This is a genomic window from Sphaerotilus uruguayifluvii, from assembly GCF_013294065.1.
GTDB lineage: Bacteria > Pseudomonadota > Gammaproteobacteria > Burkholderiales > Burkholderiaceae_C > Sphaerotilus > Sphaerotilus uruguayifluvii.
Genome location: NZ_JABSNM010000012.1, coordinates 1 through 108,365, shown reverse-complemented (window position 1 = coordinate 108,365; position 108,365 = coordinate 1). Strand labels below are relative to the sequence as shown.

At 71.8% G+C, this 108,365-nt stretch carries 108 protein-coding genes, 1 tRNA gene and 2 pseudogenes (1 of these 111 running past the window's edge); 48 read left to right on the top strand and 63 right to left on the bottom strand.

From position 1 onward, the window contains the following. The 6 genes in view from HNQ01_RS14245 to fba are tightly spaced (at most 39 nt apart) and all read left to right on the top strand, a layout consistent with a single transcriptional unit that may run on beyond the window. Positions 1 to 1,096 carry the 3' portion of a class 1 fructose-bisphosphatase gene (locus tag HNQ01_RS14245; protein WP_173806109.1) on the top strand. The gene continues 32 nt to the left of window position 1, outside the view, so only the last 1,096 of its 1,128 coding nucleotides appear in the window; its start codon lies off the left edge, out of view; the stop codon is at positions 1,094 to 1,096. Between the two features lie 39 nt (positions 1,097 to 1,135). Beyond that, on the top strand, positions 1,136 to 2,020 hold the full coding sequence (locus HNQ01_RS14240; protein ID WP_173806108.1) for a phosphoribulokinase: 885 nt from the start codon (positions 1,136 to 1,138) through the stop codon (positions 2,018 to 2,020). 16 nt (positions 2,021 to 2,036) lie between these two features. Next, entirely contained in the window at positions 2,037 to 4,046 is a 2,010-nt protein-coding gene (gene tkt / locus HNQ01_RS14235; protein WP_173806107.1) for a transketolase, read from the top strand. Continuing rightward, complete coding sequence (locus HNQ01_RS14230) at positions 4,043 to 4,774, top strand: HAD-IA family hydrolase (RefSeq protein WP_173806106.1); 732 nt, start codon at positions 4,043 to 4,045, stop codon at positions 4,772 to 4,774. The genes tkt and HNQ01_RS14230 overlap by 4 nt, the downstream gene beginning before the upstream one ends. Beyond that, positions 4,761 to 5,594 (top strand): HAD-IA family hydrolase, encoded by an 834-nt coding sequence (locus tag HNQ01_RS14225; RefSeq protein ID WP_173806105.1) that lies wholly within the window; start codon positions 4,761 to 4,763, stop codon positions 5,592 to 5,594. The genes HNQ01_RS14230 and HNQ01_RS14225 overlap by 14 nt, the downstream gene beginning before the upstream one ends. Continuing rightward, on the top strand, positions 5,585 to 6,625 hold the full coding sequence (gene fba / locus HNQ01_RS14220) for a class II fructose-bisphosphate aldolase (protein ID WP_173806104.1): 1,041 nt from the start codon (positions 5,585 to 5,587) through the stop codon (positions 6,623 to 6,625). The genes HNQ01_RS14225 and fba overlap by 10 nt, the downstream gene beginning before the upstream one ends. Here fba and HNQ01_RS14215 read toward each other — a convergent pair. Genes HNQ01_RS14215 through HNQ01_RS14195 form a run of 5 tightly spaced genes read right to left on the bottom strand, consistent with a single transcriptional unit; the run spans position 6,613 to position 10,953 of the window. Continuing rightward, complete coding sequence (locus HNQ01_RS14215; protein ID WP_353621707.1) at positions 6,613 to 7,287, bottom strand: SCO family protein; 675 nt, start codon at positions 7,285 to 7,287, stop codon at positions 6,613 to 6,615. The two genes, fba and HNQ01_RS14215, sit on opposite strands and share 13 nt — an antisense overlap. Then, positions 7,284 to 8,198: a heme o synthase gene (gene cyoE, locus HNQ01_RS14210; RefSeq protein ID WP_173806103.1), complete on the bottom strand. Its 915-nt coding sequence runs from the start codon at positions 8,196 to 8,198 to the stop codon at positions 7,284 to 7,286. Before cyoE ends, HNQ01_RS14215 begins: the two co-directional genes overlap by 4 nt. A gap of 35 nt (positions 8,199 to 8,233) precedes the next feature. Further along, positions 8,234 to 9,406 carry a COX15/CtaA family protein gene (locus HNQ01_RS14205; RefSeq protein WP_173806102.1) on the bottom strand — a complete coding sequence of 391 codons (1,173 nt, stop codon included), beginning with the start codon at positions 9,404 to 9,406 and terminating at the stop codon, positions 8,234 to 8,236. Further along, positions 9,403 to 10,119 (bottom strand): SCO family protein, encoded by a 717-nt coding sequence (locus tag HNQ01_RS14200; RefSeq protein WP_286180815.1) that lies wholly within the window; start codon positions 10,117 to 10,119, stop codon positions 9,403 to 9,405. The genes HNQ01_RS14205 and HNQ01_RS14200 overlap by 4 nt, the downstream gene beginning before the upstream one ends. 24 nt (positions 10,120 to 10,143) lie before the next feature. Continuing rightward, on the bottom strand, positions 10,144 to 10,953 hold the full coding sequence (locus HNQ01_RS14195) for an SURF1 family protein (RefSeq protein WP_286180814.1): 810 nt from the start codon (positions 10,951 to 10,953) through the stop codon (positions 10,144 to 10,146). On the opposite strand from HNQ01_RS14195, the gene HNQ01_RS14190 reads away from it, so the two are divergent. Continuing rightward, positions 10,940 to 11,176: a DUF2909 domain-containing protein gene (locus tag HNQ01_RS14190; RefSeq protein WP_173806101.1), complete on the top strand. Its 237-nt coding sequence runs from the start codon at positions 10,940 to 10,942 to the stop codon at positions 11,174 to 11,176. The two genes, HNQ01_RS14195 and HNQ01_RS14190, sit on opposite strands and share 14 nt — an antisense overlap. A gap of 38 nt (positions 11,177 to 11,214) precedes the next feature. Here the strand turns inward: HNQ01_RS14190 and HNQ01_RS14185 are convergent, their stop codons facing one another. From HNQ01_RS14185 to HNQ01_RS14155, 7 genes are all read right to left on the bottom strand, one after another. Beyond that, positions 11,215 to 12,096: a cytochrome c oxidase subunit 3 gene (locus HNQ01_RS14185; protein WP_173806100.1), complete on the bottom strand. Its 882-nt coding sequence runs from the start codon at positions 12,094 to 12,096 to the stop codon at positions 11,215 to 11,217. Positions 12,097 to 12,173: 77 nt separating this feature from the next. After that, positions 12,174 to 12,425, bottom strand: coding sequence for a DUF2970 domain-containing protein (locus HNQ01_RS14180; protein WP_353621706.1), 252 nt, complete (start codon positions 12,423 to 12,425; stop codon positions 12,174 to 12,176). Then, a complete protein-coding gene (locus HNQ01_RS14175) occupies positions 12,422 to 13,054 on the bottom strand; it encodes a cytochrome c oxidase assembly protein (RefSeq protein ID WP_173806099.1) in 633 nt (210 codons plus the stop codon). The genes HNQ01_RS14180 and HNQ01_RS14175 overlap by 4 nt, the downstream gene beginning before the upstream one ends. Before the next feature lie 17 nt (positions 13,055 to 13,071). Beyond that, entirely contained in the window at positions 13,072 to 13,215 is a 144-nt protein-coding gene (locus HNQ01_RS14170) for a cytochrome oxidase small assembly protein (RefSeq protein WP_173806098.1), read from the bottom strand. Between the two features lie 38 nt (positions 13,216 to 13,253). Further along, positions 13,254 to 14,876: a cytochrome c oxidase subunit I gene (gene ctaD / locus HNQ01_RS14165; RefSeq protein WP_173806097.1), complete on the bottom strand. Its 1,623-nt coding sequence runs from the start codon at positions 14,874 to 14,876 to the stop codon at positions 13,254 to 13,256. A gap of 17 nt (positions 14,877 to 14,893) precedes the next feature. Then, positions 14,894 to 16,063 carry a cytochrome c oxidase subunit II gene (gene coxB / locus HNQ01_RS14160; RefSeq protein ID WP_173806096.1) on the bottom strand — a complete coding sequence of 390 codons (1,170 nt, stop codon included), beginning with the start codon at positions 16,061 to 16,063 and terminating at the stop codon, positions 14,894 to 14,896. A gap of 282 nt (positions 16,064 to 16,345) precedes the next feature. Next, the gene (locus HNQ01_RS14155) at positions 16,346 to 17,266 is read right to left on the bottom strand and encodes a biotin synthase (RefSeq protein ID WP_286180812.1); all 921 of its coding nucleotides are present in this window, start codon (positions 17,264 to 17,266) and stop codon (positions 16,346 to 16,348) included. A gap of 28 nt (positions 17,267 to 17,294) precedes the next feature. Between HNQ01_RS14155 and HNQ01_RS14150 the strand changes: the two genes are divergently transcribed. After that, entirely contained in the window at positions 17,295 to 18,065 is a 771-nt protein-coding gene (locus tag HNQ01_RS14150; RefSeq protein ID WP_173806095.1) for a ComF family protein, read from the top strand. Positions 18,066 to 18,073: 8 nt separating this feature from the next. Further along, positions 18,074 to 18,547: a tRNA (uridine(34)/cytosine(34)/5-carboxymethylaminomethyluridine(34)-2'-O)-methyltransferase TrmL gene (gene trmL, locus HNQ01_RS14145; protein ID WP_173806094.1), complete on the top strand. Its 474-nt coding sequence runs from the start codon at positions 18,074 to 18,076 to the stop codon at positions 18,545 to 18,547. Positions 18,548 to 18,575: 28 nt separating this feature from the next. Here the strand turns inward: trmL and HNQ01_RS14140 are convergent, their stop codons facing one another. Both HNQ01_RS14140 and secB read right to left on the bottom strand, forming a co-directional pair. Then, positions 18,576 to 19,559 (bottom strand): NAD(P)H-dependent glycerol-3-phosphate dehydrogenase, encoded by a 984-nt coding sequence (locus tag HNQ01_RS14140; protein ID WP_173806093.1) that lies wholly within the window; start codon positions 19,557 to 19,559, stop codon positions 18,576 to 18,578. A 2-nt stretch (positions 19,560 to 19,561) separates the two neighbouring features. Beyond that, the gene (gene secB, locus HNQ01_RS14135) at positions 19,562 to 20,011 is read right to left on the bottom strand and encodes a protein-export chaperone SecB (protein ID WP_173806092.1); all 450 of its coding nucleotides are present in this window, start codon (positions 20,009 to 20,011) and stop codon (positions 19,562 to 19,564) included. 162 nt (positions 20,012 to 20,173) lie between these two features. Here secB and HNQ01_RS14130 point away from each other — a divergent pair, with 162 nt between their 5' ends. Further along, entirely contained in the window at positions 20,174 to 20,905 is a 732-nt protein-coding gene (locus HNQ01_RS14130; protein WP_286180811.1) for a histidine phosphatase family protein, read from the top strand. On the opposite strand, the gene HNQ01_RS14125 is transcribed toward HNQ01_RS14130, so the two are convergent. After that, the gene (locus tag HNQ01_RS14125) at positions 20,872 to 21,255 is read right to left on the bottom strand and encodes a thioredoxin family protein (RefSeq protein ID WP_173806091.1); all 384 of its coding nucleotides are present in this window, start codon (positions 21,253 to 21,255) and stop codon (positions 20,872 to 20,874) included. The two genes, HNQ01_RS14130 and HNQ01_RS14125, sit on opposite strands and share 34 nt — an antisense overlap. Before the next feature lie 108 nt (positions 21,256 to 21,363). On the opposite strand from HNQ01_RS14125, the gene HNQ01_RS14120 reads away from it, so the two are divergent. Continuing rightward, positions 21,364 to 22,335 carry a CysB family HTH-type transcriptional regulator gene (locus tag HNQ01_RS14120; RefSeq protein ID WP_173806090.1) on the top strand — a complete coding sequence of 324 codons (972 nt, stop codon included), beginning with the start codon at positions 21,364 to 21,366 and terminating at the stop codon, positions 22,333 to 22,335. Between the two features lie 8 nt (positions 22,336 to 22,343). Here the strand turns inward: HNQ01_RS14120 and HNQ01_RS14115 are convergent, their stop codons facing one another. From HNQ01_RS14115 to HNQ01_RS14075, 9 genes are all read right to left on the bottom strand, one after another. Continuing rightward, on the bottom strand, positions 22,344 to 23,426 hold the full coding sequence (locus HNQ01_RS14115) for a sulfate/molybdate ABC transporter ATP-binding protein (protein ID WP_173806089.1): 1,083 nt from the start codon (positions 23,424 to 23,426) through the stop codon (positions 22,344 to 22,346). A 19-nt stretch (positions 23,427 to 23,445) separates the two neighbouring features. Further along, positions 23,446 to 24,324, bottom strand: coding sequence for a sulfate ABC transporter permease subunit CysW (cysW, locus tag HNQ01_RS14110; protein ID WP_173806088.1), 879 nt, complete (start codon positions 24,322 to 24,324; stop codon positions 23,446 to 23,448). 15 nt (positions 24,325 to 24,339) lie between these two features. Beyond that, complete coding sequence (gene cysT / locus HNQ01_RS14105; protein WP_173806087.1) at positions 24,340 to 25,173, bottom strand: sulfate ABC transporter permease subunit CysT; 834 nt, start codon at positions 25,171 to 25,173, stop codon at positions 24,340 to 24,342. A 31-nt stretch (positions 25,174 to 25,204) separates the two neighbouring features. Then, on the bottom strand, positions 25,205 to 26,221 hold the full coding sequence (locus HNQ01_RS14100) for a sulfate ABC transporter substrate-binding protein (RefSeq protein WP_173806086.1): 1,017 nt from the start codon (positions 26,219 to 26,221) through the stop codon (positions 25,205 to 25,207). Positions 26,222 to 26,353: 132 nt separating this feature from the next. Further along, complete coding sequence (locus tag HNQ01_RS14095) at positions 26,354 to 27,229, bottom strand: ATP-binding cassette domain-containing protein (RefSeq protein ID WP_173806085.1); 876 nt, start codon at positions 27,227 to 27,229, stop codon at positions 26,354 to 26,356. A 19-nt stretch (positions 27,230 to 27,248) separates the two neighbouring features. After that, positions 27,249 to 28,049, bottom strand: a complete 801-nt coding sequence (ssuC, locus tag HNQ01_RS14090) for an aliphatic sulfonate ABC transporter permease SsuC (protein WP_173806084.1) — start codon at positions 28,047 to 28,049, stop codon at positions 27,249 to 27,251. A gap of 27 nt (positions 28,050 to 28,076) precedes the next feature. Next, positions 28,077 to 29,246 (bottom strand): FMNH2-dependent alkanesulfonate monooxygenase, encoded by a 1,170-nt coding sequence (gene ssuD, locus HNQ01_RS14085; protein WP_173806083.1) that lies wholly within the window; start codon positions 29,244 to 29,246, stop codon positions 28,077 to 28,079. Positions 29,247 to 29,288: 42 nt separating this feature from the next. Next, entirely contained in the window at positions 29,289 to 30,293 is a 1,005-nt protein-coding gene (locus HNQ01_RS14080) for a sulfonate ABC transporter substrate-binding protein (RefSeq protein ID WP_173806082.1), read from the bottom strand. 16 nt (positions 30,294 to 30,309) lie between these two features. Continuing rightward, on the bottom strand, positions 30,310 to 31,314 hold the full coding sequence (locus tag HNQ01_RS14075; RefSeq protein ID WP_173806081.1) for a sulfonate ABC transporter substrate-binding protein: 1,005 nt from the start codon (positions 31,312 to 31,314) through the stop codon (positions 30,310 to 30,312). A gap of 180 nt (positions 31,315 to 31,494) precedes the next feature. On the opposite strand from HNQ01_RS14075, the gene ssuE reads away from it, so the two are divergent. Further along, a complete protein-coding gene (gene ssuE / locus HNQ01_RS14070; RefSeq protein ID WP_173806080.1) occupies positions 31,495 to 32,067 on the top strand; it encodes an NADPH-dependent FMN reductase in 573 nt (190 codons plus the stop codon). 42 nt (positions 32,068 to 32,109) lie between these two features. Then, complete coding sequence (locus HNQ01_RS14065; protein WP_173806079.1) at positions 32,110 to 32,328, top strand: TOBE domain-containing protein; 219 nt, start codon at positions 32,110 to 32,112, stop codon at positions 32,326 to 32,328. A 79-nt stretch (positions 32,329 to 32,407) separates the two neighbouring features. Here the strand turns inward: HNQ01_RS14065 and HNQ01_RS14060 are convergent, their stop codons facing one another. Next, the gene (locus HNQ01_RS14060; protein ID WP_173806078.1) at positions 32,408 to 33,016 is read right to left on the bottom strand and encodes an RBBP9/YdeN family alpha/beta hydrolase; all 609 of its coding nucleotides are present in this window, start codon (positions 33,014 to 33,016) and stop codon (positions 32,408 to 32,410) included. Further along, positions 33,013 to 34,041: a sulfate ABC transporter substrate-binding protein gene (locus HNQ01_RS14055; RefSeq protein ID WP_286180810.1), complete on the bottom strand. Its 1,029-nt coding sequence runs from the start codon at positions 34,039 to 34,041 to the stop codon at positions 33,013 to 33,015. The genes HNQ01_RS14060 and HNQ01_RS14055 overlap by 4 nt, the downstream gene beginning before the upstream one ends. Before the next feature lie 201 nt (positions 34,042 to 34,242). Between HNQ01_RS14055 and HNQ01_RS14050 the strand changes: the two genes are divergently transcribed. From HNQ01_RS14050 to HNQ01_RS14035, 4 genes are read left to right on the top strand one after another with little or no spacing between them, the layout of a single operon-like run. Beyond that, the gene (locus HNQ01_RS14050; RefSeq protein WP_173806077.1) at positions 34,243 to 34,758 is read left to right on the top strand and encodes a MarR family winged helix-turn-helix transcriptional regulator; all 516 of its coding nucleotides are present in this window, start codon (positions 34,243 to 34,245) and stop codon (positions 34,756 to 34,758) included. Next, positions 34,755 to 36,236, top strand: coding sequence for an efflux transporter outer membrane subunit (locus HNQ01_RS14045; protein ID WP_173806076.1), 1,482 nt, complete (start codon positions 34,755 to 34,757; stop codon positions 36,234 to 36,236). Before HNQ01_RS14050 ends, HNQ01_RS14045 begins: the two co-directional genes overlap by 4 nt. Beyond that, complete coding sequence (locus tag HNQ01_RS14040) at positions 36,233 to 37,549, top strand: HlyD/EmrA/EmrK family protein (protein ID WP_173806075.1); 1,317 nt, start codon at positions 36,233 to 36,235, stop codon at positions 37,547 to 37,549. The genes HNQ01_RS14045 and HNQ01_RS14040 overlap by 4 nt, the downstream gene beginning before the upstream one ends. Then, positions 37,546 to 39,120, top strand: coding sequence for a DHA2 family efflux MFS transporter permease subunit (locus tag HNQ01_RS14035; protein ID WP_173806074.1), 1,575 nt, complete (start codon positions 37,546 to 37,548; stop codon positions 39,118 to 39,120). The genes HNQ01_RS14040 and HNQ01_RS14035 overlap by 4 nt, the downstream gene beginning before the upstream one ends. A gap of 82 nt (positions 39,121 to 39,202) precedes the next feature. On the opposite strand, the pseudogene HNQ01_RS14030 reads toward HNQ01_RS14035, so the two are convergent. Both HNQ01_RS14030 and HNQ01_RS14025 read right to left on the bottom strand, forming a co-directional pair. Then, positions 39,203 to 40,375 (bottom strand): annotated as a pseudogene (locus HNQ01_RS14030) (cation:proton antiporter domain-containing protein); the annotation flags it as partial. Between the two features lie 63 nt (positions 40,376 to 40,438). Next, a complete protein-coding gene (locus HNQ01_RS14025) occupies positions 40,439 to 41,161 on the bottom strand; it encodes a FadR/GntR family transcriptional regulator (RefSeq protein WP_173806072.1) in 723 nt (240 codons plus the stop codon). Between the two features lie 108 nt (positions 41,162 to 41,269). On the opposite strand from HNQ01_RS14025, the gene HNQ01_RS14020 reads away from it, so the two are divergent. Genes HNQ01_RS14020 through HNQ01_RS14010 form a run of 3 tightly spaced genes read left to right on the top strand, consistent with a single transcriptional unit; the run spans position 41,270 to position 44,235 of the window. After that, entirely contained in the window at positions 41,270 to 42,061 is a 792-nt protein-coding gene (locus tag HNQ01_RS14020; RefSeq protein WP_173806071.1) for a (Fe-S)-binding protein, read from the top strand. 15 nt (positions 42,062 to 42,076) lie between these two features. Beyond that, entirely contained in the window at positions 42,077 to 42,799 is a 723-nt protein-coding gene (locus HNQ01_RS14015; RefSeq protein WP_173806070.1) for a LutC/YkgG family protein, read from the top strand. Continuing rightward, positions 42,796 to 44,235 (top strand): LutB/LldF family L-lactate oxidation iron-sulfur protein, encoded by a 1,440-nt coding sequence (locus HNQ01_RS14010; RefSeq protein ID WP_173806069.1) that lies wholly within the window; start codon positions 42,796 to 42,798, stop codon positions 44,233 to 44,235. Before HNQ01_RS14015 ends, HNQ01_RS14010 begins: the two co-directional genes overlap by 4 nt. A 148-nt stretch (positions 44,236 to 44,383) precedes the next feature. Here HNQ01_RS14010 and HNQ01_RS14005 read toward each other — a convergent pair whose 3' ends face one another. Both HNQ01_RS14005 and HNQ01_RS14000 read right to left on the bottom strand, forming a co-directional pair. Beyond that, complete coding sequence (locus HNQ01_RS14005; protein ID WP_173806068.1) at positions 44,384 to 44,962, bottom strand: PaaI family thioesterase; 579 nt, start codon at positions 44,960 to 44,962, stop codon at positions 44,384 to 44,386. Between the two features lie 93 nt (positions 44,963 to 45,055). Continuing rightward, on the bottom strand, positions 45,056 to 45,538 hold the full coding sequence (locus tag HNQ01_RS14000; protein WP_173806067.1) for a Cd(II)/Pb(II)-responsive transcriptional regulator: 483 nt from the start codon (positions 45,536 to 45,538) through the stop codon (positions 45,056 to 45,058). 103 nt (positions 45,539 to 45,641) lie between these two features. Here HNQ01_RS14000 and HNQ01_RS13995 point away from each other — a divergent pair, with 103 nt between their 5' ends. Together HNQ01_RS13995 and katG are read left to right on the top strand one after the other, a co-directional pair. Beyond that, positions 45,642 to 46,292 carry a cation efflux transmembrane domain-containing protein gene (locus tag HNQ01_RS13995; protein ID WP_173806066.1) on the top strand — a complete coding sequence of 217 codons (651 nt, stop codon included), beginning with the start codon at positions 45,642 to 45,644 and terminating at the stop codon, positions 46,290 to 46,292. Between the two features lie 107 nt (positions 46,293 to 46,399). Then, a complete protein-coding gene (gene katG, locus HNQ01_RS13990) occupies positions 46,400 to 48,631 on the top strand; it encodes a catalase/peroxidase HPI (protein WP_173806065.1) in 2,232 nt (743 codons plus the stop codon). Here katG and HNQ01_RS13985 read toward each other — a convergent pair. Further along, the gene (locus HNQ01_RS13985; protein WP_173806064.1) at positions 48,623 to 49,624 is read right to left on the bottom strand and encodes an SLAC1 anion channel family protein; all 1,002 of its coding nucleotides are present in this window, start codon (positions 49,622 to 49,624) and stop codon (positions 48,623 to 48,625) included. The genes katG and HNQ01_RS13985 overlap by 9 nt on opposite strands. Before the next feature lie 105 nt (positions 49,625 to 49,729). On the opposite strand from HNQ01_RS13985, the gene HNQ01_RS13980 reads away from it, so the two are divergent. Together HNQ01_RS13980 and HNQ01_RS13975 are read left to right on the top strand one after the other, a co-directional pair. After that, complete coding sequence (locus HNQ01_RS13980; RefSeq protein WP_173806063.1) at positions 49,730 to 50,200, top strand: rhodanese-like domain-containing protein; 471 nt, start codon at positions 49,730 to 49,732, stop codon at positions 50,198 to 50,200. Then, the gene (locus tag HNQ01_RS13975) at positions 50,197 to 50,808 is read left to right on the top strand and encodes an SAM-dependent methyltransferase (RefSeq protein WP_217427542.1); all 612 of its coding nucleotides are present in this window, start codon (positions 50,197 to 50,199) and stop codon (positions 50,806 to 50,808) included. Before HNQ01_RS13980 ends, HNQ01_RS13975 begins: the two co-directional genes overlap by 4 nt. 8 nt (positions 50,809 to 50,816) lie before the next feature. Here HNQ01_RS13975 and HNQ01_RS13970 read toward each other — a convergent pair whose 3' ends face one another. Both HNQ01_RS13970 and HNQ01_RS13965 read right to left on the bottom strand, forming a co-directional pair. Beyond that, the gene (locus tag HNQ01_RS13970; protein ID WP_286180809.1) at positions 50,817 to 52,355 is read right to left on the bottom strand and encodes a methyl-accepting chemotaxis protein; all 1,539 of its coding nucleotides are present in this window, start codon (positions 52,353 to 52,355) and stop codon (positions 50,817 to 50,819) included. Positions 52,356 to 52,452: 97 nt separating this feature from the next. After that, a complete protein-coding gene (locus HNQ01_RS13965) occupies positions 52,453 to 53,556 on the bottom strand; it encodes a mechanosensitive ion channel family protein (protein ID WP_286180808.1) in 1,104 nt (367 codons plus the stop codon). Positions 53,557 to 53,703: 147 nt separating this feature from the next. On the opposite strand from HNQ01_RS13965, the gene HNQ01_RS13960 reads away from it, so the two are divergent. Together HNQ01_RS13960 and HNQ01_RS13955 are read left to right on the top strand one after the other, a co-directional pair. After that, complete coding sequence (locus tag HNQ01_RS13960; protein WP_286180807.1) at positions 53,704 to 55,200, top strand: phospholipase D-like domain-containing protein; 1,497 nt, start codon at positions 53,704 to 53,706, stop codon at positions 55,198 to 55,200. Between the two features lie 79 nt (positions 55,201 to 55,279). After that, positions 55,280 to 55,792 (top strand): pyridoxamine 5'-phosphate oxidase family protein, encoded by a 513-nt coding sequence (locus HNQ01_RS13955; protein WP_173806062.1) that lies wholly within the window; start codon positions 55,280 to 55,282, stop codon positions 55,790 to 55,792. A gap of 8 nt (positions 55,793 to 55,800) precedes the next feature. Here the strand turns inward: HNQ01_RS13955 and HNQ01_RS13950 are convergent, their stop codons facing one another. From HNQ01_RS13950 to galE, 14 genes are all read right to left on the bottom strand, one after another. Next, positions 55,801 to 56,544, bottom strand: a complete 744-nt coding sequence (locus tag HNQ01_RS13950) for a M48 family metalloprotease (RefSeq protein ID WP_173806061.1) — start codon at positions 56,542 to 56,544, stop codon at positions 55,801 to 55,803. A 91-nt stretch (positions 56,545 to 56,635) separates the two neighbouring features. Next, positions 56,636 to 57,082: a YkgJ family cysteine cluster protein gene (locus HNQ01_RS13945; RefSeq protein WP_173806060.1), complete on the bottom strand. Its 447-nt coding sequence runs from the start codon at positions 57,080 to 57,082 to the stop codon at positions 56,636 to 56,638. 87 nt (positions 57,083 to 57,169) lie between these two features. Then, a tRNA-Phe gene (locus HNQ01_RS13940) sits at positions 57,170 to 57,245 on the bottom strand. A gap of 72 nt (positions 57,246 to 57,317) precedes the next feature. Continuing rightward, complete coding sequence (locus HNQ01_RS13935) at positions 57,318 to 58,067, bottom strand: response regulator (RefSeq protein ID WP_173806059.1); 750 nt, start codon at positions 58,065 to 58,067, stop codon at positions 57,318 to 57,320. Positions 58,068 to 58,073: 6 nt separating this feature from the next. Then, positions 58,074 to 60,407, bottom strand: a complete 2,334-nt coding sequence (locus HNQ01_RS13930; RefSeq protein ID WP_173806058.1) for a sensor histidine kinase — start codon at positions 60,405 to 60,407, stop codon at positions 58,074 to 58,076. Beyond that, positions 60,404 to 60,973 (bottom strand): DUF4390 domain-containing protein, encoded by a 570-nt coding sequence (locus HNQ01_RS13925; RefSeq protein WP_173806057.1) that lies wholly within the window; start codon positions 60,971 to 60,973, stop codon positions 60,404 to 60,406. The genes HNQ01_RS13930 and HNQ01_RS13925 overlap by 4 nt, the downstream gene beginning before the upstream one ends. A 52-nt stretch (positions 60,974 to 61,025) precedes the next feature. After that, positions 61,026 to 62,423, bottom strand: coding sequence for a 16S rRNA (cytosine(967)-C(5))-methyltransferase RsmB (rsmB, locus tag HNQ01_RS13920; protein WP_353621705.1), 1,398 nt, complete (start codon positions 62,421 to 62,423; stop codon positions 61,026 to 61,028). A gap of 10 nt (positions 62,424 to 62,433) precedes the next feature. Next, positions 62,434 to 63,303 carry a hypothetical protein gene (locus tag HNQ01_RS22445; RefSeq protein WP_286180806.1) on the bottom strand — a complete coding sequence of 290 codons (870 nt, stop codon included), beginning with the start codon at positions 63,301 to 63,303 and terminating at the stop codon, positions 62,434 to 62,436. Between the two features lie 119 nt (positions 63,304 to 63,422). Beyond that, the gene (locus HNQ01_RS13915; RefSeq protein ID WP_173806055.1) at positions 63,423 to 64,016 is read right to left on the bottom strand and encodes a LemA family protein; all 594 of its coding nucleotides are present in this window, start codon (positions 64,014 to 64,016) and stop codon (positions 63,423 to 63,425) included. A gap of 21 nt (positions 64,017 to 64,037) precedes the next feature. Next, on the bottom strand, positions 64,038 to 64,763 hold the full coding sequence (gene queC / locus HNQ01_RS13910) for a 7-cyano-7-deazaguanine synthase QueC (RefSeq protein ID WP_173806054.1): 726 nt from the start codon (positions 64,761 to 64,763) through the stop codon (positions 64,038 to 64,040). Further along, positions 64,760 to 66,013, bottom strand: a complete 1,254-nt coding sequence (locus tag HNQ01_RS13905) for a glutamate-5-semialdehyde dehydrogenase (protein WP_434801509.1) — start codon at positions 66,011 to 66,013, stop codon at positions 64,760 to 64,762. Before HNQ01_RS13905 ends, queC begins: the two co-directional genes overlap by 4 nt. Positions 66,014 to 66,104: 91 nt before the next feature. Further along, positions 66,105 to 66,764, bottom strand: a complete 660-nt coding sequence (locus HNQ01_RS13900) for a DsbA family oxidoreductase (RefSeq protein WP_173806052.1) — start codon at positions 66,762 to 66,764, stop codon at positions 66,105 to 66,107. 3 nt (positions 66,765 to 66,767) lie between these two features. Continuing rightward, entirely contained in the window at positions 66,768 to 68,675 is a 1,908-nt protein-coding gene (locus HNQ01_RS13895) for a pyruvate kinase (protein WP_173806051.1), read from the bottom strand. Positions 68,676 to 68,768: 93 nt separating this feature from the next. Next, the gene (gene galE, locus HNQ01_RS13890; protein ID WP_149504608.1) at positions 68,769 to 69,785 is read right to left on the bottom strand and encodes a UDP-glucose 4-epimerase GalE; all 1,017 of its coding nucleotides are present in this window, start codon (positions 69,783 to 69,785) and stop codon (positions 68,769 to 68,771) included. A gap of 239 nt (positions 69,786 to 70,024) precedes the next feature. Between galE and HNQ01_RS13885 the strand changes: the two genes are divergently transcribed. The 11 genes from HNQ01_RS13885 (at position 70,025) to clsB (ending at position 80,437) form a co-directional block, all read left to right on the top strand. Then, on the top strand, positions 70,025 to 70,666 hold the full coding sequence (locus HNQ01_RS13885) for a class I SAM-dependent methyltransferase (RefSeq protein ID WP_173806050.1): 642 nt from the start codon (positions 70,025 to 70,027) through the stop codon (positions 70,664 to 70,666). Between the two features lie 37 nt (positions 70,667 to 70,703). Beyond that, complete coding sequence (locus tag HNQ01_RS13880) at positions 70,704 to 71,225, top strand: hypothetical protein (RefSeq protein ID WP_173806049.1); 522 nt, start codon at positions 70,704 to 70,706, stop codon at positions 71,223 to 71,225. Positions 71,226 to 71,246: 21 nt separating this feature from the next. Continuing rightward, a complete protein-coding gene (gene ubiB / locus HNQ01_RS13875; RefSeq protein ID WP_173806048.1) occupies positions 71,247 to 72,830 on the top strand; it encodes a ubiquinone biosynthesis regulatory protein kinase UbiB in 1,584 nt (527 codons plus the stop codon). Between the two features lie 89 nt (positions 72,831 to 72,919). Continuing rightward, positions 72,920 to 73,249, top strand: coding sequence for an FmdB family zinc ribbon protein (locus HNQ01_RS13870; RefSeq protein WP_173806047.1), 330 nt, complete (start codon positions 72,920 to 72,922; stop codon positions 73,247 to 73,249). Between the two features lie 52 nt (positions 73,250 to 73,301). Next, on the top strand, positions 73,302 to 73,943 hold the full coding sequence (locus HNQ01_RS13865; RefSeq protein WP_173806046.1) for a DUF502 domain-containing protein: 642 nt from the start codon (positions 73,302 to 73,304) through the stop codon (positions 73,941 to 73,943). 19 nt (positions 73,944 to 73,962) lie between these two features. After that, positions 73,963 to 75,765, top strand: coding sequence for an aspartate--tRNA ligase (gene aspS, locus HNQ01_RS13860; protein ID WP_173806045.1), 1,803 nt, complete (start codon positions 73,963 to 73,965; stop codon positions 75,763 to 75,765). A gap of 211 nt (positions 75,766 to 75,976) precedes the next feature. Continuing rightward, positions 75,977 to 76,708 (top strand): hypothetical protein, encoded by a 732-nt coding sequence (locus HNQ01_RS13855; protein ID WP_173806044.1) that lies wholly within the window; start codon positions 75,977 to 75,979, stop codon positions 76,706 to 76,708. An 82-nt stretch (positions 76,709 to 76,790) separates the two neighbouring features. Then, positions 76,791 to 77,714: a prenyltransferase gene (locus HNQ01_RS13850; RefSeq protein WP_173806043.1), complete on the top strand. Its 924-nt coding sequence runs from the start codon at positions 76,791 to 76,793 to the stop codon at positions 77,712 to 77,714. 61 nt (positions 77,715 to 77,775) lie between these two features. Further along, entirely contained in the window at positions 77,776 to 78,276 is a 501-nt protein-coding gene (gene nudB, locus HNQ01_RS13845; protein ID WP_286180804.1) for a dihydroneopterin triphosphate diphosphatase, read from the top strand. Beyond that, positions 78,273 to 79,085, top strand: coding sequence for an endonuclease/exonuclease/phosphatase family protein (locus HNQ01_RS13840; RefSeq protein WP_173806042.1), 813 nt, complete (start codon positions 78,273 to 78,275; stop codon positions 79,083 to 79,085). Before nudB ends, HNQ01_RS13840 begins: the two co-directional genes overlap by 4 nt. A 2-nt stretch (positions 79,086 to 79,087) precedes the next feature. Continuing rightward, positions 79,088 to 80,437, top strand: coding sequence for a cardiolipin synthase ClsB (gene clsB / locus HNQ01_RS13835; protein WP_173806041.1), 1,350 nt, complete (start codon positions 79,088 to 79,090; stop codon positions 80,435 to 80,437). 8 nt (positions 80,438 to 80,445) lie between these two features. Here the strand turns inward: clsB and htpX are convergent, their stop codons facing one another. The 3 genes from htpX to HNQ01_RS13820 form a co-directional block, all read right to left on the bottom strand. Further along, complete coding sequence (htpX, locus tag HNQ01_RS13830) at positions 80,446 to 81,333, bottom strand: protease HtpX (RefSeq protein WP_173806040.1); 888 nt, start codon at positions 81,331 to 81,333, stop codon at positions 80,446 to 80,448. An 87-nt stretch (positions 81,334 to 81,420) separates the two neighbouring features. After that, positions 81,421 to 82,482, bottom strand: a complete 1,062-nt coding sequence (gene pyrC / locus HNQ01_RS13825; RefSeq protein WP_173806039.1) for a dihydroorotase — start codon at positions 82,480 to 82,482, stop codon at positions 81,421 to 81,423. 64 nt (positions 82,483 to 82,546) lie between these two features. Beyond that, on the bottom strand, positions 82,547 to 83,500 hold the full coding sequence (locus tag HNQ01_RS13820) for a LysR substrate-binding domain-containing protein (RefSeq protein WP_173806038.1): 954 nt from the start codon (positions 83,498 to 83,500) through the stop codon (positions 82,547 to 82,549). A 289-nt stretch (positions 83,501 to 83,789) separates the two neighbouring features. Here HNQ01_RS13820 and HNQ01_RS13815 point away from each other — a divergent pair, with 289 nt between their 5' ends. Further along, entirely contained in the window at positions 83,790 to 84,191 is a 402-nt protein-coding gene (locus HNQ01_RS13815) for a hypothetical protein (RefSeq protein WP_173806037.1), read from the top strand. Here HNQ01_RS13815 and HNQ01_RS13810 read toward each other — a convergent pair. Continuing rightward, positions 84,188 to 86,023 (bottom strand): ABCB family ABC transporter ATP-binding protein/permease, encoded by a 1,836-nt coding sequence (locus HNQ01_RS13810; protein ID WP_173806036.1) that lies wholly within the window; start codon positions 86,021 to 86,023, stop codon positions 84,188 to 84,190. The genes HNQ01_RS13815 and HNQ01_RS13810 overlap by 4 nt on opposite strands. Positions 86,024 to 86,190: 167 nt before the next feature. Here HNQ01_RS13810 and HNQ01_RS13805 point away from each other — a divergent pair, with 167 nt between their 5' ends. After that, positions 86,191 to 86,577 carry an acyl-CoA thioesterase gene (locus HNQ01_RS13805; RefSeq protein WP_286180821.1) on the top strand — a complete coding sequence of 129 codons (387 nt, stop codon included), beginning with the start codon at positions 86,191 to 86,193 and terminating at the stop codon, positions 86,575 to 86,577. Here HNQ01_RS13805 and HNQ01_RS13800 read toward each other — a convergent pair. The 7 genes from HNQ01_RS13800 to HNQ01_RS13770 form a co-directional block, all read right to left on the bottom strand. Continuing rightward, the gene (locus HNQ01_RS13800; protein WP_173806034.1) at positions 86,484 to 87,356 is read right to left on the bottom strand and encodes an SGNH/GDSL hydrolase family protein; all 873 of its coding nucleotides are present in this window, start codon (positions 87,354 to 87,356) and stop codon (positions 86,484 to 86,486) included. The genes HNQ01_RS13805 and HNQ01_RS13800 overlap by 94 nt on opposite strands. Positions 87,357 to 87,379: 23 nt before the next feature. Then, entirely contained in the window at positions 87,380 to 88,153 is a 774-nt protein-coding gene (locus HNQ01_RS13795; protein WP_173806033.1) for an enoyl-CoA hydratase, read from the bottom strand. Positions 88,154 to 88,258: 105 nt separating this feature from the next. Further along, positions 88,259 to 89,458: an acetyl-CoA C-acyltransferase gene (locus HNQ01_RS13790; protein WP_173806032.1), complete on the bottom strand. Its 1,200-nt coding sequence runs from the start codon at positions 89,456 to 89,458 to the stop codon at positions 88,259 to 88,261. A 22-nt stretch (positions 89,459 to 89,480) separates the two neighbouring features. Beyond that, the gene (locus HNQ01_RS13785) at positions 89,481 to 91,883 is read right to left on the bottom strand and encodes a 3-hydroxyacyl-CoA dehydrogenase/enoyl-CoA hydratase family protein (protein ID WP_173806031.1); all 2,403 of its coding nucleotides are present in this window, start codon (positions 91,881 to 91,883) and stop codon (positions 89,481 to 89,483) included. A 45-nt stretch (positions 91,884 to 91,928) separates the two neighbouring features. Beyond that, on the bottom strand, positions 91,929 to 92,381 hold the full coding sequence (locus tag HNQ01_RS13780) for a DUF2147 domain-containing protein (protein WP_173806030.1): 453 nt from the start codon (positions 92,379 to 92,381) through the stop codon (positions 91,929 to 91,931). A gap of 14 nt (positions 92,382 to 92,395) precedes the next feature. Then, positions 92,396 to 94,198, bottom strand: a complete 1,803-nt coding sequence (locus HNQ01_RS13775) for an acyl-CoA dehydrogenase C-terminal domain-containing protein (RefSeq protein WP_173806029.1) — start codon at positions 94,196 to 94,198, stop codon at positions 92,396 to 92,398. Positions 94,199 to 94,293: 95 nt separating this feature from the next. After that, positions 94,294 to 94,944 (bottom strand): TetR/AcrR family transcriptional regulator, encoded by a 651-nt coding sequence (locus HNQ01_RS13770; RefSeq protein ID WP_173806028.1) that lies wholly within the window; start codon positions 94,942 to 94,944, stop codon positions 94,294 to 94,296. Positions 94,945 to 95,158: 214 nt separating this feature from the next. Between HNQ01_RS13770 and HNQ01_RS13765 the strand changes: the two genes are divergently transcribed. Next, entirely contained in the window at positions 95,159 to 95,716 is a 558-nt protein-coding gene (locus HNQ01_RS13765) for an HNH endonuclease (protein WP_173806027.1), read from the top strand. A gap of 26 nt (positions 95,717 to 95,742) precedes the next feature. Beyond that, complete coding sequence (locus HNQ01_RS13760) at positions 95,743 to 96,231, top strand: outer membrane lipoprotein (RefSeq protein WP_173806026.1); 489 nt, start codon at positions 95,743 to 95,745, stop codon at positions 96,229 to 96,231. A 9-nt stretch (positions 96,232 to 96,240) separates the two neighbouring features. Here the strand turns inward: HNQ01_RS13760 and HNQ01_RS13755 are convergent, their stop codons facing one another. Both HNQ01_RS13755 and HNQ01_RS13750 read right to left on the bottom strand, forming a co-directional pair. Then, positions 96,241 to 97,515 carry an O-acetylhomoserine aminocarboxypropyltransferase/cysteine synthase family protein gene (locus HNQ01_RS13755; protein WP_173806025.1) on the bottom strand — a complete coding sequence of 425 codons (1,275 nt, stop codon included), beginning with the start codon at positions 97,513 to 97,515 and terminating at the stop codon, positions 96,241 to 96,243. Between the two features lie 70 nt (positions 97,516 to 97,585). Next, a complete protein-coding gene (locus HNQ01_RS13750; protein ID WP_173806024.1) occupies positions 97,586 to 98,926 on the bottom strand; it encodes a DUF3422 family protein in 1,341 nt (446 codons plus the stop codon). Positions 98,927 to 99,157: 231 nt separating this feature from the next. Here HNQ01_RS13750 and HNQ01_RS13745 point away from each other — a divergent pair, with 231 nt between their 5' ends. The 5 genes from HNQ01_RS13745 to HNQ01_RS13725 all read left to right on the top strand — a co-directional run bounded on the left by HNQ01_RS13745 (position 99,158) and on the right by HNQ01_RS13725 (position 104,292). Continuing rightward, entirely contained in the window at positions 99,158 to 99,448 is a 291-nt protein-coding gene (locus HNQ01_RS13745; RefSeq protein ID WP_173806023.1) for a co-chaperone GroES, read from the top strand. Positions 99,449 to 99,517: 69 nt separating this feature from the next. After that, positions 99,518 to 101,161: a chaperonin GroEL gene (groL, locus tag HNQ01_RS13740; protein WP_173806022.1), complete on the top strand. Its 1,644-nt coding sequence runs from the start codon at positions 99,518 to 99,520 to the stop codon at positions 101,159 to 101,161. Between the two features lie 306 nt (positions 101,162 to 101,467). After that, positions 101,468 to 101,896, top strand: coding sequence for a pilin (locus HNQ01_RS13735; protein ID WP_173806021.1), 429 nt, complete (start codon positions 101,468 to 101,470; stop codon positions 101,894 to 101,896). 87 nt (positions 101,897 to 101,983) lie between these two features. Then, complete coding sequence (locus HNQ01_RS13730) at positions 101,984 to 102,415, top strand: pilin (protein ID WP_173806020.1); 432 nt, start codon at positions 101,984 to 101,986, stop codon at positions 102,413 to 102,415. Positions 102,416 to 102,531: 116 nt separating this feature from the next. Then, on the top strand, positions 102,532 to 104,292 hold the full coding sequence (locus HNQ01_RS13725; protein ID WP_173806019.1) for an O-antigen ligase family protein: 1,761 nt from the start codon (positions 102,532 to 102,534) through the stop codon (positions 104,290 to 104,292). On the opposite strand, the gene moaC is transcribed toward HNQ01_RS13725, so the two are convergent. Next, positions 104,283 to 104,765 carry a cyclic pyranopterin monophosphate synthase MoaC gene (moaC, locus tag HNQ01_RS13720; protein WP_173806018.1) on the bottom strand — a complete coding sequence of 161 codons (483 nt, stop codon included), beginning with the start codon at positions 104,763 to 104,765 and terminating at the stop codon, positions 104,283 to 104,285. The genes HNQ01_RS13725 and moaC overlap by 10 nt on opposite strands. Positions 104,766 to 104,857: 92 nt before the next feature. On the opposite strand from moaC, the gene HNQ01_RS13715 reads away from it, so the two are divergent. Beyond that, on the top strand, positions 104,858 to 106,447 hold the full coding sequence (locus HNQ01_RS13715; protein ID WP_173806017.1) for a M48 family metalloprotease: 1,590 nt from the start codon (positions 104,858 to 104,860) through the stop codon (positions 106,445 to 106,447). A gap of 25 nt (positions 106,448 to 106,472) precedes the next feature. Here the strand turns inward: HNQ01_RS13715 and HNQ01_RS13710 are convergent, their stop codons facing one another. Next, complete coding sequence (locus HNQ01_RS13710) at positions 106,473 to 106,829, bottom strand: phage holin family protein (RefSeq protein WP_173806016.1); 357 nt, start codon at positions 106,827 to 106,829, stop codon at positions 106,473 to 106,475. A 341-nt stretch (positions 106,830 to 107,170) separates the two neighbouring features. Between HNQ01_RS13710 and HNQ01_RS13705 the strand changes: the two genes are divergently transcribed. After that, entirely contained in the window at positions 107,171 to 108,133 is a 963-nt protein-coding gene (locus HNQ01_RS13705; RefSeq protein ID WP_173806125.1) for a TerC family protein, read from the top strand. Positions 108,134 to 108,245: 112 nt separating this feature from the next. On the opposite strand, the pseudogene HNQ01_RS13700 reads toward HNQ01_RS13705, so the two are convergent. Next, positions 108,246 to 108,365, bottom strand: a pseudogene (locus HNQ01_RS13700) (succinate--CoA ligase subunit alpha); the annotation flags it as partial.

The window sequence follows — 108,365 nt, the reverse complement described above, 5'->3', positions numbered from 1 at the left end:
CCCGCCGACGACGCTGACCCAGTACCTGATCGAGGAGCGCCGCCGCTTTCCGCAGGCCAGCGGCGCGCTCAACGCGCTGATCCTCGATGTCGCGCTGGCGTGCAAGGCGATCGCGCGCGAGGTCGCGCTGGGCCGGCTCGGCGTGTCCGGTGCCGGCGCTGCGACCGGCGGGCCGGCGGCGGCCGCTGCGATCAACGTGCAGGGCGAGGAGCAGAAGCCGCTGGACGTCTTCGCCAACGAGGTCTTCCTGCGCCGCAACGAGGCCTCGGGCGGCGTGTCGGGCATGGCCTCGGAGGAGCTGGAGGCGCCGTGGCCGGTGCCGCGCCCGGCCGCCGGGCCGCGCGGCAAGTACCTGCTGGTGTTCGACCCGCTCGACGGCTCGAGCAATCTCGACGTCGACATGACGGTGGGCTCGATCTTCTCGATCCTGCGCGCGCCGCAGGACCTGCTCGACAGCGATCACGAGGTGACCGAGGCCGACTTCCTGCAGCCCGGCGCGGCGCAGATCGCCGCCGGCTACGCGCTGTACGGGCCGGCGACGATGCTGGTGCTGAGCGTGGGCAATGGCGTGGCCGGCTTCACGCTCGACCCGAACCTGGGCGAGTTCATGCTGACGCACCCCGACATCCGGGTGCCGGCGCAGACCCGCGAGTTCGCGATCAACGCCAGCAACAGCCGCTTCTGGGAGCCGCCGGTCAAGCGCTATGTCGACGAGTGCCTGGCCGGCACCAGCGGCCCGCGCGGCAAGGACTTCAACATGCGCTGGATCGCCAGCATGGTGGCCGAGGCGCACCGCATCCTGATGCGCGGCGGCGTCTTCCTCTACCCGCGCGACACCCGCGACCCGAACCGCGCCGGGCGGCTGCGCCTGCTCTACGAGGCCGCGCCGGTCGGCTTCCTGATCGAGCAGGCGGGCGGGCGCGCCTCGACCGGACGCCAGCCGGTGCTGGGCGTGCGCCCCAGCGGCCTGCACCAGCGCATCGGCCTGGTCTTCGGCTCGCGCGAGGAGGTCGAGCGCATCGAGCGCTACCACCGCGAGCCCGACCGCGACATCGCGCTGAATCCGCTGTTCGCCGAGCGCGGCCTGTTCCGCTGACACGACGACACGAACAACGCCTTCCAGGAGACCGCCGCCATGTCCGAGCGACATCCCATCATCGCCATCACCGGCTCGTCCGGCGCGGGCACCAGTTCGGTGACGCGCACCTTCGAGAACATCTTCCGCCGCGAGCAGATCCGCGCCGCGATCATCGAGGGCGACAGCTTCCACCGCCACGACCGCGCCGCGATGCGCGTGCGCCAGACCGAGGCCGAGCGCGACGGCAACCGCCACTTCAGCCACTTCGGCCCGGAGAACAATCTCTTCCCGGAGCTGGAGCAGCTCTTCCGCAGCTACGGCGAGACCGGCACCGGCATGCGCCGGCGCTATCTGCACGATCCGGTCGAGGCCGCGCCCCACGGCCAGGAGCCCGGCACCTTCACGCCGTGGGAGTCGCTGCCCGAGGGCACCGACCTGCTGTTCTACGAGGGCCTGCACGGCGCGGTGGTGACGCCGGAGGTGAACATCGCGCGGCACCCCGATCTGCTGATCGGCGTGGTGCCGGTGATCAACCTCGAGTGGATCCAGAAGCTCTGGCGCGACAAGAACGTGCGCGGCTACTCGGCCGAGGCGGTGACCGACACCATCCTGCGCCGCATGCCCGACTACGTGCACTACATCTGCCCGCAGTTCGCGCACACGCATGTCAACTTCCAGCGCGTGCCGGTGGTCGACACCTCCAACCCCTTCATCGCGCGCGACATTCCGACGCCGGCCGAGAGCCTGTGCGTGATCCGCTTCGCCAACCCGAAGGGCATCGACTTTCCCTACCTGCTGAACATGATCGACGACTCGTTCATGTCGCGGGCCAACACCGTCGTCGTGCCCGGCGGCAAGATGGAGCTGGCGATGCAGCTGATCTTCACGCCCTTCATCTGGCGGATGATGGAACGGCGCCGTCGTGCGCTCAACGCGCTGTGAGCGGGGGGACGCCGACATGACGACGACGCCTGAAATGAGCGCCGCGCTGCGTGCGCTGGCGATGGACGCGGTGCAGCGCGCCCGCTCCGGCCACCCCGGCGCGCCGATGGGCATGGCCGAGATGGCCACCGCGCTGTGGGGCCGCCATCTGAAGATCGATCCGGCCGATCCGCGCTGGCCCGACCGCGACCGCTTCGTGCTGTCGAACGGGCATGCGTCGATGCTGCTGTACGCGCTGCTGCACCTGAGCGGCCACGACCTGTCGATCGAGGACCTGAAGGCCTTCCGCCAGCTTGGCAGCCGCACGCCCGGCCACCCGGAGGTCGGCGTGACGCCGGGCGTCGAGACGACCACCGGGCCGCTCGGCCAGGGCCTGGCCAACGCGGTCGGCCTGGCGCTGGCGGAAAAGCGCCTGGCGGCCGAGTTCAACCGCGACGGCCATGCGGTGGTCGATCACCGCACCTGGGTCTTCGCCGGCGACGGCTGCCTGATGGAGGGCCTGAGCCAGGAGGCGATCTCGCTGGCCGGCGTCTGGCGGCTCGGCCATCTGGCGCTGCTCTACGACGACAACGGCATCTCGATCGACGGTCCGGTCGCCGGCTGGTTCGGCGACGACACCGCGGCGCGCTTCCGCGCCTGCGGCTGGTCGGTGATCGGGCCGCTCGACGGCCATGACGTCGAGGCGCTCGACGCGGCGCTGCGCCAGGTGCGCGCCACCGGTCGCGACGAGGCGCCGACGCTGGTCATCTGCCGCACCCGCATCGGCCAGGGCTCGCCGAACCGCGCCGGCACCGCCAAGGCCCACGGCGAGCCGCTCGGCGACGAGGAGATCGCGCTGACCCGCGCGGCGATCGGCTGGCCGCATCCGCCCTTCGAGGTGCCGCCGGCGGTGCGCGCCGCCTGGGACCGCCGCGAGGCCGGCGCGGCGGCGCACCGCGACTGGCGGCTGCGCTTCGAGGCCTACCGCAGCGCATACCCCGAGGCGGCCGCCGAGTTCGAGCGCCGGGTGATGCGCGACGAGCGGCCGGCCGGCTTCGACGCGAGCACGACGGCCGCGCCGCCCGGGGCCGCAGCGGTGCCCGCGCCCGCGGTCGCCACCCGCAAGGCCTCGCAGCAGGTGCTGGCCCGGCTGGGGCCGGCGCTGCCGGAGCTGATCGGCGGCTCGGCCGACCTGACCGGCTCGAACCTGACCGACTTTCCCGGCTGCGGCGCGCTGCTGGCCGGGCGCATCGACGGCCGCCATGTGCACTACGGCGTGCGCGAGTTCGGCATGGCCGCGGTCATGAACGGGCTGGCGCTGCACGGCGGCTTCATTCCCTACGGCGGCACCTTCCTGACCTTCAGCGACTACAGCCGCAACGCCATCCGCATGGCCGCGCTGATGCGGCTGCGCGTGGTGCATGTGCTGACGCACGACTCGATCGGCCTGGGCGAGGACGGCCCGACGCACCAGCCGGTCGAGCATGCCGCCAGCCTGCGCCTGATCCCGGGGCTGGAGGTCTGGCGGCCCTGCGACGAGGCCGAGACCGCCGCGGCCTGGAGCGCGGCGCTGCAGGGGCCGCCCCGGCCGAGCGCGCTGCTGCTGTCGCGCCAGAACCTGCCGGCGCAGCCGCGCGACGCGCAGCAGCAGGCGGCGATCGCGCGCGGCGGCTATGTGCTGTCGGACCGGCCGGCGGCGCGTGCGGTGCTGCTGGCGACCGGCTCGGAGGTCGATCTGGCGATGCGCGCGCAGCAGCGGCTCGATGCGCTGGGCTGCCCGGTGCGGGTGGTCTCGCTGCCGTCGATGACGGTGTTCGACCGGCAGGAGCGGGCTTGGCGCGACGCGGTGCTGGGCCGCGACCTGCCGCGCATCGGCATCGAGGCGGGCGTGCGCGCCGCCTGGGGCGGCTACGGCTGCGCGGCGGTGCTCGGCGTCGACACGTTCGGCGAGTCCGGGCCGGCAGCGGCGCTGTTCGAGCACTTCGGCCTGACGGTCGAGGCGCTGGTGGCGCGGGTGCAGGAGGTGCTGGCCGGAGATGCGTCATGACGATCGATGCGCTGACGCTGGACCTCGACGGCACGCTGGTCGACACCGCCGGCGAGATCGCCGCGGCGGTCAACCTGACGCTGGCGGAGTTCGGCCTGGCACCGCGGCCGCCGGCGGAGATCGGCGCGCGCATCGGCCACGGCCTGCACGCGCTGATGATCGGGCTGCTGCAGCAGATGCAGGCCGACGATCCGCGCCTGGTCGGGCAGCTGCTGGCCGACCGCATGCTGCCGGTGCTGGACCGCCACTATGCGGCGATCGTCGGCAGCGTGGCCCGGCCCTATCCCGGCGCGCGGGAGGCGCTCGACGCGCTGGCGGGCGAGGGCGTGCGCCTGGGCTGCGTCACCAACAAGGCCGGTGCGGCGGCGCGGCGGCTGCTGGAGCGCTGCGGCCTGGCCTCGCGGCTGTCGCTGCTGGTGGCCGGCGACACGCTGGCGCAGCGCAAGCCCGACGGCGCGGTGCTGCGCCATGCGGCCGAGGCGCTGGGCGTGCCGGTGGGGCGGCTGGCCCATGTCGGCGACTCGCGCACCGACGTGCAGGCCGCGCGCAATGCCGGTGCCGTCGCCTGGGCGGTGCCGTATGGCTACGACGGCGGCGAGCCGGTCGCGCTGGCGCGGCCGGATGCGCTGTTTCCCGGGCTGCCGGCGCTGGCGGCCCACCTGATCGCGCTGCGCCAGGCGGAACGGGCCGGGTGCCGGGGGGACGGCCATGCCGATGCCGGCTGCTGAACCGGGGGCGCTGCGTGCGCTGCTGTGGGACGTCGACGGCACGCTGGCCGAGACCGAGCGCGACGGCCACCGCGTCGCCTTCAACCTCGCCTTCGAGCGGCTCGGGCTCGGCTGGCGCTGGGACGAGGCGCGCTATGTCGAGCTGCTGGCGGTCACCGGCGGGCGCGAGCGGCTGCTGCACGACATGGCCGGCCGCAGCGACGCACCGGCGCTGGCCGGCGAGCGGCTGGCGCTGGCCGCCGAGCTGCACCAGCTGAAGAACGGCTTCTATGCCGAACGGGTGCGCGCCGGCGCCGTCGCGCTGCGCCCGGGCGTGGTCGGGCTGATGGCGCAGTGCGCCGACCAGGGCGTGCGCATGGCGATCGCGACCACGACCAGCCGCACCAACGTCGAGGCGCTGCTGCGCGCGCAGCTGGGCTCGCGCTGGGCGAGCTGGTTCGATGCGGTGGTCTGCGGCGAGGACACCGCCCGCAAGAAGCCCGATCCGGAGGTCTACCTGGCGGTGCTCGACCGGCTCGGCCTGCCGGCGCTGCAGACGCTGGCGATCGAGGACTCGCCCGGCGGGGCGGCCGCCGCGCGCGCCGCCGGCGTGCCGGTCGTCGTCACCCGCAGCCACTGCTTCGCCGACGCGATCTTCGACGAGGTGCTGGCGATCGGGCCGGGCCTGCACCGGCGCGGCGGCTGGCGGCCGGTGCTGCCGGGCCCCGCCGGCGACCCGGACGCGCCGGTGGACCTGGCGCTGCTGATGGCCTGGCATGCGCTGCACGACGCCCGCGGATTCTTTCCTTCCAACGACACGGAGACCTTGCCATGGCCCTGATCTCGCTGCGCCAGCTGCTCGACCACGCCGCCGAGCACGACTACGGCGTGCCCGCCTTCAACGTCAACAACATGGAGCAGGTCCACGCGATCATGCAGGCGGCGCAGGCCACCGGCAGTCCGGTGATCCTGCAGGCCTCGGCGGGCGCGCGCCAGTATGCCGGCGAGGCCTATCTGCGCCATCTGGTGCTGGCGGCGATCGAGACCCATCCGGACCTGCCGGTGGTGCTGCACCAGGACCACGGCGCCTCGCCCGCGGTGTGCGTGCAGGCGATCCGCTCGGGCTTCTCCAGCGTGATGATGGACGGCTCGCTGCGCGAGGACGCGAAGACGCCGGCCGACCACGACTACAACGTGCGCGTGACCGCCGAGGTCTGCCGCATCGCGCACGCGGTGGGCGTGTCGGTCGAGGGCGAGCTGGGCTGCCTGGGCTCGCTGGAGACCGGCGAGGCCGGCGAGGAGGACGGCGTCGGCGCGGCCGGCCGGCTGCGCCGCGACCAGCTGCTGACCGACCCGGCCGAGGCGCGCGGCTTCGTCGCCGCCACCGGCGTCGACGCGCTGGCGATCGCGATCGGCACCAGCCACGGCGCCTACAAGTTCAGTCGCCGCCCCGACGGCGAGATCCTCGCGATCGACCGCATCGCCGAGATCCACGCCGCGGTGCCGGACACGCACCTGGTGATGCACGGCGCCTCCAGCGTTCCGCAGGAATGGCTGGCGATCATCCGCGAGCATGGCGGCGAGCTGCGCGAGACCTACGGCGTGCCGGTCGAGGAGATCGTGCGCAGCATCCGCCACGGGGTGCGCAAGGTCAACATCGACACCGACATCCGCCTGGCGATGAGCGGCGCGATGCGCCGGGCCCTGGCGACGAGCCGCGCCGAGTTCGATCCGCGCAAGGCGCTGGCCGCGGCGACGCGCGCGGCCTCGGCGCTGTGCCGCGAGCGCTTCGAGGCCTTCGGCTGCGCCGGCATGGCCGCGCGCATCCGGCCGCTGCCGCTGGAGGCGATGATCCGCCGTCAGCCCGCCTGAGCCAGCAGCGTGCGGATGTCGGCGGCCAGGTCCGCCGGCGGCGTGTTGTGGCGCACGTAGAGCCGCACCTTGCCCTGCGGGTCGAAGACGAAGGAGGCCGCGGTGTGGTCGATGGTGTAGCTGCTCTCGGTCTTGCCCGGCACCTCGCGGTAGAAGATCTTGAACTCCCTGGCCGCGGCGGCGACCTCGTCGGCCGAGCCGCGCAGCGGCACCCAGTCCGGGCTGAAGCTGCCGACATAGGCCTTCATCAGCGGCGCGGTGTCGCGCTTCGGATCGACGGTGACGAAGACGCCGACCAGGCGCTGGCCGTCGGGCCCGAGCAGGCGCTGGGTCTCGGCCAGCGCGGTCAGCGTGGTCGGGCAGACGTCGGGGCACTGGGTGTAGCCGAAGAACACGACCGCCACCTTGCCCTTCAGGTTCGACAGCAGGAAGGGCTGCTCGGTGCGCGCGTCGGTCAGCGCGAGCTGGCGCGCGTAGTCGGCGCCGGTGATGTCGAGCGACTTGAAGGCCGCCGCCGAGGGGCTGCGCTCGCAGCCGGCGAGCAGCGCGCTGCCGGCGGCGCCCAGCAGCGCCAGCGCGGCGGGGGCGCGACGCAGCAGCCGGCGTCGCGAGGAACGGAAGGAAGCGGGAAGGGCGTGTCGTCGTTCAGGGATCTCGGTCACAGCCAGGGTCTCAGGTAATGGTCGATCAGCAACGCGCCGAACAGCAGCGAAAGATGCCAGATCGAGAAGCGGAAGGTCTTGCGGGCCAGCAATTCGCTGTAGCCGCGCCAGAGTTTCCACGCCCGGGCGATGAACATCAGGCCCAGCACCAGCGCCGCGGCCAGGTAGAGCAGGCCGCTGAGGCCCTGCATGAAGGGCAGCAGCGTCGCCGGCACCAGCACGATGGTGTAGAGCAGGATCTGCAGCCGGGTGAACTCGCTGCCGTGCGTGACCGGCAGCATCGGCAGGCCGGCGCGCGCGTAGTCCTCGGCGCGGTACAGCGCCAGCGCCCAGAAGTGCGGCGGCGTCCACAGGAAGATGATAAGGAAGAGGCCGACCGCCTCGGGGCTGACCTCGCCGGTCAGCGCGGTCCAGCCCAGCAGCGGCGGCATCGCGCCGGAGGCGCCGCCGATGACGATGTTCTGCGGCGTCAGCGGCTTCAGGATCACGGTGTAGACCACCGCGTAGCCGACGAAGGTGCCGAAGGTCAGCCAGGCGGTCAGCGGGTTGACCGCCTGGTGCAGCAGCACCATGCCGGCGCCGCCGAGCACGGCCGAGAACAGCAGCGCCTGGCCGCGGCTCAGGTCGCCGCGGGCGGTCGGTCGCCAGGCGGTGCGCTTCATGCGCGCGTCGATGTGCTGCTCGATCAGGCAGTTGAAGGCGGCCGCTGCGCTGGCCACCAGCCCGATGCCGACCGAGGCGGCCAGCGCCAGGCCGAGCTCGTGCGGGCCCGGCACGCCCGGCACCGCCAGCAGCATGCCGATCAGCGCGCAGAACACGATCAGCTGGATCACCCGCGGCTTGGTCAGCGCGATGTACTGGCGCCAGCGCGACAGCGGCGAGGCGCTCGGGGTCAGCGTGGTCGAGCTCATGGCGGATCTCCCGGAAAGGACGCGTTGTCGGTGATTCAGGGGCGCGCGGCGGCGTGCAGGACGGGCGCGGCGCGCGGCACGGTGCGATGACCCGCAGCATGGCTGCGCGCGATCAGCGCCGCCATCAGGGTTGTCAGCAGCGCGGCGCCGCCGGTGTGCATCAGCGCGGCCAGCAGCGGCCAGCCGAGCACCACGTTGGACAGCCCGGTCAGCAGCTGCAGCCCGGCCAGGCCGAGCAGCAGCCGCGCCGGCCGCGCCGCGCCGGGCTGGCGCCGCAGCGCCCACCCGAAGGCCAGCAGCGCCGACAGCACGACGACCGCGCCGAGCCGGTGCGCCATGTGGATCGCGGTCAGCGCCTCGAAGGGCAGCGCGCTGCCGTCCGCACGCAGGCCGAGCGGGCGCAGCAGCGTGAAGCCGGCCTCGAAGTCCATCGCGGGCCACCAGCGGCCCTGGCAGGTCGGCACGTCCCGGCAGACCAGCACCGCGTAGTTCGTGCTGACCCAGCCGCCCAGCGCGACCTGCAGCACCAGCAGCGCCAGCACGCCCCAGGCGGCGGCGCGCAGCCCGGCCGGCAGCGCCAGCGGCCGCGGATCGTGGCGCTGCATCTGCACCGCCAGCAGCGCCAGCAGGCCGATGCCGCCGAGCAGGTGCGTGGTGACGATGGCCGGATAGAGCTTCATCGTGACGGTGAGCGCGCCGAAGGCGCCCTGCAGGCAGACCCAGACGAAGCCCAGCGCCGCCCAGCCCGGCGCGATGCGCGCCGCCGCGGCCGGATCGCTGCGGCGCAGCCGCCGCACCGCCAGCGCGCTCCACACCATCAGCAGCGTCAGCAGCGCGCCCACGCCGGTGGCCAGGTAGCGGTGGATCATCTCGATCCAGGCCTTGCGGTGCGTGACCGGGCCGGTGGGCATCGCGGCCTGGGCCTCGGCGATCTCGGCGTGTGCGCCCAGCGGGCTGGCGCTGCCGTAGCAGCCGGGCCAGTCCGGGCAGCCCAGGCCGGAGTCGCTCAGCCGCGTGAAGGCGCCGAACAGCACCAGGTCGAAGGTCAGCACCAGCGCCAGCAGCGTCAGCGCGCGCAGCCGCGCCGGGGTGCCCGCGCCGCGCTGGCGCCACAGCAGCCAGCCCAGCGCCAGCGCGGCCAGCGTGGCGCCGAAGCCGAGCATCGGCAGCAGCGGGTCGAGGTCGACGAGATCCAGCGCGCCCTTCATCGCGCCGCCCCGTCGCCCACGATGGCCGGGTCGCGTCCTTCCCGGTCCCAGGAGCTGGAGGCGCGCAGCAGCCGGTCGAGGTCGCGCTTGGCCTTGGCCGGCTCGAATTCGGCCGGGAAGCGCATCATCCACTGGCCCATCGGATCGACGACATAGAGATGGGCCGACAGCGGCTGGCCCTCGGCCGGCCGTAGCCAGCGCCCGAGCGCCTCGCGCGGCACGCGCAGCACCTGTGCGCCCTCCAGCGCCGGCAGCAGCGCGGCGCGGGGCGGCGCCTCGCCGGTGACGAACCAGACGCGGTCGAGCCGCTCCTTCTCGCGGCCGAGCGACTCGCGCAGCTGGCGCTGGGCATAGAGCAGCCGCTCGCAGGCCGCGTCGCAGTCGCCGTCGGCGACGACGACCAGCAGCCACTGGTCCTTCAGCGAGCGCGGGTCGACGGCGCGGCCCTGCAGGTCCTGCAGCGGCAGCGCGGCCGCCGGCGGGAGCTCGCGCATCGGGTCGATCAGCACGCCGTGGTTGGTGCGCGCTTGCGGGCGGATGAGGTGGTAGGTGAGGTAGGAGGCGAGGACCGGCGCGGCGCAGGCCAGCATCACCATCAGCATCAGCCAGCGGCCGCGGCGCGTGCGGCGCCCGGTCTCGTCCAGCGCGGTCTCGGGGCGGGGCATCTCGTGGACCGTCAGGCTCAGCGGCCGGGCTCGGACGTCATCGGACATGGAAGAGGGCAGGTCAGGACGGGATCAGCAGGCCTTGCGGCGCCGCAGCCAGGGTCGCAGCAGCGCGAACCACAGCAGCAGCCCCGCGGCCAGGGTCGACAGCGCGAACCACTGCAGCGCGTAGCCGCGGTGGCGCTCGATGCCGAAGTCCGGGGCGGGCCAGTCGCGCCGCAGGCCGTCGCCGCCGTTGCCCGCATCGTCGACCTGAAGCAGCGTCAGCGGCAGCAGGGATAGCCCGGAGTCGCGTGCCAGCGCCGCGCTGTCGAGGTTCTGCCGGATCGGGCCGCGCTCGGGCGCACCGTCGCCGAGCGCGTAGAGCCGCGACGGGCCGTCGACCAGGCGGGCGCTCAGCGTGACCGGGCCGTCCGGCGTGCGCACCGGCGGCAGGCGTTCGCGCTGCAGCGCATCGCGCGGGGCCCAGCCGCGCTGCACCAGCACCGCGCGGCCGTCGTCGAGCCGCAGCGGCGTGACCACATGGAAGCCGACGCGTCCGCCCATCGGCCGGTTGTCGAGAAAGACGGTCGCGTCGGCGACCCAGCGGCCGCGCAGCACGACGCGGCGCTGCAGCTGCGCGCCGATCCGCTCGGGCTGCGCGGCCAGCTGCAGCAGCTCGGGGCCCGACAGCGCGGGCAGGCGCTCGCGCAGGGCCTGCCGTGTCTGCAGCGCCTGCTTGGTCGCGGCCCGGTCGAGCTGCCACAGCCCGAGGCGGGCCGTCAGCGCCACCAGCAGCAGCGCGGCGACGATCGCGGCGATGCGACGCCGGCGGGGGGCGGGTTCGCGCGCTGTCGGGGCGGAGGAGGCGGTGGAACAATCCTTCGCCATGAAGATCGTCATCGCGCTGGCCTTTGTCGTCATCCTTGCCGCGCTGGCTTCGGCCGGGCTGTTCATGCTGCGCCGCGATTCCGGCGCGCAGGCCGGATCGGACGCGGCGCCGAAGGGGCGCATGGCGCGTGCGCTGGCGGTGCGCGTCGGCGTGTCGATCGCCATCTTCCTGTTCGTGCTGATCGGGCATCAGCTCGGCTGGATCGCGCCGACCGGCCTGCCGGTCGGGCGCTGATCCGCGCCGATCCGCGCGCTCCGTCGCGGACCGCAGCCTCACATCCAGTAGACGATCAGGTACAGGCCCAGCCAGACCACGTCGACGAAGTGCCAGTACCAGGCCGCGCCCTCGAAGCCGAAGTGGCGCGTCGGGGTGAAGTGCCCCTTCATCAGCCGGATCGTGATGAACAGCAGCATCAGCGTGCCGACGAAGACATGGAAGCCGTGGAAGCCGGTCAGCATGAAGAAGGTCGAGCCGTAGATGCCGGAGCTGAGCTTCAGGTTCAGCTCGGTATAGGCATGGTGGTACTCGTAGCCCTGGCAGATCAGGAAGGTGATGCCCAGCAGCACGGTGACCCACATCCAGGCGATCGTCGTGGCGCGGCGGCCGGCGATCAGCGCGTGATGCGCCAGCGTCAGCGTGACGCCCGAGGTCAGCAGCAGCGCGGTGTTGATCGTCGGCAGCGGCCACGGGCCCATGGTCTGGAAGGGCTCGACGGTGCCGGCCGGCGATGCGGTGGCGCCCATGCCCTCGCTCGGCCAGACCGCCTTGAAGTCCGGCCACAGCAGCGCGTTCTCGGCGCTGCCCAGGTTCGGCACCGCATGCGCGCGCGCCCAGTACAGCGCGCCGAAGAAGGCGGCGAAGAACATCACCTCCGAGAAGATGAACCAGGCCATGCTCCAGCGGTAGGAGACATCGACCCGGTCGCTCAGCAGCCCGCCCTCGGCCTCGCCGGCGGCCTCGCCGAACCACTGGCGCAGCACGAAGGCGACCCACAGCAGGCCGAACAGCACCGAGTACATGCCCCAGCCATGGCCGTTGACCCACTGTCCGGCGCCGAGCACGACGAAGAACAGGCCGATCGACATCATCACCGGGTGCCGCGAGGGCGCCGGGACGTAGTAGTAGGGCGCGTGGCCCGGGGTGCTTGCCGACATCGTGGGTCTCCTGGACGCGGGTGTTCTGGGGAAGGGCTTGTCGGGAAAGGGGAGGGCGGACGGTGCAGTGCCGGCGTTCAGCCGGAGCCGGCGGCGATCCAGCGCACCAGCAGCACCAGCGCGCCGACGAACAGGCCGGCGCCGATCAGGCCGGCGACGATGACATGCACCGGATTGAGCCGGCCGATGTCCTCCTGCCAGCCGGCGCCGCGGCGGATGCCGAGAAAGGACCAGGTGACGGCCTTGAGCGTCTGCACGAAGGAGCCGCGCCGGCGTACCGCCTCGCGCAGGTCCTCGCCCGGCGGCGGCAGGTCCGGCGGCGCGCTCACGAGCGCTCCCCGGCCGCGGTCGTCCCGGCCTGCACCGTGGTCGCCGGTGCGGCCGGCGTGCGGGCGCCGACCTCGAAGAAGGTGTAGGACAGCGTGATGGTCGTGACGTCCTTGGGCAGCTTCGGGTCGATGACGAAGACCACCGGCCAGGACTTCGACTCGCCCGGCGCCAGCGTGTACTGGTTGAAGCAGAAGCACTCGAGCTTGTTGAAGTGCGCGGTGGCCTGCTTCGGCGCGTAGCTGGGAATGGCCTGCGCGGCCATCGTGCGGTCCTGGACGTTGCGGAACTCGTACATCACGGTGGCGACCTCGCCCGGATGCACCGTGAGCGAGGCCTGCGCCGGCCGGAACTGCCAGGGGCCGCGCGCGTTGGCATCGAACTCGACGGTGATGGTGCGGCTGAGGTCGACCTGCGTGTTGCGGCCGTCGGCACGGGCGGCGTGCGGCGAGGTGCGCTGCTCGCTCAGCGTCAGGATGTTGATGCCCAGCGCGGTGCAGATCGCCTGGTACATCGGCACCAGCGCGTAGCCGAAGCCGAACATCGCCGCCGCGATCACGCACAGCTTGCCCAGCATGCGCCGGTTGTCGGCGCGCAGCAGCGGGTCGGGGGCGGGGCCGGGCGTGGACATCGTGCGTCGTGCCCGCTTCAGTGGCTGCCCGCCAGCGCGATCTTCGCGACGAAGCCGACGAAGAAGGCGACCGCCACCGACGCCAGGATCAGCGCCAGCCGGAGGTTGGCGCGGCGCTGGCGCTCCGGGTCGAGCGGGGTTGCCGGGGTGTCGTGGGCCATCTCGGTCTCCTGTCGAAGGGGCGGAGCGGACCGGCCGATCAGCCGATCACGCGCGTCGCGGTGGCGTCGAGCTTCGGGGGCGTCTCGAAGGTGTGGAAGGGCGCCGGCGAGGGCACTTCCCATTCCAGGCCCTCGGCGGCCTCCCAGGGCTTCTGCGGCGCCTTCTCGCCCTGGCCGCGCAGCATCGGCAGCACGACGAACAGGAAGAAGTAGACCTGCATGAAGCCGAAGCCGAAGGCGCCGATCGACGCGATCATGTTGAAGTCCGCGAACTGCATCGGGTAGTCGGCGTAGCGGCGGGGCATGCCGGCCAGACCCAGGAAGTGCATCGGGAAGAAGGTGACGTTGAAGAAGATCAGCGAGCCCCAGAAGTGGATCTTTCCGCGCGTCTCCGAATACATCACGCCCGACCACTTCGGACCCCAGTAGTACACGCCGGCGAAGAGGGCGAACAGCGAGCCGGCCACCAGCACGTAGTGGAAGTGCGCGACGACGTAGTAGGTGTCCTGCAGGTTGATGTCGATCGGCGCCATCGAGCAGATCATTCCGGTGAAGCCGCCCATCGTGAACACGAAGATGAAGCCCACCGCCCACAGCATCGGCGTCTCGAAGGTCATCGAGCCCTTCCACATCGTCGCCAGCCAGTTGAAGACCTTCACGCCGGTCGGCACCGAGATCAGCATCGTCGCGTACATGAAGAACAGCTGGCCGGTCAGCGGCATGCCGGTCGTGTACATGTGGTGCGCCCAGACGATGAACGACAGGATCGCGATCGAGGCGGTCGCGTAGACCATCGAGGCGTAGCCGAACAGCTTCTTGCGCGCGAAGGCCGGCACGATCTGGCTGATGATGCCGAAGGCCGGCAGGATCATGATGTAGACCTCGGGATGCCCGAAGAACCAGAAGATGTGCTGGTACATCACCGGGTCGCCGCCGCCGGCCGGGTTGAAGAAGCTGGTGCCGAAGTGGCGGTCGGTCAGCGTCATCGTGATCGCGCCGGCCAGCACCGGCATCACCGCGATCAGCAGGTAGGCGGTGATCAGCCAGGTCCAGGCGAACATCGGCATCTTCATCAGCGTCATGCCGGGCGCGCGCATGTTGAGGATGGTCACGATGATGTTGATCGAGCCCATGATCGACGAGGCGCCCAGGATGTGCATCGCGAAGATGCCGGCGTCCATCGACGGGCCCATCTGCAGCGTGAGCGGCGCGTAGAGCGTCCAGCCCGCGGCCGGGGCGCCCCCGGGCATGAAGAAGGACGCCACCAGCATGATGGCCGCCGGGATCATCAGCCAGAAGCTGAAGTTGTTCATCCGCGCGAAGGCCATGTCGGAGGCGCCGATCTGCAGCGGCAGCATCCAGTTCGCGAAGCCGACGAAGGCCGGCATGATCGCGCCGAAGACCATGATCAGGCCGTGCATCGTCGTGAACTGGTTGAACAGCTCCGGGTTGACGAACTGCAGGCCCGGCTTGAACAGTTCGGCGCGGATCAGCAGCGCCAGCACGCCCCCGATCATCAGCATCGTGAAGCTGAACAGCATGTACAGCGTGCCGATGTCCTTGTGGTTGGTCGCGAAGACCCAGCGGCGCCAGCCGTGCGGCGCGTGGTGGTGATCGTCGTGGGCGTGATCGTGACCGCCCGGATGGAGGACTGCGCTCATGGACTGGGCTTCCCTTCTTACTTGCGGGCGGCGACGACGTCGGCCGGCTGCACGATCTGGTCGGTGTGGTTGGACCAGCTGTTCTTCGTGTAGGTGATGACCGCGGCGATCTCGGTGTCGGACAGGGCCTTCCACGAGGGCATCGCGCCGTTGTTCTGGCCGTTGAGCAGCACGGCGATCTGGCGGCCCTTGTCGGCGTCGAGCACCACGGCCGAGCCGTCGAGCGGCTTGATCGGGCCGGCGCCCTTGCCGTTGGGCTGGTGGCAGACGGCGCAGTTGGCGGCGTAGACCTTGGCGCCGCGCGCGATCAGGTCGGGCAGCTTCCACTCCTTCTTCGGATCGTCGGCGCGCGCGGCCAGCTTCTTCTTCTCGGCATCGACCCAGGCGGTGTACTCGGCGTCGCTCACCACCTTGACGTGGATCGGCATGTAGGCGTGCTCCTTGCCGCAGAGCTCGGCGCACTGGCCGTAGAAGTCGCCGGTCTTGTCGGCGCGGAACCAGGTGTCGCGCACGAAGCCGGGAATCGCGTCCTGCTTGACGCCGAACTGCGGAATCATCCAGGAGTGGATGACGTCGCTGGCGGTCGTGATGATGCGCACCTTCTTGTTGACGGGCACGACCAGCGGGTTGTCGACCTTCAGCAGGTAGTCGTCGCCCTCGGGCTTGCCGGCGTCGGACATCGCGCGCTGGTTGACGTCGAGCGTCTGCAGGAAGCTGATGCCTTCGCCCTCGCCCTTCAGGTAGTCGTAGCCCCACTTCCACTGGTAGCCGGTGGCCTTGATGGTGATGTCGGCGTTGGTGGTGTCCTTCTGCGCGACGACCGTCTTCGTGGCCATCGCGCCCATGCCGACGACGATGATGAAGGGCACGACCGTCCAGGCGATCTCGACGCCGACGCTCTCGTGGAAGTCGGCCGGCTTGTGGCCGCGCGACTTGCGGTGCTTCAGGATGGAATAGAACATCACCCCGAAGACCGCGACGAAGATGGCCGAGCAGATGACCATCATCATCGTGTGCAGCCAGTCCATCTGCGCGGCGATCTGCGTGGCCGGCCTGGCGTAGCCCATCTGGTTGACCGCCGGCCCGCCGGGCAGGTCATTGACCGCCAGCGCGGCGGAGGAGGCCAGCAGGGCGGCGGCGAACAGGCCGGCGCGGCCAGCGAGCGACCCAGGCGCGGTCTTCGTCATCTCTGCGCTCACTTTCTCTGTGCAGCAGACCCGTCGCCGGGCCGGACGTTGTCTCTTGTCTTGTCGTCGTACAGCGCATGCGCCGGGGCCGGTCATGCCGCCCGGTGCCCCCGCTTCCGGAGGCGAGGAAGCAGGGCGGAATCAAGCATGACGCCGTCACGGTCTTTCAGCCATCCCGGGAAGTCCCGATGGTCTGAAGCCGATTTCGATGAATTTTTTGTTGATGCCGATCAGTCGATATCCATCGAATCGATGATCGGCATCAATGATCGCGCAGAGGGCTCAGGGCGTGGCGGGGCGCCGGCGCGTCATCTCGCGCATCGTGTCGAGCGAGATCTCGGTCTGCGCCTTCACGCGCGGGCGGGCGACCGGGCGCATCGCGTGGCCGTAGATGATCTCGAAGCGCAGGTGCAGGCGGCCGTCGGCGCCGCGCAGCCGCTCCGCCAGGAGCGATTCCAGTCTCCGGCGCCACTGCCGGCCCCGCAATCCGGGTTGTCGAGCAGGGTTCGTGTTCAGCCCGAGCGTGCGCAGCTCGGCCAGCAGCGCCTGCGGCGAATCCCAGGTCAGCGTCAGCCGCTCCATGTCCATCACCGGATCGGCGAAGCCGGCCTGCACCAGGTCGTCGCCGAGGTCGTGCATGTCGACCCAGTCGCTGCAGGGCGCGCCCCAGCCGGCCTCGGCCCAGATCGCGCGCAGCTCGGCCAGCGTGTCCGGGCCGAAGCAGGAGAACATCAGGAAGCCGTCGACCGCCAGCAGCGCGTGCCAGCGCGCCAGCAGCGCCGGGCGGTCGTCGATCCAGTGCAGCATCATGTTGGCCCACAGCAGCTCGGCGGGCGCCTCGTCCTCGCTGCTCGGGCGGGGGCGGCCGGCGCCGAGCAGGCGCTGCCACCAGCGGCCCTCGCCGCGGGCCGAGTCCTCGAGCGGGCGGCCGTCCAGGCCGGTGCGCAGCAGCCGCGCCTGCGGATAGCGCGCCTGCAGCAGCGGCGCGCCGCCCGAGGTCGGGCTCCACCAGTCGATCAGGCGCGCCGGCTGGCGCAGGATCAGGCCGAGGCGCTCGTCCATGCGGCGGGCGATCTCCTCGTGCAGCCACGGGGGCGGGCGCTTCGCGGACCGCGCCAGATGGCGGTCCAGGGCGGCGGGAGCGATGCGCGGCGCGCGCAGTCGCGGGGCATCGGCAGCGTCGGGGGATGAGGCGTCTTGCATGATGCCGGCGCAGTATAGTGAGCCGGCCATGGTCGCGCCCGTCTCCGGATCCGCCTCGCCGCTGGGCCTGTGGTCGCGCCTGCTGCGCGGCCTGGGCAGCCGCTGCCGCGTCTGCGCGCGCTGGCAGGCCGAGGTGCTGTGCGCCGACTGCCGCGACCGGTTCGCGCGCTGGCGGCCGCGCTGCCGGCTGTGCGCCCGGGCGCTCGACGAGGCGCCGGCCACCGTGCAGATAGAGCGCCTGTGCCGCGCCTGCCGCCACGAGCCGCCCGGTTTCGACGCCGCGCTGGCCGCGGTCGACTATGCCGAGCCCTGGGACCGGCTGATCCCGCTGTTCAAGTACGCCGAGGGCTGCGAGCTGGCCTCGCCGCTGGCGGCGCTGCTGGCCGGCGCGCTGCAGCAGTCGGCCGACGAGGACCGGGTCGGCTGGCCGTGGCCGGACTGGGTCGTGCCGGTGCCGCTGTCGGCGGCGCGGCTGCGCGAGCGCGGCTACAACCAGGCCTGGGAGCTGGCGCGCCGCGTCGCGCCGGCGCTGGGCCTGCACGCCCGCGCCGATCTGGTCGAGCGGCTGATCGACACGCCGCACCAGGTCGGACTGGCGCTGCCGGCGCGCCAGCACAACCTGGCCGGCGCCTTCGAGTCCACGCCGGCGGGGCGGGTGGAGCTGGCCGGCGCCTCGGTCGCGCTGGTCGACGACGTGCTGACGACCGGCGCGACCGCCGCCGAGCTGGCGCGCACGCTGCGCCGTGCGGGCGCGCGCGCGGTGCAGGTCTGGGTGGTCGCACGCACGGATCGGCGATGATCCGGGCCATGTTCCGCATCGTCCTCGTCCACCCCGAAATCCCGCCGAACACCGGCAACGTCATCCGCCTGGCGGCCAACACCGGCTGCGAGCTGCATCTGGTCGAGCCGCTGGGCTTCTCGATGGACGACAAGCTGCTGCGTCGGGCCGGCCTCGACTATCACGAGTACGCGCCGGTGCGACGCCACGCCTCGTGGGAGGCGCTGCTCGAGACCTGCCGGCCCGATCCGGCGCGCATGTTCGCGATGACCACCCGCGGCAGCCGGCCCTTCGCCGAGGTGGCCTGGCAGCCGGGCGACTGGCTGGTCTTCGGCTGCGAGACCAGCGGCCTGCCGCCGGCGCTGCGCGACGGGCATTTCCCCGACGGCCAGCGCGTGCGCCTGCCGATGCGCCCCGAGCAGCGCAGCCTCAACCTGAGCAACGCGGTGGCGGTGACGGTGTTCGAGGCCTGGCGGCAGAACGGCTACGCCGGCGCGGCCTGAGGGCCGCCGGACGCCGCAGGCCGGCGCGTCAGCTCTCGGCCCGCGCCTCGCGCTGCATCAGCGCCTGCACCGCCTCGCGCGGGGTGAGATCGCCCTGCAGCACGCCCACCACCGCGCGGGTGATCGGCATGTCCACGCCGAGCGCGGTGGCGCGCTCCAGCACGGTGCGGGCGCTGTAGACGCCCTCCGACACATGGCCGAGCTCGACCAGGATGCGCTCGAGCGTCTGGCCCTCGGCCAGCTTCAGGCCGACGCGGCGGTTGCGCGAGAGATCGCCCGTGGCGGTCAGCACCAGGTCGCCCAGGCCGGACAGGCCCATGAAGGTCTCCGTGCGTCCGCCCAGCGCCTGGCCGAGCCGGGTCATCTCGGCCAGACCGCGGGTGATCAGCGCGGCGCGGGCGTTCAGGCCCAGCGCCATGCCGTCGGCCATGCCGGTGGCGATCGCCAGCACGTTCTTGACCGCGCCGCCCACCTCCACGCCGACCGGATCGGTCGACGAGTAGATGCGCAGCGTCGGGCCGTGCAGCGCGGTGATCGCCGACTGGCACAGCGCCGCGTCCTGGCTGGCCGCCACCAGCGCGGTGGGCTGGCCGCGCGCGACCTCGAGCGCGAAGCTCGGGCCGCTGAGCACGCCCGCGCGCAGCCCCGGGGCCGCCTCGCGGGCGATCTCGTGGCCGAGCCGGCCGCTGCCGGCCTCGAAGCCCTTGCTGAGCCACAGCACCGCCGCGCCGTCGGGCAGGCGCAGCAGCATCTCGCGCAGGCCCGCCATCGGCGTGGCGACGATCAGCAGGCCGTCCGGGCCGGCATGCGCCAGCGCCGCGGCCAGATCGTCGGTGAGCTCCAGCGCGTCGGGCAGCGCGACGTCGGGCAGGTAGCGCGCATTGCGCCGGCTGGCGGCGATCGCGCCGGCCTGCGCCGGATCACGCGCCCAGAGCCGGGTCGGGTGGCGGGTGGCCGCCTGCGCCGCGAGCGCGGTGCCCCACGCCCCGGCGCCGAGCACCGAGATGCGCATCGTCAGGCGTTCAGCGCGCCGTTGCCCTGCTGCTGGGCTTCGTACATCGCCTGGAAGTTGACCTCGGCCAGATGCACCGGCGGGAAGCCGGCGCGGGTGACGGTGTCGGCCACGACGGCGCGCAGGTAGGGGTAGACGATGCCCGGGCAGGCGATGCCCAGGATCGGCTGCATCTGGTCCTCGTCGATGTTGCGGATCTCGAAGATGCCGGCTTCCTTGGCCTCGCACAGGAACAGGGTGCGCTCGCCGACCTTGGTCGTCACGGTGGCGGTCACCGCGACTTCATAGATGCCGTCGACCACCGGCTGGACCTCGACGGCCAGGTTGATGTCGACGGACGGCTGGCCCTGCTCGACGAGGATCTGCGGCGAGTTCGGCTGCTCCAGCGACAGGTCCTTCAGGTACACGCGCTGGATCTGGAAAACGGGTTGCGCGTCTTGGGTGTCGGCCATGATCGGGTCTCGGTGGTGATCGAACGGGGATCGGACGGGAATGAAGATCGGACGGCTGTCCGCCAATACCGCACGGCAGGTGCGGAGTCGGCGGATTATGGCAGCGTCGACCCGGCCTTCCCTTGGCACGCGCGACAGGGCGGACCCGCATACTGGCGGGCCATGACGCACCTCACGCCGACGACGATGGCCGCTCCCGTTCCCGCTCCGATGCCGGCGACGCGGCTCACGCTGGTCCGCCACGGCGAGACCGACTCGAACCGCAGCCACCGTTTCCAGGGCCAGCTCGACGTGCCGCTCAACGACACCGGCCTGCGGCAGGCCGAGCGCCTGGCCGAGCGCCTGGCCGGCGAGCGCTTCGACGCGGTCGTCACCAGCGATCTGATGCGGGTGCGCCAGACCGCCGCGCCGCTGCTGGCGCGGCTCGGGGTCCAGCCCGAGGTCGATCCGGTCTGGCGCGAGCAGGGCTTCGGCCTGTTCGAGGGGCTGACGGCCGAGGAGGTGATGGCGCGCCACGGCGCGCTGTGGCAGCAGTGGCTGCGCCAGGACGCCGACTTCGCGCTGCCCGGCGGCGAGAGCGTGCGCGCCTTCTCGGCGCGGGTGACCGGCGCGCTCGATGCGCTGGCGGCTCGCCATCCCGGCCAGTGGGTGCTGGTGGTGACGCACGGCGGCGTGCTCGACATGCTCTGGCGCCGCGTCCAGGGCCAGCCGCTGTCGAGCGCACGCGCCTGTACGATCCCGAACGCGGGCCTGAACCGGCTGAGCTGGCAGGCCGGCGCGCTGGCGATCGAGGTCTGGGCCGACGACGCGCACCTGGCCGGCCTGCCGGCCCAGCCCTCGACGGTGTCGCTGAGCGTGCGCTACGCTGCCGTTCCGACGCCGCCGACGCCCTGAGCGAGCAGCGCCGCCACCGGCGCGGCCAGCTCGTGGCCGGCGGCGTCGACCGCCTGCGTGGCGCCGCCCTCGACCGCCGACTGCACCAGCCGCGCCAGCGTGCCCGCATGCGGCAGGATCGTGCCGAAGAACAGCGGCCGCGCGCCACGCAGCACCATCACGGTCGGAAAGTTCTCGATGTCGAGCGCCGCGTCGCCGAGCGCATCGCTGTGCTCCTCGATGTCGATCCAGGCGAAGCGCGCCTGCGGCCAGTCGCGCGCCAGCTGCGCGAAGGTCGCGCCATAGGCCTGGCAGGTGGTGCACCAGCCGGCGCACAGGCAGACGACGGAGATCGGTTCGGCGGACGTCATGGCGGCAGTGTGCCAGAGCGGCCCGCTGCCGCCTCTTATCCGTTTTTCGCATGACGATCCAAGGAATCGTTGGTTGATCGCACAAGCGTGCGGGCCAACAATCCCGCGGTGAACTTCCAGCAACTGCGTTCCGTCCGCGAGACCGTGCGTCGCGGCTTCAACCTGACCGAGGTGGCCCAGGCGCTGCACACCTCGCAGCCCGGCGTCAGCCGCCAGATCCGCGAGCTCGAGACCGAGCTGGGCGTGGAGATCTTCGTGCGGGCCGGCAAGCGGCTCACCGGGCTCACGCCGCCGGGCGAGGTGGTGCTGCCCATCGTCGAGCGCATGCTGATGGAGGCCGACAACCTGCGCCGCGCCGGCCAGGACTTCGCCGCGCAGGACCGCGGCCTGCTCGTCATCGCCGCGACCCACTCGCAGGCGCGCTATGCGCTGCCGCCGGCGGTGCGCGACTTCCGAGCCACCCACCCGCAGGTGGTGCTGCAGATGCACCAGGGCTCGCCGCAGCAGGTGGCGCAGATGCTGCTCTCGGGCGAGGCCGACATCGGCATCGCCACCGAGATGCTGGCCGAGACCGAGGGCCTGGTGGCGCTGCCGTGCTACAGCTGGACCCATGTGGTGGTGGTGCCGAGCGGCCATGTGCTGGCGCAGGAGGCCGACCAGGGCCGCACGCTCACGCTGCGCCGGCTGGCGGATTTCCCGCTGATCACCTACGAGGGCGGCTACACCGGCCGCTCGCACATCGACGAGGCCTTCGCACGCCACGGCCTGAAGCCCGACGTCGTGCTGGCGGCGATGGACGCCGACGTCATCAAGACCTACGTCGAGCTCGGCATGGGCGTCGGCCTGGTGGCGTCGATCGCCCACGACGAGACCCGCGACCTGGGCCTGCGCGCCATCGACGCGCGCCACCTCTTCGCCGCGAGCATGACCCGGCTGGCGCTGCGCCGCGGCATCTACCTGCGCCGCTACGCCTACGAGTTCATCCGCTGCTTCGCGCCGCCGCTGACGCCGGAGCTGGTCGAGCGCGCGATGCGCGAGGCCGCCGGCGGCGAGGACGAGGGCGACGACTTCGCCCTCTGACGCCCGCCTCAGATCGCCGCGGCCGGATCGTCCGCCACGTTCGTGCCGCTGGCGTCGAAGCGGGTGATGCGGCGCGGCTTGAGGTGCACCGTGCTGCCCGGGCGCAGGCCCAGGCGCTCGCGCAGGCCGCTCCAGGCCTCGCGCGAGAGCTCGACGTCGACCGGCGCCTCGTCGCCCTGGCGGCGCAGCTCCAGGCGGGTGTTCGGGCCCACCGTCAGCACATGCGCCAGCGTGGCGGTCCAGCTGCCGGGCTCGGGCGCGGCCACCAGGTCGATCTCGTGCGGGCGCACGTAGCTGACCTCGCCGCCGAGGCTGCCGCCGCCGTGCGCCGGCTGACCCGGCGCATGGTCGCGCCGGCCGTGGAAGAGGTTCACGTCCCCCAGGAACTGCAGCACGAAGGGCGTGGCCGGCCGGTCGTAGACCTCGTCCGGGCTGCCGACCTGCTCGACGCGGCCCTCGTTCATCACGACGATGCGGTCGGCGACCTCCATCGCCTCTTCCTGGTCGTGGGTGACGAAGACGCTGGTGACATGCATCTCGTCGTGCAGACGGCGCAGCCAGCGGCGCAGCTCCTTGCGCACCTTGGCGTCGAGCGCGCCGAAGGGCTCGTCGAGCAGCAGCACCTTGGGCTCGACCGCCAGCGCCCGGGCCAGCGCGATGCGCTGGCGCTGGCCGCCGGAGAGCTGGTGCGGATAGCGCTCGGCCAGCCAGTCGAGCTGCACCAGCTTCAGCAGCTCGGTGACCTTGGCGCGGATCGTGGCCTCGCTGGGGCGCGTCGCCTTGGGGCGCACGCGCAGGCCGAAGGCGACGTTCTCGAAGATGGTCATCTGCGGGAACAGCGCGTAGTGCTGGAAGACGAAGCCGACCTGGCGCTCGCGCACGCTGGCGTCGGTGGCGTCCTCGCCGTGGAACAGCACCTGGCCCGCGTCGGGCACCTCCAGGCCGGCGATCATGCGCAGCAGCGTGGTCTTGCCCGAGCCCGACGGGCCCAGCAGCGCCACCAGCTCGCCCGAGCCGATGGTCAGGTTCACGTTGTCGCAGACGGTCAGCGCGCCGAAGCGCTTGTTCAGATCACGGATCTCGATGCTCATGGCGTCTCGCGGTGGCGGTTCAGTGCGTGTCGTCCTGGCGGGCGCTGCTCAGCTGCGCCTTCACCCGCCGCTCGACCAGGTATTTCAGTCCGAGCGTGACCAGCGCCAGCCCGGCCAGCAGCGACGACACCGCAAAGGCCGCCGCGAACTGGTATTCGTTGTAGAGGATCTCGATGTGCAGCGGCATCGTGTTGGTCTGGCCGCGGATGTGGCCCGACACCACCGAGACGGCGCCGAACTCGCCCATCGCGCGGGCATTGCACAGGATCACGCCGTACAGCAGCGCCCACTTGATGTTGGGCAGCGTCACGCGCCGGAACACCTGCCAGCCGCTGGCGCCCAGCACCACGGCGGCCTCTTCCTGCTCGCGGCCCTGCGCCTGCATCAGCGGGATCAGCTCGCGCGCCACGAAGGGGAAGGTGATGAAGACGGTGGCCAGCACGATGCCCGGCACCGCGAAGATCACCTTCAGGTCATGGTCGCGCAACCACTCGCCGAACCAGCCCTGCAGGCCGAACACCAGCACGAAGATCAGGCCGGCGATCACCGGGCTGACCGAGAAGGGCAGGTCGATGAGGGTCAGCAGCAGGCTCTTGCCCCGGAAGTCGAACTTGGCGATGCACCAGGCCGCGGCCACGCCGAAGACCAGGTTCAGCGGCACCGAGATCGCCGCGGCGATCAGGGTCAGCCGGATGGCCGAGCGCGCGTCGTCCTCGACGATGGCCGCCAGGTAGACGTCCCAGCCCTTCTTCAGGGCCTCGAAGAAGACGGTGGCCAGCGGCACGAACAGGAACAGCGTCAGGAACAGCAGCGCCACCGCGATCAGCGTGCGCCGCAGCCAGGCCGGCTCGGTGGTGGCGCCGGTCACGGCGCGCGGGGAAAGGGAGGGGCCGCTCATCGTCAGGCTCCGTTCTCACTGGCCCTGGCGCTTGCGCGTCCAGGCCTGCAGCAGGTTGATGACCAGCAGCATCACGAAGCTCATGGCCAGCATCACGACGGCGATGGCGGTGGCGCCGGGCACGTCGTACTGCTCGAGCTTGCTGATGATCATCAGCGGCGTGATCTCGCTGACCATCGGCAGGTTGCCGGCGATGAATATCACCGAGCCGTACTCGCCCAGCGCGCGGGCGAAGGCCAGCGCGAAGCCGGTGGTCAGCGCCGGCAGCAGGATCGGCAGGATCACCAGGCGGAAGGTCTGCCAGCGGTCGGCGCCCAGCGTCGCGGCGGCCTCCTCGTATTCCTTCGACAGGTCTTCCAGCACCGGCTGCAGCGTGCGCACCACGAAGGGCAGGCCGATGAACAGCAGCGCCACGAAGACGCCGACCGGCGTGAAGCTGACCTTGAACGGCAGCCACTGGCCGATCAGGCCGTTCTCGGCATAGAGCGCGGTCAGCGTGATGCCGGCCACCGCGGTCGGCAGCGCGAAGGGCAGGTCCACCAGCGCGTCGATCAGCCGCTTGAACGGGAAGTCGTAGCGCACCAGCACCCAGGCGATCAGCAGCCCGAAGACCGCGTTGATCGCGGCGGCCGCCAGCGAGGCGCCGAAGGTCAGCCGGTAGGACGCGACCACGCGCGGCGAGGAGATCGCGTCCCAGAAGGCCGGCCCGGTCATCGACGCAGCCTTCAGGAAGGCCGCCGCCAGCGGGATCAGGACGACCAGGCTCAGATAGAGCAGCGTGAAGCCCAGCGCGAGGTCGAAGCCGGGCAGCACGCTGTGACGGCGCAGCAGCGCGCGGGAGAACAGCATGGCGGGGGAAGTCGTGAAGAGAGGGCCGGACTCAGCGGCGCGCGGCGCCGAGGATCTGGTCGTAGATGCCGCCGTCGTTGAAGTGCTCGGCCTGCGCCTTCTTCCAGCCGCCGAAGACCTCGTCGACGGTGAAGGTCGGCACGGCCGGGAAATCCTTGGCGTACTTCGCCGCCACCTTCGGGTCGCGCACGCGCAGGTTGTGCTTCGCGGCGATCTCCTGGGCTTCCTCGCTCCAGAGGTACTTCAGGTAGGCCTCGGCGGCCTTGCGCGTGCCCTTGCGGTCGACGACCTTGTCGACCACCGCGACCGGGTTCTCGGCCAGCACGGTGCTCTTCGGATAGACCATGTCGAAGTTCTTGCCGAACTCCTCGACGATGGACTGCACCTCGCTCTCGAAGGTCACCAGCACGTCGCCGATGCCGCGCTGCGCGAAGGTCGTGGTGGCGGCGCGGCCGCCGCCGTCGAAGACCGGCACGTTGGCGAAGATCTTCTGCGTCAGCTCGCGCGCCTGCGCCGGCGTGCCGCCCGACTTGATCACCGAGCCCCAGGCGGCCAGGTAGCCGTAGCGGCCGTTGCCGGTCACCTTCGGGTTGGGGATGACGACCGAGGTGCCCGCGCGGGCCAGGTCGGCCCAGTCCTTCACGCCCTTGGGGTTGCCCTTGCGCACCAGGAAGATGGTGAGCGAGCTGGTCGGCGCGGCGTTGTTGGGCAGCCGTTTGGCCCAGTCGGCGGCGATCAGCCCCTTGTCGGCGACCACCTCGATGTCCAGCGCCTGGTTCATCGTGATGACGTCGGCCTCCAGGCCCTCGATGACGCTGCGCGCCTGCTTGCTCGAGCCGCCGTGCGACTGGTTCAGCACGATGTCCTCGCCGGTGGTCTTCTTCCACTGCGCGGCGAAGGCCTTGTTGTAGTCCTTGTAGAACTCGCGCGAGACGTCGTAGCTGACGTTGAGCAGCGCAGGCGCCGCGGCCTGCGCGGCGCCCAGCATCAGCAGGCCGGCGACGGCGGTGGCGGAGCGCAGGAGATGGCGGCGGGTCGGTTGCGGCATGGTCTTCGGACGGGCGAGCTGGAGAATGGCCCGGATCCTAGAACCCGCTCGTTCTGCGGACAACGCATTTTTTGTTGGTTGCTTATGCGCATATCGAATATGCGATGTGCCGTCGACCGCGTCTCCGAGGGGTCAGATGGCCCAGCGCAGCGCCTGCGGCGCCAGCGGTGCCACAGGGGCCGGCTGCTCGTGGCCCGGACGCTGCAGCACGCGGCCGAGGATCTCGTCCTCCAGCGCGGCGAAGGCGGGCGCGCCGTGCGAGCGCGGTCGCGGCAGGTCGATGCGGCGGTCCAGCGCGATGCGGCCGTCCTCGACCAGCAGCACCCGGTCGGCCAGCGCCACCGCCTCGGCCACGTCGTGCGTGACCAGCAGCGCGGTGAAGCCGTGCGCGAGCCACAGCGACTCGATCAGCCGGTGCATCTCGATGCGGGTCAGCGCGTCGAGCGCGCCCAGCGGCTCGTCGAGCAGCAGCAGGCGCGGGCGGTGCACCAGCGCGCGGGCCAGCGCGACGCGCTGGCGCTGGCCGCCCGAGAGCACCGCCGGCCAGTCGCCTGCCCGGTCGGCCAGGCCGACCTGCGCCAGCGCCTCGGCGGCGCGCGTGCGCCCGGCCTCGCCGTCCAGCCCGAGGCGGACGTTGTCGATCACGCGCTTCCAGGGCAGCAGCCGCGCGTCCTGGAACATGATGCGCAGGTCGGCGCGGGCCGCGTCGCCGGTGTCGCCGCCGAGGGCCAGCCGGCCGGTGTCGGCCGTCTCCAGCCCGGCGACCAGGCGCAGCAGCGTGCTCTTGCCGCAGCCGCTGCGCCCGACGATGGCGACGAACTCGCCCGGCGCGATGCGCAGGTCCAGGCCGGCCTCGGCCTCGCCCAGGATGCGCCGCGCGCCGTAGGACTTGCCCAGGCCGGCGAGCTCGACCGACAGGCCGTGCTCGGGCGCCGGCCGGCTGCGCTGCAGCGTGCGGGGCGCGACGGGCGGCGCGGGTGGGGCGGACAGCTTCAGAGTCAGGGTCATGATCGGATCAGCGAAGGAATCAGGCGCGGGCGCCCGGGCGGGCGTAGCCCGGATGCCAGCGCAGCCAGCGGCGCTCCAGCGCCCGGGCCAGCAGGTCCGCCAGCTTGCCCAGCAGCGCGTAGAGCAGGATGCCCACCAGCACCACGTCGGTCTGCAGGAACTCGCGGGCGTTCATCGTCAGGTAGCCGATGCCGGCCTGGGCGGAAATGGTCTCGGCCACGATCAGCAGCACCCACATCAGCCCGAGCGAGAAGCGCACGCCCACCAGGATCGAGGGCAGCGCGCCCGGCAGGATGACCTGCGCGTAGAGCGCCCGGCCGGAGAGGCCGTAGCTGCGCGCCATCTCGATCAGCCCCTTGTCCACCGAGCGGATGCCGTGGAAGGTGTTGAGGTAGACGGGGAAGAACACGCCCAGCGCCACCAGGAAGAGCTTGGCGGTCTCGTCGATGCCGAACCACAGGATCACCAGTGGAATCAGCGCCAGCGGCGGGATGTTGCGCACCATCTGCAGCGTCGAGTCGAGCAGCGTCTCAGCCCGGCGGAAGGTGCCGGTCAGCAGGCCCAGCAGCAGCCCGGCGCTGCCGCCGATGGCAAAGCCCAGCAGCGCGCGCCGGGTGCTCACCAGCACGTGTTCCAGCAGCTCGCCCGACAGCGCGAGGCGGACGAAGGCACTCGCCACCGCCAGCGGCTCCGGCAGCACCCGGCTGGACAGCCAGCCCGAGAGCGAGGCGGCCTCCCAGCCGAGCAGGATCAGCAGCGGCACCAGCCAGGGCAGGAGCCGCTGCCCGTGGCCCGCGCGTCGGGGTTCGGATGTCGTCATGGACGGTCTCCTGCGTCGCGCGGCGCGTCAGCTCTGCGCCACCTTGGGCACGAAGCTGTTGGCGACGATCTCGCCGAAGGGGCCGGTCAGTGCCTGGCCGGGCAGGCGCTCGCGCAGCTCCAGCGGCAGCAGCGGGAAGACCAGCTCGGCGAAGCGGTGCGCCTCGTCCAGGTGCGGATAGCCCGACAGCACGAAGTGATCCAGTCCCAGCGCGGCGTATTCCTTGATGCGGTCGGCCACCTGCTGCGCGCTGCCGACCAGCGCGGTGCCGGCGCCGCCACGCACCAGGCCGACGCCCGCCCACAGGTTGGGCGAGATCTCCAGGCCCTCGCGCACGTTGGCGCGGTTGAACTTGCCGCGGTGCAGCTCGGCCATGCGGCGCTGGCCGGCCGAGTCCATCTGCGCGAACTTGCGCTGCGCGGCCTCGACCGTCGTCTCGTCCAGGTGCGAGACCAGATCGGCGGCGGCGCGCCAGGCCTCGTCCTCGGTCTCGCGCACGATGACATGCAGCCGGATGCCGAACTTGAGCGTGCGGCCGAGCCTGGCGGCGCGCGCCTTCACGTCGGCCACCTTGGCCGCGACCGCCTCGGGCGGCTCGCCCCAGGTGAGGTAGGTCTCGACCTCGGCGGCGGCCAGCTCGTGCGCGGCCTCCGACGAGCCGCCGAAGAAGACCGGCGGATGCGGCCGCGACCAGGTCGGGTACAGCAGCTTCGCGCCCTCGACCCGCAGGTGCCGCCCCTCGAAGTCGACGGCCTCGCCCTCGTGCGAGCGGGCGATGATCTCCTTCCAGATGCGGATGAACTCGGTCGACTCCTGATAGCGCTCGGCGTGGCTCAGGAACTGGCCGTCGCCGGCGAGCTCGCCCGGATCGCCGCCGGTGACCAGATTGACCATCAGCCGTCCGCCCGAGAGGCGGTCCAGCGTCGCGGCCATGCGCGCCGACTGCGACGGCGCCACCAGCCCGGGGCGCAGCGCGACGAGGAATTTCAGCCGCCGGGTCGCGTCGATCAGGCTGGCCGCGACGATCCAGGAGTCCTCGCAGGAGCGGCCGGTCGGGATCAGCACGCCCTCGTAGCCCAGGCTGTCGGCGGCGATCGCGACCTGCTTGAAGTAGGCGAAGTCGGCCTGGCGGGCGCCGTGGTTCGTGCCGAGGTAGCGGGTTTCGCCGTGGGTGGGAATGAACCAGAAGATCTTCATGATGAGAGCGTTCGTCGTGAGGCGTTCGAGGGGTCGGGCGGGTCAGCGTGCCGAGGCCAGGCGCTGCCCGGGCTGGCGCACGATGGCTGCGACCTGGATGGCGCGCGGGATCAGGCCCAGGCGGTGGAAGGTGTCGGCGACCCGCTGCTGCTCGGCCACCAGGGCCGGCGTGACCGGGCCGACCGGCGAGGGCGGCCGGCGCGACAGCACCCGCAGCACCGTGCTCAGGCTGAGGCCGGCGAAGTCGGCGTAGAGCGCCGCGGCGGCGCGGCGGTCCTGCTGCAGCAGGCGGTCGGATTCGCTCAGCGCGGCGAACAGCGTCTGCAGCGTCGCGCCGTGGTCGGCGGCGAAGCCGGGCGAGGCGAGGTAGAAGCTGTTGTTGCCGCTCAGGGCGCGGCCGGTCAGCAGCACGCGTGCCCGGCCGTCGATCTCGGCGGCGGCGTAGTACGGATCCCAGATCACCCAGGCATCGACCGAGCCCTTCTCGAAGGCGGCGCGGGCCTCGGCCGGCGTCAGCCAGATCGGCTCGATGTCGCCCCAGGCCAGCCCGGCCTGCTCGACGGCGCGCACCAGCAGGTAGTGCGCGCTCGAGCCCTTCTGCAGCGCGATGCGCCGGCCTTTCAGGTCGCGCGCCTGGCGGATCGGGCTGTCGGCGCGCACCAGGATGGCCGAGGCATCCGGCTTCGGGGCTTCGGCGCCGACATAGACCAGGTCCTTGCCGGCGGCCTGGGCGAAGACCGGCGGCGCGTCGCCGGTGGAGCCGACATCGATGCTGCCGACGGCCAGCGCCTCCAGCAGCTGCGGGCCGGCCGGAAACTCGACCCAGCGCACCCGGGTGCCGGGCAGGCGGCGCTCCAGCAGGCCCTGCTGGCGCAGCAGCGCCAGCGCGATCGAGCCCTTCTGGAAGCCGATGCGCAGATCGGTCGGTGCGGCGGCCGGACTGGCCTGGCCAAAGGCCGGCGTGACCGACAGCGCGGGCAGCAGGCCCAGCGCCAGCGCCGAGGCCAGCACGGTGCGGCGAGGCCGCGAGACGGGGCTGTGGGACATGGCGGACTCCGGGCGTTCAGCGGGCGGCGGTGGTGACGGGCGTGGCCGGCAGCGCGTCGGCGATGCGCACCGGCTTGGGGATCAGCTTCAGCTCCAGGAAGGCATCGGCCACCTTCTGCTGCTCGGCGGCGACGCCGGGCGTCACCGGCGCCACGCCATACTCGGCGCGCTGCAGCGTGCGCTCGACCACGTCGACATCCAGGCCCTGGACCGGCGCGATGCGGCGCGCGGCCTCCTTCAGGTTGGCCTTGAGCCAGCGGCCCTGCTCGACGCTGTCCTCGAACAGCGCGCGCACCAGCTGCGGATGCTTCTGCGTGAACTGGCGCTCGGCCAGATAGAAGGCGTGGTTGCTGACCAGGCCGCGTCCGTCGGCGAGCAGGCGCGCGCCGGTCTGCTTCTCCACCGCCGCCAGGAACGGATCCCAGATCACCCAGGCGTCGACCGCGCCCTTCTCGAAGGCGGCGCGCGCATCGGCCGGCGGCAGGAAGACCGGCTGGATGTCGCCGTACTTCAGCCCGGCCTTCTCCAGCGCGCGCACCAGCAGGTAGTGCACGTTGCTGCCCTTGTTCAGCGCGATGCGGCGGCCCTTCAGGTCGGCCAGCGTGCGGATCGCGGAGTCCTTCGGCACGACGATGGCTTCGGCTTCCGGCGAGGCCGGGTCGTTGCCGATGTAGACGAAGTTCGCGCCGGCGGCCTGCGCGAAGATCGGCGGCGCCTCGCCGACGAAGCCCACGTCGACCGAGCCGACGTTGAGCCCCTCGAGCAGCTGCGGGCCGGCGGGGAACTCGACCCACTTCACGTCGGCCTGCAGCGCCGCGAGCCGGCGCTCGAGCGAGCCCTGGGCCTTCTGCAGCGCCAGCAGGCTGGCGGACTTCTGGTAGCCGATGCGCAGCAGCGGGCGGGCGCTGTCCTGGGCGTGCAGCGCCGGAGCGGCCAGGGCCAGCGGGATCAGCGCCAGCGCGGCGGCCAGGCGTCGGCGCAGGGGCCGGAAGGAAGAAGGGGACGAAGGGATGCGGGACATGGCGGACTCCGTGGCGGCCCGTGATCGGGCTCGATGTCCGCCACGATAGGCAGCGCCGTGGCCGGCGTGAACGAAGCATTCCGGCGCTGCTTATCCGCTGCGCGCCTGAGGCGCTTTCCGCCGAAGCATCCTCGGAATGCTTCGTTCCCGGGCCGGGTCGCGCTGCCTATCGTGCGGGGCATGAACATCGTCTGCCTGCTGGGCAGCCCCTCCGAGCCATCGCGCTCGGCCGGACTGCTGGACCACGCCCGCGCTCTGCTCGAGCCCCACGCCACCCGCATCGACACCGTCCGGGTGCGCGACCTGCCCGCCGAGGCGCTGCTGCAGGCGCGCTTCGACGACCCGGCCATCGTCGAGGTGCGCGAGCGCATCGGGCGGGCGAGGCTGGTGCTCGTCGCCACGCCGATCTACAAGGCCGCCTACAGCGGCCTGCTCAAGAGCCTGCTCGACCTGCTGCCGCAGGACGGCCTGGCCGGCCGCACGGTGCTGCCGCTGGCCACCGGCGGCAGCCCGGCGCACCTGCTGGCGCTGGAGTACGCCCTCAAGCCGGTGCTGGCCGCGCTGGGCGCGCGCGACATCGTCGACGGCGTCTACGCCACCGACCGCCAGATCGAACGCCTGCCCGACGGCCGCCACCGGCTCGACGAGGCGACCGCGGCGCGCCTGGAGCGCGTCGTCGGCGAACTGGTCGAACGGCTGGCCCCGCCGCGTGCCAGCGCCCGTCTGCCCGCCGCGCTGCGCTGGGCGCTCTGAACCGTCCTTCCTCTTTTCCCCTGTCCCGCAAGGAGTCCTGCCATGAGCATCACCGCCATCAATGTCCGCAACCAGTTCCGTGGCGTCGTCCGCGAGATCATCCTCGGCCCGGTCGTCTCCGAGATCGACGTCGAGACGCCCCAGGGGCTGATCGTCACCTCGGTCATCACCACCCGCTCGGTCCAGGAGCTCGGCCTGGAAGTCGGGCGCGAGGTCATCGCGCTGGTCAAGTCGACCGAGGTGTCGATCGCGGCGCTGTGACCGCCGCGTCATGAACGACGACGGCCCGGCAGATCGATGCCGGGCCGTTGGCCGTGGGTCATGACGAATCGGAGGGAGGTCAGATGGCGAAGTGCCATTCGCCGAAGCCGGCGTGGCGCGCGCGCTGCCGGCGGGCCAGGCGCTGCTGCTGGCGCGTCACCCACTGCTCGGCCAGCGGCAGCGGGCCGTGGCCGGAGTCGATGTTGATGTGTCCGGCGTCGCCGATCGAGACGAAGCGGCTGTTCCAGTGGTGCGCCCAGCGGCGCACCGCCACCGGGCTCATCCACGGGTCGGTCTCGCTGGCGATCAGCACCGGGCTGAGCGGCAGGCGCCCGAGCAGGCGCTCGGTCACGCCGAACTTGTGCGGATCGGCCGGCGCCACCAGTAGCACCGCCGCCAGCGGCAGGTCCGGGCGGGCGAGCAGGTGGCGCACCGTGGTCAGGCAGCCGAAGCTGTGCGCGGCGACGATCCAGTCCTGGCGGTCGCCGCCGTGGCGCTCGATCGTCGCGGCCATCCGCACGGCCCAGGCCTCGAGGTCCGGCCGGTCCCAGTGGTCCTGGACCACCCGGACCGCGCCGGGATGGAGCTGCTCCAGCCGGCTCTGCCAGTGGCCGGGGCCGCTGTCGTGCAGCCCCGGCACGATCAGCAGGCGGGCCCCGCCGGATCCTCGGTGGCCGGGTGCGTTCATCGCCGGGTGACGACGCGGTCGAAGGTGCCGCCGTCGCTGAAGTGCGTCTTCTGGGCCTCGCGCCAGCTGCCGAACACGTCGTCGAGACGGAACAGCTCGATCTTCGGGAACTGCGCGGCGTACTTGGCCGCGGCCTTCGGGTCGATCGGGCGGTAGTAGTTCTGGCCGGCCAGATCCTGGCCTTCGGCCGAGTACAGATACTCCAGATAGCCCTGCGCGACCGCGCGCGTGCCCTTCTTGTCGACCACCTTGTCGACCACCGCCACCGGCGGCTCGGCCAGGATGGACTGCGCCGGCGCCACGACCTCGAACTTGCCCGGGCCCAGCTCCTTCAGCGCCAGCAGCGCCTCGTTCTCCCAGGCCAGCAGCACGTCGCCGATGCCGCGCTCGACGAAGGTGACGGTCGAGGCGCGCGCCCCGGTGTCGAGCACCGGCACATTGGCGAACAGCTTCTGCACGTACTCCTGCGCCTTCGCGTCGGAGCCGTAGGTCTTCTTCGCCCAGCCCCAGGCGGCCAGGTAGTTCCAGCGCGCGCCGCCCGAGGTCTTCGGGTTCGGCGTGATCACCGAGACGCCGGGCCGGGCCAGATCCGCCCAGTCCTTGATGCCCTTCGGATTGCCCTTGCGCACCAGGAAGACGATGGTCGAGGTGTAGGGCGAGCTGGCGTGCGGCAGGCGCTTCTGCCAGTCGGCGGGCAGCAGTTTGGCCTTGTCGGCGATCTCGTCGATGTCGTAGGCCAGCGCCAGCGTGACCACGTCGGCCTCCAGCCCGTCGATGACCGAGCGGGCCTGCTTGCCCGAGCCGCCGTGCGAGGCCTTGACCGTCACGGTGTCGCCGGTCTTGGCCTTCCAGTGCGCGGCGAAGGCCTTGTTGAAGTCCTGGTAGAGCTCGCGCGTCGGGTCGTAGGAGACGTTGAGCAGCGTGAAGTCGCGGGCTTGCGCCTGGGGCGCCAGCGTCATCGCACCGGCGCCCAGCGCGAAGGTCAGGGCCAGGGACAGGGCGTGCAGGGTGGGGCGGCGGCGCATCGGGGCGTGTCTTTCAGGGCAGGTTGCGATGAAGTCGATGCTAGGCAGCGAGCCTTCTGCGGCCAACGAATCGATTCGAGGATCGACATGCGCTGGGCGCATGAAGACGCGTCGGCGAGCCGGCTGGAATGCCCCTTCCATGGAATGGGTCTTGATGAATTGTCGTGTCAATCATTGACTGATCAATAGAATCTACTCCCCATGAACGACCGATCCGACGCGGCGCCCGTGCCGCCGATCTACGACTCCAGCACCTACCGCCCCGAGCGCAGCCTCGGCCTGCTGATGCGCCGCGTGCTGGGCTCGGTGCTGCAGGAGGCCGACCGCCGGCTGGCCGAGCACGACCTGACGCATGCGCAGTGGATGCCGCTGTTCAAGCTGCTCAAGTGCTGCGCCGGCGACAGCGTCACCGTCGCCTCGCTGGCGCGCGACCTCGATGTCGATCCGGCCGCGGTGACGCGCATGCTCGACCGGCTCGAGGCCAAGGGCCTGGTGCGGCGCGAGCGCTCGACCAGCGACCGCCGCGTCGTGCAGCTGGTGCTGACCGAGGCAGGCCGCGAGGTGGCCGAGAAGGTGCCGCCGGTGCTGGTCGACGTGCTCAATGCCCATCTGGCGGGCTTCCGGCCCGAGGAGTTCGAGATGCTGATGTCGCTGCTGCAGCGCATGCTGGCCAATGGCGAGGCGATGCGCGCCCGCGCCGGGGGAGATCCGGCATGAGGCGGCGCACGAGCCTGACCCTGACGCTGCTGGCCGGCGCGCTGGTGCTGGCCGGCTGCGCCAGTCCGGGGCCGTCGCGCCCGCTGCTGGCGCCGATCGAGCCGGCCCGGATCGGCCTGGCGCCGGTCGAGGCCGGCGCGGCCGAGCTGAGCGTCGCCGACGGCTGGTGGAAGGCCTTCGGCGACGCGCGGCTGGACGCGCTGGTCGAGCGCGCGGTGGCCGACCATCCTGGCGTGCAGGCCGCCTCGGCGCGGCTGCTGCGCGCGCAGGCCGCCGGCCGCGGCGTCGATGCCGCCGGTCAGGCCCAGGTCGGCCTGTCGGTCGACGCCACCCGCCAGCGCTACACCGCCAACGGCCTGATCCCGGCGCCGATCGCTGGCACGGTGCGCGACACCGGCACGATCCAGATCGGCGGCAGCTGGTCGCCGGACTTCTTCGGCCGGCACCGCGCCGCGCTGGCGGCCGCCGTCGGCCAGGAGCTGGCGGCCGATGCCGAGCTGGCCCATGCGCGCCAGGGGCTGGCCACCGCGGTGGTGCGCCAGTACGTCGCGCTGGCGCGGCTGCTGGCGCAGCGCGAGGTCGCCGACCGGGCGGTGCAGCTGCGCGAGCGCACGCTCGAGCTGGTCCGTGCGCGGGTGCGCAGCGGCCTGGACACCCAGGTCGAGCTGCGCCAGGCCGAGGCGGCGGTGCCCGATGCGCGCACGCAGCGCCTGATGCTCGACGAGCAGATCACGCTGGCGCGCCACGCGCTGGCCGCGCTGACGCAGCAGCCGCCCGAGGCGCTGGACGCGCTGGCGCCGCGCCTGGCGGCGCTGCAGCCGGCGCCGCTGGCGGACGGGCGCGTCAGCACCGATCTGCTCGGTCGCCGCGCCGACATCGTCGCGGCGCGCTGGCGCGTCGAGGCCGCGGCGCAGAACGCCCGCGAGGCGCGCGCGCAGTTCTATCCGGACGTGCAGATCAGCGCCTTCGCCGGTCTGAGCGCGCTCGGGCTGGACCGCGTGCTGCAGCTCGACAGCCGCCAGGCCGGCGTCACGCCGGCGCTGCGCCTGCCGCTGTTCGACGCCGGGCGGCTGCGTGCGCAGCTGCAGGTGCGCGCCGCCGAGATCGACGCGGCGGTGGCGGCCTACAACGGCGCGGTGCTGGACGCGGTGCGCGAGTCGGCCGACGCGCTGGCCTCGGGCCGCGCGGTGCGCGCGCAGAGCGACGAGCAGTCGCGTGCGCTGGCCGGCGTCGAGCAGGCCTTCGACGCCGCGCAGCGCCGCTACGACGCCGGCCTGGCCGGCTACCTGACCGTGCTGTCGGCCGAGCAGCAGCTGCTCGCGCAGCGCCGCGCCGCGGTCGACCTGCAGGCCCGCGTGCTCGACACGCAGGCGCAGCTGATGCAGTCCCTGGGTGGCGGCCATGCCGCGCCCGTGCTTCCGCCGGACGCGCCGCGCGCGACCGCCGAACTCGATTCCTTCCGGAGCTCGACCCGATGAGCAGCCAACCTCCCGTCTCTCCCGCGGCCGCTGCGCCGGCCGCCGCCCCCGCCGCACGCCGCCGCGCGCTGATCGGCATCACCGCGGCCGCCCTGCTGGCCGGTGGCGCCTGGGCCGCCTGGTGGTCGCTGGTGGCCCGCCACAGCGAGAGCACCGACAACGCCTATGTCCAGGCCCGCGTGGTCCAGGTCACCGCCCAGACCGGCGGCACCGTCGTCGCGATCGAGGCCGACGACACCGACCATGTGCGCGCCGGCCAGAGGCTGCTCAAGCTCGATCCGACCGACGCGAAGCTCGCGCTCGAGCAGGCCCAGGCCCAGCTCGCGCAGACGGTGCGCGAGGTGCGCCAGATCCACAGCGGCAGCGACGCGCTCGCGGCGCAGATCACGCTGCGCGAGGCCGAGCTCAAGCGCCTGCAGGCCGACATGGCGCGCGCGCAGGCCGACGTCGACCGCCGCGCCGGGCTGGTGGACAGCGGCGCCGTCGGCCGCGAGGAGTTCCAGCATGCGACCGCGCAGCTGGCGGCCGCGCGCAGCGCCGTCGAGTCGGCCCGCGCCGCGCTGGCCACGGCGCGCGAGCAGCAGCGCGGCAGCGGCATGCTGGTCGAGGGCGGCCCGATCGAGTCGCTGCCGCAGGTGCAGCGCGCCGCCGCCAAGGTCCGCGAGGCCTGGATCGCGCTGCGCCGCACCGAGCTGCCCGCGCCGCTGGAAGGCCATGTCGCGCGCCGCAGCGTGCAGCTCGGCCAGCGCCTGCAGGCCGGCGCGCCGGTGATGTCGGTGGTCGATCTGGCCGGTGTCTGGGTCGATGCCAACTTCAAGGAAGGCCAGCTGCGCAACCTGCGCCTGGGCCAGCCGGCCGAGCTGGTCGCCGATGTCTACGGCAGCAAGGTGGTCTACCACGGCCGGGTCGCCGGCCTGGGCGCGGGCACCGGCGCGGCCTTCTCGCTGCTGCCGGCGCAGAACGCCACCGGCAACTGGATCAAGGTGGTGCAGCGCGTGCCGGTGCGCATCGAGCTCGATCCGAAGGAGATCGCCGCGCATCCGCTGCGCGTCGGCCTGTCGATGAACGTGACGGTCGATGTCGAGAAGCAGGACGGCGCGCTGCTGGCGCCGGTCTCGGCGGCCCGCGCGGATCACACCGACGTCTATGACGGCCTGGACCGCGAGGCCGAGGCCGACGTGCAGCGCATCATCGCCGCCAACCGTGGCGCCGCGCTGCCCGGCGTGGCCGCCTCGCGTCCGGCGGCGCGTCCGCTGACGCTGGCGCCGGCCGCATCGCCGCTGGCCGGCGTGTCGCGGAGCCCGAGCGCATGAGCGCGGCGCCGGCCGGCGCGAGCGGCGCCGCGACCCCCGCCCCGCTCGAGGGCGGCGCGCTGGCGATGGGCACGCTGGCGCTGTCGCTGGCGACCTTCATGAACGTGCTCGACTCCTCGATCGCCAACGTGTCGCTGCCGGCGATCGCCGGCGACCTGGGCGTGAGCCCGTCGCAGGGCACCTGGGTCATCACCAGCTTCGGCGTGGCCAACGCGATCTCGGTGCCGCTGACCGGCTGGCTGACGCAGCGCTTCGGCGCGGTGAAGCTCTTCACCTGGAGCGTGCTGCTGTTCGTGCTGGCCTCGTGGCTGTGCGGCTTCGCGCCGACGCTGGAGCTGCTGATCGCCTTCCGGGTGCTGCAGGGGCTGGTGGCCGGGCCGATGATCCCGCTGTCGCAGACGCTGCTGCTGTCGAGCTATCCGGCCGCCAAGGCCGGCACCGCGCTGGCGCTGTGGGGCATGACGACGCTGGTGGCGCCGGTGGTCGGGCCGCTGCTGGGCGGCTGGATCACCGACCACATCCACTGGGCGTGGATCTTCTACATCAACGTGCCGGTCGGGCTGCTGGCTGCCGGCATCACCTGGAGCATCTACCGCCGCCGCGAGACGCCGACGCGCAAGCTGCCGATCGACAGCGTCGGGCTGGCGCTGCTGGTGCTCTGGGTCGGCGCGCTGCAGCTGATGCTCGACAAGGGCCATGAGCTCGACTGGTTCCATTCGGGCGAGGTGGTCGCGCTGGCGGTGGTGGCGGTGCTGGGCTTCGCCTTCTTCCTGGCCTGGGAGCTGACCGAGGCGCATCCGATCGTCGACCTGCGGCTGTTCGCCGGGCGCAACTTCCTGTGGGGATCGCTGACGCTGTCGGTGGCCTACGGGCTGTTCTTCGGCAACGTCGTGCTGCTGCCGATGTGGCTGCAGCAGTGGCTGGGCTACACCGCGACCTGGGCCGGCATGGCGATGGCGCCGGTGGGGCTGCTGGCCATCCTGCTCACGCCCCTGGTGGGCAAGAAGGTGGCGGTGTGGGATCCGCGGCGCATGGCCACCGGCGCGTTCATCCTGTTCGCGCTGGTGCTGTGGATGCGCAGCCGCTTCACCACCGGCAACGACTTCACCTCGATCCTGATCCCGACGCTGATCCAGGGCGCGGCGCTGTCCTTCTTCTTCATTCCGCTCACGACGCTGACGCTGGCCGGACAGCCGCCGGCCAAGGTGCCTTCGGCCGCGGGCCTGTCGAACTTCGTGCGCATCACCGCCGGCGCCATGGGCACCTCGGTGGCCACGACGCTGTGGCAGGACCGCGCGATCACCCATCACGCCGAGCTGGTCGAGCACCTGCAGCCCGGCGTGGCGGTGGCCGACGAGGCGCTGCGCCAGATGCAGGCCGGCGGCCTGGAGCCGGGCCAGGCGCTGGCGCAGCTCGACCGCCTGGTCAGCCAGCAGGCCTACACGCTGGCGGTGGACGACATCTTCCTGGCCTCGGCGGCGATCTTCCTGCTGCTGGTGCCGATGGTGTGGCTGACGCGCCGCCCGCCGCGCCGGGCCGGGGCGCCGGCCGACGCGGGCGGCGCGCACTGAAGCGGCCGCCCGGTCCGCTGGGTCCGCCTCAGGCCGAGGCGGCCGGCGTGGCCGGTGTGCCCTGACGCCGGCGCAGCAGGTCGATCAGGCCGAACAGCAGCGGATTCAGCGCGATCGAGATGATCGCCGCGGCCAGGATCAGGCTCTGCCCCTGCGGCGGCAGCACGCCCAGCGACAGGCCCAGCCCGGCGAGGATGAAGGAGAACTCGCCGATCTGCGCCAGGCTGGCCGACACCGTGAGCGCGGTCGAGGCCGGCAGGCGCAGCAGCCGCACCAGCGCGGCGGCGGCCAGCGACTTGCCGATCATCACGATCGCCACCACCGCCAGCACCTTCAGCGGCGCCTCGACCAGCACCTGCGGGTCGAACAGCATGCCCACCGAGACGAAGAACAGCACCGCGAAGGCATCGCGCAGCGGCAGCGTCTCCTCGGCGGCGCGGTGGCTGAAGCGCGACTCGCGCAGCACCATGCCGGCGAAGAAGGCGCCCAGCGCGAAGCTCACGCCGAACAGCTCCGCCGCCAGGAAGGCGATGCTGACCGCCGCGGCCACCACCGCCAGCGTGAACAGCTCGCGCGAGCCGGTGCGGGTGATCTGCAGCAGCAGCCACGGGAAGGCGCGTCGCCCCACCACCAGCATCAGCAGCACGAAGGCGCCGACCTGCGCCAGCGTGCGCAGCAGCGTCAGCCACGGCGAGCCGGCGCCGCCGCCATGCCCGTCGCCAGCCGCCGCGTCCTGGCCGACCAGCGGCGGCAGCAGCACCAGCACCAGCACCATCGCCAGGTCCTCGACCACCAGCCAGCCGATCGCCAGCCGGCCGTCGTCGCCGTCGAGCAGGCCGCGGCTCTCCAGCGCGCGCAGCAGCACCACGGTGCTGGCCACCGACAGCGCCAGACCGAAGATCGTCGCCGCGGCCGCCGACCAGCCCCAGCTCGTCGCCAGCGCCGCGCCCATGACGGTGGCGGCGACCATCTGCACCACCGCCCCGGGCAGCGCCACCCGGCGCACCGCCATCAGGTCGGCCATCGAGAAGTGCAGGCCGACGCCGAACATCAGCAGCATCACGCCGATCTCGGCCAGCTGCGAGGCGATCGCCGGATCGCCGACGAAGCCCGGCGTGTGCGGCCCGATCGCGATGCCGGCGAACAGATAGCCCACCAGGGCCGGCAGCCGCAGCCGCACCGCGATGAAGCCGAAGATCAGGGCCAGCCCGAAGCCGGCGGCGAGGATGGAAATCAGCGGGATGCTGTGGTGCATCGATCGGTCTCCCTGGGGTCAAGGGGCCGCGAAGGTCGGCCGGTCATCCCGGTGGAGCCCGGATCAGGCCGGCAGTTCCCCGCCGCAGGCCCGCTGCCAGCGCTGGCGCACGAAATCGATGTGGCGGCGCGCCGCCTGCGCGGCGCCGGCCGGATCGCGCGCCTCGATGCGGCGCCACAGCGCCTCGTGCTGCGCGGCCAGCGCGTGCGCCTCGGCCGAGTCCGGCGCCAGGTCGGCGATGCTGATGTGCACATGCTCGTGCAGCAGCGCCAGCAGCGTCGCCACCAGGTAGGAGAACACGGGGTTGCGGGTCGCGTCGGCGATCGCGCGGTGGAAGGCGACGTCGGCGCGCACCTGCGCCGGGCGGTCGCGCCCGGCGTAGGCCGTGGCCACCGCATCGTGACAGGCGGCGAGCCGCTTCAGATCGGCGGCGTCGGCGCGCTCGGCGGCCAGCTCGGCGCAGCGCGCCTCCAGCATGTCGCGGAATTCCAGCAGGTCGGCCTGCATCAGCGGCTGGCGCTGCAGCAGCTGGGTCCAGGCGTCGGCACGGCGTGCGTCGGGCTGATCGCTGACGAAGGTGCCGGCGCCGTGGCGGCGCAGCACCAGCCCGCGCTCGGCCAGCTGCCCGAGCGCCTCGCGCAGCGCCGCGCGCGACACGCCCAGCCGCATCGCCCAGTCGCGCTCGGGCGGCAGGCGCTCGCCCGGGCGGTGCTCGCCGGCCAGGATCGCACGCTCCAGGCGCGAGGCGAGCTGGTCGGGCAGGCGGGCGGCGAGGGCGTGCTTCATCGGAATCAGCGGGGTGGAAAATTGGTCAGACCACTGTAGAGGCATTCGGGGCCGCGCGCATCATCGGCTTCCCCTGCGCCCCACCGGATCCGCCGCCGCCCGATCGCCATGTCCAAGCCTTCTTCCGTCTATTTCTTCGCCACCTGCGTCGTCGACCTGATGGCGCCGCAGGCCGGCATGGACGCGATCGCGCTGCTGCGCGACGCCGGCCTGCGGGTCGAGTTCCCGCAGGCGCAGAGCTGCTGCGGCCAGCCGGCCTACACCAGCGGCTACACCGACGAGGCGCGCACCGTCGCGGCGGCGCAGCTCGATCTCTTTCCCGAGGCCTGGCCGATCGTCGTGCCCTCGGGCTCGTGCGCCGGGATGATGGTGCACCACTGGCCGCGTCTGTTCGCCGAGGATCCGGCGCGGCTGGCGAAGGCGCGCGACATCGGCGCGCGGGTGGTCGAGTTCAGCACCTTCGCGCGCGACGTGCTGGGGCTGGGCGAGCGGCTGGCGGCGGCGCCCTCGGGCCGGCCGGTGAAGGTGGCGCTGCACACCTCGTGCTCGGCGCGGCGCGAGATGGGCGTGCATGTGCCCAGCCGCGCGCTGCTGGAGGCGCTGCCCGGCGTCGAGGTGGTGGCGCAGGCGCGCGAGGCCGAGTGCTGCGGCTTCGGCGGCACCTTCTCGGCGCGCCATCCGGCGATCTCGGGCGCGATGGTCGAGGACAAGCTCGCCAGCGTGCGCGACGCCGGCGCCGAGGTGCTGGTCAGTGCCGACTGCGGCTGCCTGCTCAACCTGCACCACGCCGCCCAGAAGCGCGGCGGCTGCGCCGCTGGCGAGCCGCGCTGCGTGCACCTCGGCAGCTTCCTGCGCGAGCGCCTGGGCCTGCCGGGCGCGGCGCAGCAGGTCACCGACTGACAACGAGACCTCCGCATGACCTCGTCCACCGCCTCCCCCGACACCGGCGCTGCCCGCGGCGCCATCCTCGCCCGGCTGCGCCAGAGCGCGCCGTCGCAGCCGCTGCCCGCGCCGTCGCTGGCGGCCTATCACGCCGGGCCCTTCGGCCGCGGCCGCCTGGGCGTGCGCATCGACCCGGCCTCGCTGATCGCGCCGTTCGAGGCCGCCGCGCGCGGCTGGCGCGCCGACGTGCGCCACGCCACGCCCGCCGACTGGCCGGCGGTGGTGCGCGCGGTGCTGGCCGAGCACGGCGCGCGCCGCGTGGCTGTGGGCTGCGGGCCGGCGGCCGATCCCGGCTGTGTCGCTGCGCTGGCCGAGGTCGAGGCCTGCCGCTTCGACCGGCCGCTGGCGCACTGGAAGACCGAGCTGTTCGACCGCATCGACGCCGGCCTGACCACCGCGCGCGCGGGCATCGCCGACACCGGCACGCTGGTGCTGCGCCCCGGGCCGGACGAGCCGCGCACGCTCTCGCTGGTGCCGCCGCTGCATGTGGCGGTGCTGCGTGCGAGCGACCTCCACGCCAGCCTGCCGGCGGCGATCGCCGCGCAGGACCTGGCCACCACCGGCATGCCGACCAACCTGGTGCTGGTCACCGGCCCGTCCAAGACCGCCGACATCCAGCAGGTGCTGGCCTTCGGCGCGCATGGCCCGAAGGCGCTGGTGATCGTGCTCGTCAATGACCTGGAGGTGTCCCTGTGACTGAAGCCCCGCTGACCTTCGTCGACCCGCGCCAGTTCAAGGCCAACACCCGGGTCGCGGTCGACGACGACCACCTGCGCGCGAGCTTCCGCAGCGCGATGGACTTCCTGCAGACCAAGCGCGCCGGCCATTTCAGCGACCGCGACGGCTTCGAGGCGCTGCGCGGCGTCGGCGAGGCGGTGCGCCAGTACAGCCTCTCGAAGCTGCCCGAGCTGCTCGAATCGCTGGAGGCGAACCTGAAGGCGCGCGGCGTGCAGGTCCACTGGGCGCAGACGCCCGAGGACGCCAACGCGATCTTCCTGGCGATCGCGCAGCGCCACGGTGCGCGCGGCATGGTCAAGGGCAAGTCGATGGTGAGCGAGGAGATCGAGCTCAACCACCGCATGCTCGAGCACGGCATCGACTGCCTGGAGAGCGACATGGGCGAGTACATCGTCCAGCTCGCCGGCGAGCGCCCGAGCCACATCATCATGCCGGCGATCCACAAGACCAGGCAGCAGATCGCCGCGCTCTTCGAGGAGAAGATTCCCGACACGCCCTACACCGAGGACGTCGACGCGCTGATCGCCATCGGCCGGCGCGTGCTGCGCGACCAGTTCCGCGACGCGCCGATCGGGGTGTCGGGCGTGAACTTCATGGTCGCCGACACCGGCACGCTGGTGCTGGTCGAGAACGAGGGCAACGGCCGCATGTGCACTACGGTGCCCGACGTGCACATCGCCATCACCGGCATCGAGAAGGTGGTCGAGACCTTCGAGCAGGTGCTGCCGCTCTACAGCCTCCTGACGCGCTCGGCCACCGGCCAGGCGATCACGACCTATCTGAACGTCATCACCGGACCGCGCAGGGAAGGCGAGGGCGAGCTGGACGGCCCGCGCGAGCTGCATCTTGTGCTGCTCGACAACGGCCGCAGCCAGGCCTACCGCGACACCGACTTCCGCCCGACGCTGCAGTGCATCCGCTGCGGCGCGTGCATGAACCACTGCCCGGTCTACGCGCGCATCGGCGGCCTGGCCTACGGCACGACCTATCCGGGGCCGATCGGCTCGATCATCTCGCCGCATCTGCTCGGCCTGGAGCCGACGCAGGACCTGCCCACCGCCAGCAGCCTGTGCGGAGCCTGTGCGGAGGTCTGTCCCGTGGGCATCCCGATCCCCGAGCTGCTGATGCAGCTGCGCCACGCCGCCAAGCACGAGCCCGAACCCGGCCACGCGCCGCTGGCCGGCCAGGCCAGCGCGAAGGACTGGAAGGAGGCGCTGGCCTGGAAGGCCTGGGCGCAGGTCAATGCCAGCCCGGCCCTCTACGGCACGCTGACCGGCATGGCGCACCGGCTGCGCGGCCTCACGCCGCCGTGGCAGGCCGGCTGGACCGCGAACCGCACGCCGCTCAGGCCGGCGGCGCGGGGCCTGCGCGAGCGGCTGAAGGATGAAGGCTGAGGGTTGAAGGCTGAGTGAGGGGATCGGGTCGGCACGTTGGTGCGTGCGTGGGTGCCCGCCTGCGCGGGCATGACGGCAGAGTCTCCGTGATCCTCCGCCTTCCATCCGTCATCCTCGCGAAGGCGAGGACCCACGATGCACCGCGATCTCACCCTTCCGCCGCGCGGGTCGACAGCACGATGCAGGTCGTCGTCGCGTGGGCGTAGAGGCGGCCGTCGGGGCCGAACAGGCGGCCTTCGGCGAAGCCGGCCTGGTGGCCGGCGTGAATCACCCGGCCCTCGGCGCGCACCCGCTCGACCTGCGGCGTGAGCGCGCGCACATAGCTGATCTTCAGCTCGGCGGTGGTGTAGGCGCGCCCGGCCGGCAGCATCGTGTGCACCGCGCAGGCGACGCAGGAGTCCAGCAGCGTCGCGATCCAGCCGCCGTGGATGGTGCCCATCGGGTTGGCGTGGCGCAGGTCCGGCCGGCCCTGGAAGACGAAGCGGCCGGGCTCGAACTCGATCGGCAGGAAGTCCATCGTCGCGCCGATCGGCACCGAGGGCAGCTCGCCGCGACGGATCGCGGCGAACCACTCCATGCCGCTCAGGTGCGCGATCTGCGCCGGCCGGGCGATGCCGGGCGGGCCCAGCGTGGCGCGCACCCGCTGCTCGTCGTCGAGCCAGCGCGCCAGCGTGGCGGCGGGAGAAGCGGCGGGATCGGTGCGGGCGTCGGTGTCGGTGTGGCTCATCGGGGTCTCCTCGTCGGCGTCCGGGCAGGCCGGGAGCCCGCAGAAGACCACGCCGGGCGGGCCGGGCGCTGTCACCCGCGGGTCAGATCCGGGTCAATGCCCGTGGCCGCGGTGCGCGCCGCCGACATGCACGCCGGCGTGAACGCCCGCCGCGCCCGTCGTGCCGGTGGCGCCGGGGCCATCGCCCGCGGCCAGGCCGGCGAGGATGCCGCAGTGGCCGGCGTCGCTGGCCTGCGCGCAGCGTGCGCGCAGGGCCAGCAGTCGCGCCTCGAGCTGCTGCAGCTCGAGGATGCGCGCGCTGACGTGGCCGATGTGCGCGTCGAGCAGCGCATTGACCGCGTCGCACGGCGCCTGCGGCGTGTCGTGCAGCGCCAGCAGCACGCGGATCTCGTCCAGCGACATGTCGAGCGCACGCGCCTGGCGGATCAGGCCGAGCCGCTCGACGTCGGCCGGGCCGTAGCGCCGGTAGCCGTTGTCCTGCTGGCGCGGCGGCTCGGGCAGCAGGCCCTCGCGCTCGTAGTGGCGGATGGTGCCCACGGGCGTGCCGGTGGCGCGGGCCAGTTCGCTGATCTTCATGGGCGCATGGTCGCATGCGCGAGGCGGGGGGCGGGGCTTGACCCTGAAGCCGCTTCAGGGTTTGCAATGCCGTCATCCCGATCTTGACGATGGAGCTTTCCCGATGAGCGATTCCTGCTGCGGCCACGGCCATGGCCATGCCTGTTCCCCGCCACCGGCGCCGACCAGCGAGCGCTACCGCCGCGTGCTGTGGGCGGCGCTGCTGATCAACGCGGCGATGTTCGCGGTCGAGATCGGCGCGGGCCTGCGCTCGGGCTCGGTGTCGCTGCTGGCCGACGCGATCGACTTCCTGGGCGATGCGGCTAACTACGGCGTGTCGCTGTGGGTGCTGGGGATGTCGCTGCGCCACCGCGCGGGCGCGGCGCTGCTCAAGGGCGCCAGCATGGGCCTGTTCGGCCTGGTGGTGCTGGGCCGTGCGCTGTGGAGCTTCTCGCAGGGCACGGTGCCCGAGGCGACGACGATGGGCGCGGTCGGCGCGCTGGCGCTGCTGGCCAATGTCGCGGTCGCCGCGATGCTCTACGCCTGGCGCGAGGGCGACGCCAACATGCGTTCGGTCTGGCTGTGCAGCCGCAACGACGCGATCGGCAATGTCGCGGTGATGGCCGCCGCGCTGGGCGTCTTCGGCACCGGCCGCGGCTGGCCGGACCTGATCGTCGCGGGCGTCATGGGCGGGCTGGCGCTGTCGGGAGCCGCCTCGGTGATCCGGCAGGCGCGTCGCGAGTGGCGGACCGGGTCTCGGCTATCGCTTCAATGAATCTATTGAATTGGATTGATTGATAGCGAAGCCATAAAGTCTCTCCATCCCGACGGGCACCTCCCGGTGCCTGTCTTCCCCGCCCCCAGGCCCCCAGGAGAGATCAGATGAGCACGGATGCGAACAGCACGACACGCGGCGGGCAGTGCCCGGTGATGCACGGCAGCCCCACGAGCGCCCGCACGGCGCAGGCCCAGGCCGACTGGTGGCCGCGGGCGCTGAACCTGGACATCCTGCATCAGCACGACACCCGCACCGATCCGATGGACGCCGGCTTCAGCTACCGCGACGAGCTGCGCCAGCTCGACGTGGAGGCGCTCAAGCGCGACCTGAAGGCGCTGATGACCGACAGCCAGCCCTGGTGGCCGGCCGACTGGGGCCACTACGGCGGCCTGATGATCCGCATGGCCTGGCACTCGGCCGGCACCTACCGCATCGCCGACGGCCGCGGCGGCGCCGGCAGCGGCAGCCAGCGCTTCGCGCCGCTGAACTCCTGGCCGGACAACGGCAACCTCGACAAGGCGCGCCGCCTGCTGTGGCCGATCAAGAAGAAGTACGGCCGGCGCATCAGCTGGGCCGACCTGATGATCCTGGCCGGCAACATGGCCTACGAGTCGATGGGGCTGAAGACCTACGGCTTCGCCTTCGGCCGCGAGGACATCTGGCATCCCGAGAAGGACATCTACTGGGGCGCCGAGAAGGCCTGGCTGGCGCCCACCGGCAGCGAGGGCAGCCGCTACGCCGGCAGCCGCGACGGCGAGCGCACGCTCGAGAACCCGCTCGCCGCGGTGATGATGGGCCTGATCTACGTGAATCCGGAAGGCGTCGACGGCCAGCCCGACCCGCTGCGCACCGCCCGCGACATGCGCGAGACCTTCGCCCGCATGGCGATGGACGACGAGGAGACGGTGGCGCTGACCGCCGGCGGCCACACCGTCGGCAAGGCGCACGGCAACGGCGACGCCGCGCAGCTCGGCCCCGCGCCGGAAGGCGCCGAGCTGCACGAGCAGGGCCTGGGCTGGAACGCCCGCAGCGGCCGCGGCATCGGCCGCGATGCGGTGACCAGCGGCATCGAGGGCGCCTGGACCACCCATCCGACCCGGTGGGACAACGGCTACTTCGACATGCTGTTCGGCCACGAGTGGACGCTGCGCAAGAGCCCGGCCGGCGCCTGGCAGTGGGAGCCGGTCGACATCCGCGACGAGGACCGCCCGGTCGATGTCGAGGACGCCTCGATCCGCTGCAATCCGATCATGACCGACGCCGACATGGCGCTGAAGACGGATCCGCTCTACCGGCCGATCGCCGAGCGATTCCACCGCGATCCGGCGCATTTCAGCGAGGTCTTCGCCCGCGCCTGGTTCAAGCTCACCCACCGCGACATGGGCCCGAAGGTGCGCTACCTCGGCCCGGACGTGCCGGCCGAGGACCTGATCTGGCAGGACCCGGTGCCGGCGGGCCGCAGCGACATCGACCTGGACGCGGTGCGCGCGCAGATCCGCGCCAGCGGCCTGAGCCTGGCCGATCGCGTCGCCACCGCCTGGGACAGCGCGCGCACCTTCCGCGGCTCGGACAAGCGCGGCGGCGCCAACGGCGCGCGCATCCGCCTGGCGCCGCAGAAGGACTGGGCCGGCAACGAGCCCGAGCGCCTGGCGCGGGTGCTGGCGGTGTACGAGCGCATCGCCGCCGACACCGGCGCCAGCGTGGCCGACGTGATCGTGCTGGCCGGCAGCCTCGGCGTCGAGGAGGCGGCGCAGGCGGCGGGCGTGGACATCGCCGTGCCTTTCCTGCCCGGCCGCGGCGACGCCACCGACGCGATGACCGACGCGGCCTCCTTCGCGGTGCTGGAGCCGCTGGCCGACGGCTTCCGCAACGGGCTGCGGCAGCACTTCGCGGCCACGCCGGAGGAGCTGCTGCTCGACCGCGCGCAGCTGATGGGGCTGAGCGCCTGCGAGATGACGGTGCTGGTCGGCGGTCTGCGCGTGCTCGGCGTCAATCACGGCGGCAGCCGCGACGGCGTGCTGACCGACCGGGTCGGCGTGCTGTCGAACGACTTCTTCGTCCATCTGACCGACATGGGCCTGACCTGGACGCCGGTGGGTCGCAACCGCTACGAGCTGCGCGATCGTGCCACCGGCACGCCGCGCTGGACGGCGAGCCGGGTCGATCTGGTCTTCGGCTCGAACTCGGTGCTGCGCTCCTACGCCGAGCTCTATGCCCAGGACGACAGCCGCGAGAAGTTCGTGCGCGACTTCGTCGCCGCCTGGGTCAAGGTGATGAATGCCGACCGCTTCGACGTGCCGGGCGCGGCCTGGGCGGATCGTCGCGCCTCAGCCTGAGATCGGCGTGATCGTCGCGACCGGCTCCGGCGCCAGCAGGGTGCGCTGGCGCAGGCCGCGCACCGTGCCCATCGACAGGCCCAGCACGATCACCGACGCGAAGGCCAGCAGCAGCGGGCCGAGCACCGGCATCGGGCCGCCGCTGCCGTGGCGGCCCAGCTCCAGCGTCAGCCCGGCAAAGGCCGCCAGCGGGAAGGACATCGCCCAGTGCCCGACCGAGAAGGCCTGCGAGACGATGCGCTGCGCCTGCGTGATCACCCACAGGAAGCAGGCCAGCGCCACGCCCCAGGCCATCCAGCCGACCAGCGCAGGAGCCCCCAGCGCCAGCGCCGACAGGCCGATCACCGCCGGCGGCGCGATCAGGATGAAGAGCGAGGGCATCAGCCGCTCCGGCCACAGGCCCTGCGAGGCGATGCGCACCAGCAGCAGCGCCATCACCAGCGGCCAGAACAGCAGCCCGATGCCGAACTGCGCCGCCGCCCACTCGACATGACCGAGCTCGACGCCGGCCAGCGGCACCAGCACGTTGCCGACCACCGCGATGATCAGCACCGGCGTGACCGTCGCCCACTGCAGGCCGCCGGCGCGGTTGCCGGCCCACCAGCGCGACAGCACCCAGACGGTGACCGCAAGCTGGCCGAGGCTGCCGGCCCACCAGACGGCCTCGGCCAGCGCGCCGGGCCCGTCCAGCGCCACGCCCAGCGTCGCCAGCAGGATCAGCGACACCGGCAGGGTCGCGACGAAGGCATGGCGCACCGGATGGCGCAGGTCCTCCGCCCAGGCCTCCGGGTGGCGCTGCAGCCGCAGCACGCTCAGGCCGGCCAGCCCCAGGAAGACCGCCGCGGCCAGCCCGCCCAGCGCGATCGACAGCGCCAGCGCCGGCTCGCCCATCAGCGGCACCGCGCGCCGCCAGGCCAGCGCCAGGCCGGACAGGCCCATGACGATCGAGAACCAGGCGGGGGAGAGGAATTTCAGCGGAGCAGGGGCAGCCATGGGGCGGCACTGTAGCGATTCGCCGCGACCGGCGCGGCGGCCAGGGCATCGCCGAGCATGATCCTGCGCACGGCAGGCAGGTGCCGGCCCGGGTATAACGCCGCCATGCCGAAATTTCCGCTTTCCTCCCGCCGGCAGAGCCTGGGCTGGCTGGGTGCTGCCAGTCTGGGCCTGATGCTGCCGCTGCTGACGATCGGCTGCGCGCCCTCCGGCGGGCCGGATGCGCCGGTCTCGCTCGAGACCGCACGCACCGAGCTCGAGGCCGGCCGCGTGCTGATGTTCGACATCCGTGAGCCCGACGAGCAGGCCACCGGCGTGGCCCCGGGCGCGCGCCTGCTGCCGCTGAGCCAGCTCGAGGCGCGGCTGGCCGAGATCCCGCGCGATCCGGCGCAGCCGGTGCTGCTGATCTGCAATACCCAGAACCGCTCGGCGCGCGCGGCGGCGCTGCTGCGCGAGCGCGGCTACACGCAGGTCCGCCATGTCCAGTCCGGCATGAGCGGCTGGACCTCGCGGGGCTGGCCGCTGGTGGCGCCGGCGGCCGCGCCCGGCACGGTGCAGGCGGGAGCCGGATCATGAGCGTGCGGCAGTTCTGGGACGAGCGCTTCGCCGGCGAGACCTACAAGTACGGTCTCGAGCCCAACGCCTTCCTGCGCGCCGAGGCGACGCGGCTGGCGCCGGGCTCGCGGGTGCTGGTGCCCGGCGACGGCGAAGGGCGCAACGGCGTGTGGCTGGCGCAGCAGGGCCACCGGGTCTGCTCGGTCGACGCCTCGCCGGTCGGGCTGGACAAGGTGCAGGCGCTGGCGCGCCGGCGCGGCGTGGACATCGATGTCGAGCTGGGCGATCTGGAGGTCTGGACGCCGGTGCCGGGCGCCTGGGATGCGCTGGTGCTGATCTACGTGCACCTGCCCTCGGCCTGGCGGACCCAGGCGCATCGCCGGCTGGCGCAGGGGCTGCGCCCGGGCGGACGGGTGATCGTCGAGGCCTTTCATCCCTCGCAGCTCGGCCGTGACAGCGGCGGGCCGCGCGACCTCGACATGCTGTGCGCGCTGGAGGACCTGCGCGCCGACTTCGGCATGCTCTGCGAGGAGCTCTCGGGCTGGCAGGGCGAGGTGATGCTCGACGAGGGGCCGGGCCACCAGGGCGCCGCGCGGGTGACGCGCTGGAGCGCGCGCCGGCGCGGCTGAGGCGCCCGTCAGGCGTGGCTGTCGAGCCGGAAGGCCGACACCGCGCCGACCAGGTCCTGCGCCTGGCGCTTCAGGCCGTCGGCGGCGGCGGCCGACTGCTCGACCAGCGCGGCGTTCTGCTGCGTGGCCTGATCCATCTTCGTGACCGCCTCGCCGATGTGGCTGACGCCGACGCTCTGCTCGGCGCTGGCGTGGCTGATCTGCGCGACGATCTGGCTGACCTGCTCGATCGAGCTGACGATCTCCTGCATGGTCCGGCCGGCCTGGTCGACCAGGTCGGTGCCCTGCTCGACCTGGTTCACGCTGCCGGTGATCAGCGTCTTGATCTCGCGTGCGGCCGCGGCCGAGCGCTGCGCCAGGTTGCGCACCTCGGTGGCGACCACCGCGAAGCCGCGGCCCTGCTCGCCGGCCCGTGCGGCCTCGACCGCCGCGTTCAGCGCCAGGATGTTGGTCTGGAAGGCGATGCCGTCGATCACGCCGATGATGTCGGCGATCTTCTTCGAGCTGCCGTTGATGCCGCGCATCGTCTCGACCACCTCGTCGACCACCCGGCCACCCTGGGCGGCGATCGCCGCGGCGCTGCTGGCCAGCTCGTTGGCCTTCTTCGCGTTGTCGGCGTTGTGGCTGACGGTCGAGTTGAGCTGGTCCATCGTCGAGGCGGTCTGCTGCAGGCCGAAGGCCTGCTCCTCGGTGCGCCGGCTCAGGTCCTGGTTGCCCTGCGCGATCTGCAGGCTGGCGTTGGCCACCTCGTCGGCGTTGGACTTCACATGCCTGACGATGTCGCGCAGGCTGTCGCGCATGCGCCCCATCGCGCCGAGCAGCTGGCGGGTCTCGTCATTGCCGTCGGGCTCGATGCCGTGGCCGAGGTCGCCCTCGGCGAGCCGGTCGGCCGCCTCGACCGCGGCGCGCATCGGCCGCGTCATCTGCGTGCTCAGCCAGATCGCGCCGGCCGCCAGCAGCGCGCCGGCCAGCAGCAGCGTCGCGCCGACCAGCCACTGCTGCCGGGTGACCTCGCCCGAGGCCTCGCGGCTCAGCTTCTGGTAGCGCTCCGAGATGGAGCCCGAGAGCTTCTCCATGCTGCTCTCGAGCGCGAGATAGCCGGCCTGCAGCGTCTGGAGGTCCTGCTGCTGGCTGCCGGACTGGCTGCCGGCACGGCTGACCAGCTGGCGCGCGGTCTCCAGATAGCTGCGCACCTTCGGCTCGACGTCGTCGAGCGCGGCCAGCGTGCTCGCATCCAGCGGCATGGCGCGCAGCTCCTTGAGCAGCCGCTCGAACTCCTGGCCGTGCTCGCCCACTTCCTTGGCGGCCTCGGCGATGCGGGCGGGTTCGTTCTGCAGCGCCGCCAGCACCGCCAGCTGCGCGTCGCCGCGCACCGCGTCGTGCATCATGTCGGCCGCCTGGCTGTGCTGCAGCGCCTGGCTGGCCGCGATGATGTCGCCGAGCGTGCCGCCGAGGCGGTGGCCCGAAAGCAGCCCGATGCCTCCGGTCGCGGCCGCGGCGGCCACGCCGGCCAGGCCGAGCGCGAGAATCTGGGAGCGCATCTTCATCGTCGGGTCCCGTGCGTGATGAGTCAGCTGCGCATCTTGGCGACGCGCCGGCGCGCCCAGGACCGGAAAAGCGCCGCCCGGACCGGGCGATTCGCGCTCAGGTCGGCACCCGCGCGGGGACCGGGACCGCGTCCGTGACGGACTGGACGGTGTAGACGGTGCGCGAGGGAAAGGCGAACTGCAGCCCCATCGCGGCGAGCTCCTTCATCAGCGCCAGGTTCAGCGCCTGCTGGCGGTCCATGTAGACGTCGTAGGACGGGTCGCGCACGATGTAGACCACCTCGAAGTCCAGCGAGCTCTCGCCGAAGCTCTTGAAGTGCGCGCGGCGGAACTCGAGCTGCGGGTCGGCCTCGATGAGGCGGCGCAGGCGCTGCGGCACCTCGGCGAGCTGCTCGGGCGTGGCGTCGTAGGTCAGGCCGAAGCCGAAGGCGATGCGCCGGGTCTGCTGGCGCTTGAAGTTCGACACCGTCTGGCGCAGCAGGTCGGTGTTGGACATGACGATCTGCTCGCCGTTGATGCTGCGGATGCGCGTGGTCTTCAGCCCGACGCGCTCGACCGTGCCGGAGACCGCGCCCACCGAGATCGAGTCGCCGACCTCGAAGGGCTTGTCGACCGCGATCGACAGCGAGGCGAACAGGTCGCCCAGGATGTTCTGCGCCGCCAGCGCCACCGCGATGCCGCCGATGCCGAGGCTGGCGACGAAGGCGGTGATGTCGATGCCCAGGTTCGAGAACACCGCCAGCGCCAGCACCGACCACAGCAGCGTGCGCAGCGCCCACGAGAGCAGCGTCGTCGACGCGCCGGCCGGCGCGTGGCGTTCGCCGTACAGGCGCAGGCCGCCGCGGATCAGCCGCTGGCCCCACAGCCCCGCCTGCAGCGCCAGCGCGATGAACCAGAGCTGGCCGAGGCGCTCGTCCCAGCGCGCGCCGAAGTCGAGCATGTTCAGGCCGACCAGGAGCGCGAACAGCGTCAGCATGCCGGGGCGGGTCGCCGAGAGCATGTCGGCGATCAGGTCGTCGTAGCGGTTGCTGGAGCGCTGCGCGCCCCGCGCCATGCGGTGTCCGACCAGCTCCAGGCCCTTGCCCAGCGCGGCGCGCACCACGATCACCACCAGCAGCGCCGCCAGCGCCTGCACCCAGTCCACCCGGGCCAGAAAGGTACCGGCGCCGCGCCCCCATCGTTCGAAGACATCCAGGTCCATGTTCAGCGTTCTCCTTGGGCCACAGCATCGGCCGGCGCCGGCGTGCCGTCTGCCGGGCGCCGGGCGGTCCGGCTGTCGGTCTCGGCCTACATTCCGATCCGGTGGCGGCCGATCGGCGCGCGGGCGCCCCGGCCCGATGCTGGGGCCATGTTCCGCTCCGCCTCCGATCGCTCCGCCGCCGCCGCGCCTTCCCGCTGCGGGCCCTGCCGCGCTGCCGCGGCGGCGATGCTGCTGGCCGGCGGGCTGCTGTCGGCCTGCGCGGCGGGGCGGCTGACCGACGCGAACCAGATCGACCAGGCGTTGCGCCAGGCCGAGCTGCAGCCGGCCGCGGTGGCGGCCTCGGCGGTGCAGGTGGTCGGCCCGCAGGGCACGATGGCGCCGGCGCCGGCGCGGCGGGTGATCGCGCAGGTCGCGGCCGAGGGCGAGGCCGGGCTGCTGCGCCACCATCTGGCGGTGATGGGCGCGCAGTCGCGGGTGCGGCTGTACAGCCACAACCGGGTGCGCCTGCTCGAGGACGGCCCGGCCACCTTCGACGCGATGTTCGCGGCGGTCGAGCGGGCCCGCTCCAGCGTGATGGTGCAGAGCTACATCGTCGACGACGCCGAGCTGGCGCAGCGCCTGGCGCGGCTGCTGGCGCGCAAGCGCGCCGAGGGTGTCGAGGTGGCGCTGCTGCGCGACGCGGTCGGCTCCTTCGGCACCGATCCGGCGCTGTTCGAGGCGCTGCGCCAGCAGGGCGTGCCGAGCTGCGAGTTCAATCCGGTCAACCCGCTCCGGCGCCTGGGCCACTGGGGGCTGCTGCACCGCGATCACCGCAAGATCGTCGTCGTCGACCGCGAGACCGCGTTCACCGGCGGCATCAACATCAGCGCGGTCTACGCGTCGGGCTCGTGGGCCGGCTCGTCGGGCCGGCGTCCGCCCGAGGGCAGCGATCCGGCGCAGTCGGGCTGGCGCGACACGCAGGTCGAGATCCGCGGCCCGGCGGCGGTGCGGCTCGATGCGCTGGTGCGCACCACCTGGCAGCGCCAGGGCTGCGAGGCGGTGCTGGCGCCGCCGCAGGAGCCCTCGCGCGAGCAGCCGGCCGAGGCCCCCGGCGACGACGTGGTGCGCGTCGTCGCCAGCGGCCCCGACGAGCCCGGCGACAACCGCATCCACGCCACGCTGCTGGGCGCGATCGCCGCCTCGCGCCGCAGCGTGCATCTGACGATGGCCTATTTCGCGCCGGGCGACCGCATCGTCGAGGCGCTGTGCGAGGCCGCCCGCCGCGGCGTCGACGTGCAGCTGGTGCTGCCGTCGATGAGCGACTTCGCGCCGGTGCTGCACGCCGGGCGGGCGCGCTACGAGCAGCTGCTGTCGGCGGGCGTGCGCATCCACGAGCTGCAGCACTCGGTGCTGCATGCCAAGACCTTCGTGGTCGACGGCGTGCTCTCCAGCGTGGGCTCCAGCAACATGGACTGGCGCAGCTTCACCGGCAACGACGAGGTCAACGCCTTCGTGCTCGGGCGCGATTTCGGCGCCGCGATGGAGCGCATGTTCGGGCGCGATGTCGCCGACTCGCGTCCGGTGACGCTGGCCTCCTGGCGCGAGCGGCCCTGGCCGGGCCGGCTGGTCGAGCGCGCCGCGCTGATGTTCGAGCGCCTGTGGTGAGCGGCCCGCGCGGCCGCGGCCACCGGCCTTCGTCCGTCCTTTCTTCCTTCCCGTTCCCGACTTCATCAAGGAGATTTCGATGTCCCAGGACAAGGATCACCCGCTGGCCGCGCAGCGCCAGCTCGCCGACCTGATCGGCAAGGACCGCTTCGCGATGCTGACCGAGCCCGGCACCGGCGAGCTGCTCGAGAGCCGGCCGATGACGCTGCTGGAGTTCGACGCCCAGGGCCTGCTGTGGTTCTTCTGCCGGCGTCAGGCGGATGCCCGGCCGCATCCGGTCAATCTGGCCTTCAGCGACGAGGTGCATTCGACCTTCGTGTCGATCGCCGGCCGCGCCGAGCAGGTCGACGACCGCGAGCGCATCCACGCGCTGTGGACGGCCGCCGCGCGCCCGTGGTTTCCGGACGGTCCGGACTCGCCGGACCTGGCGCTGCTGAAGATCGTGCCGCTGAAGGTGGAGTACTGGGACGCGCCCGACAGCCGGGTGGTGCGCGGCCTGGCGCTGGCCGCCTCGATCCTGAGCGGCTCGCCGGTGGGACTGGGCGAGCACGGCGTGCTCGGCAGCGTGCGCAGCGAGCCGGCGCCGCGCTGAACGCGGCGTCAGGGCTGGGTGGCGGCCGGGGCGGCGGCGGTCGTCGCGCCGCGCAGCGGCGCCGGATCGCTGCCGGCCTCGCGGGCCTGCAGCATGCGCAGCTGCGCGATGCGCCGGCGGGTGGCCGGATGCGTCGGCGTGTCGCCGGCGGCCGGGCGGCGCATCAGCAGCGACAGCGCCTCGTCCAGACCGACGCCGAGCTGCTGCGCCAGGCGGAAGCCGAAGGCATCGGCCTCGAACTCCTGGCGGTGCGACAGCTCCGCGCCGTCGCGGCCCAGCGCCTGCGCGACCGGATCCGTGGTGTCGGGCCGGACCTCGCCGGGAATGTGGTGGCGGTACAGGCCGACCAGGCGGTCCCAGTGGTCCAGCGCCAGATGGCCGTACTCGTGCGACAGCAGCATCAGCCGCTCGCCTTCGGGCAGGTCGCCGACGGCCTCGCCCACGACCAGCAGCCGGCCCAGCATCGCCTCGGCCTGCACGCCGCCCTGCATCACCCGCAGCTCGACCGGATGCGCCGGCGGCGCCAGCGCGACCAGACGCGCGAAGCTGGCGCGCACCCGCGCGGCGCGCTCGCTGTCGGCCGGGGCCGCGACACGGCCGTCCAGCCGCGAGAGCTGCGAGCGTTCGAGCACTTCGGTGATGGTCTCCGCCCGTGCGGTGCTGGCCAGCAGGGCCCCCAGCAGGGCCAGCGTCAGCGTGATCCGGCGCATGTCGTACTCCTTCGGGCCGGATTCGCGTGTCTTGGCGCCCATCGCCGTGCATCGCCGCCGCCGTCCATGGCAGCCCGATGCAGGAAACAGGCCTGGCATCAGGGTTGACCCGGATTGTAGGCCTTGATCCGGATCATGATTTCCGGATCAGCCGACCTTCGCGTGCATTCCTGTCGACGGTGCGCGCCTCGCGGGCGCCGTAGGGGCAGTGCCCCGGCTTCGGGCCGACCTGCGGGTGCCTGCGGCAGGTGTTCGGGCGCTTCTCGTAGACGGTGCAGCGGCGCGTGGTGGCGTCGAGGAACTGGCAGTCGCCGTTGGCGCGGCGGGCCATCGTGAAGATGCCGTCCTTCTGGTTGTAGCGCTCGACCTGCCTGCTCTTGACCAGCCGGCGGGCGATCAGGCGGGGCTCTTCATGCTCGGCCTCGAAGGCGTCGACCAGACCGAGGCGCACCAGGTCGGGCAGGCGGATCTCGACCGGCATCGTGCAGCAGTTGGCCGCGCAGCTGTCGCACAGGCCGGCTCGCCAGCGGGTCCAGGTCTCGAGGCGATCGACGTCGACGATGTGGATCGGGGATCTCATGCGGGCACGGGCACAGGCGAATCGAACAGTCGAACCGGAACGGAAAAGCAAGAAGCCCGCTTGAAATCAAGCGGGCTTCTCTTGTTCTGGTGGCCAAGGGCGGAATCGAACCACCGACACGCGGATTTTCAATCCGCTGCTCTACCAACTGAGCTACTTGGCCGTCGAGAAGGAAATTATGGCACGCTTTCTTGCGAAGCTGCAAGCGTTCTGGCGAGATTTTTTTCGATCGTGTTCAGCCCGCGCCGCGCTTGTTGCGGCTGAGGTCGACGCCGAGCTGCTTGAGCTTGCGGTAGAGGTGGGTGCGCTCCAGGCCGGTGCGCTCGGCCACGCGGGTCATGCTGCCGTTCTCGCGCACCAGATGGAACTCGAAGTAGGCCTTCTCGAAGGCGTCGCGCGCCTCGCGCAGCGGACGGTCGAGGTTGAAGCTCTGGTCGGCCTGCGGGCCGCTGGCCATCGTGATGCCGACCGAGTTCGCCGGATGGTGATGCAGGTGCGCGATCGTCGGCACGTAGCCGCCGGCCGCGGGTGGTGCGCCGACCGGCACATGCTCGGCGCCGGGCAGCGGCTCGATGCGCACGGCGGCGGCGGCCGGCGGATCGCTGGCCGGCGTGCGCGGCGCGGGCTTGGACAGGCCCTGCTCGACCGCGCGCAGCAGCTTCTGCAGCGTGATCGGCTTCTCGAGGAAGGCCATCGCGCCGTACTTGGTCGCCTCGACCGCGGTGTCGATGGTGCCGTGGCCGGACATCATGATGACCGGCATGCTCAGCTGGGCGCCGCTGTTCCATTCCTTCAGCAGCGTGATGCCGTCGACGTCGGGCATCCAGATGTCGAGAAGAACGAGATCCGGGCGCTGGCGCTCGCGCAGCATGCGCGCCTGGGCAGCGTTCTCCGCGAGTTCGACGGAGTGACCTTCGTCGGTCAGGATCTCTTGCAGCAGGGCTCGGATGCCCATTTCGTCGTCGACGACAAGTATGTTGGCCATGAGTGATCAGGACGCGCTGACGTCGGGGGAGGGTGGGGTTCGATAGCGTCCGGGCTCGCTGCCCGCAGGCGTTCCCCCGCCACGGGCCCATCGGGAAAATGATATCGAAACTTGCGCACCGGTCCTCGCCGGTCCGGTGCCGGAGTCCGGTGCCTCGTCGGCGAGATTGCCCAGGCGGATGCGTGCGCCGTGCTCCTCGACGATCTTCTTCACCACGGCCAGTCCCAGGCCGGTGCCGCGGGCCTTCGTGGTGACATAGGGTTCGAATGCACGTTTGAGAACTTTTTCCGAGAAACCGGGGCCATTGTCCACCACCTTGAGGCGGATGGCACGCGTCTGGCCGTCATCGGGTCGGGCGGTCTCGGTCGAGACGACGACCAGGCCGCCCTCGGTCTCGGTCACCGCGTCGAGCGCGTTCTGCACCAGGTTGTGGATGACCTGGCGCAGCTGGCTGGCGTCGCCGGCGAGCAGCGGCAGCTCCGGCGCGAGCTCGGCGCGCAGCCGGCCGCTTTCCTGCTGCTCCGCGTACAGGCCCAGCACCTCGGCGACCAGCGCGTTGAGGTCGAGCGGCTCCAGCCGCGCCGAGGGCAGGCGCGCGTAGTCGCGGAACTCGTTGACCAGCGTCTTCATCGCCTGCACCTGCGTGACGATGGTGCCCACCGAGCGCACCAGCATCTGCTGGTCGGCGCCGGCCAGCTTGGCCTCGAGCTTGTGCTGCATGCGCTCGGCCGAGAGCTGGATCGGCGTGAGCGGGTTCTTGATCTCGTGCGCCAGGCGCCGCGCGACCTCGGCCCAGGCGACGCTGCGCTGCGCCATGACCACGTCGGAGATGTCGTCGAAGACCAGCAGCCGCGCGCCCTCGGGCAGCAGCGCGCCGCGCACCAGCAGCGTCTGCGGCGCCTCCGCGCTGCCCAGCTCGAGCGATTCCTGCCAGTGCGCGTCGATGTCGGCCTCGCCGCCGGCCTCGTCGAGGTCGCGCAGATGCGCCTCGAAGCGCTGCCCGACGGCGGCGGCCAGGCGCTCCAGCCCCGGCACGCGGTCGATCGCACGCGACTCCCAGGCGGTCGGCGCCAGGCGCAGGATGCGCGCGGCGCCGGGGTTGACGGTGTCGATGCGGCCGTCGGCCTCGAAGACGATCACGCCGGAGCTGAGGTTGTCCAGGATGGTCTGCAGGTGCGCCTTGGCGCTCTCGGCCTCGGCGAGGCTGCGCTGCACCAGGCCGCGCGCGTCGGCGAGCTGCTGCGTCATCTCGGCGAAGGAGCGGGTCAGGCCGCCGAGCTCGTCGCGCGAGGCGAAGACCGCCGTCGGGCGCAGGTCGCCGCGCGCGACCTGGCGCACGCCCTCGGCCAGCATCACCAGCGGTCGGCCGATCTGGTGGCCCAGGCCGGCGGCCATCAGCAGCGCGCTGAAGATGCCCAGGATGAGGGTCAGCGTCAGCGTGCCGATGTACATGCGCCGCAGGCCCTCGCGGCCGAGCGCGCGCTGCTGGTACTCGCTGTAGGCCTGCTGGACCCGCAGCGCGTTGCCGACGAGCTCCTGCGGCACCGTCTGCGTGATCTGCAGGTAGCGGTCCTCGCCGCCGAGGCTGATCGTCGTCGGCGGCATCCACGCGATCGCGCGCACCCGCACCGGGCCGCCGGCGGTGATGGCGCCGTCGGCAGGCGTGTCGGCGTCCAGGCCCTCGAGCTGCGCGAACACGCGCAGGTTGCGCGCCTGGCGCATCATCGACGCGGTCGGCCGGTCCGGCAGCATCGCCGCGCCGACCGCCCCGCCGGCGCTGGCCAGCACCTGGCCGCCGCTGGAGAGCACCGCAACGCTCTGCGCCGACATCTGCTCGCGCACCCGCTCGAGCATCAGCAGCTGCATGCGCCCGCCGGTCTCGGCGCCGCTCTCGGCCGCCAGCCGGGTCTTGGCGGCGACATCGTTGACCAGCAGCTGCAGCGTGGTGCGCCCGAGGTTCAGGCCCGACTCCAGCGCGCCCTCGACCTCGACGTCGAACCAGCTCTCGATCGAGCGCGCGACGAACTGGTAGGACACGCCGTAGATCAGCATGCCCGGCACCACCCCGACGAAGGCGAAGATCGCCGCCAGCTTGACCAGCAGCCGGCTGCCGAACTTGCCGTGGCGCATGCGCCGCACCAGCTGGGCCAGCGCGATGGCGATGACCAGGCCGAGCAGCATCGCCACGCCGATGTTGACCCACAGAAGCCACTCGTAGTGGCGCTCGTACAGCGCGCGGTTGTTGGTCGCGATCGACAGCAGGAAGGCCAGCACCAGGCCGGTGCCGCCGATGGCCAGCAGCGCGATCAGGACGGTCCAGCGCAGCGAGCTGCGGCTCATGGCCGGCCTCCGGGGGCGGCGTCGGCGACCGGGACGACGCGCTGCGTGCGCAGCGTCCATTCCGGCTGCGAGCCGATGCCGATCTGCAGCGGCCGCGGCAGCTGGTCGGTGTCGAGCCGGTAGGAGAACTCGACGTAGAGCCGGTCCTCGTCGCCGGCGGGCACCTCGCCCAGGCGCCACTGGCTCGCGCGCTGCATCGCGCGCAGCGCCTCGGGCAGCGAGCGGTAGGTCTGCGACAGCCCGCCCTGGCTGACCTTGTAGCTCAGCGTCAGCGGCTGGTAGGCGATGCGCCAGGTGCGCGTGGCGTGCGCGATCTCCTTGTCGCGCCAGTACCAGCGGCTGCGCATCAGCACCGCCTCGGCCGAGAAGTGCAGCGCGATGCCGCGCTGCAGCGCGTCCTCGACGCTGGCGGGCAGCTCGTAGCGCGTCTCGAAGTTCAGCAGCACGCCCTGCTCGGTGCGCAGGGCGTCGAGCCGCAGCAGCTCGACCGCCGCGGCCGTGACGGGATGCAGCACGCCGGCGGCCAGCAGCAGCGGCAGCAGCGGCAGCACCAGGCGCTGGCGCATCGGTCTCGGCGGGCGGGAATCGGGCGGTCTCGGCACGGGCCGTCGGCGTCGCTCAGGACTCGGGTGACTTGTGCAGGAGGGCGTAGAAGAATCCGTCGCCCGGCTCGGCTGCCGGCGACGATGTCGTGCCGGCAGCCTCGGCCCGATTGTCGGGCAGCGGCAGCAGATGGCCGGGGGCGCGCAGTCCGCGGGCGTCCGGATGGCGTTGCAGAAATGATGCAATCTGGCCGGCGCCCTCGGCGCGGAAGATCGAGCAGGTCGCGTACAGCAGCCGCCCGCCCGGCTTCAGCAGCGGCCACAGCGCCTCCAGCAGGCCGGCCTGGGTGCGCGCCAGCTCGGTGATGTCGCCGGCGCGGCGCAGCCAGCGCACGTCCGGATGGCGGCGCACGATGCCCGAGGCGCTGCACGGCGCGTCGAGCAGGATCGCGTCGAAGGGCCGTCCGTCCCACCACGCGGCGGTGTCGCGCGCATCGGCCGCGCGGGTGGTCGCCTGCAGGTGCAGCCGTGCCAGCGTCTCGTCGACGCGCGCCAGCCGCCCGGCGTCGGCATCGAGCGCCAGCACCTCCAGGTCGGCCAGCTCGAGCAGGTGCGCGGTCTTGCCGCCGGGCGCGGCGCAGGCGTCGAGCACGCGTGCGCCGGCCGGCAGCGCCGGCAGGACCGCGCCGGGCTGGCCGCCGATCAGCAGCGGTGCGGCGAGCTGGGCCGAGAGGTCCTGCACCGAGACACGGCCTTCGGCGAAGCCGGGCAGCGCCTGCACCGGCGCCGGCGTCTCCAGCAGCACCGCCTGCGGCGCCTGTGCCCCGACGGCGCGGGCCTTCAGTCCGACGGCGGCCAGCGCGTCGACGCAGGCCTCGGCGCTGCCGTGGCGGGCATGGACGCGCAGCATCATCGGGCCGGAGCGGTTCGCCGCGGCCAGCAGCGCCTCCCAGCGGTCGGGCCAGTCGCGGCGCAGCTGCTCGATCCACCAGCGCGGATGCTGGTGGCGCGCGGACGGCACCTTGTGCTGCAGCGCCGGCACCAGCGTCTCGCGCTCGCGCAGGAAGCGCCGCAGCACCGCGTTGACGAAGCCGGCGCCGGCCGGCGAGAGCCGCCGCGCGCAGGCCACCGCCTGGTCGACCAGCGTGTGCTCGGCATAGGGCGGCTCGGCCTCGGGCCACAGCAGCGCCAGCGCGGTGATCAGCAGCGCGTCGATCGGCGGGGCGGGGCGGCGCGGCGCGAGCTGCTCGCGCGCGGCCTGGGCGCCACCCATCCAGCGCATGACATGGAAGCTCAGCGCCTGCGTGCCCGGACGGGCCTCGGCCGGGCAGCCGGCCAGCACGTCCGACAGCGAGCGGCCGGCGCGCACCGCGGCGACCGCCTCGGCGGTGTGCGCCAGCAGGCGCGACAGCGGCAGCGACGGGGTGCCGGCGGCGGCGGCGGACGGGGATGCGGAAGGGGATGCGTGTCTCACGGGTGGCAGTCTACGTGCCGTCGGCCCGCCGCTCCTGTTCCGGGTCGCGGACGAAGTGCGCCGCCAGCGCCGGCGGCAGCGGCGCGTCGAGCAGCACGCAGGCCAGACGCAGCGCCTCGGCGGCCGCCGGCAGCGGCTCGTCCAGGCGGGTGCGCAGGCCCGGACGGGTGTCGGCGGCATCGACCCAGAGCCGCGCCAGCAGCGGCCGGTGCACCCAGCCCAGGCCCTCGAGCGTCTGCAGCGCGCGGCCGAAGCGGTCGACATCGGGCACCTGGCAGGTCGGCGGCATCGAGGCCTCGCCCCAGACCGCCAGCACCACCCGGTCATGCCAGGCGGTGCCGGCCGCGTCGATGCGCTCGCGCCGCGGCGGCTCGGGCACCAGCCGCGCGAGATAGGCGGTCACGCTGGCGATGGCCTGGCGCATCGCCAGCGGCAGCTGCGTCAGGTCGTTGTCCTCGCGCAGGCCGCCGCGGTGCAGGCGCACCGGCCCGGACAGCAGGTGGCGCACCGCCAGCCAGACCAGCCGGTCCAGCGCGCTGACGCTGCCGTCGGCGCACATCACGCGCCGTGCCGCCAGCATCAGCGCCTGGCGCTGCTCGAGCGTGTCGTCGCGGGCGCAGGCCTGCAGCAGGCGCTCGAGCGCGGGCAGCCGCGCCGCCGCGGGCAGCCGGCGGCAGCGCTCGAGCAGCGCGCGGGCAGTCGGCTCGCCCCGCACGGCGAGCTCCCAGGCGCGCAGCTCCTGCTCGCTGTCCGGGGTCAGCAGCAGGGCCAGCGCCGCGGCCAGCCGCTCGCCCGGCCCGGTCAGGCGCATCAGCGCCATCCAGGCCGTGCGGGCATCGGTGTCCAGCGTCGGAGAGACGCGGCTCAGGGCATGCTGCATCGTGAGACAAAAGTTGCAAATTCAGCAATTTTTCTCACTTTGCCCCCCTGTGCCGGGGATTGTCCAGCCCGAAATTGTTTCTCGGGTGGTGCGGGCGGGCGCGGCGTCGCCCCGGCGCGTCAGATCATCGGCATCGGCCGGCTCGAGCCGGTGCGTGCCGTCGCGATCGCGCCGGCCAGCAGCGGCGCGTCGCGAAAGCGCAGCAGCGCCGCCACCAGCGTCGTCGGGAAGATGTGCAGCGCGTCGTTGTAGGTCTGCGCGGCGTGGTTGTAGAGGTGCCGGTCGGCGCCGAGCTGCTCCTGCAGCGTGTCGCGCTGGCGCAGCAGCTCGGTGACGGCCGCCACCGGGCCGGTGCCGGAGGTCAGGTCCTGCAGCGCCGAGACCAGCTGGTCGAGCGCCTGGCCGAGCGTCTGCTCGGCCTCGCCGATCTCGTGCAGCGAGCTGCCGCGCATGTTGCGGATCTGCGCCGCGTCGGTGGCCCGGCCGGCCTCCTGCGCGGTCTCGACCAGGCGGCCGATCAGCGCGTGCTCGTCGCCGAGCAGCGGGCGCGAGGCATGCGCCAGCGCCAGCGCGACCGCCTGGCGCTGGCGCAGGTGGCTGGCCAGCGGCGCGTAGGCGGCGCCGGCGGCGGCGCGCAGCCGCTTCAGGCGCTGCGTCGCGCCGACGATCCAGAAGAACAGCAGCGCGACCAGGACAAGCATCGGGATCGACATCGTGCGGTCCACGGCGCGTGCTCAGGCGTCGGCCAGCCAGGCGGCGTGGCCGGCGCGGCGCAGCTCGCAGGCCGGGCAGTGGCCGCAGCCGTGGCCCCAGGGATGGCGCGCCCCGCGCTCGCCCAGGTAGCAGGTGTGGGTGTGCTCGACGATCAGCTCGACCAGCGTCTGGCCGCCGAGCTGCTCGGCCAGGTCCCAGGTCTGGGCCTTGGTCAGGAACATCAGCGGCGTCTCCAGCGTCATCGGCGTGTCCAGGCCGAGCGAGAGCGCCACCTGCAGCGCCTTCATCGTGTTGTCGCGGCAGTCCGGGTAGCCGGAGTAGTCGGTCTCGCACATGCCGCCGACCAGCACCGAGGCGCCGCGCCGGTAGGCCAGCGTCGCCGCGAAGCCGAGGAACAGCAGGTTGCGACCGGGCACGAAGGTGTTGGGCAGGCCGTTGGCCTGCAGCTCGATCTCGCGCTCGGTGGTGAGCGCGGTGTCGGAGATCTGGCCGATCAGGCTCAGGTCGAGCACATGGTCCTCGCCCAGGCGGGCGGCCCAGTGCGGGAAGGCCGCGCGCAGCTCCTCGCGCACCGTCAGGCGGCAGTCCATCTCGATGTGGTGGCGCTGGCCGTAGTCGAAGCCCAGCGTCTCGACCCGCTGGAAGCGCTCCAGCGCCCAGGCCAGGCAGGTGGTCGAGTCCTGGCCGCCGGAGAACAGCACCAGCGCGGTGCGCGGGTCGCGCGCAGCGTTCGTGGCCGCGCTCATTGGCGGATCTCGCCCTGGCCGAGCACCACCCACTTCATCGAGGTGAGTCCCTCCAGGCCCACGGGGCCGCGGGCGTGGAACTTGTCGGTGGAGATGCCGATCTCGGCGCCCAGGCCGTACTCGAAGCCGTCGGCGAAGCGGGTGCTGGCGTTGACCATCACGCTGGCCGAGTCGACCTCGCGCAGGAAGCGCATCGCGTGGGGGTGGTTCGTGGTCAGGATCGCGTCGGTGTGGTGGCTGCCGTAGCGGTTGATGTGCGCGATGGCCTCGTCGAGCGAGTCGACCACCTTCACGCTGATGACGGGCGCCAGGTATTCCTCGGCCCAGTCGCTCTCGACCGCGGCCACGACCGTCGCGCCGGAGACGTCCGACAGGATGGCCTGGGCACGCGGGCAGGCGCGCATCTCCACGCCCTTGGCGGCGAAGATCGCGCCGATCCGCGGCAGGAAGGCCGCCGCCTGATCCGCATGCACCAGCAGCGACTCGGTGGCGTTGCAGGGGCTGTACTTCTGCGTCTTGGCGTTGTCGGTGACGACCAGCGCCTGCGCGATGTCGACCTGCGCGTCGACGTAGGTGTGGCAGTTGCCGTCGAGGTGCTTGATGACCGGCACCCGCGCCTCGGCCGAGATGCGCTCGATCAGGCCCTTGCCGCCGCGCGGGATGATGACGTCGACGAACTCGGGCATCGCGATCAGGCGGCCCACCGCCGCGCGGTCGGTGGTCTCGACCAGCTGCACCGCGGTCGCGGGCAGCCCGGCCTCGACCAGCGCCACCTGCACGAGTTTCCACAGCGCCAGGTTGGAGTGGATCGCCTCCGAGCCGCCGCGCAGGATGCAGGCGTTGCCGCTCTTGATGGCGAGCGAGGCGGCCTCGATCGTCACGTTCGGGCGGCTCTCGTAGATCATGCCGAACACGCCCAGCGGCACGCGCATCTGGCCGACGCTGATGCCGGTCGGGCGGCGCTTGACTTGCGTGATCTCGCCGATCGGGTCCGGCATCGCGGCGAGCTGCTCGCAGCCCTCGGCGACGGTGGCGACCACCTTCGGGCCGAGCTTCAGGCGGTCGAGCATCGGGCCGGCCAGGCCGGCTGCCGAGGCCGCGTCCAGATCGCGGGCGTTGGCGGCGTCGAGCGCCGGGCCGTTCTCGCGCAGCAGCCGCGCCAGCGCCAGCAGCGTGCGGTTCTTCGCGGCGGTGGAGGCGGCCGCCATCGCGGTGGCGGCGCTGCGGGCGGCGGCGCCGACCCGGTTCATGTAGGCGGCGATGTCCTGGGTGTCGAGCGTGTCCATGCGCGGAATTGTCGCAGAGGGTGGCGTCGGGGAAAGGGGCCGGGGGTGAGGGCGTTCAGCCCTCCAGCGCCGCCACCTGCCGCAGCGCCCGCTCGAAGACCTCGACCGGCTGGCCGCCGGAGATCAGGTGGCGGTCGTTGAGGATGATGGCCGGCACCGAGTGGATGCCGTGCTGCTGGTAGAAGAGCTCCTTCTCGCGCACCGCCTCGGCGTGGCGGTCGCTCGAGAGCACCGCATCGACCTCGGAGGCCTCCAGCCCGGCCTCGGCCGCGGCCTGCCACAGCACGTCGCGTGCCCCCGGGTTCTGGCCCTCGGTGAAGTAGGCGCGCAGCAGCGCGTGCTTGAGCCGGCGCTGCGCGTCGGCCGAGACGAGGCCAGCGTGGTGCAGCAGCCGGTGCGCGTCGAAGGTGTTGTGGATGCGGTCGCGCCGCTCCATGTCGAAGACGAAGCCCAGCGCCGCGCCGCGCACGCGGATCTCCTCGCCGCTGGCGGCGATCTGCTCGGGCGTGATGCGGTACTTGCGGCCCAGGTGGGCGACGATGTCCTCGCCCTCGGGCGGCATCGCCGGGTTCAGCTCGAAGGGCTGGAAGTGCAGCGTGGCGCGGATGCCCTCGGGGGCGACCCGCTCGAGCGCCAGCTCCAGCGCATGCAGGCCGATCGCGCACCACGGGCAGGAGACATCGGAGACGAAGTCGATCTTCATGCCCGCGAGCATCGCTCAGCCCGGGGCTCCCTGTCCATCCAGCGCGCCCCGCCAGGCGCGCAGCGCGCGCAGCAGCGGGCGCTTCTTCGACTGGTGCTCCTGCATGCGGCGCAGGATGTCGTCGAGCATGCGGATCGCGTCCATGATGTGCGGGCCCTTGTTGAGCATCACGCATTCGGCGCGCTCGCCCATCGCCGCATCGGTGATCTCGGCGCGCGAGGGCCGGCCGGTGCGCGCCAGCGTCTCGAGCACCTGGGTGGCCCAGACCACCGGCAGGTGCGCGGCCTCGCAGGCCCAGAGCATTTCCTCCTGCACCTCGGCCAGCCGCTCGTAGCCGCATTCGACCGCCAGGTCGCCGCGCGCGATCATCACGCCGGCGGTCGGCCCCTCCATCGCCGCCAGCAGGATCGAGGGCAGCGCGGCAAAGCCGCGCTGCGTCTCGATCTTCAGCATCAGGCCGAGGTGGGCGGCGCCGCGCGCGGCCAGCTCGGCGCGCAGCCGGCGCACGTCGTCGGCCGACTGGCAGAAGGACAGGCCGACCAGGTCGGCGGTGCCGACGACGGTGTCGAGGTCCTGCAGGTCCTGCGCGGTCAGCGCCGGCAGGTCGAGCGCGGTGTCGGGCAGGTTGATGCCCTTGTCGGCGGCCAGCTTCTCGCCGCCGTCGCGCGCGGCCGTGATCTCGACGGCCACCCCGCCGCCGTCGAGCCGCCGCCGCACGACCGCGCCGATGCGGCCGTCGTCGAACCAGATGCGGTCGCCGCGGCGCGCCGAGGCCAGCGCCTCGGGCAGCGTGCAGGGCACACAGGCCGGCCGTGCCCGACGGCCGCGTCCGCTCGGACGGGCCTCGTGGCCGAGGCCGTCGGGCAGCAGATGCAGCCGGTCGCCGCGCTGCAGGTGCACCACGCCCTGGGCCGCGGGCAGGTCGTGCAGCGCGGTGCGGCGCTCGCGGTGCGGCTCGTGGCGCAGCTCGACGTCGGCGCTCAGGTAGGCGGTGCGGCGGATCTCCAGGATCGCGCTGGCCGCGTGGCGCTCGACCACCTCGAGCTGGCGCGCCGCGCGCCGCGCGTCCTTCAGCGAGACCAGATCGCCGCGGCGCAGTCCCTCGAGCCAGCCGGCATCGACGCCGAGCACCGCGTCGACCTCGCCGACCGGCGAGGTCGAGCCGGCCGGACGCAGCGCCAGCCGGCCCGGCGCGATCACCCGGCCGAGCTCGTCGCGCTGCGGTCGCAGCCGGATCACGCCGGGGGCGCTCTCGATCGGGCCGGTGCGCAGCTTCGGGCCGCCCAGGTCCATCAGCACCCGCACCTCGCGGCCGGCGCGGCGCGCGGCCAGCCGCACCGCCTCGGCCATCGCCTGCCACTGCGCCGGCGTGTCGTGGGCGCAGTTGATGCGCGCGATGTCCATGCCGGCCTGCACCATCGCGTCGATCCGGCCTGGATCGGCGGCGGCCTCGCCCGGCAGCGTCACCATGATGCGCACGTCGCGTCCCGGCGGCGTCGGGCCGAGCAGGCGGCTGGCGTGCTGCTGCAGCGCGCGGTGGCCGGAATGGCTGCCCGAGGGCTCGTCGCCGTCGTGCGACTGCCACGCGCGGCCGGCCAGGCGGTGCAGGATGCCGAGCACCTTGTCGAGCGAGGCCAGCACATGCGGCTCGGAGCGCCCGAGCGAGGACAGGCCCAGCCGCGAGAGATCCTGCTGCAGCGGGCGCAGGTCGTCGGAGCGCAGCGCGAGGTAGTGCAGCAGGTTGCGGGCGCCGGCGTGGTGGGCCGGATCGATGCGGCCGAGCCGCTCGTCATGCTGGGCGGCCAGCGCCAGCATGCGCCGGCGCAGCGTCCACAGCCGCTCGATCAGGATGTCGCAGACGCCCGGATCCCAGCCGGGGTCGATCGTCGTCTCGGAAAGCGCAGTTGAGGAGGCCGCCGTCATGATTGCCTTGCCGCTCGCGTCGGAAATGCCCCCAGTCTGCGCGGGGGCGGTGTCAGCGGCGTGACGCGGCGGTACGGCAGCGTGCCGTGCGGATCAGTCCTTGAAGCCGTCCGGATTGGTCGACTGCCAGCGCCAGCTGTCCTCGCACATGCGGTCGATGCCGAACTGCGCCTTCCAGCCCAGGATCTGCTCGGCCGCGGCCGGGTCGGCGTAGCAGGAGGCGACGTCGCCGGGGCGGCGGTCGACGATGCGGTAGGGCACCGGGCGGCCGCTGGCCTTCTCGAAGGCCCGGACCACGTCGATGACGCTGTAGCCCTGGCCGGTGCCGAGGTTGACGGTGACCGAACTCTTGGCTTCGAGCAGGTGGCGCAGCGCCGCGACATGGCCCTGCGCCAGGTCGCAGACGTGGATGTAGTCGCGCACGCCGGTGCCGTCGGGCGTGTCGTAGTCGCCGCCGAAGACCTGCAGGAACTCGCGCTTGCCCACCGCGACCTGGGTGACGTAGGGCATCAGGTTGTTCGGGATGCCGCGCGGGTCCTCGCCGATGGTGCCGCTGGCGTGGGCGCCGACCGGGTTGAAGTAGCGCAGGTAGGCGATCGCCCAGCCCGGGGTGCAGCGCTCGAGCTCGCGCAGCATCTGCTCGCCCAGCAGCTTGGTCATGCCGTAGGGGTTGGTGCTGGAGAGCGCGCAGTCCTCGGTGATGGGCAGGCGCTCGGGCTGGCCGTAGACGGTGGCCGAGGAGCTGAAGACCAGCGTCTTCACGCCCTGGCGCTCCATCGCGGTGGCCACGCTGACCAGACCGCCGAGGTTGTTGCGGAAGTACTCGAGCGGCTTGGCCACCGATTCGCCCACCGCCTTGTGCGCGGCGAAGTGCACGACGCCCTGCACGCCGTGGCGGGCGATGATGTCGGCCATGCGGTCGGTGTCGTTGACGTCGGCCTCCTCGAAGACCGGCTTCTCGCCCAGCAGGGCTTCCAGGCGCTGCAGCACGACGGGCGAGCTGTTGGCGAAGTTGTCGACGCCCAGGACACGGAAGCCCGCCTCCTTCAGCGCGATCCAGGTGTGGGAGGCGATGTAGCCGGTGGCTCCGGTCAGCAGGATGGTCGTCATGGGATGTGTTCAGATCGCAGTGGCGTTGGCGTCGGTCTCCTCCCGTGCCGCTCGCCAGCCCGGTCCCGACAGCGCCGATTGTGGCAAACCCGCATGGCGCGGCGATGATCGGGCTCTGAGCGCCGGCGCGCATCGGTCCGGCAGGATGCGCAAAATCACCGGCCTGTCCTGCCGGAAACGATGATGCCGATGCCGCCCCCTGCCGTGCTGTCCGTGTCGCCTCGCTGCCGGAGCCGCCGATGAGCGCGTTCTCGGCCTGGTTCTTCGCCCGGGTGCAGGCGGCGGACTTCTACCGCGCGCTGCACCGCGAGGCGGTCGCGCTGCTGCCGGCACCGGCGCCGGGCGCGCGCTGGCTCGACGTCGGCTGCGGCCCCGGGCTGGTCGCGCGGCTGGCGGCCGGGCGCGGCTACCGCGTGCTGGGCACCGACCTCGATCCGGCGATGGTCGCCCAGGCGCGTCGCCAAGGCCACCGCGCCGGCTCGTCCGCCACCTTCGAGGCGGCCGATCTGCTGGCCGACCCGCCCGGCGGTGGCGCGGGGCCGCGCTTCGAGGTGGTCTCGGCCGCGTCGCTGCTGGTGGTGCTGGACGACCGCGCCGCGGGACTGCGACGGCTGCTGGCGCGGGTGGCCGAGGGCGGCACGCTGCTGCTGGTCGAGCCCGATGCCTCGATGACGCCGCAGGCCGCCGCGGCGCTGCGGGCGCGCCTGGGGCCGGCGCTGGGGCAGGGCGCCTGGGTGCTGTCGCTGTGGGCGCGAACCCGCCGGCCCGAGCGCGCGATCCGCGCCGAGGATCTGCAGGTGCCGGGCTGGACGCTGCGGCGCGATGTCCTGCTGGACGGCCTGGTCAATGCCTGGCGTCTGACCCGCGATGTCCCGGCCTGACGTCGGGGCGCAGACCGCCCCGCCTACAATCGCCGCCATGTTGCAAGCCCTGCTCGAACCCCTCGGTCGCGAGGCCCTCGGCCGCGTCACGCTGCTGCTCAACCATGTGCTGGCCGCCGAGCCGGAGGCCACCCGTCGCCTGCTCGGCCATGTCGGCCGCTCGATCGGCGTGCAGTGGCGCCAGTGGCCGGCGCTGCTGCCGGCGCCGCCGCGGGCGGTCTGGCGCGTGACGCCGGCCGGCCTGCTCGAGCTCGACGAGGACCTGCTGCTGGTGCCGGTCGGCGTCGGCGAGGAGGAGACGCTGGTGGTCACGCTCGACGGCAGCGAGATGCTGCGCTGGGGCCTGGCCGGCATGGCAGGGCGCCCGCCGATGGACATCCGCGGCGACGCCGCCTTCGCCGCCGAGGTCGCCTGGCTGGCCGAGAACCTGCGCTGGGACATCGAGGACGATCTGGCGCGCCTGCTCGGCGACGGCCCGGCGCGCCTGCTCGGCCGTCTGGGCAGCGGTCTGGCGCAGACCGTCGGCGCCTTCGTGCAGCGCGTGCGCCGCCCGGCCTGATCCGGCCGCGCCGCATCCATCATGAGGAACTGGCCCCGGCTCGCGCTGATCGCGTGGGTGATGCTGCGCCACGGCATGGACCAGCTGGTGCTGACGCAGTTCAGCCACCCGCTGCTGCGCCTGCTGGCGCGCGTGCTGTCGATCGGCCGGCGGCTCGACGCGCCGCGCGGCGTGCGCCTGCGCCTGGCCTTCGAGCGGCTCGGTCCGATCTTCGTCAAGTTCGGCCAGGTGCTGTCCACCCGGCGCGACCTGATGCCTCCCGACATCGCCGACGAGCTGGCCAAGCTGCAGGACCGCGTGCCGCCATTCTCCAGCGCGCTGGCGCGCCAGCTGATCGAGAAGTCGCTCGGCCGGCCGATCGAGGCGGTGTTCTCGCAGTTCGATGCCGATCCGGTGGCCAGCGCCTCGATCGCGCAGGTGCATTTCGGCGTGCTGCACGACGGCCGCCAGGTGGCGGTCAAGGTGCTGCGCCCCGGCGTGCTCGAGGTGATCGACGCCGACCTGGGGCTGCTGCGCGCCGGTGCGGCCTGGCTGGAGCGCCTGTCCGCCGACGGCCGGCGCCTGCGCCCGCGCGAGGTGGTCGCCGAGTTCGACAAGTACCTGCACGACGAGCTGGACCTGGGCCGCGAGGCGGCCAACGCCGCACAGCTGCGCCGCAACATGGACGGCCTGGACCTGCTGATGGTGCCGGAGATGATCTGGGACCTCAGCTCGGCCGAGGTGCTGGTGATGGAGCGCATGTTCGGCGTGCCGATCAGCCAGGTCGAGCGGCTGCGCGAGGCCGGCGTCGACATTCCGAAGCTGGCGCGCGACGGCGTGACCATCTTCTTCACCCAGGTGTTCCGCGACGGCTTCTTCCACGCCGACATGCACCCGGGCAACATCATGGTGTCGCTGGCGCCGGCGACCTTCCAGCGCTACATCGCGCTGGATTTCGGCATCGTCGGCACGCTCGATGCGCGCGACAAGGAATACCTGGCGCAGAACTTCCTCGCCTTCTTCCAGCGCGACTACCGCCGCGTGGCCGAGCTGCACATCGAGTCCGGCTGGGTGCCGCCGACCACCCGCGCCGACGAGCTCGAAGGCGCGATCCGCGCGGTGTGCGAGCCGCACTTCGACCGCCCGCTCAAGGACATCTCGCTCGGCCAGGTGCTGATGCGGCTGTTCCAGACCTCGCGCCGCTTCAACGTCGAGATCCAGCCGCAGCTGGTGCTGCTGCAGAAGACGCTGCTGAACGTCGAGGGCCTGGGCCGCCAGCTCGATCCCGAGCTGGACCTGTGGAGCACCGCCAAGCCCTTCCTCGAGCGCTGGATGAACGAGCAGATCGGCTGGCGTGCGCTCGCCCACCAGCTGCGCCAGGAGGCACCGCGCTACGCGCAGTACCTGCCGGCGCTGCCGCGGCTGCTGCACGACGCGCTGAAGGCGCAGGCCGCCGGCGGGGGTGCGGTCGGCGGGGCCGATCCGGCCAGCCGCGAGCTGCTGCAGGCGCTGCTCGTCGAGCAGCGCCGCACCAATCGCATGCTGCAGGCCTTCGGCTGGATCGGTGCCGGCTTCCTGCTCGGCGTGCTGGCCGCCTCGGTGCTGGCGCGCCTGTCATGGGGCTGATCGGCCCGCCGGCGCGACCCCCAAACCCGACGGGCGCGCGACTTGCTTGTCTCCCTCTATAATTCCTGTTTCGAATCAAGGGTTTAGCGATGCCGATCTACGCCTATCGTTGTTCCTCCTGCGGGCACGCGAAAGACGTGCTGCAGAAGATGTCCGATCCGGTGCTCACCACCTGCCCGGCCTGCGGGGCCGAGACCTTCTCGAAGCAGGTGACTGCCGCCGGCTTCCAGCTCAAGGGATCGGGCTGGTATGCGACCGATTTCCGCGGCGGCTCCGGCGCGACCGGCGCAGCCGGTGGCACGACCGCGGCCGCTGCGCCGGCCACGGCCGAAGGCGCATCGTCCTCGTCTTCGGCCGATTCGGGCGCCGGCGCGGCCGCGCCGGCCACGCCCTGCGGCGGCTCCTGCGCCTGCCACTGAAGACGGCCTGCGCCTTCCCCCTGCCCGAGCCTGCTGCCCTGATCGGACTGTCGTGAAGAAATACATCGTCGCCGGCCTGCTTGTCTGGCTGCCGCTGGCCATCACCATCTGGGTCCTGCTGTGGATCCTCGGCCTGATGGACGGCGTGTTCCAGACCCTGCTCGGCGCCGCGACCGCGGTGCTGCCCCACGGCGCCAGCGCGATGCTCGAGGAGATCGCCAAGACGCCCGGCATCGGCGTGCTGACGCTGCTGACGCTGATGCTGCTGACCGGCATGTTCGTCGCGAACTTCGTCGGCCAGTGGTGGCTGCGGCAGTGGGACCGCATCCTGTCGAACATCCCGATCGTCAAGTCGATCTACACCTCGGTCAAGCAGGTCTCGGACACGCTGTTCTCCAGCAGCGGCCAGGCCTTCCGCGAGGCGGTGCTGGTCGAGTACCCGCGCCGCGACTGCTGGACGATCGCCTTCGTCACCGGCCGCCCGGCCGGCGAGGTGGCCGAGCAGCTCCGCGACGTGCCCGGCGGCGACGGCGAGTTCGTCAGCCTGTACGTGCCGACGACGCCGAACCCGACCTCGGGCTTCTTCCTGATGGCGCCGCGCGCCGACGTGCGCCCGCTGGGCATGAGCGTCGACGAGGCGCTGAAATACATCATCTCGATGGGGGTCGTCGCCCCGCCGAGCACCCCCCACTGAGTTCCAGAAAGTCACCACCATGCGCACCTGCTATGCAGGCCAGGTCAGCGAAGCACTGACCGGCCAGACCGTCACCCTGATGGGCTGGGCCCACCGTCGCCGCGACCATGGCGGCGTGATCTTCGTCGACCTGCGCGACCGCGAGGGCCTGGTGCAGGTCGTCTGCGATCCGGACCGCCCGGAGATGTTCAAGACCGCCGAGGGCGTGCGCAACGAGTTCTGCCTGAAGATCACCGGCCTGGTGCGCGCGCGTCCGGCCGGCACCGAGAACGCCAACCTGGTCAGCGGCAAGGTCGAGGTGCTGTGCCACACGCTCGAGGTGCTCAACGCGTCGGTCACGCCGCCGTTCCAGCTCGACGACGACAACCTGTCGGAGACCACGCGGCTCACGCACCGCGTGCTGGATCTGCGCCGCCCGCAGATGCAGAAGAACCTGATGCTGCGCTACAAGGTGGCGATGGAGGTGCGCAAGTTCCTCGACGAGAACGGCTTCATCGACGTCGAGACGCCGATGCTGACCAAGTCGACCCCGGAAGGTGCGCGCGACTACCTCGTGCCCAGCCGCGTGCACGACGGCCACTTCTTCGCGCTGCCGCAGTCGCCCCAGCTGTTCAAGCAGCTGCTGATGGTCGCCGGCTTCGACCGCTACTACCAGATCACCAAGTGCTTCCGTGACGAGGACCTGCGCGCCGACCGCCAGCCCGAGTTCACGCAGATCGACATCGAGACCTCGTTCCTGGGCGAAGAGGAAATCCGCTCGATGTTCGAGGGCATGATCCGCCATGTCTTCCGCAAGACGATGAACGTCGAGCTGGGCGACTACCCCGTGATGCCCTACAGCGAGGCGATGTTCCGCTTCGGCTCGGACAAGCCCGACCTGCGCGTCAAGCTCGAGTTCACCGAGCTGACCGACGCGATGGGCACGGTCGACTTCAAGGTCTTCTCGACCCCGGCGACGATGAAGGGCGGCCGCGTGGTCGCGCTGCGCGTGCCGGGCGGCGGCGCGATGAGCCGCGGCGAGATCGACGGCTACACCGAGTTCGTCAAGATCTACGGCGCCAAGGGCCTGGCCTGGATCAAGGTCAACGACGTCACCAAGGGCCGCGAGGGCCTGCAGTCGCCGATCGTCAAGAACCTGCACGACCAGGCCATCGCGGACATCCTGTCGCGCACCGGCGCGCAGAGCGGCGACCTGCTGTTCTTCGGCGCCGACAAGCTCAAGGTGGTCAACGACTCGATCGGCGCGCTGCGCCTGAAGATCGGCCACAGCGAGTTCGGCAAGAAGAACGGCCTGTTCGAGGACCGCTGGGCGCCGCTGTGGGTGGTCGACTTCCCCATGTTCGAGTTCGACGAGGACGAGAACCGCTGGAACGCCTGCCACCACCCGTTCACCAGCCCGAAGGACGGCCACGAGGACCTGATGGACACCGATCCGGGCGCCTGCGTCGCCAAGGCCTACGACATGGTCCTGAACGGCTGGGAGCTGGGCGGCGGCTCGGTGCGGATCCACCGCGCCGAGGTGCAGGCCAAGGTGTTCTCGGCGCTGAAGATCAGCCCGGAAGACCAGCGCATCAAGTTCGGCTTCCTGCTCGACGCGCTGCAGTACGGCGCGCCGCCGCATGGCGGCCTGGCCTTCGGCCTGGATCGCCTGATCACGCTGATGACCAAGGCCGAGTCGATCCGCGACGTCATCGCCTTCCCGAAGACCCAGCGCGCGCAGTGCCTGCTGACCGGTGCGCCGTCGATGGTCGACGAGAAGCAGCTGCGCGAACTGCACATCCGTCTGCGCAACGCGCAGGCGGCGCAGGCCCAGCAGGGCTGAGCGGCGAGGGGCTGCCTTGGCGGCCCCGGCGTGCGACAGGGCGTCCCTCGGGACGCCCTTTTCCATGGTGATCATGGCTGCCGCGTCCTACATGGTCAGGACCCGCCGGCCGACAGCGGCCCGCTGCGCTCTCCGATGGGCGCGGCGGCCTGCGGGCGCGAGGATCGCTCCATGCCCTGGATGTTCCGGGGCGCCTCACCGGAGAATCCAGATGAACCACCGCCTGCCCCTGCCCCTGCCCGTCGCCCTGATGACCGCCGCGCTTGCCCTGGGGAGCGCCCTGTCTCCGGCCCGCGCCGCCACGACCGCGCCGGCGATGGACAAGGCCGCGATGACCCAGGCCTGGACGGTCGACAAGGATGCGCTGGAGAAGGCGCTGGGCACAGGCCACGACAAGGCCTTCTACCGCACCGTGCTCGAGAAGGCCGGCTACTGGATCACCGCGGTCAACAAGGACACCGCCGACCGCCTCGAGTACGAGATCGTCAAGGGCGACAAGTCCTACGAGGTCCAGGTCGATTTCGACAAGGGCACCTCCACCCGGGTCGACGTGACCACGAACCTGTGGAAGGCCCCGGGCACCCGCACCGCGCTGAAGGACAGGAACTATGCCTACCAGTATCCGAAGGCCGTGACCGCCGATGCCGACAAGGTGCGCGACAGCGTGCGCCAGAAGACCTGGATCGACGAGAAGGGCCGCATGGAGGCCGCGCTGGGCACCGGCCACGACCGCGCCCATTACAGGCGCGCGCTCGAGAAGATGGGCTACAAGGTGACTGCGGTGAACGAGTCGGATCCGAAGAACCTCGAGTACGAGGTGGTCAAGGGCGACACCAGCTACGAGGTCCAGGTCGACTTCGACGATGCCGGCAGGTCGACCCGCGTCGGCGTCTCGTCGAACGTCTGGGAGTCGGCCGCGACCGAGAAGGCCAAGCGCGGCTGATCGATCCTGCCCGCCGTGTCCGGCCACGGCAGATTGACGGATCGCAACGCAGACGGCGCGAGGACGGGGCACGCTGCCCCTCATGTCCTCTCCCCCGCTCGCCTTGCGCTGGCTTGCCGCCAGCCGTCCCGGATTCCTGGTCGTCACGCTGGTGGCCACGCTGGTGGGCATCGGCTCGGCGCTGGCCTGCGGGGTGGCGCCGCGCTGGCCCGAGGCGCTGGCCACCGTCGTGCTGGCGCTGCTGACGCATGCCGCGGTCAATCTGCACAACGACTGGGGCGACGCGCTGATCGGCTCGGACGCGGTCAACACCGACCGCATCGGCCCGTTCACCGGCGGCTCGCGCGTGGTGCAGGACGGCGTGTTCACGCCCGGGCAGCTCAAGACCGCGGTGCAGATGCTGGCGATCGTGGTGGTCGGCGGCGGGCTGGTGCTGGCGGCGCGCGCCGGGCCGGGGCTGCTGCTCGTCGGCCTGGCCGGGCTGCTGCTGGGCTGGGCCTATTCGCAGCCGCGGCTGGCGCTGATGTCGCGCGGCTGGGGCGAGCCGGCGGTGGCCGCGGGCTGGTGGCTGGTGGTCGTCGGCGCCGACTTCGTGCAGCGGCACGCCTTCGGCGAGATCGCGATGATCGCCGGCGTCAGCCCGGCGCTGCTGATCGCGGCGGTGCTGTGGATCGCCGAGTTTCCCGATGCGCGCGCCGATGCCGCGGTCGGCAAATGCACGCTGGTCGTGCGTCTCGGCCCGGTTGCCGCGGCCTGGGGCTTCCTGCTGCTGATGCTGGCCGCGCACGGCTGGCTGCTGTTCTGGTGGTGGCGGCTGTGGCTGCCGGGCACGGCGGTGCAGGCGCTGCTGTCGCTGGCGCCGGGGCTGGCGGCGGCCGTGCTGCTGCTGCGCCATGCGCGCGATCCCGCGCGGCTGCGCCCGGCGATCGTGCTGACGCTGGTCTGCGCGATCGCGCACGGACTGCTGCTGGCGGGCGCCTTCCTGCAGGTGCTGATGCTGCGCTGAGGCCGCCGATGCCGAAGCCGGTACGAAGTCGTGTCACCGGCTTGCCGCTATGCTTGTCCGCATGACGACGATGACCCAGGCGACGGCGCAGGAGCAGCCCCGGCCGCCGAAGATTCCCGAATCGGTGCTGGTCGTGATCCACACGCCCGCCCTCGACGTGCTGCTGATCGAGCGGGCCGACCGCCCCGGCTTCTGGCAGAGCGTCACCGGCTCGAAGGACTTTCCCGAGGAGCCGCCGCACGAGACGGCGGCGCGCGAAGTGCACGAGGAGACCGGCATCGTCATCGGCACGCCGGCCGTGCCCGCGGGCGCGCTGCTCGACTGGGACCTGCGCAATGTCTACGAGATCTATCCGGTCTGGCGCCACCGCTACGCGCCCGGCGTGACGCACAACACCGAGCATGTCTTCGGCCTGACGGTGCCGGCGGGCACGCCGGTGCGGCTCGCGCCGCGCGAGCACTTGGCCCATGTCTGGCTGCCCTGGCGCGAGGCGGCCGACCGCTGCTTCTCGCCGAGCAACGCCGAGGCCATCCTGCAGCTGCCGCGACGGGGGGCGCGATGACCCTGCCGCGCCCGACCCCGACGCTCGAGGCGACCCGGCCTGCCGCCGAAGGTGCGCGCCTGCGCGTGGCGACCTACAACATCCACAAGGGCGTGCGCGGTCTGGGGCCGCGCAAGCGGCTGGAGATCCACAACCTCGGCCTGGGCATCGAGGCCTTCGATGCCGACCTCGTCTTCCTGCAGGAGGTGCGGCTGTTCCACCACGGCGACGCGCGCCGCTTCGACCACACCTGGTTCGGCTGGCCGGAGCAGGGGCAGGCCGAGTTCCTGGCGCCGGAGGGCTACGAGGCCGCCTACCGCACCAACGCGGTCACCCGCGACGGCGAGCACGGCAACGCGCTGCTGTCGCGCTGGCCGATCGGCGACATCGGCCACCACGACGTGTCCGACCACCGCTTCGAGCAGCGCGGCCTGCTGCATGTGCGGGTGCAGTGGCGCGGCGTCGAGGTGCATGCGATCGTCGCGCATTTCGGCCTGATCCATGCGAGCCGGCTGCGCCAGGCGCAGCGCCTGGGCGCCTACCTGCGCGAGGCGGTGCCGCCGCAGGCGCCGGTGGTCGTCGCCGGCGACTTCAACGACTGGGGCGAGCGGCTCGATCCGGCGTTCGCGCACGCGGGGCTGGTGCGCGCCTGCCGGCCCGAGGGGGCGCCGCGCGCGCCGCGCACCTTCCCGTCGCGCATGCCGCTGTTCTCGCTCGACCGCGTCTACACCCGCGGGCTGCACTGCCACGCGATCACGGTGCCGCGCGGTCCGGCCTGGGTGCGCATGTCCGACCACCTGCCGCTGCTGGTGGAGCTGGAGCTGGCCTGACGATGAGCGGGCGCGTGTCGGGGCTCGAGGACGATCCGGCGACGCGCTCGCCGGCCGAGGGCGCGCTCGAGGCCGGCGCGGCCGGGACGCTGTCCTGGTACCTGGTGCCGCGGCCGCTGTTCCGCGGCGGCAACCAGGTCGAGCTGCTGCGCGGCGGCGACCAGCTCTTTCCGGCGATGATCCGCGCGATCGCCCGCGCGCGCCACGAGGTCTGGCTGGCCACCTACATCTTTCATGACGACGAGACCACGCGCGCGGTCGAGCGGGCGCTGGCGCTGGCGGCGCGGCGCGGCGCGCGGGTGCGGGTGGTCATCGACGGCTTCGGCTCGCACGACAGCCTGGCCGCGGTCGAGCCGCGGCTGCGCGCGGCCGGCATCGCGGTCACGGTGTTCCGGCCGCTGTCGCGCTGGACGCACTGGCTGCAGCCCGGGCAGCTGCGCCGGCTGCACATGAAGCTGTGCGTGGTCGACGGCGAGACCGGCTTCGTCGGCGGCATCAACCTGATCGACGACCGCATCGACCTGCACCACGGCCGCACCGAGCTGCCGCGGCTGGACTTCGCGGTGCAGGTGCGCGGCCCGGTGGTCGCGGCGATGGAGCAGGCCACGCGGGCGATGTGGTCGCGCTCCTGGTTCGGGCGCGACTGGCAGCAGGAGCTGCGCTCGCTGCTGCTGACCGAGCATCCGGTGCGCCGGGTGCGCGCGCTGGTCCGCCAGATGCGGCTGACGCGGCGCAGCCAGCGCCTGCCGCCGCTGCTCGAGCAGGTGCTCGCGCCGGTGCAGGCCGCCTTCGTCGTGCGCGACAACATCCGCCAGCGCCGCACCATCGAGCGCGCCTACATCGACGCGATCCGCCAGGCGCGCGAGCGCATCTGGCTGATCTCGCCGTACTTCTACCCGGGGCAGGACTTCCGCCGCGCGCTGTGCCGCGCCGCGCGCCGCGGCGTGCAGGTGCGGCTGCTGATGCAGGGCAAGCCGGACTACCGCATCGCCGCGATGGCCGCGCGGGTGCTCTACGACGAGCTGATGGCCTGTGGCGTCGAGATCCACGAGTACACGCCGGCCTTCCTGCATGCCAAGGTGATGCTGGTCGACGAGCACTGGGCCACGGTGGGCTCGTCCAACATCGATCCGATCTCGCTGCTGCTCAATCTCGAGGCCAACCTGATCGTGCGCGACGAGGCCTTCGGCGCCGAGCTCGCGCGCGAGATCGACCGGGCGATCTCGGTGTCCGAGCCGGTCACGCCGCAGCGCCTGCGCTCCTCGCGCTGGCTGGTGCTGGGCCAGCGTGCGCTGGTGGCCTGGATCGCGCATGTCTACCTGCGCGTGGCCGGGGTGACCGGCCGCTACTGAGGCCGCCTTCAGCGCTCCGGGCGCATCTGCTGCAGCGCGGCGATGCGCTCCTCGATCGGCGGGTGGCTGGAGAACAGCGCCATGAGGCCGCTGGGCCGGCCGGCAATGCCCATCGCCGCCAGGCTCCGGGGCATCTCGCCCGGATCGATCCCGCCCAGGCGGGCCAGCGCATGCATCATCGGGCGGCGATCGCCCATCAGGCCGGCGGCGCCGGCATCGGCCCGGAACTCGCGCTGGCGCGAGAACCAGGCGACGATCATCGAGGCCAGCACGCCCAGCACCAGGTCCATCACGATCGTGGTGGCCATGTAGCCCAGCCCCGGGCCATCGCGCTCGTCGTTCTTCAGGATCACGCGGTCGACGACATAGCCGACCACGCGCGAGATGAAGACGACGAAGGTGTTGACCACGCCCTGGATCAGCGTCATCGTCACCATGTCGCCGTTGGCGACGTGCGCGACCTCGTGGCCGATGACCGCCTCGACCTCCTCGCGGGTCATGCTCTGCAGCAGCCCGGTGGAGACCGCCACCAGCGCCGAGTCGCGGAAGGCGCCGGTGGCGAAGGCGTTGGGCTCGCCCTCGTAGAGCGCGACCTCGGGCATGCCGATGCCGGCCTTCTGTGCGAAGCGCGCCACCGTGCCGACGATCCAGCGGTGCATCGGATCGCTCGAGTCGTTGATGACCTGCGCGCCGGTGCTCCACTTCGCCATCGGCTTGCTCATCAGCAGCGAGACGATCGCGCCGGTGAAGCCCATGAACAGCGAGAACACCAGCAGCACGCCGACGTGCAGGCCCTGCGCGTCGAGGTAGCGGTTGATGCCCAGCACGCTCGAGGCGATGCCCAGCACCAGCACCACGGCCAGGTTGGTGGCGAGGAACAGGAAGATGCGTTTCATTCGTCGGGACTCCTCACGCTTTGAAACACCATCTGCGGCCGGGTTCCCGTCTTCTCAAGAGCCCGGCGCCCCACAGCCTCGGCTGTATCAGTCGGCCAGACGCCAGTTCACCGTCTCGCCGCCGCACAGCGGCTTGAGCTCGGCGTCGCCGTAGGGCACGGTCTCGGGCAGCTGCCAGGGCTCGCGCCTGAGCGTGATCGTGCCGGCGTTGACCGGCAGGCCGTAGAAGGCCGGGCCGTGCAGGCTGGCGAAGCCCTCCAGGCGGTCGAGCGCGCCGGCCCGCTCGAAGGCCTCGGCGTAGAGCTCGATGGCCGACAGCGCGGTGTAGCAGCCGGCGCAGGCGGCGGCGTGCTCCTTCAGGTGCGCGGCGTGCGGCGCGCTGTCGGTGCCCAGGAAGAACTTCGGGCTGCCCGAGGTGGCCGAGGCCACCAGCGCGCGGCGGTGTTCCTCGCGCTTGAGCACCGGCAGGCAGTACCAGTGCGGGCGCAGGCCGCCGGTGAAGATGGCGTTGCGGTTGTAGAGCAGGTGGTGAGCCGTGATCGTGGCGGCCATGTTCGGGCCGGCCTCGGCGACGTACTGCGCCGCCTCGCGGGTGGTGATGTGCTCGAAGACGATCTTCAGCTCGGGGAAGGCGTCGCGCAGCGGCTCCATCACCTGCTCGATGAAGCGCGCCTCGCGGTCGAAGACGTCGACGGACGGGTCGGTCACCTCGCCGTGCACCAGCAGCAGCAGGCCCTCGCGCTGCATCATCTCCAGCGTCGCGTGGGTCTTGCGGATGTCGGTGACGCCCGCGTCGCTGTTGGTGGTGGCGCCGGCCGGGTAGAGCTTGAGCGCGACGACGCCGGCCTCGCGGGCCCGGCGGATCTCGTCGGGCGGCGTGTTGTCGGTCAGGTAGAGCGTCATCAGCGGCTCGAAGTCGACGCCGGCGGGCACGCAGGCGCGGATGCGGTCGCGGTAGGCCACGGCCTGCGCGGCGGTGGTCACCGGCGGCTTCAGGTTGGGCATGATGATCGCGCGGCCGAACTGGCGCGCGGTGTGTGGCACGACCGCGGCCATCGCGGCGCCGTCGCGCACATGCAGATGCCAGTCGTCGGGGCGGGTCAGCGTCAGCGACGCGGCGGCGGTCGGGGGGAGGGCGGTCGTGTTCATCACCCGGGATTTTCGCCCAGGATGGGCCGCCGGCGCCCGACCGGGGTCGTGGACGAAGGCCGGATCAGCCGCCCGGCGCCTGCAGCCGGCGCTGCAGGTCCAGCTTCAGGAAATCCCACAGCGCCTGCGCGGCGGGCTTGTTGTGGCGCGACACCTCCGGGCGCTCGCGGTACAGCCGCACCTCGATCGTCACCTCGAAGGCCTGCTGGGCCTGGCGCGGTCCGGCCGGCACCAGCCGGCGCGCGCTGACCTCCTTGCGCACCGAGCTGGCCGGCAGGAAGGCCAGGCCGTGGCCCTCGAGCGCCATCGCCTTCAGTCCCTCGGCCATGTCGGTCTCGTAGATCGGATCGAGATAGAGCGCGTCGCTGGACTGCTTCAGCAGCAGGTCGACCATGCGGCCCAGGTAGGCGCCGGAGGCGTAGCCGAGATAGGGCACGCGGTCGTTCTGGCGGCCGGGCAGCCGGAACAGCGGCTCGCCGTCGCTGCCGGCACGCGCGTAGGGCGCCAGCGTCTCGGTGCCCAGGCTCAGGTGCTCGTAGCGCTGCGGGTTGAGCTGCAGCGGCTGCGAGGCATGGTGATAGGCCAGCAGCAGGTCGCAGGAGCCCTCGGTGAGCTGCATCACCGCGTCATGCACGTTCATGCCGACCAGCCGGCTCTTGAACGCGCCGAAGCGCTGGCGCAGTTCCATCACCCAGTGCGGGAAGAAGGTGAAGGCCAGCGAGTGCGGCACCGCGAACTCGATCATGTCCTGGCTGGAGGTCTGGTGGCCGCGCATCAGGTTGCGCGCGGCCTGCAGGCTGCCCAGGATCTCCAGCGCCTGCGGCAGCAGCGTCTGGCCGGCCGAGGTGAGCCGCGTCGGGTAGGACGAGCGATCGACCAGGTCGATGCCGGCCCAGGCCTCCAGCGCCTGGATCCGGCGCGAGAACGCCGGCTGCGTCACATGCCGCAGCTGGGCCGAGCGCGAGAAGCTGCGCGTCTCGGCCAGGCTGACGAAGTCTTCAAGCCATTTGGTCTCCACCGCTGCAGTGTAGCGGGGCGACCCCGGGCCCGCAGCCTGCGGACAGCCCTTGCACCGTCGATGTGCATCGTTTGCGGGAAAAGACTTCCGCGCGTGATTTGGGTTGGATCGTTCCTGAAATGAAGTCAGTTCCCCATCCGTATCGGGGGGTGAGCTGACGGCATTCTGAAAAATCAGCCGGTTACCATGCTGGCCTGTCTGCCGTAATCGAAAAAAACGCCATGCGCCGCCTGTCCAGGGGATGGGGTGCGCGGACCGACGCGATGCGCTCTCTCAAGCCTTGGGGATGATGAAGATGGTTGCTTTCACGAAGGCCCGCGCGGCCGCCGGCGAGGACGCCGGCCTGTCGCGCCTGCCGGACGATGCGGCGCAGGTGCCGCCATTCGGCCTGCTGCTGCGCCATCCGGTCAGCGGGCAGGAACGGTTCGTGCCGCTCGGCTATTCGCGCCGCGTGCTGCTGCTCGGGCCGCTGGCCCTGGCGGGGCGGGGCGACTGGGCGCTGGCGCTGGTCTGCGTCGTGCTGCCGGTGCTCGGACAGGTCCTGCTGGCCCCGACGGCCAACAGGCTCCACCTGAAGCGGCTCATCCGTGCCGGCTTCCGTGCGGTCAGCACCGAGCCGGGACGGATCAGCCTCGCCGAGTGGCGCCTGGGCATGCAGATCCCGCGCTACACCGGCCGGCGCGCCGCCTAGCCGTTCGCACCGACTTCGCCGGCCTCGCCGGCCCGGCCCTGCTGCTGCAGGCGCCACATCCGCGCGTAGACGCCGTTCTTCTCCAGCAGCTCGGCGTGCGTGCCCTGCTCGGCGATGCGGCCGTGCTGCAGCACGACGATGCGGTGCGCGTCGACCACGGTGCTCAGGCGGTGCGCGATCACCAGCGCGGTCTTGCCGCGCGCGGCGCTGGCCAGCTCGGTCTGGATCGCGCGCTCGTTGGCCGAGTCCAGCGCCGAGGTCGCCTCGTCGAAGATCAGGATCGGCGGGTTCTTCAGCAGCGTGCGCGCGATCGCCACGCGCTGCTTCTCGCCGCCGGAGAGCTTCAGGCCGCGCTCGCCCACCGCCGTCTCGTAGCCCCGGGGCTGCGCGGCGATGAAGTCGTGGATGTGCGCGGCGCGGGCGGCGGCCTCGACCTCGGCCGGGCTGGCGCCGGGGCGGCCGTAGGCGATGTTGTAGCCGATGGTGTCGTTGAACAGCACCGTGTCCTGCGGCACGATGCCGATGGCGCGGCGCAGGCTGTCCTGCGTGACCTCGCGGATGTCCTGGCCGTCGATGGTGATGCGGCCCTGCGGCACGTCGTAGAAGCGGTAGAGCAGGCGCGCCAGCGTGCTCTTGCCCGAGCCCGAGGGGCCCACGACCGCCACCGTCTGCCCGCCGGGAATCTCCAGGCAGACGTCATGCAGGATGGGCCGTTCCGGGTGGTAGGCGAAGCCGACGTGCTCGAAGCGCACCGTGCCCTGCGCGATCTTCAGCGCCGGTGCTCCCGGCCGGTCGGCGACCTCGCGCTCGCGCTCGAGCAGGCGGAACATGCGGTCCAGGTCGGTCAGGCTCTGCTTGATCTCGCGGTAGAGCACGCCCAGGAAGTTCAGCGGGATGTAGAGCTGGATCAGCAGCGCGTTGACCATCACCAGGTCGCCCAGCGTCAGCGCCTTGGCCACCACGCCATCGGTGGCGCGCCACAGCATCGCCACCAGGCTGGCGGCGATGACGAGCTGCTGGCCGGCGTTGAGCAGCGACAGCGTGCCCTGCGACTTGATCTGCGCGCGGCGGTAGGCGTCCAGGCCCTCGTCGTAGCGGCGCGCCTCGAAGGCCTCGTTGTTGAAGTACTTGACCGTCTCGTAGTTCAGCAGCGCGTCGACCGCGCGCGCGTTGGCCTTCGAGTCCAGCTCGTTCATCTCGCGGCGGAAGCGGGTGCGCCACTCGGTCACGCCGATGGTGAAGGCGCCGTACAGCAGCAGCGCCGCCAGCGTGATCCAGACGAAGCCCAGGTCGAAGCGCGTGCCCAGCAGCGTCAGCACCAGCCCGAGCTCGACCAGCGTCGGCACGATGGTGTAGAGCGAGTAGCTCACCAGCGACTGCAGCGCGCGGGTGCCGCGCTCGATGTCGCGGCTCATGCCGCCGGTCTGGCGCTCGAGGTGGAAGCGCAGGCTCAGCGCGTGCAGGTGCTCGAAGGCCTCCAGCGCGATGCGCCGCGCCGCGCCGTGCGTCGCCTTGGCGAAGACCAGCTCGCGCAGCTCGGTGAAGACGGTGGTCGAGAAGCGCAGGCCCGCGTAGCCCAGCAGCAGGCCCAGCGGCACCACCACCAGCGCGCGCGGATCGCCCGCCGGGATCGAGAGCTGGTCGACCAGCGTCTTGAGCAGCACCGGCACGCCGACGTTGGCCGCCTTGGCCGCGACCAGGAAGACCAGCGCCAGCGCCATGCGCAGCCGGTAGTCCCAGAGATAGGGCACCAGCCGGCGCAGCGTGGCCCAGTCGCTGCGGGGCGGCGCGTTCGGTTCGTTCGGGGCGGGATCCAGGGTGGCGCGGCGCATCGTGAGGGGGCTCGGTGGCGAGGGACAATAGCGGCGAGGTGAAACCGATGAGTGTGACTGAAACGAAGACTTCCTGCCCTGACCCGCTCGACCTGTCCGGCCTGGGCGAGCCGCCCGGCCTGGGCGGACGGCCGGGCTCGCACCGGCGCGAGCTGGTGCTGCGGGTGATGCCGATGCCGTCGGACGCGAACGGCAACGGTGACATCTTCGGCGGCTGGATCATGGCGCAGGTCGACATCGCCGGCGCGGTGCTGCCGGCACGCATCGCGCGCGGGCGCATCACGACGGTGGCGGTCAACCAGTTCGTCTTCAAGCAGGCGGTCTCGGTCGGCGACCTGCTGAGCTTCTACGCCACCGTGACCCGGGTCGGCACGACCTCGGTGACGGTGCACGTCGAGGTCTATGCCGAGCGCAACCCGGCCGATCCGCATGTGGTCAAGGTGACCGAGGCGAACGTGACCTATGTGGCGATCGACCGCGACGGCCGGCCGCGGCCGCTGCCGCCGGTCACGCCGGCTCCGGTCACGCCGGCTCCGGCCGCGACGGCGGGCTGATCCAGCGCCGGTGTCACCGGCCAGTCGGCGGCGATCTGCGCCGCCAGCGCCTCGGCCCAGCGGCGGTACAGCGCCGGGCCGGGGTGGAAGCCATCGGCGGCGAGCAGCTCGGCGGCGCGCTCGGTGGCCGGATCGAAGGGCGGCTCGACATGCAGCCGCGCGCCCGAGCCGGCCGCCCACTGCCGCAGCCCGTCGTCGAGCCGGCGCGCCGAGCGCCCGAGCATGGCGCGCAGCGGCTGCGGCAGGCCGGCCGCGTGCTCGAGCGGCGGCACCGCGGTCAGCACCAGATGCCGCACGCCGGCGAGCTCGCGCGCCTGCCGCTCGAGCGCGTCGAGCTGGCGCAGCCAGCGCGCCGGCGAGGTCATCGCGATCGCGTCGTTGACGCCCAGCGCGGTCACCAGCACGTCGGCGGGCGGCAGCCGCCCCTGTCCGGCCAGCGTCGCCAGCGCCTCGGTCGCCTGCGGCGTGGTCCAGCCGCTCTGCGCCACCAGCTGCCAGGCCACCGGCGCGTGCAGCAGACGCGCCAGCGCCTGGCCGAGCCGGCCGGCCAGCGCCTCGTCCTGGGTCGCCGCGCCGACGCCGGCGCCGGAGGAATCGCCGACGATCAGCAGGCGCAGCCGCGGCATCGCGCTGCCGCCCTGGCCGATGCCGGCCAGGCCGAGGCGCGCGCCGGCCGCCTCGGGCAGCCGCACGGTGCGGCGGCGCACCTGCCGCCCCTGCCACAGCAGCAGCGGCGCAAGCAGCATCCGGGCGAGCGAGAACGGCAGCGGCGGCGGCATCGACGGCGTGCGCGGGCCCGGCCTCAGGCGAAGCGCGAGAAGTCCGGCTGGCGCTTCTGGAAGAAGGCCTGGAAGGCTTCCTGCGCCTCCGGGCTGCGCAGCCGGGCGGCGAACAGCTCGGCCTCGGTGGCGATGACCGCGCGCAGCTGCTCGCGCTGCGGCGCGCGCATCAGGCGCTTGCTCTCGCGCACCGCGCCCGGCGGCAGCTGGTTGAAGCGTTCGGCCACGCGCCGGGCCTGGTTGACCACCTCGCTGGCGGGCAGCACCGCGTTGGCCAGGCCGAGCTCGGCCGCCTCCGAGCCGGTGAAGGGATCGCCCAGCAGCAGCTTCTCGGCCGCGCGCATCGGGCCCAGGCGCTGCGGCACCAGCAGGCTGGCGCCGAACTCCGGCACCAGGCCCAGGCCGACGAAGGGCATCGCCAGCCGCGCCTCGTCGCTGACGTAGACGAAGTCGCAGTGCAGCAGCATCGTCATGCCGATGCCGATGGCCGCGCCGGTGACGGCCGCCACCACCGGCTTGTCGCAGTCGAGCAGCGCCTCCATGAAGCGGAAGACCGGCGAGTCCATGCCCTGCGGCGGGCGCTGCATGAAGTCCTCGAGGTCGTTGCCGGAGGTGAAGATGCCGGGCTGGCCGGTGATCAGCACCGCACGCACCGACGGCTCGGCCTGCGCGGCGCGCAGCGCCTCGGCCATCGCCTCGTACATCGCCAGCGTCAGCGCGTTCTTCTTCTCGGGGCGTGCAATCTCGATCGTGGCCACGCCGTTCAGCGTCGCGGTGCGGATGGTGGTGATGCTCATCGGAGTCTCCTGGGCAATCGGAAATCTTAAGCTGGAAAAGACAGCGGCCGCCGCATCCGACGGAAGCGGCGGCCAGCACGGGGCCGGCCGGAGCCGGCGAAAGGATCAGACGCGCTCGAACAGGCCGGCCGCGCCCTGGCCGGTGCCGACGCACATCGTCAGCATGCCGTACTTGAGCTGGCGGCGACGCAGTGCGTGCACCACGGTGGCGGCGCGGATCGCGCCGGTGGCGCCCAGCGGGTGGCCGAGCGCGATCGCGCCGCCCATCGGGTTGACCTTGGCCGCATCGAGCCCGACGGTGTCGATCACCGCCAGCGCCTGCGCCGCGAAGGCCTCGTTCAGCTCGATCCAGTCGATGTCGCCGAGCTGCAGCCCGGCCGACTTCAGCGCCGCCGGAATCGCCGCGATCGGGCCGATGCCCATGATCTCGGGCGGCACGCCGCGGCTGGCGAAGCTGACGAAGCGCGCCAGCGGCTGGAGGTTGTGCTCGCGCACCGCGCGCTCGCTGGCCAGGATCAGGGCGCCTGCGCCGTCGCTGGTCTGCGAGCTGTTGCCGGCGGTCACGCTGCCCTTGGCGGCGAAGACCGGCTTGAGCCTGCCCAGGCCCTCGAGCGAGGTGTCGGGCCGCGCGCCCTCGTCGCGGCTGACCGTGCGGGTGCTGACGCGCAGCTCGCCGGTGGCGAGGTCGGGCGTGCGCTCGGTGATCTCGACCGGCGTGGTCTCGGCGTCGAACTCGCCCGCCGCCTGCGCCGCCAGCGCCTTCTGGTGCGAGGCCAGCGCGAAGGCGTCCTGGCGCTCGCGGCTCACCTTCCACTGCTGCGCGACCTTCTCGGCGGTCAGGCCCATGCCGTAGGCGATGCCGACGTTCTCGTCGCGCTCGAAGATCGAGGGGTTGAAGCTCGGGCTGAAGCCGCTCATCGGCACCAGGCTCATGCTCTCGGCGCCGCCGGCGATCATCACGTCGGCCTCGCCGACGCGGATGCGGTCGGCGGCCATCTGGATGGCCGACAGGCCCGAGGCGCAGAAGCGGTTGACGGTGATGCCGCCGACCGTGTTCGGCAGCCCGGCCAGCAGCGCGCCGATGCGCGCCATGTTGAGCCCTTGCGGGCCTTCGGGCATCGCGCAGCCGATGATGGCGTCCTCGATCGCGGCCGGATCGAGCGTCGGCACCTGGGCCAGCGCGCCGCGCAGCGCCGCGACCAGCAGGTCGTCGGGGCGCGTGTTGCGGAAGAAGCCGCGGTGCGACTTGCCGATCGGCGTGCGGGTGGCGGCGACGATGTAGGCGTCTTGGAGTTGCTTGCTCATGTCGTGTGCTCCGTCGGCCTGCTCAGTTGCGAACCGGCTTGCCGGTCTGCAGCATGCCCATGATGCGTTCCTGGGTCTTGGGGTGTTCGAGCAGCGCGCAGAAGCGCTGGCGCTCCAGCGCCATCAGGTACTCCTCGGTCACGACCGTGCCGGCGTCGACCTCGCCGCCGCAGACCACCTCGGCGATCAGGCCGGCGATGTGATGGTCGTGCTGGCTGATGAAGCCGCCGTCGCGCATGCCCACCAGGCTGGCGCGGATGGTGGCGATGGCGCTGCGCCCGGCCACCGGGATCAGCGACTTCTGCGGCGGGCGGTAGCCGGCGTCGGCCAGCGCCCGGGCCTGGCCGAGCGCGACGTGCAGCAGCTCGTCCTTGTGCGCGACGATCACGTCCGCGTCCTGCAGGTAGCCGAGCTGGCGCGACTCCAGCGCGCTGGTGCCCACCGTGGCCATCGCGGCGGCCTGGAAGGCGTCCTTCAGGAAGGGCAGCAGGTCGGTGCCCGGCGCCGCTGCCGCCTTCTCGGCGGCGCGGCGCGCGATGTACGCCAGCCCGCCGCCGCCCGGGATCAGCCCGACGCCGACCTCGACCAGACCGACATAGCTCTCCATCGCCGCGACCCGGCGCGCGCAGTGCACCGCCAGCTCGCAGCCGCCGCCCAGCGCCAGCCCGCGCATCGCCGCCACCACCGGCACGCTGGCATAGCGCACCCGCAGCATCAGGTCCTGCAGCTTCTTTTCCTCGGGGGCGATGCCCTTGGCGCCGGCCTTCATGAAGACCGGCATCAGCGCTTCGAGGTTGGCGCCGGCCGAGAACACGTCGTCCGGCGACCAGATCACCAGGCCCTGGTAGCTCGCTTCGGCCAGCTCGACCGCCTTCAGCAGGCCGGCGGTGACGGTCGGGCTGATCAGGTGCAGCTTGCAGTCGATGCTGGCGATCAGCACCTCGCCGTCGAGCGTCCAGACGCGCACTTCCTCGTTGCGGAAGACCTCGGTGCCGCTCTTCAGCGCCGGCACCGCGTTCTCGCCGACCAGCGTCTCGGGGAAATGCTGGCGCTGGTAGACCGGCAGCGCCGGGCGGGGCAGATACGTGCCCTGCGCAGCCGACCACGAGCCCTCCGGCGTGTGCACGCCGCTGCGGCCGTCGAAGACCCAGTCGGGCAGCGGCGCGCTGGAGAGCGCCTTGCCCGCGTCGATGTCTTCCTTCACCCAGCCGGCGACCTGCTGCCAGCCGGCCGCCTGCCACAGCTCGAACGGGCCCTGCTGCATGCCGAAGCCCCAGCGCATCGCCAGATCGACCTCGCGCGCCGAGTCGGCGATCGAGCCCAGATGCACCGCCGCGTAGTGGAAGGCGTTGCGCAGGATCGCCCACAGGAACTGCGCCTGCGGATTCGTCGATTCGCGCAGCAGCTTCAGCCGCTCGGCCGGGGCCTTCTTCAGGATGCGGTCGATGATCGGCTCGGCCTTGGCGCCCGACGCGACGTACTCGCCCTTGACCGGGTCCAGGCGCTGGATGTCCCGGCCGACCTTCCTGTAGAAGCCCGCGCCCGCCTTCTGGCCCAGCGTGCCCTGCGCGATCAGCTTCGCCAGCACCGGCGGCGTGGCGTAGCTGGCGTGGAAGGGGTCGTTGCCGCGGTCCGGGCCGAGCTGCTCCTGCATCGTGCGGATGACGTGCGCCATCGTGTCGAGACCCACCACGTCCGCGGTGCGGAAGGTGCCGGAGCTGGCGCGGCCGAGCTTCTTGCCGGTCAGGTCGTCGACCAGGTCGTAGGACAGGCCGAACTGCTCGGCCTCGCGCATCGTCGACAGCATGCCGGCGATGCCGACGCGGTTGGCGATGAAGTTCGGCGTGTCCTTGGCGCGCACCACGCCCTTGCCGAGCGTGGTGGTGGCGAAGGTCTCGAGCTGGTCGAGATGGCGCGCCTCGGTGGTCGGCGTCGGGATCAGCTCGACCAGCTGCATGTAGCGCGGCGGGTTGAAGAAGTGGATGCCGCAGAAGCGTGGCTTCAGCGCCTCGGGCAGCGGCTCCGACAGCGCGGTGATCGACAGGCCCGAGGTGTTCGACGCCAGGATCGCGTGCGGCGCGATGTGCGGCGCGATCTTCTCGTAGAGCGCGTGCTTCCAGTCCAGGCGCTCGGCGATCGCCTCGATCACCAGGTCGCACTCGGCCAGCAGCGTCAGATCGTCCTCGTAGTTGGCGGCGCGGATGCGCGCGGCCTCGGCGGCCAGCCCCAGCGGCGCCGGCTTGAGCTTCTTCAGGTTCTCGATCGCCTTCTGGGCGATGGCGCTCTTCGGGCCGGGCTGGCCGGCGGGGGCGGGCAGGTCGAACAAGACGACCGGCACGCGCACATTGACCAGATGGGCGGCGATCTGCGCGCCCATCACGCCGGCGCCGAGCACGGCGACCTGGCGGACATTGAATCGACTCATGAGTGCTTCCTTGTCTCCGGGGAAATGTCGTCGCGGGGTCCGGCGTCAGTCGACGCGGACCCAGGTCTGCGTGCGGCCCAGCAGCGGCGCGCCGATGTAGCCGCGCACCTCCAGCCGCCGGCCGCCGTCGACCGGCTTCATGCGGACCTTGTAGGTCTTGCCGTTGTTCGGGTCGAGGATCTCGCCGCCGTCCCACAGCGCCGGGTCGGACGGGCTGGCCTTGACGCCGCGCACGATGCCCAGGCCGACGACTGGCTGGTCCTTGCGCTCGTCGCTGCATTTCTCGCAGCGCGCGTCCTGCTTGGCCGGGTCGAAGATCTTCTCGACCTTGGCCGAGAAGACGCCGCCGGCCTCGGTGATGCGCACCAGCGACTTCTCGGTGTGGCCGTCGTCGTCGATGGTCTTCCACAGGCCGGCGGGCGTGGCCTGGGCCAGCGCGTCCGGCGGCAGGCCGAGCGCGGCGCCGGCCAGCGCCAGCGCGATCAGGGAGCGTTGCATCGCGTGGTCTCCGTTCAGAACAGGGATTCGTCCATCGCCATCAGCGAGGCCGGGCCGGAACGCGCGGTGCGGATCAGCGAGGCGGTCTCGGGCAGCAGCCGGGCGAAGTAGAAGCGCGCGGTGTGCAGCTTGGCGCGGTAGAACGGATCGACCGCGTCGCCGTCGGCCCGGATGCGGTCGAGCGCCACCTGCGCCATGCGCGCCCAGAAGTAGGCGAAGACCAGATGGCCGACCACGCGCAGATAGTCCACCGCCGCCGCACCGACCTCGTCGGCGTTGCCGAAGGCCTTCATGCCCAGCTCGGTGGTGAGCTTGGTGACCTTGTCGCCCAGGTCGGCCAGCGGGTTGATGAACTCCTGCATGTCCTCGCGCACGCCGGCATCCTCGGCGAACTCGGCGATCCTGCGGCCGAAGGCCTTGAGCTTCCTGCCGTTGTCGGCCAGCACCTTGCGCCCGAGCAGGTCGAGCGACTGGATGGTGTTGGTGCCCTCGTAGATCATGTTGATGCGCGCGTCGCGCACGTACTGCTCCATGCCCCATTCGCGCACATAGCCGTGGCCGCCGAAGACCTGCATGCAGGCCGAGGTGGCGATCCAGCCGTTGTCGGTGAGGAAGGCCTTGACGATCGGGGTCAGCAGCGCGACCTCGTCGGCGGCCTCGCGGCGCACGTCCGCATCCGGGTGGCTCAGCTCCTTGTCGAGCATCAGCGCGGTGTGCACGCACAGCGCGCGGCCGGCCTCGGCGTAGGCGCGTGCGGTCAGCAGCATCCTGCGCACGTCCGGGTGCACGATGATCGGATCGGCCGGCTTGTCCGGCGCCTTCGGGCCGGTCAGCGCGCGCATCTGCAGGCGGTCCTTCGCGTAGTCGACCGCGTTCTGGTAGGCGACCTCGGTCAGGCCGAGCGACTGCATGCCCACGCCCAGACGCGCGGCGTTCATCATCACGAACATCGCCTGCAGGCCCTTGTGGGGCTCGCCCACCAGCGTGCCGACCGCGTCCTCGAGCACCAGCTGCGCGGTGGCGTTGCTGTGGATGCCCATCTTGTGCTCGAGGCCGGCGCAGAAGATGCCGTTGCGCGCGCCCAGGCTGCCGTCGGCCTCGACATGGAACTTCGGCACGACGAACAGCGAGATGCCCTTGGAGCCGGCCGGCGCGTCCGGCAGCCGCGCCAGCACCAGATGCACGATGTTGGCCGCCATGTCGTGCTCGCCGGCGGAGATGAAGATCTTCGCGCCGTTGATCCGGTAGGTGCCGTCGGCCAGCGGCTCGGCCCTGGTGCGCAGCAGGCCCAGGTCGGTGCCGCAGTGCGGCTCGGTCAGGCACATCGTGCCGGTCCACTCGCCGCTGGTGAGCTTGGGCAGATAGGTCGCCTTCTGCTCGGGCGTGCCGTGCGCGTGCAGCGCCTCGTAGGCGCCGTGCGACAGGCCCGGGTACATCGTCCAGGCCTGGTTGGCGCTGTTGAGCATCTCGTAGAAGCACTGGTTGACCACATGCGGCAGGCCCTGGCCGCCGTATTCGGGGTCGCAGCTCAGCGAGGGCCAGCCGCCCTCGACGTACTTCGCGTAGGCCTCGGCATAGCCGGCGGGCGTGCGCACCTCGCGGGTGGCCTTGTCGTGGGTGCAGCCTTCCTCGTCGCCGCTGCGGTTGAGCGGGAAGACCACCTGTGCGGCGAACTTGCCGCCTTCCTCGAGCACCGCGTTGACGGTGTCGACATCGACCTCGGCATGGGCCGGGATCTCCTTGAAGGTCTCGGTGACCTGGACCAGCTCATGCAGGACGAACTGCAGGTCACGCAGCGGAGGGACGTAGCGGGGCATCTGTGTCTCCTTCAGATCGAGAACAGTCGGAATCGGTCGACGGAACAGGGAGGCGCAGCCGGGATATCGGGAGGGGCCGCGCGGGGCTTCAGTCTTCAGCCGCTCGGTGCGGCGCGGTAGCGATCGAGCACGTTCAGGAAACCCTGCTCGGCGCGCTGCACCGCGCCGGGCGTGCGCAGGAAGCGCGCGTCGTGGTGCAGCGCCAGCACCAGCCCGTGCAGCTCGAACAGCATCTGCCGGGCATCGGTGTCGGCCCGCAGGTGGCCTTCCTCGCGCGCCATCGTGATCGAGCGCATCAGGCCGGTGTGCCAGGTGCGGACCATGTCGGCGAGCGCATCGCGCACCGGGCCGGGGCGGTCGTCGAACTCGACCGCGCCGCTGATGTAGATGCAGCCGGAGTCGATCTCGACGCTGACGCGCTTGAGCCAGCGCCGGTACATCGCCTCCAGTCGCGGCAGCCCGCGCGGCTCGCGCAGGGAAGGGTAGAAGACCTCTTCCTCGAAGCGGGCGTGGTACTCGCGGATCACCGAGATCTGCAGTTCCTCGCGCGAGCCGAAATGCGCGAACACCCCCGACTTGCTCATGCCGGTCGTCTCGGCCAGCAGGCCGATCGACAGGCCCTCGAGTCCCTTCTGCGACGCCAGGCTCAGTGCGGCATCGAGAATGGACGCGCGGGTCTGCTGGCCCTTGTGGGCGGCGCGGGAGCCGCTGCGGGCCGCACGGGAATCGACGGAGGTGGTGGTCACGGTCACAGGAAAACGAACGATCGTTCTATTCTGCTTGAAGTCCCCGTCACGGCAAGTCGGGGTGTCCCGAAAGTCCTAGAGTCGAAACTCTATTCCAGTTTGCCGTGCAGCGCGTCGCGAAGCCTCACGCCGCGACACGAGCCCTGACGCGGCATTGACCCACGATTGAAGTCGGCCGGGGCTCTGTTCTAAGCTCGGACGCAAGGACCTTGCCATGGATGTGCTGCAGCTCGATGTCTCGGGGCGCCCTCAGGCCTGGATTTCGCCGAAGGACGCCACCACGCTCTACGTCGGCGACGAAGTCGCCTGGACGATCGGCGAACCCTGCCTGGTGATGCGCGGCGGCATCCAGCGCGTCAGCGGGCTGCAGTCGCGCGTCGAGCTGCATCCGATCATCGCGGTGCGGGGCGCGGTGCCCAGCCGGGCCTGGCGCGAGGAGCCGGCGCTGTCCAATCCGAAGCTGTTCGCGCGCGACCGCCATGCCTGCGCCTACTGCGGCCAGCGCTTCCATCCGGACCACCTGACGCGCGAGCACATCGTGCCGACCTCGCGCGGCGGCGCCCACGGCTGGATGAACTGCATCACCGCCTGCCGCGGCTGCAACGGCCGCAAGGGCAACCGGCTGCTGCACGAGGCCGGCATGGAACTCCTTTACCTCCCCTACATTCCCAATCTGCACGAGGACATGATCCTCAAGGGGCGGCGCATCCTGGCGGACCAGATGGAATTCCTGCTGGCGAGCGTGCCGCGACACAGCCGTCTGCACGGCTGAGCTCCGAGATTCCCGGGATCCGAACCATGAAATCCGCTTTCCTCGCGGCGGCCGTCGCCGCCTCCCTGCTGCTGGGCGCCTGCAGCACCACCAGCCCCGACGTGATCCGTCCCGGCGACGCGCAGCGGCTGTCGACGGTGCAGGACGCGGTGGTGCTCAACGTGCGGCCGGTGGTCGTCGAGGGCCAGCAGAGCGGCGCCGGCGGCGTCTCCGGCGCGGTGATCGGCGGCATCGCCGGCGGCTCGGTGGGCGGGCGGCGCGATGCCGGCGTGGCCAGCGTGCTCGGCGCGGTGGCCGGCGCGGTGATCGGCAACTCGGTCGAGCGCTTCGGCACCCGCGAGGAGGCGGTCGAGATCCTGCTGCAGCTGCCCAGCGGCGAGCGCCGGGCGCTGGTGCAGGCCAGGGCGCAGGAGAGCTTCGTGCCGGGCGAGGCGGTGGTGCTGGTCACCACCGGCGGCCGCACCCGGGTGATGAAGGCGCCGACCGCCGCGACCGCGGCCCAGCCGGCGCGCTGAGCCGGCGGCTCAGGCCGCGTCGAGCGCCTGCGCCAGGTCGGCGATCAGGTCGTCGATGTGCTCGATGCCGACCGACAGGCGCAGCATGTCCTCGCTGACGCCGGCCTTCTTCAGCTCGGCCGCGTCGAGCTGGCGGTGCGTCGTCGAGGCCGGGTGCGTCGCCAGCGACTTGGCGTCGCCGATGTTGACCAGCCGGGTGAAGAGCTGGAAGGCGTCGAGCACGCGCGCGCCCGCCTCGCGGCCGCCTTCCTTCAGCCCGAAGCTGAGGATGCCCGAGGCGCGTCCGCCCATCTGCGACTGCACCAGCGCATGGTCCGGGTGCTCGGGCAGGCCGGCGTAGTTGACCCAGGCCACCTTCGGGTGATCGTCGAGGAAGCGCGCCACCGCCAGCGCGTTGTCGCAGATGCGGTCCATGCGCAGCGCCAGCGTCTCGATGCCCTGCAGGATCAGGAAGGCGTTCATCGGCGAGATCGCCGCGCCCATGTTGCGCAGCGGCACCACGCGGGCACGGGCGATGTAGGCCGCCGCGCCCAGCGCCTCGGTGTAGACCACGCCGTGGTAGCTGACGTCGGGCTCGTTCAGGCGCCGGAAGCGCGCCTTGTGCTCGGCCCAGGGGAACCTGCCCGAGTCGACGATCGCGCCGGCGACGCTGTTGCCGTGGCCGCCCATGTACTTGGTCAGCGAGTGCACGACGATGTCGGCGCCGAGCTCGATCGGGCGGCACAGCGCCGGCGAGGGCACGGTGTTGTCGACGATCAGCGGCACGCCGGCGGCATGCGCCACGTCGGCCAGCGCGCGCAGGTCGGTGACGTTGCCGAGCGGATTGCCGACCGACTCGCAGAAGACGGCCTTGGTGCGCTCGTCGATCAGCGCGGCGAAGGAGGCCGGATCGCGCGGGTCGGCGAAGCGCACCGTGATGCCCATCTGCGGGAAGGTGTGCGCGAACAGGTTGTAGGTGCCGCCGTACAGCGTGCTGGCCGAGACGATGTTGTCGCCGGCCTCGGCGATCGTCTGGATCGCGTAGGTGATCGCCGCCATGCCGGAGGCCAGCGCCAGCGCGCCGATGCCGCCCTCGAGCGCGGCCACCCGCGCCTCGAGCACCGACTGCGTCGGGTTCATGATCCGGGTGTAGATGTTGCCCTGCACCTTCAGGTCGAACAGGTCGGCGCCGTGCTGGGCGCTGTCGAAGGCGTAGGCGACGGTCTGGTAGACCGGCACCGCGACGGCCTTGGTGGACGGATCGGGCTGGTAGCCGGCGTGGACGGCCAGGGTCTCGAGCTTCATCGGCGAGTCTCCTCGTGTCGTGGGTGGGACGGGGAAAGGTGAGGGCCGGCGATTGTGCGTCGGCGTCTTTTCAGTGACCTTGCTCGGCGTGGAGCTTCTCGTGGATGCGCCGGTTGGTGCGCCACACGCCCCACAGCACCGCCGGGATCAGCGCACCGGCGACCAGCTCCGGGCTGATCGGCGCGCCGGCGACCTTGATCGCCTTGGCGCCGTAGTAGATCAGGCTCATCACGTAGTACGAGATCGCCGCGATCGACAGCCCCTCCACCGTCATCTGCATGCGCAGCTGCAGGTCCTGGCCGCGGGTGAGCTGCGCCAGCAGCTCCTGGTTCTGCGCCTCGGTGGCGATGTCGACGCGGGTGCGCAGCAGCGCGCTGGTGCGCTCGATGCGCTGCGACAGCCCGCCCAGGCGCTGCGAGATCGCCGCGACGGTGTGGATGGCGGGCGAGACCCGGCGCTGCATGAACTCGCTGATCGTCTGCGTGCCGGAGATCGGCTTCTCGCGCAGCTCCTGGATGCGCTGGCTGACGATGGCGTCATAGGCCTGGGTCGCGGCGAAGCGGTACTGGTTCTCGGCGGTGGCGCGCTCGACCCGCGCGGCCAGCGCCACCAGCGTGTCGAGCAGCTCCTGGTCGGTGGCGGCCTTGTTCTCGAGTCGCGCGGTGATCTCGGCCAGCCGCGACTCGGCCTCGGCCAGCATCGGCGACAGCGCCTTGGCCGCGGGCAGCCCGCGCAGCGCCATCATCCGGTAGGTCTCCAGCTCGAGCAGGCGCTGCGAGATGCGGCCCGCGCGCGTCTCGGTGGTGCGCTCCGGCGCGATCACCAGCATGTGCTCGAAGCCGTCTTCGCGCAGCCGGAACGAGGTCACCGCGATCGAGTGGCCGTAGGTCCCCATGATCGAGGCCACCACGCTGCGGCCGCCCAGCCAGCGCTGGCCGCGCCTGGCGGCTTCCGGCGCGTTGGCGATGTCGCCGATGACCATCGCCAGCTTGATCGCGGTGATGGTGCGTCCGGGAATCGCCGCCAGCCAGGCCGGGTCGATCGCCAGCGTGTCCAGCGCCGGATTCTCGGCCTCCAGGCCGGCGCCTTCGGGCAGGGCCTGCACGATCGAGTAGCGGGTGAACTCGCTGTGGCGCTCCCACTTCAGCGTGCAGTTCCCCAGGCGCAGGCGCACGAAGTGGTCGCGCAGCGCCTCCGGCGGCAGGTCCTGCTGGCCCGGCAGCAGGCGCAGGTGCGCCAGCTCCTGCTCGCGGCTGATGCCCTCGTTGAGCACCGCGACATAGACGACCAGCGCCGGCAGGCGGATGCGCGCGGTCGGGCGGGCGTGGACCTCGTTGTGCAGCAGCGCGCGCTGCGTGTCGTCGGGCGGCAGCGCGCTGCGTGCGGAGGAGGGCGGGGGAGCGTCGGTCATCGCGGGCTCGGAATCGGCAGAAGTGGACGGGCGGGCGAGTACTGCCCCTCGAGCGTAACGGGTTTCCGTGGGGTTTCTGGGGGCACCCCCTCTTGAAAGCCGCGATCGCGTTCCTATAATCAGTTCCGTTAGCACTCGCCAGTGGTGAGTGCTAGTGATCCCGGCGGTCCCTGATCGCCGGGACCCCACCTCATCTTCTGTCCGATCCAAGCTCTGTTTCTAGGAGTCGCCATGAACCTTCGTCCCCTGCACGACCGCGTGATCGTCAAGCGTCTGGAAAACGAGACCAAGACCGCTCTGGGCATCATCATCCCGGACAACGCTGCCGAGAAGCCGGACCAGGGTGAAGTGCTGGCCGTCGGCCCGGGCAAGCGCAACGACAAGGGTGACTTCGTCGCGCTGAACGTCAAGGTCGGCGACCGCGTGCTGTTCGGCAAGTACAGCGGCCAGACCGTCAAGGTCGACGGCAACGAGCTGCTGGTGATGCGCGAAGAGGACCTCTTCGCCGTGGTCGAGAAGTAAGCCGCCGTCAGGCGCCTTCTCCCGCACATCTCCCCCCATCCCAAGATTTCAAGTATTCGGAGTTAGAACATGGCTGCAAAAGACGTCATCTTCGGCGCAGACGCTCGTCACCGCATGGTCGAGGGCGTGAACATCCTGGCCAACGCGGTCAAGGTCACGCTGGGCCCCAAGGGTCGCAACGTCGTGCTGGAGCGCTCGTTCGGCGCCCCGACCGTCACCAAGGACGGTGTCTCGGTCGCCAAGGAGATCGAGCTGAAGGACAAGCTGCAGAACATGGGCGCGCAGATGGTCAAGGAAGTCGCTTCCAAGACCAGCGACAACGCCGGTGACGGCACCACCACCGCGACCGTGCTGACCCAGGCCATCGTCCGCGAAGGCATGAAGTACGTGGCCGCCGGCATGAACCCGATGGACCTGAAGCGCGGCATCGACAAGGCGGTCATCGCCCTGGTCGCCGAGCTGAAGAAGGCCTCCAAGCCGACCACCACCTCGAAGGAAATCGCTCAGGTCGGCACGATCTCGGCGAACTCCGACGCCGACGTCGGCGGCATCATCGCCGAGGCGATGGACAAGGTCGGCAAGGAAGGCGTCATCACCGTCGAGGACGGCAAGTCGCTGAACAACGAGCTCGACGTCGTCGAGGGCATGCAGTTCGACCGCGGCTACCTGTCGCCGTACTTCATCAACAACCCGGAAAAGCAGGCCGCGCTGCTGGACAACCCGTTCGTCCTGCTGTTCGACAAGAAGATCTCGAACATCCGCGATCTGCTGCCGACGCTGGAACAGGTCGCCAAGGCCGGCCGCCCGCTGCTGATCATCGCCGAGGACGTCGACGGCGAAGCGCTGGCGACCCTGGTGGTCAACACCATCCGCGGCATCCTGAAGGTCGTCGCCGTCAAGGCTCCGGGCTTCGGCGACCGCCGCAAGGCCATGCTGGAAGACATCGCCATCCTGACGGGCGGCAAGGTCATCGCCGAGGAAGTCGGCCTGACCCTGGAAAAGGTCACCCTGGCTGACCTGGGCCAGGCCAAGCGCATCGAAGTCGGCAAGGAAAACACCACCATCATCGATGGCGCCGGTGCCGAGGACGACATCCAGGCTCGCGTCAAGCAGATCCGCATCCAGATCGAGGAAGCCACCTCGGACTACGACCGCGAGAAGCTGCAGGAGCGCGTGGCCAAGCTGGCCGGCGGCGTCGCCGTCATCAAGGTCGGTGCTGCCACCGAAGTCGAGATGAAGGAAAAGAAGGCCCGTGTGGAAGACGCGCTGCACGCGACCCGTGCCGCCGTGGAAGAAGGCATCGTCGCCGGTGGTGGCGTCGCCCTGCTGCGCGCTCGCCAGCTGGCCGGCGAGATCAAGGGTGACAACGCCGACCAGGACGCCGGCATCAAGCTGGTCCTGAAGGCGATCGAAGCCCCGCTGCGCGAGATCGTGTCGAACGCTGGTGGCGAGCCGAGCGTCGTCATCAACTCGGTCCTGGCCGGTGCGGGCAACTACGGCTTCAACGCCGCCAACGACACCTACGGCGACATGATCGAGATGGGCATCCTGGATCCGACCAAGGTGACCCGCACCGCGCTGCAGAACGCCGCGTCGGTCGCCTCGCTGATGCTGACTACCGAGTGCATGGTCGCCGAGGCCCCGAAGGAAGACGCGCCGGCGATGCCGGGCGGCGGCATGGGCGGCATGGGCGGCATGGGCATGGACATGTGATCCTGCCGAGCCTGACCTGAGCTCGACAAGAAAGGGTGGCTGTCAAGCCACCCTTTTTTCATTTTTGCAAGCAGTTGAACGTGAAGCCGGACACGATGGCGGGTCGCTCCCCCGCGACCGGGTGACAAATCTTGTCCCGACCCCGCACGGGTTGACATTTCTTGGCCGCCGGGTCGACCCGATCGGCCAAGAAATGTCAGTCCATGAGCCGCATCAGCGGCTCCAGCCCCCGGTTGTTGCCGCTTTGAAGGCTGGCACGGAGTCTGCACATTGCTGCTCCGTCTACAGTCAACGGAGGATCCTTCCATGAAGCGCGTGCAACAAGGTTTTACCCTGATCGAACTGATGATCGTCGTGGCGATCATCGGCATCCTGGCCGCGGTGGCGCTGCCGGCCTACCAGGACTACACGGTCCGCGCGAAGGTCTCGGAAGGCCTGGGTCTGGCCTCCGGTGCCAAGACGACGGTGTCGGAAAATATTTCCAGCAACGGCGGCACGATCAATGCGACCGGCAACTGCTCGGGCGTGAACACCAATGTCGGCGGGCAGGTGAAGACGCTGGCCTGTGATGACACCACAGGGGCGATCACTGTGACGATGCAACCGACTGCTCAGTCGGTGGCTCTGACCCTGACGCCGAGCGTCAGTTCTGGCGGACCAGTTGCTTGGGCCTGCCAAGTCACAGATGCAGCCAAGAACAAGTTCGTTCCGTCGAACTGCCGCAAGAATTCCTGATACACAATTTGCGAATTACGGCACATTTTTCGTGAAACGTGCCGCACACTCTCGTTGATTTCTCCTCAATTTTCAGGAAGTAGTGTCATGAAAAGTATCCAGCAAGGCTTCACTCTGATCGAACTGATGATCGTTGTGGCGATCATTGGCATCTTGGCGGCGGTGGCGTTGCCTGCCTATCAGGACTACACAGTCCGCGCCCGCGTCACAGAAGGTCTTGGCTTGGCTTCTGGTGCCAAGACGACGGTGTCAGAGAACATCTCGAACAATGGCGGGACGATTGATTCTTCGGCCAAGAACTGTTCTGGAGTCAACACAAACGTGGGTGGCCAAGTTGATTCGCTGGCTTGCGCCGATGCGAGCGGCATCATCACAGTGACGATGAAGTCTACGGCACAGTCTGTCGCGCTGACCCTGACTCCTGCTGTGACTGATGGCGGCCCGGTCACTTGGACTTGTGTGGTGACCGATGCGGCCAAGAACAAATATGTTCCGTCGAACTGCCGCAAGAACTCCTGATCGCACTGGCACAATTCGGCCGAACTGACAGATGCAGATGCGCCTCCGGGCGCATCTGTCGTTTCAGGGGCACGGTCAGCGGGGAGGGCGGGGCGGCTCGCTATCATCGGCCCGCCATGACGTCGTCCTCCTCCGACCCGAGTCCCTTCGTTCCGCTGGCCTTCCTGGCCGTCGCGCTGCCTTTCCTGCTGGCCGGCAGCGCGCCGCCGACCTCGACCTACTTCAACCAGGTCGTCTCGTTCGGCGGCTGCGGGCTGTGGCTGATGGTGTGGGGGCTCAACACCCGGGTGGACACGCCCGCCTCGGCGGCCACGCGCTGGCTGCTGGGCGTCGGCGCGCTGCTGGTGGCGGCCACCGCGATGCCCGGGGCGCCCTGGGGCCAGCGGCTGCCGGTGCTGGCCTGCCTGGTGCTCGGGGGTGCGCTGATGCATGCGGTCGCGCAGGCGGTGCGCGACGGCCGCGGCCAGGCCTGGGTCGAGCCGCTGATGACCGCGCTGCTGGTGTCGGGCCTGCTCAGCGTCGTCGTCGGCCTGGTCCAGGTGTTCGCGCCGCAGATGGCCGACGGCCGCTGGGTCGCCTTTCCGACGACGCCGGGCCGCGCGATCGGCAACATGCGCCAGCCCAACCAGCTCTCGACGCTGCTGCTGTGGGCGGTGGCGGCGGCGGTGTGGCTGTCGGTGCGCGAGCGCCGTCCGGTGGCCATGCTGGCCGCGGTGGTGTCGACGCTGGTCTTCGGCGTGGCGATGACCGCCTCGCGCACCGGCATGGTCGGCGTCGGCCTGCTGGCGCTGTGGGGGCTGCTCGACGCTCGCCTGCCGCGCCCGGTGCGCTGGCTGCTGGTGGCGATGGTGCCGCTGTACGCGCTGAGCTGGATCGGCCTGGAGCAGTGGCTGTCGGCCCACGGCGTCATGTACTACGGCGACGACCAGATCAAGAAGACGCTGCACGGCGACGCCAGCAGCTCGCGCGGACGCATCTGGGCCAACACGCTGGCGATGATCGAGGCGCGGCCGTGGACCGGCACCGGCGTCGGCGCGTTCAACTTCGTCTGGTCGATGACGCCCTTCCCGGGGCGGCCGGTGTCCTTCTTCGACCATTGCCACAGCCTGCCGCTGCAGCTGGCGGTCGAGTCCGGGGTGCCGCTGACGCTCGCGGTGCTGCTGGGCACCGCCTGGGCCGGCTGGCGTGCCCGCGCCGCGCTGGGCGGCGAGGACGAGGAACGCGCCCGCGGCGCCCGCACCGCGCTGTTCATGCTGGTGATGGTCGGCGTGCACAGCCTGCTCGAGTACCCGCTGTGGTACGTCTATTTCCTGCTGCCGGCGATGATGATCGCCGGCTGGCTGAGCGGCAGCGTGCCGGTGCCGCAGGGCGAGCCGCGCGCCGCGCGCTGGGCTGCGTGGCTGTGGCCCTGGGTGTGGAGCGTGGCCGGCTCGTTCGCGCTGGTCGCCTCGGTCTGGTCGACGGTCGAGTACTGGACGGTGGCGGTGATCTTCGAGCCCGACCTGTCCTTCGGCGAGGTGCAGCCGCTGTCGGAGCGCATCGAGCGCGGCCGGCGCAGCGTCCTGTGGGGCCACCACGCCGACTACGCCCGCGCGACGATGGCCCGGTCGCCCGAGGAGGTCTTCGACTCCTTCGAGCGGCCGCTCTACCACCTCGCCGACACCCGGCTGATGATCGCCTACGCGAAGGCGCTGGCCGGTCGCGGCGAGACGGCGCGGGCCGCGCATGTCGCGGCGCGGCTGCGCGAGTTTCGCAATCCGATGTCGAGCGAGTTCTTCTCGGTCTGCGATCAGCCGCCGCGCCGGGGCGCCGAGCTGCCCTTCCAGTGCCGGCCCGATCCGGCGCTGCCGGCCGAGCTGCTGAAGCCTCAGCCCTGAGCGAGCCAGTCGCCGGACTTGCCGCCGCGCTTCTCGAGCAGGCGGATGTCGGTCATGACCATGCCCTTCTCGGCGGCCTTGCACATGTCGTAGATGGTCAGCAGGCCGACCTGGACGGCGGTCAGCGCCTCCATCTCGACGCCGGTGCGGCCCAGCGTCTCGACGGTGGCCTCGCAGTGCACCGCCGAGGCGGCCTCGTCGAGGCGGAAGTCGACCGCCACCCGGGTGATCGGCAGCGGATGGCACAGCGGCACCAGATCGGCGGTGCGCTTGGCGCCCTGGATCGCGGCGATGCGCGCGATGCCGATCACGTCGCCCTTCTTCGCCTCGCCGCGGGCGATCAGCGCCAGCGTCTCGGGCTGCATCCGGATCGTGCCGGTGGCGGTGGCGACGCGGTGCGTCGGGGTCTTGCCGGACACGTCGACCATGTGGGCCTGGCCGTGGGCATCGAAGTGGGTCAGCGGGGAGTTCATCGGCAATCGCAATCGATCAGCAGGGAGATACACGCGGGCAGTGGCGTGGCGGCATGATACGCAGCCCACGAAGCCTGCGAAGATGAACCACGATGCCTGAGCTGTCCTCGATGCGCGCGCCGCTGCTGGCGCTGCTGCTCGGCCTGTCGATGCCGATGGCGGCGCTGCCTCCGGCCCATGCCGCGAGCACCTCGCCGGCGCTGCCCTCGCTGGGCGACGCGGCCTCGGAGGACCTGACGGTCGGCGCCGAGCGGCGCCTGGGCGAGCGCATCATGAAGGAGATCCGGCGCGATCCCGATGTCATCGACGACGCGCTGCTGCAGGACTACGTCGACAGCCTGTGGCAGCCGCTGCTGGTCGCGGCGCGCTCGCGCGGCGACCTCTCCGACGAGGAGCGCGAGCATTTCGCGTGGCAGACCTTCCTGGTGCGCGACCGCACCATCAACGCCTTTGCGCTGCCCGGCGGCTATGTCGGCGTGCACCTGGGCCTGATCGCGCTGACCAGCAGCCGCGACGAGCTCGCGGCGGTGCTGGCGCACGAGATGTCGCACATCACGCAGCGCCACATCGCCCGCTCGGTGGCGACGAACCGGCGCCAGTCGATGCTCGGCGTGGCCACGCTGATCGTCGGCATCCTGGCCGCCTCGCGCAGCGCCGACGCGGCCAACGCGATGATCGCCGGCGGACAGGCGGTCGCGGTGCAGGGCCAGCTGAACTTCTCCCGCGACATGGAGCGCGAGGCCGACCGCATCGGCTTCGGCGTGCTCGACGCCGCCGGCTTCGCGCCCTCGGGCATGGCGATGATGTTCGACCGGCTGCAGGGGGCCTCGCGCCTGAACGACGGCGGCCAGTTCCCCTATCTGCGCAGCCATCCGCTGACCAGCGAGCGCATCGCCGAGGCGCGCTCGCGGCTGGGCGTGGCCAGCGGCGCGGCGGGCGCCGGCGCGGTGCCGCCGGAGCCGGCGCGCTGGCTGCATGCGGCGATGCAGGGGCGTGCGCGTGCGCTGATGGACAGCCGCAGCGAGACGCTGATGCGTCTGGCCGGCGGCGGCATTCCCGGCGCGGCCGCGGCGGCGAACACGCCCGAGGCGCTGTCGAGTGCCTGCGCGGCCGCGCTGGCCGCGACCCGGCTGAAGGACTGGCGGGTCGCCGACGCGGCACTGGCGCGTGCCCGCGCGCTGGCCGCGCCGCAGGGCCCGGCGGTGCAGCGTGCGGTGCAGGTGCTGCAGGTCGAATCGCTGCTCGAGCGCGGCCAGCCGGCGCAGGCCGCCAGCGTGCTGTCCGGCGGCGGCCTGCTCGACGGCACGCGTGCGGGCCTGCTGCTGGCGGCCCGGCTGGCGACGCAGCCGCAGTCCGACGTGACGCTGGCCGCGCGCACCCGCGAGGACATGCAGACCTGGGTGGCGATCCATCCCGGCGATGCCGGTGCCTGGCAGGCCTGGGCGCAGCTGGCCGAACGGCTCGGCCAGCCGCTGGCCTCGCTGCGCGCCCAGGCCGAAGCCCGCGCGGCGCTGGGCGATCTTCCCGGCGCGATCGACCGCCTGCGGGCCGGTCAGCGTCTGGCGCGTGGCAGCGGGGCGGTCGAGTCGGTGGAGGGCATCGTCATCGAGTCGCGGCTGAAGGCGCTGGAGCAGCAGCGCCGTGCCGAGATGGACCGCGAGCGCCGCGGCGAGGACGACTGAGTGCCGTGCCGCACGGCAGCATGTTTCAGTCCTCGTCGAACAGCCGCTGCAGCGCGCTGTCGATGACCATGCCGCACAGGCTGTACAGCAGCGAGGCGATCAGCGCCGCGCCGAAGCCGGCCACCTGCAGCCCGTCGACCATCCAGGCGGCGAACTGGAACACCGCCGCGTTGACGATGAACAGGAACAGCCCGAGCGTCACGATCGTGACCGGCAGCGTCAGCACCACCAGCAGCGGTCGCACGATCGCGTTGAGCAGGCCGAGGATCAGCGCCGCCACCAGCGCGGCGCCGAAGCCGCGCACCTCCATGCCCGGATAGAGGTGGGCCACCAGCAGCAGTGCGGCGGCGAGCAGGAACCAGCGGGCAAGCAGCTTCAGCATGATGCGTGACAGGATACACGCATCGCCAGACATCGGTACCGACGCGTTCAACCCCAGGGTTCGCGGGGAAAAGGCGGTTCACGGCAGAATCCGCGCATCGAAAGGGGAGTAGCAGGTGACCGCCCGGTCATCGCGACATCCCGTCAGTACGGCAAAGGGCCTGACCGCCTTTTGCCCGGGTTCGCGGACGGACGTTCCGCGCGGCGCCCGCCGCGTGTCCGTCGCAAGACCTTTCGGTACGGAGCGCCCTTCAGGGCCGCGCAGACCGTGCCGAAGGCCGCTCCAAGTCTCGTCATTCGTCGAACGACCTGATCGAAACCTGTGGAGTGCTGTTCATGCTGATGAATTCGATGGCGCCGGACTGGCTCTGGCTCTTCTTCGGGGCGGTGGTGCTGCTGGCCCTGTTCGTGGACTTCGTCGTGCTGCGCAAGCAGGGCGCTCACGAGGTGGGCGTCAAGGAAGCGCTGAACTGGTCGCTGGTCTGGGTGGGCTTGAGCCTGGCCTTCAACGGCCTGCTGTGGTGGGCCACCTGGCGCGAGCACGGCACCGAGATCGCCAACACGCGCGCGCTCGAGTTCCTGACCGGCTACCTGATCGAGAAGTCGCTCGCGGTCGACAACATCTTCGTCTTCCTGATGATCTTCACCTACTTCGCGGTGCCGCCGTCGTACCAAAAGCGGGTGCTGATGATCGGCATCATCGGTGCGATGGTGCTGCGCACGGTGCTGATCCTGGTGGGCGCCTGGCTGATCGCGCAGTTCCACTGGATCCTGTACGTCTTCGGCGCCTTCCTGCTGATCACCGGCATCAAGATGTGGTGGGCGGCCGGTCAGGAGCCTGACCTGGAGAGCAACCCGGCGCTGAAGCTGCTGCGTCGCGTGATGCCGGTCAGCAAGGGCTTCGACGGCGAGAAGTTCTTCACCGTCGAGAACGGCAAGCGCATCGCCACCCCGCTGCTGCTGGTCATCGCGCTGGTGGGCGTCACCGACGTGATCTTCGCGGTCGACTCGATTCCGGCGATCTTCGCGATCACCGGCGACCCCTTCATCGTGCTGACCTCGAACATCTTCGCGATCCTGGGCCTGCGTGCGATGTACTTCCTGCTGGCGGCGATGGCCTCGAAGTTCCACCTGCTGAGCTACGGTCTGGCGGTGATCCTGGCCTTCATCGGCACCAAGATGCTGCTGATCGACCTCGTGAAGATCCCGGTGTTCGCGTCGCTCGGTGCCGTGATCGGCATCCTGGCGGTGACGATGTGGCTGAGCGTGCGCACCGCGCCGAAGCTGCCGGCCGACAACGGCTGATTCCGCCTCCCGCCACGCCCGCGAAGGCGGGTGTCCACGAGCATCACAAGGCCCATGAAAAAGGCCGCCCCTCGGGGCGGCCTTTTTGTGCATGCGCAGAAAGGATCGCGGCTTACAGCAGCGACTTCAGGATGCGGCCCATTTCCGAGGGGTTGCGGGTGACCTTGAAGCCGCACTCTTCCATGATGGCGAGCTTGGCGTCGGCCGTGTCGGCGCCGCCCGAGATCAGGGC

Bases quoted from the DNA above. Each gene is read 5' to 3' on its own strand.
- HNQ01_RS14170 (WP_173806098.1), bottom strand. From the start codon at position 13,215: ATGGCCCACGACACCCCGGCAACCCCGCTCGACCCGGAGCGCCAGCGC.
- HNQ01_RS13870 (WP_173806047.1), top strand. From the start codon at position 72,920: ATGCCGATCTACGCCTATCGTTGTTCCTCCTGCGGGCACGCGAAAGAC.
- HNQ01_RS14155 (WP_286180812.1), bottom strand. From the start codon at position 17,266: ATGCAAGACGCCTCATCCCCCGACGCTGCCGATGCCCCGCGACTGCGC.
- HNQ01_RS14060 (WP_173806078.1), bottom strand. From the start codon at position 33,016: ATGAACGCACCCGGCCACCGAGGATCCGGCGGGGCCCGCCTGCTGATC.
- HNQ01_RS13970 (WP_286180809.1), bottom strand. From the start codon at position 52,355: ATGAAGATGCGCTCCCAGATTCTCGCGCTCGGCCTGGCCGGCGTGGCC.
- fba (WP_173806104.1), top strand. From the start codon at position 5,585: ATGGCCCTGATCTCGCTGCGCCAGCTGCTCGACCACGCCGCCGAGCAC.
- HNQ01_RS13790 (WP_173806032.1), bottom strand. From the start codon at position 89,458: ATGAGCAAGCAACTCCAAGACGCCTACATCGTCGCCGCCACCCGCACG.
- HNQ01_RS14225 (WP_173806105.1), top strand. From the start codon at position 4,761: ATGCCGGCTGCTGAACCGGGGGCGCTGCGTGCGCTGCTGTGGGACGTC.
- secB (WP_173806092.1), bottom strand. From the start codon at position 20,011: ATGGCCGACACCCAAGACGCGCAACCCGTTTTCCAGATCCAGCGCGTG.
- HNQ01_RS14055 (WP_286180810.1), bottom strand. From the start codon at position 34,041: ATGCGCCGCCGCCCCACCCTGCACGCCCTGTCCCTGGCCCTGACCTTC.
- HNQ01_RS13885 (WP_173806050.1), top strand. From the start codon at position 70,025: ATGAGCGCGTTCTCGGCCTGGTTCTTCGCCCGGGTGCAGGCGGCGGAC.
- HNQ01_RS14240 (WP_173806108.1), top strand. From the start codon at position 1,136: ATGTCCGAGCGACATCCCATCATCGCCATCACCGGCTCGTCCGGCGCG.
- HNQ01_RS14100 (WP_173806086.1), bottom strand. From the start codon at position 26,221: ATGCCGCAACCGACCCGCCGCCATCTCCTGCGCTCCGCCACCGCCGTC.
- HNQ01_RS13955 (WP_173806062.1), top strand. From the start codon at position 55,280: ATGTCCCAGGACAAGGATCACCCGCTGGCCGCGCAGCGCCAGCTCGCC.
- galE (WP_149504608.1), bottom strand. From the start codon at position 69,785: ATGACGACCATCCTGCTGACCGGAGCCACCGGCTACATCGCCTCCCAC.
- HNQ01_RS14075 (WP_173806081.1), bottom strand. From the start codon at position 31,314: ATGTCCCGCATCCCTTCGTCCCCTTCTTCCTTCCGGCCCCTGCGCCGA.
- HNQ01_RS14000 (WP_173806067.1), bottom strand. From the start codon at position 45,538: ATGAAGATCAGCGAACTGGCCCGCGCCACCGGCACGCCCGTGGGCACC.
- HNQ01_RS13730 (WP_173806020.1), top strand. From the start codon at position 101,984: ATGAAAAGTATCCAGCAAGGCTTCACTCTGATCGAACTGATGATCGTT.
- HNQ01_RS13840 (WP_173806042.1), top strand. From the start codon at position 78,273: ATGACCCTGCCGCGCCCGACCCCGACGCTCGAGGCGACCCGGCCTGCC.
- cyoE (WP_173806103.1), bottom strand. From the start codon at position 8,198: ATGAGCTCGACCACGCTGACCCCGAGCGCCTCGCCGCTGTCGCGCTGG.
- HNQ01_RS14175 (WP_173806099.1), bottom strand. From the start codon at position 13,054: ATGTCCACGCCCGGCCCCGCCCCCGACCCGCTGCTGCGCGCCGACAAC.
- HNQ01_RS13950 (WP_173806061.1), bottom strand. From the start codon at position 56,544: ATGGGCGCCAAGACACGCGAATCCGGCCCGAAGGAGTACGACATGCGC.
- moaC (WP_173806018.1), bottom strand. From the start codon at position 104,765: ATGAACTCCCCGCTGACCCACTTCGATGCCCACGGCCAGGCCCACATG.
- tkt (WP_173806107.1), top strand. From the start codon at position 2,037: ATGACGACGACGCCTGAAATGAGCGCCGCGCTGCGTGCGCTGGCGATG.
- HNQ01_RS13715 (WP_173806017.1), top strand. From the start codon at position 104,858: ATGCCTGAGCTGTCCTCGATGCGCGCGCCGCTGCTGGCGCTGCTGCTC.
- HNQ01_RS13895 (WP_173806051.1), bottom strand. From the start codon at position 68,675: ATGACGGCGGCCTCCTCAACTGCGCTTTCCGAGACGACGATCGACCCC.
- trmL (WP_173806094.1), top strand. From the start codon at position 18,074: ATGTTCCGCATCGTCCTCGTCCACCCCGAAATCCCGCCGAACACCGGC.
- HNQ01_RS22445 (WP_286180806.1), bottom strand. From the start codon at position 63,303: ATGCAGCATGCCCTGAGCCGCGTCTCTCCGACGCTGGACACCGATGCC.
- HNQ01_RS14140 (WP_173806093.1), bottom strand. From the start codon at position 19,559: ATGCGCATCTCGGTGCTCGGCGCCGGGGCGTGGGGCACCGCGCTCGCG.
- ssuE (WP_173806080.1), top strand. From the start codon at position 31,495: ATGAACATCGTCTGCCTGCTGGGCAGCCCCTCCGAGCCATCGCGCTCG.
- HNQ01_RS13780 (WP_173806030.1), bottom strand. From the start codon at position 92,381: ATGCAACGCTCCCTGATCGCGCTGGCGCTGGCCGGCGCCGCGCTCGGC.
- HNQ01_RS13735 (WP_173806021.1), top strand. From the start codon at position 101,468: ATGAAGCGCGTGCAACAAGGTTTTACCCTGATCGAACTGATGATCGTC.
- HNQ01_RS13905 (WP_434801509.1), bottom strand. From the start codon at position 66,013: ATGAACCGGGTCGGCGCCGCCGCCCGCAGCGCCGCCACCGCGATGGCG.
- HNQ01_RS13855 (WP_173806044.1), top strand. From the start codon at position 75,977: ATGAACCACCGCCTGCCCCTGCCCCTGCCCGTCGCCCTGATGACCGCC.
- HNQ01_RS14065 (WP_173806079.1), top strand. From the start codon at position 32,110: ATGAGCATCACCGCCATCAATGTCCGCAACCAGTTCCGTGGCGTCGTC.
- ctaD (WP_173806097.1), bottom strand. From the start codon at position 14,876: ATGAGCGCAGTCCTCCATCCGGGCGGTCACGATCACGCCCACGACGAT.
- HNQ01_RS13810 (WP_173806036.1), bottom strand. From the start codon at position 86,023: ATGCGCCGCGCCACCCTGGATCCCGCCCCGAACGAACCGAACGCGCCG.
- HNQ01_RS14115 (WP_173806089.1), bottom strand. From the start codon at position 23,426: ATGAGCATCGAGATCCGTGATCTGAACAAGCGCTTCGGCGCGCTGACC.
- HNQ01_RS14015 (WP_173806070.1), top strand. From the start codon at position 42,077: ATGACCTCGTCCACCGCCTCCCCCGACACCGGCGCTGCCCGCGGCGCC.
- HNQ01_RS14050 (WP_173806077.1), top strand. From the start codon at position 34,243: ATGAACGACCGATCCGACGCGGCGCCCGTGCCGCCGATCTACGACTCC.
- HNQ01_RS13995 (WP_173806066.1), top strand. From the start codon at position 45,642: ATGAGCGATTCCTGCTGCGGCCACGGCCATGGCCATGCCTGTTCCCCG.
- HNQ01_RS13800 (WP_173806034.1), bottom strand. From the start codon at position 87,356: ATGCCGCCGCCGCTGCCGTTCTCGCTCGCCCGGATGCTGCTTGCGCCG.
- aspS (WP_173806045.1), top strand. From the start codon at position 73,963: ATGCGCACCTGCTATGCAGGCCAGGTCAGCGAAGCACTGACCGGCCAG.
- HNQ01_RS14230 (WP_173806106.1), top strand. From the start codon at position 4,043: ATGACGATCGATGCGCTGACGCTGGACCTCGACGGCACGCTGGTCGAC.
- HNQ01_RS13795 (WP_173806033.1), bottom strand. From the start codon at position 88,153: ATGAGCATCACCACCATCCGCACCGCGACGCTGAACGGCGTGGCCACG.
- HNQ01_RS13965 (WP_286180808.1), bottom strand. From the start codon at position 53,556: ATGGACCTGGATGTCTTCGAACGATGGGGGCGCGGCGCCGGTACCTTT.
- nudB (WP_286180804.1), top strand. From the start codon at position 77,776: ATGACGACGATGACCCAGGCGACGGCGCAGGAGCAGCCCCGGCCGCCG.
- coxB (WP_173806096.1), bottom strand. From the start codon at position 16,063: ATGACGAAGACCGCGCCTGGGTCGCTCGCTGGCCGCGCCGGCCTGTTC.
- HNQ01_RS13980 (WP_173806063.1), top strand. From the start codon at position 49,730: ATGCCGAAATTTCCGCTTTCCTCCCGCCGGCAGAGCCTGGGCTGGCTG.
- HNQ01_RS14040 (WP_173806075.1), top strand. From the start codon at position 36,233: ATGAGCAGCCAACCTCCCGTCTCTCCCGCGGCCGCTGCGCCGGCCGCC.
- HNQ01_RS14195 (WP_286180814.1), bottom strand. From the start codon at position 10,953: ATGACGATCTTCATGGCGAAGGATTGTTCCACCGCCTCCTCCGCCCCG.
- ubiB (WP_173806048.1), top strand. From the start codon at position 71,247: ATGAGGAACTGGCCCCGGCTCGCGCTGATCGCGTGGGTGATGCTGCGC.
- HNQ01_RS14185 (WP_173806100.1), bottom strand. From the start codon at position 12,096: ATGTCGGCAAGCACCCCGGGCCACGCGCCCTACTACTACGTCCCGGCG.
- HNQ01_RS13775 (WP_173806029.1), bottom strand. From the start codon at position 94,198: ATGCCCCGCTACGTCCCTCCGCTGCGTGACCTGCAGTTCGTCCTGCAT.
- HNQ01_RS14125 (WP_173806091.1), bottom strand. From the start codon at position 21,255: ATGACGTCCGCCGAACCGATCTCCGTCGTCTGCCTGTGCGCCGGCTGG.
- HNQ01_RS13930 (WP_173806058.1), bottom strand. From the start codon at position 60,407: ATGAGCCGCAGCTCGCTGCGCTGGACCGTCCTGATCGCGCTGCTGGCC.
- HNQ01_RS13750 (WP_173806024.1), bottom strand. From the start codon at position 98,926: ATGACCGACGCTCCCCCGCCCTCCTCCGCACGCAGCGCGCTGCCGCCC.
- HNQ01_RS13805 (WP_286180821.1), top strand. From the start codon at position 86,191: ATGCCGATGCCGTCGGACGCGAACGGCAACGGTGACATCTTCGGCGGC.
- groL (WP_173806022.1), top strand. From the start codon at position 99,518: ATGGCTGCAAAAGACGTCATCTTCGGCGCAGACGCTCGTCACCGCATG.
- HNQ01_RS14130 (WP_286180811.1), top strand. From the start codon at position 20,174: ATGACGCACCTCACGCCGACGACGATGGCCGCTCCCGTTCCCGCTCCG.
- HNQ01_RS13900 (WP_173806052.1), bottom strand. From the start codon at position 66,764: ATGCTCGCGGGCATGAAGATCGACTTCGTCTCCGATGTCTCCTGCCCG.
- HNQ01_RS13765 (WP_173806027.1), top strand. From the start codon at position 95,159: ATGGATGTGCTGCAGCTCGATGTCTCGGGGCGCCCTCAGGCCTGGATT.
- ssuD (WP_173806083.1), bottom strand. From the start codon at position 29,246: ATGAAGATCTTCTGGTTCATTCCCACCCACGGCGAAACCCGCTACCTC.
- cysW (WP_173806088.1), bottom strand. From the start codon at position 24,324: ATGAGCGGCCCCTCCCTTTCCCCGCGCGCCGTGACCGGCGCCACCACC.
- clsB (WP_173806041.1), top strand. From the start codon at position 79,088: ATGAGCGGGCGCGTGTCGGGGCTCGAGGACGATCCGGCGACGCGCTCG.
- HNQ01_RS13745 (WP_173806023.1), top strand. From the start codon at position 99,158: ATGAACCTTCGTCCCCTGCACGACCGCGTGATCGTCAAGCGTCTGGAA.
- HNQ01_RS13785 (WP_173806031.1), bottom strand. From the start codon at position 91,883: ATGAGTCGATTCAATGTCCGCCAGGTCGCCGTGCTCGGCGCCGGCGTG.
- HNQ01_RS14005 (WP_173806068.1), bottom strand. From the start codon at position 44,962: ATGAGCCACACCGACACCGACGCCCGCACCGATCCCGCCGCTTCTCCC.
- HNQ01_RS14080 (WP_173806082.1), bottom strand. From the start codon at position 30,293: ATGTCCCACAGCCCCGTCTCGCGGCCTCGCCGCACCGTGCTGGCCTCG.
- HNQ01_RS14150 (WP_173806095.1), top strand. From the start codon at position 17,295: ATGGTCGCGCCCGTCTCCGGATCCGCCTCGCCGCTGGGCCTGTGGTCG.
- HNQ01_RS14020 (WP_173806071.1), top strand. From the start codon at position 41,270: ATGTCCAAGCCTTCTTCCGTCTATTTCTTCGCCACCTGCGTCGTCGAC.
- katG (WP_173806065.1), top strand. From the start codon at position 46,400: ATGAGCACGGATGCGAACAGCACGACACGCGGCGGGCAGTGCCCGGTG.
- HNQ01_RS13960 (WP_286180807.1), top strand. From the start codon at position 53,704: ATGTTCCGCTCCGCCTCCGATCGCTCCGCCGCCGCCGCGCCTTCCCGC.
- HNQ01_RS13985 (WP_173806064.1), bottom strand. From the start codon at position 49,624: ATGGCTGCCCCTGCTCCGCTGAAATTCCTCTCCCCCGCCTGGTTCTCG.
- HNQ01_RS14095 (WP_173806085.1), bottom strand. From the start codon at position 27,229: ATGACCCTGACTCTGAAGCTGTCCGCCCCACCCGCGCCGCCCGTCGCG.
- HNQ01_RS13975 (WP_217427542.1), top strand. From the start codon at position 50,197: ATGAGCGTGCGGCAGTTCTGGGACGAGCGCTTCGCCGGCGAGACCTAC.
- HNQ01_RS13925 (WP_173806057.1), bottom strand. From the start codon at position 60,973: ATGCGCCAGCGCCTGGTGCTGCCGCTGCTGCCGCTGCTGCTGGCCGCC.
- HNQ01_RS13760 (WP_173806026.1), top strand. From the start codon at position 95,743: ATGAAATCCGCTTTCCTCGCGGCGGCCGTCGCCGCCTCCCTGCTGCTG.
- HNQ01_RS14045 (WP_173806076.1), top strand. From the start codon at position 34,755: ATGAGGCGGCGCACGAGCCTGACCCTGACGCTGCTGGCCGGCGCGCTG.
- HNQ01_RS13755 (WP_173806025.1), bottom strand. From the start codon at position 97,515: ATGAAGCTCGAGACCCTGGCCGTCCACGCCGGCTACCAGCCCGATCCG.
- HNQ01_RS14205 (WP_173806102.1), bottom strand. From the start codon at position 9,406: ATGAAGGGCGCGCTGGATCTCGTCGACCTCGACCCGCTGCTGCCGATG.
- HNQ01_RS13945 (WP_173806060.1), bottom strand. From the start codon at position 57,082: ATGAGATCCCCGATCCACATCGTCGACGTCGATCGCCTCGAGACCTGG.
- HNQ01_RS14190 (WP_173806101.1), top strand. From the start codon at position 10,940: ATGAAGATCGTCATCGCGCTGGCCTTTGTCGTCATCCTTGCCGCGCTG.
- HNQ01_RS14025 (WP_173806072.1), bottom strand. From the start codon at position 41,161: ATGAAGCACGCCCTCGCCGCCCGCCTGCCCGACCAGCTCGCCTCGCGC.
- HNQ01_RS13915 (WP_173806055.1), bottom strand. From the start codon at position 64,016: ATGTCGATCCCGATGCTTGTCCTGGTCGCGCTGCTGTTCTTCTGGATC.
- HNQ01_RS13725 (WP_173806019.1), top strand. From the start codon at position 102,532: ATGACGTCGTCCTCCTCCGACCCGAGTCCCTTCGTTCCGCTGGCCTTC.
- pyrC (WP_173806039.1), bottom strand. From the start codon at position 82,482: ATGAACACGACCGCCCTCCCCCCGACCGCCGCCGCGTCGCTGACGCTG.
- HNQ01_RS13815 (WP_173806037.1), top strand. From the start codon at position 83,790: ATGAAGATGGTTGCTTTCACGAAGGCCCGCGCGGCCGCCGGCGAGGAC.
- htpX (WP_173806040.1), bottom strand. From the start codon at position 81,333: ATGAAACGCATCTTCCTGTTCCTCGCCACCAACCTGGCCGTGGTGCTG.
- HNQ01_RS14200 (WP_286180815.1), bottom strand. From the start codon at position 10,119: ATGTCCGATGACGTCCGAGCCCGGCCGCTGAGCCTGACGGTCCACGAG.
- HNQ01_RS13935 (WP_173806059.1), bottom strand. From the start codon at position 58,067: ATGGCCAACATACTTGTCGTCGACGACGAAATGGGCATCCGAGCCCTG.
- HNQ01_RS13705 (WP_173806125.1), top strand. From the start codon at position 107,171: ATGAATTCGATGGCGCCGGACTGGCTCTGGCTCTTCTTCGGGGCGGTG.
- cysT (WP_173806087.1), bottom strand. From the start codon at position 25,173: ATGCTGTTCTCCCGCGCGCTGCTGCGCCGTCACAGCGTGCTGCCCGGC.
- ssuC (WP_173806084.1), bottom strand. From the start codon at position 28,049: ATGACGACATCCGAACCCCGACGCGCGGGCCACGGGCAGCGGCTCCTG.
- queC (WP_173806054.1), bottom strand. From the start codon at position 64,763: ATGAGCGCGGCCACGAACGCTGCGCGCGACCCGCGCACCGCGCTGGTG.
- HNQ01_RS13710 (WP_173806016.1), bottom strand. From the start codon at position 106,829: ATGCTGAAGCTGCTTGCCCGCTGGTTCCTGCTCGCCGCCGCACTGCTG.
- HNQ01_RS13880 (WP_173806049.1), top strand. From the start codon at position 70,704: ATGTTGCAAGCCCTGCTCGAACCCCTCGGTCGCGAGGCCCTCGGCCGC.
- HNQ01_RS13850 (WP_173806043.1), top strand. From the start codon at position 76,791: ATGTCCTCTCCCCCGCTCGCCTTGCGCTGGCTTGCCGCCAGCCGTCCC.
- HNQ01_RS14035 (WP_173806074.1), top strand. From the start codon at position 37,546: ATGAGCGCGGCGCCGGCCGGCGCGAGCGGCGCCGCGACCCCCGCCCCG.